This window comes from Isoptericola sp. NPDC057653 (assembly GCF_042799955.1).
Lineage (GTDB): Bacteria > Actinomycetota > Actinomycetes > Actinomycetales > Cellulomonadaceae > Isoptericola.
Window position 1 is genome coordinate 1,267,442 of sequence record NZ_JBHVHP010000001.1, and the last position, 115,343, is coordinate 1,382,784.

Genomic DNA, 115,343 nt, shown 5'->3' on the forward strand with positions numbered 1-115,343 from the left:
CGCCGTGGAGGTCGAGGTAGAGGCCGTCGAGCGGGCCGTGCGCCGCGACCTCGGCGCGGACCCGCTCGACGATCTCGTCGCGCATGGCGGCGTACACCTCGGGGTCGACCGCGCCGCCGGGCAGGGACCGGCCGTGCAGGAAGGGCAGCCACTCCGCGGCGTCGCCGCGCTCCGTGCCGGCCGCGAGGAACGGGTAGCGGGCGCGCAGCTCGTCGCCCCGGCGGAGGGTGAACGCCTCCCAGCCGCTGACGTGCGGGGAGAACGTGGAGGACTCGATGGAGATGCCCGCGATGCCGATGCGGGGGCGGGGCAGGCCGCCCGGCGCGCGAGGGCTGAGCGGGGGCGACCAGACGGCGGAGGCGAGAGGCGGCACGGCGGTGTGGGCTCCTGTCGGGCAGAGTGATCTGATGTATCGACGGTCGCAGCGAGGGTAGCTGCGAAGCGCGGATGACGGACTGTGTCGATCGGCGTGCAGACGAGGAATACGTCAGATGATTATGGCCCGCTCGGCGGCAGGGTCAACCCGGCGGGCAGGGTGCGGCCCAGCACCTCCCGCAGGGCGCGGGTCCGCTCGGCCCCGGCCGTGCCGCTCATCCGCTCGGCGGGCGCGGTGATGCTGACCGCCGCCACCGGGCGCCCGCCGCGCAGCAGTGCGACGGCCACGCACGCGATGCCGGGCTCGTTCTCCTCGGTCTCGGTGGCGTACCCGCGGCCGCGGGCGTCGTCGAGGGCGGCGCGCAGGCGCTCGGCCGGCTCCCGGTCGGCGGCGTACCGCTCGATCTCGGCCCCGTCCGCCGGGGCGGCGGCGAGCAGCGCCCGTCCGAGGGCGCTCGTCGCGGCGGGGATGCGCCGTCCGACGGCGGACCACACGCGCAGCGGGCGCTGCGGCTCCACCTTGTCGAGGTAGACCACCTCCTGGCCGGCGAGGGTGCCGAGGTGCACGAGCTCGTCGACCTCGTCGCGCAGGGCCTCCAGGGCCGGGCGCAGCAGGCCCGGCAGGTTGTCCTCGGCGAGGTAGGCGGCGCCGAGGGAGAGGACGGCCGGGCCCAGCGTGTACGCGCCGTCGGGACCTTGGTCGGCGTAGCCGCGGTGCCGCAGGGCGGCGAGCGTGCGGTGCAGCGTCGACTTGTTGGCGCCCACCTCGGCGGCGAGGTCGGCGAGGGCGACGCCGCCGGCGCCGGCGCGCGCGAGCGCGTCGAGCGTGAGGAGCGCCTTGTCGACGCTGCCGAGCGGGCTGGGGGGTTGGGTCATCGCGAACGGTCCTCTATGGTGTTCCGTAGTGAACAACGTACGTTCACCATAGCGAAACGGAGCCAGGATGTCCTCCCCCTCGATCCAGGCCGGCGACGTCGTCGCCGCGCTCGGCGCCCACCGCCTCGTGCCCGTCGTCGTGGTCGACGGCGCCGACGAGGGCGCGCGCCTCGCCGACGCGCTCGTCGCCGGCGGCCTCCCCGTCGCCGAGATCACCCTGCGCACCGCGGGCGGCATCGACGCGATCCGCGCGGTCGCGCGCACCCAGCCCGACGTCGTCGTCGGGGCGGGGACGGTCACCACCGTCGAGCAGGTCGACGCGGTCGTCGACGCCGGCGCGCGCTACATCGTGTCGCCCGGGCTGTCGGCGGCCGTCGTGCGCCGGGCCCAGGACCACGGCGTCCCGGTGCTGCCCGGCGTCGCCACGCCCAGCGAGATCATGGCCGCGCTCGACCTCGGCGTCGACGTGGTCAAGCTGTTCCCCGCGTCCGTCGTGGGCGGCCCCGCCGCCATCAAGGCGTTCTCCGCGCCGTTCCCCGGCCTGCGCTTCGTCCCCACCGGCGGCGTGGGCGCCGCCAACCTCGGCGAGTACCTCGGCCTCGCCCCGGTCCTCGCCGTCGGCGGGTCCTGGATGGTCGAGAAGTCGCTCGTCGTCGCCGGCGACTGGGCCGAGATCACCCGCCGCACCGCCGAGGCCGTCGCCCTCGCGCAGACCGCCTGAGCACGCCGAGCCCGCAAGGAGTCCTGATGCCGAACCCGTCCCTGACCACCCGCCCCGCGGCCGAGTGCCGCTACGACGTCGTCGCCCTCGGCGAGGTCATGCTGCGCCTCGACCCGGGCGACCGCCGCGTGCGCACCACCCGCTCGTTCGACGTCTGGGAGGGCGGCGGCGAGTACAACGTGGCCCGCGGCCTGCGCCGCGCGTTCGGGCTCCGCGGCGCGATCGTCACCGCCCTCGCCGACAACGAGGTGGGCCGCCTCGTCGAGGACTTCATGCTCACCGGCGGCCTCGACACCTCCTGGGTGCAGTGGCGCGACTACGACGGCATCGGCCGCAGCGTCCGCAACGGCCTCAACTTCACCGAGCGCGGCTTCGGCGTGCGGGGCGCGGTCGGCGTGAGCGACCGCGGCAACACCGCCGTCTCGCAGATGAAGCCCGAGGACGTGGACTGGGACGAGCTGTTCGGCTCCGGCGTGCGCTGGCTGCACACCGGCGGCATCTTCGCCGCGCTGTCCGAGTCGGCCGCCGACGTCGCCGAGGCCGCGATGACCGCGGCGAAGAAGCACGGGACGATCGTGTCCTACGACCTCAACTTCCGCCCGTCCCTGTGGAAGGGCATCGGCGGGGTCGAGCGCGCCCGCGAGGTCAACCGCCGTCTGGCGCACCACGTCGACGTGATGATCGGCAACGAGGAGGACTTCACCGCGTCCCTCGGCTTCGAGGTCGAGGGCGTGGACGAGAACCTCACGGACCTCGACACGGGCGCCTTCCGCACCATGATCGGCACGGCCGCCGAGGCCTACCCGAACTTCCAGGTCATCGCGACCACGCTGCGCGGCGTGAAGTCGGCCTCCGTGAACGACTGGGGCGCCATCGCCTGGTCGCGCGCCGAGGGCTTCGTCGAGGCCACGCACCGCGCCGACCTGGAGATCTTCGACCGCGTCGGCGGCGGCGACTCCTTCGCCTCCGGTCTGGCGTACGGCCTCCTGGAGCTCGGCTCCCTGCAGGAGGCCGTGGAGTACGGCGCCGCGCACGGCGCCCTCGCCATGACCACCCCCGGCGACACGACGACGGCCACCCTCGCCGAGGTCGCCAAGCTTGCCGGCGGAGGCAGCGCGCGCGTCCAGCGCTGACCCGTCCGGCGCTGACCCGTCCGGTGCATCGAGCGTGCTGACCTGATCCTCATACGGCCGGTATGAGGATCAGGTCAGCACGCTCGATGCCGTCCGGGGGCGCGCCCCTCAGGGAGCGAGGGGAGCGGTGGACTCCCGCACGACGAGCTCCGTGGAGAGGTTGACCCGGCGCACGAGGGGCGCCTCGCCGCGGGCGAGGGCGAGGAGCGTGCGGGTCGCGGTGCTGGCCATCTCGAGCAGGGGCTGGCGCACGGTGGTCAGGGCCGGGGCGGTCCAGGTCGCGAGCGGCAGGTCGTCGTACCCGACGACGGACAGGTCGCGGGGCACGGACAGGCCGCGCTCCTGGGCGCCGCGGAGCAGCCCGATGGCCTGCATGTCCGAGCCGGCGAAGACGGCGGTGGGGCGGTCGGGCAGGTCGAGCAGCTCGCTGCCGGACCGGTACCCGGACTCCACCTCGAAGTTCCCCGACCGCACGAGGGCGGGGTCGAAGGCGACGCCCGCCTCCTCGAGCGCGGTCCGGTAGCCGTCCAGGCGGGCCCGGCTGCACAGCATGTCGCCGGGGCCGGAGATGGCCGCGATGCGGCGGTGCCCCAGCTCCAGCAGGTGGCGGGTGGCGACGAGGCCGCCGTTCCAGTTGTCCGACCCGACGGTGGGGACGTCGGGCGGCGGCTCGCCGTCCGTGTCGATGACGACGAACGGGATCGACCGGGTGGTGAGCTGCCGGCGCTGCGCGGCGCTGAGGCTGGCGGCCACCAGCAGCACGCCCAGCGGCGGGCGCGAAAGGGTGGTCTCGAGCCACGCGCCCGGCGGCCGGTGCTCGCCGCCCAGCTCGGTGAGGATGACGCTCAGCCCGGCGGCCGCGGCGGCGTCCTCCACGCCGCGGATGATCTCGGTCGACCAGGCCGACCCGACCCGGTGGAAGACGAGGTCGACGAGGCCCGCGCCGACCGGCGGGGTCGCGGCGCGGCGCCGCCGGTAGCGGTGCTTCTCGAGGGCGGCCTCGACGCGGGCGCGCGTCGCGGGGGCGACGTCCGCCTTGCCGTTCAGCACCTTGGACACGGTGGGCGGGGACACGCCGAGCTCCCGGGCGATCTCGGCGATCGTCGGGGCCTGGCCGCGGGGGGTGGGGGCGTTCATGGTCCGTCCTGTCGGGGCCGCGACGGCGGCGCCAGTTCCGCGCCGATCGACGCAACTTTCGGCTCGACCGTACACGATGCACACGCCGCTCGAGGCCCGTCGTGGCGGGTTCACCCGCACCGGTCGCGGTCGTGTCGGTCGCTGGCGGTCGTGGCGTCGTCGTGCGCTCCCCGACGCCAAGAACTCCCGGAATTCCAGGCCGCAGAGGCATCCCGCGGCGGCCGGTCGAGGCGCCGTGACCAGACCGTGACCCGCGGGGTGCTTGACCGCCGTCGCGCCGCGCCCCTAATCTCGGCCGCGAATAGAGAACGTTTTCGAAGCCGAAACTTTCGACCGAGGCGCGCTGTCGCGCTGACGGGGACGCACGACGACGTGACGGGCTGGGGATCCATGGCGCAGAGCGCAGGAACGGTGGCGGCCGAGCCGCTGAGCGACGACGTACCGCCGTCGCCGGCACCGCCGGGCGACCGGCCGCGGCGGGTGCGCCGCGCGCGCACCACGTGGCGGCAGGCGCTGCGCAAGGACTGGCGGCTCTACACCTTCGTGGCGCTGCCGCTGCTCTTCTTCCTCGTCTTCAAGTACCTGCCGATGGTGGGCAACGTGATCGCCTTCCGGCGGTTCCGGCCCGGCGGCAGCGTCTTCGGGGACGAGTGGGTGGGCTTCTACTACTTCGAGATGTTCATCCACAACCAGCAGTTCTGGCAGGTGTTCTGGAACACCGTGGTCCTGGGCCTGCTGACGCTGGCGATCTGCTTCCCGCTGCCGATCGTCCTGGCGCTCATGCTGAACGAGCTGCGCTCGCGCCGGTTCAAGAAGGCCGTGCAGACGATCTCCTACCTGCCGCACTTCATGTCGATCGTCATCGTGGCGGGCCTGGTGCTGCAGCTGACGTCGGTCTCGGGCACGGTCAACCAGCTCGTCGAGGCGTTCGGCGGCAACGCGATCACGTTCATGCAGCAGCCGGAGTGGTTCCGCACGATCTACGTGAGCTCCGAGGTCTGGCAGACCGTCGGCTGGGGCACGATCCTCTACCTCGCCGCCCTCACGACCGTGGACGACCAGCTCTACGAGGCCGCCCGGATCGACGGCGCGAACCGCTGGCAGCAGACGTGGCACGTCACCCTCCCGGGCATCCGCCCCACGATGATGGTGCTGCTCATCCTCAACATCGGCTCCTTCATGGCGGTCGGGTTCGAGAAGGTCCTGCTGCTGCAGAACCCGCTGGTCTACGCGACCGGCGACGTCATCTCGACGTACCTGTACCGCGTGGGCATCCAGTCGGCGCAGTTCTCCTACGGTGCCGCGATCGGCCTCTTCGAGGCGCTCATCGGCCTGGTCCTCGTGCTGTCCGCGAACTACGCGTCGCGCCGTCTGGTGGGAGCTTCCCTGTGGTGATCGAGACGTCCGCCCCCGACCTCGCCGCCGTCCGCAGCGAGGCGACGACCGTCCGCGACACCGCGGGCTACCGCGTCTTCAAGGTCGCGAACGCCGTCGTCCTCCTCGTGGTGTGCGCGGTGACGCTGTACCCCTTCGTCAACCTCGTCGCGAAGGCGTTCTCGTCCGAGGGGCACATCGCCGCCGGCGAGGTGAACCTGCTGCCGCGGGGCTTCAACGTCCAGACCTTCGAGGTCGTCATGGGCGACTCGCTGTTCTGGACGAACTACGGCAACACGGTGCTCTACACCGTGCTGGGCACGGTCATCTCGATGGCGCTCACCACGACGTTCGCCTACGCGCTGAGCCGGCGGGAGCTCAAGGGCCGCTCGTTCTTCATCGGCGTCGCGGTCTTCACGATGTTCTTCAGCGGCGGCCTGATCCCGAACTACATCCTCGTGGCCGACACGCTGAACATGCGGAACACGGTCTGGGCGATCGTCGTCCCGAACGCCATCTCGGTGTTCAACCTCCTGGTCATGAAGTCGTTCTTCGAGAACTTCCCGGCCGAGCTGGAGGAGGCCGCGGCGATCGACGGGCTGACGACCTACGGGGTCTTCTTCCGCATCGTGCTGCCGCTGTCCAAGGCGGTGCTGGCCACCATGACGCTGTTCTACGCCGTGAGCATGTGGAACTCGTGGTTCAGCGCCTTCCTGTACCTGGACCAGAAGGAGCTGTTCCCGGTCACGGTCTACCTGCGCAACCTCATCGCGGCGGCGTCCAACCCCGCCGCGGGGATCACCGGGCAGGAGGCCGTGCAGATCGGGGCCAACATCCAGTCCGTGACGATGCTGCTCACGGTGCTCCCGATCATCTGCTTCTACCCCTTCATCCAGAGGTACTTCGTCTCGGGCGTGATGCTCGGGTCCGTCAAGGGCTGACGGACCGCGCCACGCCGCGACCTCGCACCACCTGCCGCACCACCCGGTGCACCACCCCACCCCGCAGAAGAGCGACGACGCTCGTCACCCGAGGAGAACCATGACAACCACCAGGATGCGATCGGCCGTCGCGGCCGTCTCCCTGACCGCGCTCGCGCTGGGGCTCAGCGCCTGCGGCAGCGGCGGGGACGACGACGGCGGGGGCTCCGGCGAGACGGCGGCCGGCGGCGTCACCATCGACGAGGCGCACAGCGTCGGGGCGATGGCCGACTTCGGCGTCGGGACGTCGTTCAAGGCGACCGAGCCGGTGGACCTCGGGCTGATGTACCGCGACCACCCGAACTACCCGGTCAAGGACGACTGGTCGATCTTCCAGCACCTCGAGGACGACCACGGCGTGACCTTTGACCGCACCGACGTGCCGCTCGCCGACTGGGACAACAAGAAGTCCCTGCTGATCGGCTCGGGCGAGGCGCCGGAGCTCATCCCGGTGACGTACCCGGGCCAGGAGACCCAGTTCGTCTCCGGCGGCGCGATCCTCCCGGTGTCCGACTACCTCGAGTACATGCCGAACTTCCAGGACAAGGTCGAGAAGTGGGGCCTGCAGGAGGAGCTGGACACCCACCGGCAGGACGACGGCAAGCTCTACATCCTGCCGGGCCTGCGGGAGATCCCGGACGTGCAGTACTCGGTGGTCATCCGCGACGACCTGTGGAAGAAGGCGGGCGTCACCGAGGACCCGGCCACCTGGGACGAGTTCCGGGAGGACCTGAAGAAGGTCCAGGAGGCCAACCCGGACCTCGACTACGCGTTCACCGACCGCTGGACCGACACCCAGCCGCTCGGCGCGATGCTGCAGTACATGGGCCCGAACTTCGGTGCGACCGGCGGCTGGGGCTACGACAACACCTGGTTCGACGCCGACGCCGGGACGTTCACGTTCAACGGCACCAGCGACGGGTACAAGCAGATGCTGGAGACCGTGCACGGCATGGTCGAGGACAAGACGTTCGACCCGGAGATCACCCAGTCGGACGACCAGGCGAAGCAGAAGTTCGTCTCCGGCAAGGCGGCGGCGATCTCGGGCAACACGCAGGAGATCACGGTGTACCGGCAGGCGTTCGAGGACGCCGGCAAGGACGCCCCGCTGCGGATGCTCACCCTGCCCGCCGGCCCGGCGGGCAGCAACCTCATGCCGAGCCAGCTCTCCTCCGGTCTGATGATCTCCAGCAAGGCGGCCGAGGACCCGCACTTCAAGGCGCTGCTGCAGTACGTGGACTGGCAGTACTTCTCCGACGAGGGCATGGAGTTCGCCCAGTGGGGCGTGGACGGGGAGACGTTCAGCAAGGGCGGCGACGGCGTGCGCACGCTGAACGACGACATCGGCTGGAACGCCATCAACCCGGGCGCCCCGAAGATGCTCAACACCGACTTCGGGTACAGCAACGGGGTGTTCCTGCTCGCGAACGGGTCCTCGCAGGACCTGCTCGAGTCCGTGATGACGGACGAGGTCAAGGAGTGGACGCGCGCCGTGCTGGACACCAAGGAGGTGCTGCCGGTCAAGCCGGCCGCGGGCCTCGACGAGATGGAGCTCGAGCAGGTCTCCCTGCTGGACACCCAGCTCAAGGACGCGGTGATGGCCGCGACCGCCGGGTTCGTCACCGGCCAGCGCTCGTTCGACGACTGGGACGCGTACGTCGCGGAGATCGACGGTCTCGGCGCCACGCAGCTGGTCGACACGTTCAACACCGCGCTGGCACGCAAGGAGGGCTGAGACCTGACCCCCGTCGTCGTCCCCGACGCGCCCGCCGCCACGCTCTCCGACGCGTGGCGGCGGTGCGTCGGCACCGGCCGGCTCAACCTCGCGCTGCGCCGGGACTACCAGGACTCGCTCGCGCTCGTGCAGTCGGAGATCGGGTTCCGCTACCTCCGCGGCCACGGGTTGCTGTCGGACGACGTGGGGATCCACCGCCCGTACGACGCGGCCGGCCACCGCGGCACGCGGTACTCGTTCACGTACGCCGACCAGATCGTCGACTCGTGGCTCGGCCTGGGGATCAAGCCCTTCGTGGAGCTCGGCTTCATGCCGTCCGGCCTCGCGTCGGGCGACCAGACGGTGTTCTGGTGGAAGGGCAACGTGACCCCGCCCCGCGACCACCGGGAGTGGGCGGCGCTGGTGGGCGCGGTGGTGCGCCACGCCGTCGACCGGTACGGGCTCGAGGAGGTGCGCACCTGGCCGTTCGAGGTGTGGAACGAGCCGAACCTCGTGCACTTCTGGGAGGGCGCGTCGCAGGAGGCGTACTTCCGGCTGTACGAGGTGACGGCCGCGGCGGTCAAGGAGGTCGACGCGTCGCTGCAGGTGGGCGGCCCGGCGATCTCCCCGGGCGCCGACGACTGGTGGGAGCCGTTCGCCCGGTTCGTCGAGGCGCGCGACGTCCCCGTCGACTTCCTGTCGTTCCACGCGTACACGACCGGGCCGGCGCAGCCGGTGCCCTTCGGCACCTACCAGACGCTGCGCCGGCCGCAGTCCCTGCTGGACCAGTTCGCGGCGCCCGCCAAGCTCGTGGCCGGCACGCGGCTGGAGGGGCTGCCCACGCACGTCACGGAGTTCAGCACCAGCTACCGGCCCGACAACCCGGTGCACGACACCGCCTACCAGGCGGCGTCGGTCGCCCCGGTCCTCGCGGCCGGCGGCGACCACGTCGACTCCTTCTCGTACTGGACGTTCTGCGACGTCTTCGAGGAGGAGAACATCCCGACGTCGGTGTTCCACGGCGGCTTCGGGATGCTCGGCCACCGGCAGCTGCGCAAGCCCGTGTTCCACCTGTACGCGTTCATGGCGCGGATGGGCGGCGACGTGCTGCACCGCGGCGAGGACCACCTCGTGACGCGCGACGGCGCGGGGCGCGTCACCGTGCTGGCCTGGCAGCCGGTGGGCGGCACGGACGACGGCGACGAGCCGGACCGGCACGAGCTGCGCCTCAGCGTGCCCGTCGGCGGCGGCGCGACCACGGCCTACGTGCACCGCTCGCGGGTGGGGGAGCACGACGGCAACGCGTTCTCGGCCTGGCGGGAGCTGGGCCGGCCCGCGTCGCCGACCGCACGCCAGCTCGACCTGCTGCACGAGGCGTCCGCCCCCGCCCGGGAGCACGCGTCCGTGCCGGTCACGGAGGGGCGCGCCGACCTGCGGCTGACCCTGGGCCGGCACGAGGTCACCCTGGTGGAGATCGACCCGGTGCGCGACGAGACGCCCGCGTGGCTCGACGACGCCCGCATCGTCGGCCGGCCGGCGGAGGCCGCGGGATGAGCGCGGCCTCCGCCGGCCGCGGGGCGGGCGCGGCGGCCGGGGCAGCGTCCGGGCGGGCGCGCGAGCTCGGCGACGGGCCGCTCGGGCGCCTCACCGCCCGGGTGTACTGGTACCTCGTGGTGGGCGTGCTCGTCGCGCTCGGGACCGTGCCGACGCTCGTCGCGCTGATGCTGCTCGACCGGTCGTCGGGCAACGCCCTGATCGTCCCGCTGTGCCTGCTCCCCGCGGCGCCCGGCCTGGTCGCCGGGCTGTTCGCCCTCGACGCGCGGACCACGGAGGCCACCGCCGGGGCCCCGCCCGCGCCCGCCGCGGCCTTCGCCCGCGGCCTGCGGCTCGGCTGGCGGGACGCGCTGCTGCTCGCCGCGCCGGCGCTCGTCGTGCTGGGGATGGTCGCGACGAGCGTCGTGCACCGCGAGGCCGCCGGCGTCTCCGCCGGCTACGCCGTCGTCCTCCTCGTGGTCGGTGCCGCCGTGCTCGTGTGGGCGCTCGCGGCCCTCACGGTCGTGGCGCTGTTCCGCCTCCGGACCCGCGACGTCGCGCGCGTCGCCCTCGACGGGCTCGCCCGCCGGCCGGCGGTCGCCGCCGGGCTGCTCGCGCTCGTCGTCGTCGCGGCGGGCGCGGTGTGGCTGGTCGGCGAGGCGGTCGCCGCGTTGCTCCTCGTCGTCTGGCTGGCGTTCCTGCTCCGCACCGCCCGGCCGCTGCTGCGTGACGTCGCGCGGCGGTTCACGGCCTGACCCCCGCTCGACCCGTACCCACCGCCCGCGACCCCGACCCTGGAGCCCCGCGATGCCCGACCCCCGCGCCCCCAAGATCCGCTACGGCGGCGACTACAACCCCGAGCAGTGGCCGCGGGAGGTGTGGGAGGCCGACTACGCCGCGTTCGACCTGGCGTCGATCGACACGGTGACGCTCAACGTCTTCTCGTGGGCGACGCTGCAGCCGGACGAGGACACCTACGACTTCGCGCTGCTCGACGAGGTCGTCGCGCGCGCCGTGGCGGGCGGGCGCGACGTCGTGCTCGCGACGGCCACCGGCGCGCTGCCGCCGTGGCTCGCGCACCGGTACCCCGAGGTGGAGCGCACCGACTTCCAGGGCCGGCGGCACGTGTACGGGCAGCGGCACAACGCCTGCCCGAGCTCGCCGGTGTACCGGCGCCTGTCCGCCGAGCTCGCCGGCCGGATCGCCGAGCGGTACGCGGGCACGCCCGGGCTCGTGGCCTGGCACGTCGGCAACGAGTACGGCGGGTTCGACGGCGGCTGCTGGTGCGAACTCTGCGCCGCTGGCTTCCGGGACTGGCTGCGCGCCCGCTACGGCACGCTCGAGCGGCTCAACGAGGCGTGGAACGCGGCGTTCTGGTCGCACACGTTCAGCGACTGGGAGCAGATCGTGCCGCCCAACATGCTCAGCGAGCACTGGCGCGGGCCCGACCACACGGCCTTCCAGGGCATCACGCTCGACTACCGGCGGTTCATGTCCGACGCGATGCTCGCCAACTTCCGCGACGAGAAGGCCCGCATCCGGGTGCACGACGCCACGACCCCCGTGACCACCAACTTCATGGGGATGTTCCGGCCGGTCGACTACCACCGGTGGGCCGCCGACCTCGACTTCGCCTCCTGGGACAACTACCCGCCCGGCCAGCGCGAGCACGCGCGCATGGCGCTGGCCCACGACGTCATGCGCGGGCTCAAGGACGGCGCGCCGTTCTGGGTCATGGAGCAGACGCCCACCATCACCGCGTCGCGCGACGTCAACCCGGTGAAGCGGCCGGGCGTGCTGCGGCTGTGGTCGTGGCAGGCCGTCGCGCACGGCGCCGACGCCGTCCTGTACTTCCAGATGCGGCAGTCGAAGGGCGCGTGCGAGAAGTACCACGGCGCCGTCCTCGACCACGCCGGCCGCACCGACACGCGCGCCTTCCGCGAGGTCGCCGCGCTGGGCGCCGAGCTCGACGCGCTGGGCGACGCCGTCCTCGGCGCGCGCACGCCCGCCCGCGTCGCCCTGCTCTTCGACTGGGACTCCTGGTGGGCCGCCGAGATGACGGACGGCTTCAACCGGCACGCGCGGTACGTCGACACCGTGCTGGCCTACTACCGCGCGCTGTGGCAGGCGGGCGCGCAGGTGGACGTCGTGCCGGTGACGGCGGACCTGACGCCGTACGACGTCGTGCTCGCCCCGATGCTGCACGTGCTCAAGGGCGACGTCGCCGCGCGGCTGGAGGGCGTCGTCGCGCGCGGCGGCTCGGTGCTCGCGTCGTACTGGTCCGGCCGGGCCGACGAGGACGCCAACGCCTTCCTCATGGACGCGCCCGGCCCGCTGGGCCCGCTGTTCGGCCTGCGCGTCGAGGAGACCGACTCCGCCGAGCCCGGCGTCACCAACCCCGTCACCCTCAAGGACGGCACGGGCGACGACGCCGTCGCGGACGGCTCCCTCGTCTTCGAGGTCGTGGTGCCCGGGGCCGCGGAGGTCGTCGGCACCTACGGCGCGGAGTTCTACGCCGGGACGCCCGCCGTCACGAGGCACCGCCCTGGCGGGGAGGGGGCCGGCGAGGCCTGGTACGTCGCGACGGCGCTCGACGACGTCGGCACCGGCTGGGTGGTGCGCCGCGTGCTCGACCGGCACGGTCTGGTCGGCCCGTACGCCGACGCCGACGACGTGGAGCTCGCCGTGCGCGCCGGCGCCGACGGGGCCCGGACCGCGTTCGTGCTCAACCACGCCGTCGCCGCCGTCGACGTCGCCGCCCACGCGTCCGGCACGGACCTGCTCACCGGTCGCCGCGTCGAGGCGGGGGAGACGCTGCACCTGGAGCCGACCGACGTCGTCGTCCTCCGCGAGGACCCGCCGCGGTAGTCACCGGTCAGACGACCCGGCGGTAGACGAGGACGGCGGCGGAGCCGAAGACGAGGAGGAACGCGCCGCTCCACAGCAGGGTGGCGGTCACCGCCCCGGCGACCGGCCCGCCGAGCAGCAGGCCCTGGCCGGCCTCGATCGCGCGGCTCACGGGGTTCACCGCGGCCCACGACTGCAGCCAGCCGGGCATGGTCTCGACCGGGGCGGCCATGCCGGTGCCGAACACGAGCGGGAAGGGCAGCAGGAAGCCGACCGTGGAGACCATGACCTCGTCGCGCAGCAGCACGGCGACGAGCACGGTGAGCCAGCTCAGCGAGAAGCCCAGCACGATCGCGAGGCCGCACGCGGCCAGCGTGGGCAGCAGCCCCGTCTCGACGCGGAAGCCGAGCGCGTACCCGACGCCGAACAGCACGGCGAGGGCGATGACGTAGCGGACGGCGTCGGCCAGCACCGACCCCAGCAGCATGGAGGCGCGCGGCACCGGCATGCTGCGGAACCGGTCGAAGACGCCTTTCTTCATGTCCTGCACGATGCTCAGCCCGGTCGCGACCTGCCCCGTGAGCACCGTCGTGAGCACGAGGATCCCGGGGAACAGGTACTGCAGGTACGCGTGCGTCGACCCGGCGACGGCGCCGCCGAACAGGTAGACGAACAGCACGAGGAAGACGACGGGCAGGATCACCGCGTCGACGAGCTCGCCCGGGTTGCGCCGCGTCTTGACCAGGTTGCGGCGGGCCAGCGCGAGGCTGTGGCGCACGAGCGGCCACCGGCGGGGGCGGTCGCCCGCGGCGGTGCTCCGGGTGCCGGGTGCGGTCGTCGCGACCGTGGCGGTGCCGGTCATGAGTCCTCCTTCGGGGTGGTGCGTCGCCCGGCGGTCAGGGCGAAGAAGACCTCGTCGAGGCTGGGCAGCCGCAGCGCCACCTCGGTGACGGCGACCCCGGCGTCCTCGAGGCCGCGGACGACGGCGGCGAACGTGCGCTCGTCGTCCACGGACGTCGTGACGACGCCGCCGCGGGGGCGTGCGGGCGGGGTGCCGGTGGCGCGCGCGACGACGTCCGCCGCCGCGCCGGCGAGGGCCGGGTCGCGCGGCCGCACGACCACGGTCTGCCCGCCCACCTGCTGCTTCAGCCCCGCGGGGGTGTCGTGCGCGATGACGCGGCCCTCGTCGATCACGGTGATCTCGTCGGCCAGCGCGTCGGCCTCCTCGAGGTACTGCGTGGTGAGCAGCACGGTGGTGCCGTCGTCGGCCAGCGACCGGATGGTCTGCCACAGCTCCTCGCGCTTGCCGGGGTCGAGGCCGGTGGTGGGCTCGTCGAGGAACAGGATGCTCGGGGAGCCCACGAGGCTCGCGGCCAGGTCGAGGCGGCGGCGCATCCCGCCCGAGTAGGTGGACGCGCGCCGCCCGCCGGCGTCGGCGAGGCCGAACCGGTCCAGCAGCCGCGCGGCGCGGGCGCGGGCCTCGGCCGTGGGCAGGTCGAGCAGCCGGCCGAACAGGACGAGGTTCTCGGCGCCCGTGAGGTCCTCGTCCACGGTGGCGTACTGGCCGGTCAGGCCGATGCGGCGGCGCACGGCCACCGGGTCGCGGGCCACGTCGAGGCCGTCGACGACCGCGCGGCCGGCGTCGGCCCGCAGCAGCGTGGCGAGGACGCGGATGGCGGTGGTCTTCCCGGCGCCGTTGGGGCCCAGCACGCCGAGCACCGTGCCGCGCTCGGCGCGCAGGTCGACGCCGTCGAGCGCCGTCGTCGTGCCGAACGTCTTGACGAGCCCCTCGGCCTCGAACGCGGCGCTCACGACGACGCCTCCCCGCCGGTCACGGGGGCGACGGGGGCCACGGGGGCCACGTTGAGGTTGCGCGCGAACAGGTTGCCGGGGTCGTAGGCGCGCTTGACGGCCCGCAGCCGGGCGAGCGTGGCGGGCGGGTAGGCCGCGTGCAGGTCGGCCTCCGTGGCGGTGCCCTGGAAGTTCACGTAGGCGCCGGTGCCGTGGGCGGCGACGCCGCGCCACCCGGTGAGCGCCTCCTCGACGGCGGCGTCCGGGGCGTCCGCGGGCACCACGACCCCGCCCACCACCAGCACCTCGGCGTCGCGGTGGGCGAACGCGGTCTCGTCGGGCAGCACCCGCGAGAAGGCGCCGCCCAGGGCCCGCAGGCCGAGCGCGGTGGGGTGGTCACCCTCGAACGCGGCGACGACGGCCGCCACCGCGGCGTCGTCGAGCCGCGGCACCAGCGCGTTGCGCCCGACCAGGCGCGCGCTCGCCGGGTGGTGCCCGCCCGGGGCGAGGACGGCGGCGTACGGCACGGTCGCGACGTCGTCGGCCAGCAGGGTGCCCAGGCGCCGCAGCGGCTCGATCGACCGGTCGGCGGCCGTGGGGTCGTCGTGGGACGCGCAGACCAGCGCCGTCACCGCGGCGGGGCGCCCGCCCGTCGCGGGGGAGAGCACGAGCGTGCTGCTCAGCTCCTCGTCGGCGGCGCGCAGGGCGTCGCGCCAGCCCGCGACGAGGCGGGCCGGGTCGTCGGGCGCGAACGCGAGCGACCCGAACCGGACGTCGCCCACGCGCGCCGCGACGAGGTCGAGGCTGGTCACCACCCCGAAGTTGCCGCCGCCGCCGCGCAGCGCCCAGAAGAGGCCGGCGTGCCGGTCCGGGCCCACGACCAGCGTGCGCCCGTCGGCGAGGACGACCCGCGCGGCGACCATGGCGTCCACCGCCAGGCCGTGCCGGCGCACCATCCACCCGACGCCGCCGCCGAGCGCGAGGCCGCCGACGCCGACGCCGGCCGTGTCGCCGGCGGTGACGCCGAGGCCGTGCGGGGCGAGCGCCGCGGCGACCTTGCCCCAGGTGGCTCCGGCGCCCACCCGCACCACGTGCCGGTGCGGGTCCACCACCTCGACCGCGTCCAGGTGGCGAAGGTCCACCACCATCCCGCCGTCGTTCGTGGCGTGGCCGGTGAGGCCGTGCCCGCCCGAGCGGACGGACAGGGCCAGCCCCTCGCGGGCGGCGTACGCCAGCGCGGCGGCCACCTCGGCCTCCCCGCGGGGCCGCACCACCAGGGCGGGGGTGCCGGTGGCGAAGACGGTGCGTCGTGCGTCGTCGTACCCCTCGTCACCGGGGACGAGGACGTCGCCCAGCCCGGTGCCGACAGCGGTGGGGGCGGGGGTGCGGCGGGGTGCCTGGATGCTCATGGCGGTGCTCCTCGGGGTCGGTCGTGCGTCGTCGTCGTGCGTCGTCGTCGTGCGTCGATCCGTGGTCCCGATCCTTCGCGGCCGGGCACCCCCGGCGCGTCCGCCCGTCGGCGACACCTGCGGCTACCCGGGAGGGCGGCCGGGCGGCGTCCGGCTACTGCGCAGGGAGCAGGCGGGGACGCCTCCCCGCGCCGGATGCGGCGGCCGACGCGGCGCACCTACGCTGCCGGGATGGGAACGGGACGGGCACGGGAGCGGATCCTCGCGGCGGGCTGGCTGGTCTCCCTCGGCGTCGCCGGGGTGGCGGTGCTCCAGTGGCGGGCGTACGTGCGCGAGGTCGAGCAGCGGGCCGAGGACGCCGAGCGCACGCGGGACGAGGTGGCCCGGCGCCGCGCCGTGGAGGAGCGGCTGCGCATCGCGCGCGAGCTGCACGACTCCCTGACCCACAGCATCTCCGTGATCAAGGTGCAGGCGGGCGTCGCCGCGCACCTGGCCCGCAAGCGGGGCGAGGAGCCGCCGCCCGCGCTGCTCGCGATCCAGGAGGCGAGCACGGACGCCGCCCGCGAGCTGCGCTCGACGCTCGACGTGCTGCGGCGCGACGGCGAGCCCAACGGGAACGGCATCGACCGGCTCGAGGCCCTCGTCGACCGGGCTGAGGGCGCGGGCGTGCCCACCACCGTGCGGGTGGTCGGCGACCGGCGCACCCTGCCGGCCGAGACCGACCAGGCCGCCTACCGGGTGGTGCAGGAGGCGCTCACCAACGTCGCCCGGCACGGCGGGCCCGCGGCCGCCGCGACCGTGCGCGTGGCGTTCGCGGACCGGGAGCTCACCCTCCAGGTCGACGACGACGGCCGCGGCTCGCCCGGGGACCCGGAGCCCGGGCACGGGCTGACCGGCATGCGCGAGCGCGTCGTCGCCCTCGGCGGCACCCTGCGCGCCGGGCCCGGGGCCGACGGCGGGTTCTCGGTGCGCGTCACCCTCCCGCTGCCCGTGCCGCCCGCACGGCCCGCGGCCGCACCGGCGGCGGCGCCCGCGACCGGCGAGCCGGCGGCCCGCGCGTGATCCGCGTCGGCCTCGTCGACGACCAGGCCCTCATTCGCTCCGGCATCCGCGCGCTGCTCGACGCGGAGGACGACGTCGAGGTGGTCGCCGAGGGTGCCGACGGGCGCGACGGCGTGCGCCTGGCGCGCGAGCTGCGGCCCGACGTCGTCCTCATGGACGTGCAGATGCCCGGGCTCGACGGCATCGCCGCCACCCGGGAGATCGCCGCCGACGACGCGCTGACCGGCGTGCACGTGGTGATGCTGACCAATTACGGCGTCGACGAGTACGTGTTCGAGGCGCTGCGGGCGGGGGCGTGCGGGTTCGTCGTGAAGGACACGGAGCCCGCCGACCTGCTGGAGGCCGTGCGCGCCGCCGTGCGGGGCGACGCCCTGCTCTCCCCGGCGATCACGCGCCGGCTGATCAGCGAGTTCGTCGCCCGCCCGCCGGACGCCGTCGGCGCCGACGGGCTCGGGCTCCTCACGCCCCGCGAGCGGGAGGTCGTGGCCCTCGTCGCCCACGGGCTGTCCAACGACGAGATCGCCGGGCGCATGGTGCTCAGCCCCCTGACGGCGAAGACGCACGTCAGCCGGGCCATGACCAAGCTCGGCGCGCGCGACCGCGCCCAGCTCGTGGTGTTCGCCTACGAGTCCGGGATCGTCTCGCCGCGCTCGCGCGGGGCCGACGCGAGGTAGCCGCGCGCCGCGCCGCTGGTCAGCGCGGCAGCCCCCGTGCCGTCGCGCCCGGGACGACGAGCGTCGACAGCGCCGGCCGCCACAGCGGCGTCGTCGTCCACGCGAGGTCGAGGCGCTGCCCGCCGTCCGGGGCCGGCGCGGGGCCGCGCGCCACCAGGCGGTGCGGCGACGTCGGGATCACGACGTCGAGCTGCACGGTGCTGTCGGGCTGCACCGTGCTTTCGGGCTGCCCAGCGCCGTCGTCGCCGGCCCGCGCCCGCACCGCGAGGACGAGCACCGGGTCGGGGACGGGGTCGTGCTCGGCGCCCGGCCGCGCGTCACCGCTGCCGTCGGGCCACGGCACGACGTGCGTGGTCCAGCCCCGGTCGGTCGCGGTGAGGACGTGCCCGCCGACGTCGACGCGCCACGTGCCGGGCTCCCCGTCCGCGGGGAGCAGCGTCCACGGGACCGGGGAGATCCGCTCCGCCGGCGTGGGCTCCGGGTCGGGGTCGACCCGTCCGGGCCACGTGTCGAGGGTCGCGAGGCGGGCCCGCAACCGGGCGGCCGCAGCCTCGTCGGGCGCGAGCGGGCCGTCCTCCAGGCGGTCGGCGAACCGCCAGAACGCCGCGAGCACGCGGTCCGTGGTCCGGGTGGCGCCGAGGTACCCGATCGCGAGGCCGAGCTCCGGCACGGCGAGGCCGAACTGCCCGTACGCGCCGTCGGCGCGGAAGCCGTGGCGGCTGCGCCACACCTGGTAGCCGTACCCGCGCGCCCAGTCGTGGTCGGCGCCGGGCTCCTCCGCGTTGTCCGACCAGGGCTGCCGCATCTCGGCCAGCCAGGCGGCGGGCACCACCTGCGCGCCGTCGTACCGGCCGCCGTCGGCCAGCGCCACCGCCAGCCGCGCGACGTCCTCCACCGTGACGTGCAGGCCCGAGAACCCCTGGTCGATGTCGAGCGCGCCGTCGCGGTGCCCCACCCACCAGGAGCCGCGGATGCCGAGCGGGTCCAGCACGCGCGGGCGGAGGTAGTCGGTGAGGCGCTCGCCGGTGAGCGTCGTGACCACCGAGGACAGCGCCATCGACGCCGGCGAGTTGTAGACGAAGTGCGTGCCGGGGGCGTGCGCGGGCGGGGTGGCGAGCAGCCGGGCGGAGTCGAAGCCGATCTCCGCGACCTGCTCCGCCGTGTGCCCCGTGTTCATGGTGAGCAGGTGCCGCACCGTGATCCCGGAGTCCGTGGGCCGGCCCAGCAGCGACCCGGCCAGGTCGTCGGGTGAGAGCGCGCCCTCGGCCACCAGGTGCCCCACCGCGATCGCCGTGAACGTCTTCGACACCGAGTAGACGAGCCCCGGCAGGTCGGCGCGGTACGGCGCCCACGTGCCGCGGGCCACCGGGACGCCGTGCCGCGCGACCACCAGGGCGTGCGGGTCCAGGCCCGGCGCCTCCAGGTCGTCGAGCAGGTCGAGGACGGCGGCCGGGGAGATCCCGAGGGACTCCGGCGTCGGGGTGGTCATGCGGGCGTGCTCCCTCGGAGTGGTGCGGTGCGGTGGTGGTCGGGGCTCAGTAGATCGTGCGGCCGCGGGCGTCGGGAACCCCCGACTTGCGCAGGAAGTACGTGCTGACCTGGTCGCGCCACTCGACGGCCGAGCGCAGCTGCTCGGCGAGGCGGTCACGGACCCGCGCGTCGACGTCCGCGGGGACGGCGTCCGGCACGAGGTCGGCGAGCGACTCCCAGGCCGCGACGGCACCGCGCACCCGCTCCACGCCCTCGGACCGGGAGTCGTAGACGTGCTGGACCACGGTGACCCCGCTGTGCAGCACGTGCGAGTACGGCACGTGGTGGAAGAAGAGCAGGAGCTCGTCGGGGCAGGTCGCGACGTCCTCGTACACGTCGCGCCACGGCGCCGGGTACTGGCCGGTGAACCCCGTGCCGGTGGCGCGGGTGCGGTCCACGCCGACCCCGTCGCGGTCCGCGAAGTGGTACGTGCCCCACGGCGTGTACTCGTACCCGTCGACGTCGGGGCCGTAGTGGTGCCCGGGCCGCACCATGAAGCCCACGCCGAGCGGCGCCGTGTACGACTCGTAGGTGCGCCACGAGTCGTCGAGCACCGCGTGCAGCACCTCGCGGACCCGCGGCTCGACCGTCCCGTCCGGGCGCGCGAACGTCAGGGAGACCCACTCGTCGAGCAGCGCCGACGGGTCGAGCGTCGGGTCCCACGCCAGCCGCCCGAAGGCGTAGAGGTTCGCCTGCGCCAGCGGGTGCCCCGTCCAGAACCGGTCGTCGCCCACGTTCGACACGGCCGCGACGCCGCCGGACGCGACGAGGTCGCGCACCGCGGGGCCGCCCTCGTCGCCCTCGCCCCACGGCCGGAAGGCGAGGCTCTCGCGCCACCAGGGCGCGAGGTAGACCGCGTGCCGCTGCTGGCCGGTGTACTCCTGCGTGACCTGCAGCTCGAGCGCCACCCGGGTGCCCGGCATCGCGGCGAGCACGGGGGAGACGGGCTCGCGGGTCTGGAAGTCCATCGGCCCGTGCTTGACCTGCAGCACGACGTTCTCGGCGAACCGGCCGTCCAGCGGCGCGAAGTGGTCGTAGGCGGCCCGGGCGCGGTCGGTGGAGCGGTCGCGCCAGTCCTGCCTGTGGTCGTAGACGAACGCCCGCCAGTGCACGACGCCGCCGTGCGGGGCCACGGCCTCGGCCAGCGCGTTCGCGCCGTCCGCGTGGTCGCGCCCGTAGGCGAACGGGCCGGGCTGGCCCTCCGAGTCGGCCTTGACGACGAAGCCGCCGAAGTCCGGGACCGCCGCCCAGACGCGGTCCGCCGCCGCGCGCCACCAGGCGCGCACGTCCGCGTCGAGGGGGTCGGACGTCGGCAGCCCGCCGAGCGTCATCGGCGCGGCGAAGCTCACCGCGAGGTGGGTGCGCACGCCGTACGGCCGCAGCGCGGCGGCGATCCGGGCCACCTCCGGCAGGTCGTCGGTGAGCAGCCGCGCCTCGCGGGCGTGCACGTTGACGTTGTTGACGCAGACCCGGTCGATCCCGGTCGCGGCGAGCAGGCGCGCGTAGGTCGTGACGCGGGACAGGTCCGCGCGGACCCGGCCGTCGTCGTAGAAGACCGACCCGCCGGAGTACCCCCGCTCGACCTGCCCCATGACCGGGTGCACGTCCACGTTGTCCCAGTGGTCCAGCACGCGCAGCGCGAAGGCGGGGGCGTGGTGCTCGTCGGCGTCGGGCCCCGCGAACGCCGCCTCCCCGAGCCGCACCGCGTGGAACCACCCGTGCAGCAGCGCCGTCGGCGTGGCAGCGGTGACCGTGACCCGGCCGGCCGAGCGCACGAACCGGAACCCGGCCGCCCCCGCCTCGGCATCGAGCGTGCTGACATGATCCTCGTTCCGGCCGTTCGAGGACGAAGTCGGCACGCTCGATGCCACGAGGGCGAGCACGAGGTCGGGGGAGCCGCCCGGGTCGACGACGGCCCCGCCGTGCGCCGTCGTCGCGCGGTCCAGCTCGGCGCGCAGCGTGGCCACCACCTCCGGCGAGCCGTCGGGACGAGGGCGGGGAACACCGTGCGCTGGGCCCGGCAGGTCCGGGGTGCGGAGCGTGAGGCGGCGGCGTCCGACGGCGGCCAGCGCGCCGTCGGGCAGCCAGGCCGGGTGCGGCGCGGCGTCGACAACGTTTTCGGAATTCACCGTCGGTCTCCTCGGTGCGGTACGTGCGGGCTCGGTGTGCGGTGCGGGCTCAGGCGCCGGCGTCGGGCGCGGTGTAGCGGAACGCGTCCCACGCGCCGAGCAGGTACTGGATGCCGAGCGCGCGGTCGTACAGGCCGTAGCCGGGGCGCGGCTTGTTGGTGGTGTTCTCGTCCCACAGGTGGCGGCCGTGGTCGGGCCGCACGTACCCGGTGTAGCCGGCCTCGGCGTACGCCTTCATGATCCCGGTCGTGTCGACGTCGCCCTCGCACGCCCGGTGGGCCACCTCGGAGAAGTCGCCGTTCGGGAAGTGCTTGATGTTGCGCACGTGGGTGAAGTGGATGCGGTCCATGAAGCGGCGCACGGTGGCCGCGGCCAGCGGGGCCTGGGCGGGGTTCGCCGAGAAGCTCCCGAGGCACAGGGTGAGGCCGTGGTGCGGGCTCGGGTGCAGGTCCAGCACGCGCTGCAGGTCCTCCGGCGTGGACACGACGCGCGGCCAGCCGAAGACGTCGAACGGCGGGTCGTCCGGGTGCACGCCCAGCCTGACCCCGGCCTCCTCGGCGGCCGGGACCACGGCGTCGAGGAAGTACCGGTAGTTCGCGTACATGTCCTCGTGCGTGACGCCCTCGTAGGCCGCGTTGAGCTCCGTGAAGCCCGCGAGGCGCTCGGGCTCCCAGCCCGGCAGCGTCAGGCCGTGGGACCCGGCGGCCATGTCGGCGATGAGGCCCTCGGGCGTCATCCCGTCCACGACGGCCCGCTCGAAGAACAGGGCGGTGGAGCCGTCGGGCAGCGGGTGCCACAGGTCGGTGCGCAGCCAGTCGAAGACGGGCATGAAGTTGTAGCAGACCACCTTCACGCCGGCCTTCCCCAGCCGCCGGATCGTGGTCACGTAGTTCTCGATCGCCTCGTCGCGGCCGAGCCCCAGCACCGTGCGGCCCAGCTTGATCGACTCGTGCACGTTGACCGACTCGACCACCTCCGCGTCCAGGGTGCGGGTCACGCCGCGGGCGCGCGCCTCGGCGGAGAGCCCGGTGATGCGCGCGATCTCCGCGTCGATCTCCTCCTGCTCCCACACCTCGCCGGCCTGCTTCTGGTGCAGGCTCCACACCACCGTCTCCACGCCAGGGATCTGGCGGATGTGGTCCAGCGTGACCGTGTCGTTGCCCTCGCCGTACCAGCGGAAACCCATCTTCACCGTGCTGCTCCTCGTGCTCGTCGTTCGTCGCCCACCGGCAAGGATCAGGGGCGGGCGTAGGCCGCCTGGGGCAGGCGGTAGGCGAGGTCGACGGCGACGTCGAGGGCCTCGTCCAGGTCCAGGCGGTGCTCCGCCACGAGGCGCGCCAGGTAGCCGGCGTCGATGCGGCGGGCCAGGTCGTGCCGCGCCGGGATGGAGCAGAAGGCGCGCGTGTCGTCGACGAAGCCGCTCATGTTGCTGAAGCCGGCGGTCTCCGTGGCCGACTCGCGGAACCGCCGCATGGCGTCCGGGGCGTCGAGGAACCACCACGGCGCGCCGAGGCGCAGGGCCGGGTAGACGCCCGCCAGCGGCGCGAGCTCGCGCGAGTACACGTCCTCGTCCACGGTGAACGCGATGAGCCGCAGGCCCGGGTGGTGGCCGAACGCGTCGAGCACCGGGCGCAGGGAGCGCGTGAACTCCGTGACGACGGGGATGTCGTAGCCCTTGTCCGGGCCGAACGCGGCGAACGGGGCGTCGGCGTGGTCGCGCAGCACGCCCGGGTGCAGCTGCATGACCAGGCCGTCCTCCGCCGACATCGCGGCCATCTGGAACAGCATGTGCCCGCTGAACGCCTGCGCCTCGGCGGCGGTGACCGTGCCGGCGAGCGCCTTGTCGAGGATGCGCCGCGCGTCGGCGTCGTCCAGGGGCGTGGTGTCGGCGGAGAGGTGGCCGTGGTCCGTGGCGCGCGCGCCCGCCGCGACGAAGCGCTCGCGCTGGGCGCGCAGGGCCTCGAGGTAGCGGTCGTAGGACGTGACGTCGACGTCCGCCGCCTCGCCCAGGCGGGCGACGTCCTCCCGCCACGTGGCGCGGTCGAGGTGCAGCAGCGGGTCGGGGCGGAACGTCGGCAGGACGCGCTCGCCGTAGCCGTCCGCGGCGAGCTTGGCGTGGGCGTCGAGGGTGGCCCAGGCGGGGTCGGTCGTGGCGATGACCTCGATGTCGAACGCGTCCAGCAGGGCGCGGGGCCGGAAGCCCGGGTCGGCGATGCGCGCCGCCACCTGGTCGTAGAGCGCGTCGGCGGTCTCGGCCGACGGCCGCTGCGTGACGCCGAGGATCTCGACGAGCACGTGCTCCAGCCAGTAGCGCGTGGGCGTGCCGCGGAAGTGCTTCCAGCCGGCGCAGAAGCGGCGCCAGATCTCGCGCGGGTCGGCCTCGGCGTCCTCGTCGGCGGTGGACCCGACGCCGAGGCGGGGCAGCGTCTCGCCCTGGGAGACGAGCATGCGCGTGAGGTAGTGGTCGGGCACCACGACGAGCTGCGCGGGGTCGCCGAACGACGCGTCGTCGGCGAACCACTCGACGGGCACGTGGCCGTGCATCGAGACGATCGGCAGGTCCTGCACCGCGGCGTAGATCTCGCGGGCCAGCGGCCGCGCGACGGGGTCGGCGGGCAGCGCCCGGTCGGGGTGCAGGGTCCAGCGCTCGGTCACCGGGGGCTCCTCGTCGTCGAGATCGTGCGAACGTTTGCATCGTAACGGGTGTCGCGCGGCGTCGCGGATTCACCTCGATGCGTGAGACGGGGGAGACGGCGTGCGGCGGGGTGTGGGACGATCTGGCAAACGTTCGCACCCGCGCCGGCCCGCCGTCGTCGGTCGTCCGGAGGTCCGTCGGAGGGAGGTGGTCGCCGTGGTCACGGTGCACGACGTCGCACGCGCGGCCGGCGTCTCGATCTCGACGGTGTCGCGGGCGCTCGCGGCGCCGGAGCGGGTCGCGCCGTCGACGCGCGACCGCGTCACCGCCGCGGCCCGCGAGCTCGGGTACCGGCCCAACCGCGCCGCGAGCGTGCTGCGCGCCGGCCGCACCGGCGCCCTCGGGCTCGTCGTGCCGGACCTCGCCAACCCCTACTTCGCCGCGATCGCGAAGGGCGCGCAGGCGCGGGCGCGGGAACGCGGCCTGGGCCTGTTCGTCGTCGACTCCGACGAGGACCCGGACCTCGAGACGGAGGCCGTCGCCGGGCTCGCGCCCCAGACGGACGGCCTCGTCCTGTGCTCCCCCCGCTCCGTCGAGCGGTCCGTCGCCGCGCTCGGCGGTCGCCCCGTCGTCCTCGTCAACCACGAGGTCGACGGCGTCCCCTCGGTGGTCGCCGACCACGGCACGGGCATGTTCCGGGCGCTCGAGCACCTCCGGGCGCTGGGCCACCGGAAGGTCGCGTACGTCGGCGGGCCCGAGAGCTCCTGGTCCGACGGGCGGCGTCGGGACGGGCTCCGGGCCGCGGCCGCGCGGCTGCACGACGTCGACCTGGTCGAGCTGGGGCCGCACCGCCCGCAGGTGGCCGGGGGGCACGCCGCCGCCGACCTGGTCCTCGCGTCCGGCGCGACCGCGGTGGTGACCTTCAACGACCTCGTGGCGGTGGGCCTCGTCGAGCGCGTCCGGGTCCGGGGCCTCGAGGTGCCGGGCGACCTGTCGGTCGTGGGGTGCGACGACGCGTACGTCGCCGAGCTGACGTCGCCCCCGCTGACCACGCTGCGCACCGACCTGCGCGGCGCGGGCAGGGCCGCCGTCGACCGCCTGGCGGCCCGCGCGGACGACGGCGGCGACGTCGTGGCGACGCTCCCCGTGGAGCTCGTCGTGCGCGGCTCGACCGCCCCGCCCCCGGCGGCCCCGCCCGCCGCGGGCACCTGACCGAGAAGAACGACGACCCGGCGACGCCGCCGGCCCGACGGAGGACCCATGACCGACCGACTCCACCGTTCCGCCCTCCCCGCGCACCTCGACGCGCCGGCGACCCCCGAGCAGGTGGGCATCGTGCACCTGGGGATCGGGGCGTTCCACCGGGCCCACCAGGCGGTGTTCACGGAGCTCGCCGCGCGGGCCACGGGCGACCGCCGCTGGGGGATCCTCGGCGTGACGCAGCGCTCGGCGTCGGTGCGCGACCAGCTGCGCCCGCAGGGCGGGGTGTACGCGGTCCTCACGGCGGGCACGCACGAGAGCCGGCTCGACCTCGTGGGGTCCGTGCTCGACGTCGCGTGGCCCGCCGAGGAGACGGCGCGGGTGCTGGCGGCGCTCGCGGCGCCCACGACCCACGTCGTGACGCTCACCGTCACCGAGAAGGGGTACGCCCGCGACGCCGACGGCGGCCTCGACGTCGAGCGCGTGCGCGCGGACCTCGACGCGCTCGCCGCCGAGCCGTCCGCCGACCGGGTGGTCCCGGGGGCGACGGCGGTCGGCCTGCTCGTGCGCGGGCTCGCGGCCCGCTGGCGGGCGGCGCAGGCGTCGGGGGAGCGGCGCCCGGTCACGGTGCTGACCTGCGACAACATGGTGGACAACGGGCGGGTGCTCGAGCGGCTGGTGGGCGCGGCGGTGGACGCCGCGCTGCCGGGGCCCGACGGGGACGGGCTGCGGTCGTGGCTCGCGACGGACGTCGCCTTCCCGTGCTCGATGGTGGACCGGATCGTGCCCGCCACCACCCCGGCGCAGCGCGACGCGGTGGAGCGCGAGCTGGGCGCCCGCGACGAGGGCCTGGTGGTGGGCGAGCCGTTCCGCCAGTGGGTGATCGAGGACCGGTTCGCCGGCCCGCGGCCGGAGTGGGAGCGGGCGGGCGCCACCCTCACCGCGGACGTCGCGCCGTGGGAGCAGGCCAAGCTGCGGATGCTCAACGGCACCCACTCGCTGCTCGCGTACGCCGGGCGGCTGGCCGGGCACGCCACGCTCGCCGAGGCCGTCACCGACCCGGCGCTGCGCGAGCGGGCGCGCGCGTTCATGCTCGACGACGCGCTGTCCACGCTGGCCCCGCCCGACGGCGCGGACCTGCGCGCGTACGGCGAGTCCCTGCTGGAGCGGTTCGCGAACCCGGCCACGGGACACACCACGCTCCAGGTGTCGATGGACGGCACGCAGAAGATCCCGATCCGGTGGGGCGGCGTCGTGGCCGACCGGCTCGCCGCCGGCGTCGTGCCGGCGGGTGCGGCGTTCGGGCTGGCCGCGTGGAGCGAGGTGGTGCGCCGCGAGGCCGCCGCCGGGCGGCTGGTCGACGACCCGCGCGCCGACGAGCTCGCCGGCGTCGTGGCCCGCGCGGGCGCCGGCGACCCCGCCGCGGCGACGCCGGCGGACGTCGCCCGTGCGCTGCTCGCGCTGCCCGGGCTGCTGTCCGCCGGGGCCGGGACGGACGAGCGCCTCGTGGCTGCCGTCGTGGCCGAGGTGCCCGCGCTCGCCGCGGCCTGACGGCGGGTCCCGGCGTCGCGGCCCGGCGTCGCGGCGCGCCCCGTCCTCGGGCGTGCCGGCCGGGCCGGGACGGGCCGGGGGCCTGCCTGGGGGTTCGTCCCCCGGCGCGGGGGCGTCGTATGCTCGCCCGCGGTGTGAGCGTTCACACAGGCCGGCGGGCATTCGGGCGGGACGGTGCCGACCCCGGGCCGCCGGCTCGTTGTCGGATCGTGATGCGACCGGCTGTCCCCCGGGGCTGGACAACGCTTACCGAGTCGTGTTTTATCGATTCAGTCACCAGCGGGCGAGGAGTCAACGGGGCGTCCTCGCCGGCGACGATCGTGGACGATCGACGAGCGAGGAGGCTCACATGAGGATCACGCGCAAGGCCGCCGGCGCGGCAGCGGCGATGCTGACCGTCGCCCTCACCCTCACCGCCTGCGGCGGGGGGACCGAGGCCGCGGATCCGGGGTCCGCCGAGAAGGTCAGCACCGACGAGGACATCACCATCTCGATGGCCTGGTGGGGCGAGCCCGCCCGCGCCGAGATGTACGAGAAGGCCGTGGACCTCTTCGAGAAGGACCACCCCAACATCACCGTGCAGACCCAGTTCCAGGACTGGGACGCGTACTGGACCGCCCGGGCCACCGAGGCCGCCGGCGGCGCCCTGCCCGACGTGATCCAGATGGACCTGTCCTACCTGCGCCAGTACGGCGCCACCGGGCAGCTCCTCGACCTCACCGGGCAGGAGGGCGTCAACCTCGACGTCGACGGCGTGGACGACTCGCTCCTGGGGTCGGGACAGATCGAGGGCAGCCAGTTCGGCGTGCCCACGAGCACCAACACGCTCGCGCTGTTCTACAACGCCGACGTGCTGAAGAAGATCGGCGTCGAGCCCCCGGCCGAGGGCTACACGTGGGACGACCTCAACGACTGGATGAGCGAGGTCTCGAAGGCCGGCGCCGGCGAGGACCCCGTCGTCTACAGCGGTGCCGACTACACGGGCACGTTCTGGTTCTTCCTGCAGTGGCTGATCCAGCAGGGCGTCGAGCCGTTCACCGACGACGGCCAGCTGAACTTCGACGAGGCGCAGATGACCGAGTGGCTCGACCAGGGCCAGGGCCTGCGCGACGAGAGCGCGTTCTTCCCGATCAAGAAGGCCAAGCAGCTCGAGCCGCTGGGCGGGTTCCACGTGAACCAGTCCGCGTCCGAGATGAGCTGGGACAACTTCCTCGCGGGCTACGCGGCGGAGTCCGGCGAGGACCTCGAGATGCTGCCCATGCCGTCCGGCGACGACGGCCCGCAGCAGTTCTGGAAGCCGTCGATGCTGCTGTCCGCCTCGGCGCAGACCAAGCAGCCCGAGGCCGCCGCCGCGCTGATCGACTTCCTCGTCAACGACCCGCAGGTCGGCGAGATCTTCGGCACCTCCAAGGGCGTGCCGGCCGTCCAGGCGCAGATCGACGCGATGAAGCTCGAGAAGGGCTCCGTCGACGAGAAGGTCGTGCAGTACGAGAAGGACGTGGCCGACGTCGTGACCGAGTCCGCGCCCGTGCCGGTCGAGGGCTTCGGCGAGATCGAGGCCGAGTACAAGCGTCTCGGCGAGGAGCTCATGTACGGCAACATCACCGTGGACGAGTTCGTCACGCAGTGGTTCTCCTTCGCGGACGGCGCGGTGAAGCAGTCGTGACCGTCTCGACGAGCACGACGCTCGACACCGCTCGGGGGGCGCAGGACGCGTCCCCCGAGCGGGGGCGCGCCCGACGCCGCCGCGAGGCGGGCGCGGGGTTCGCGTTCCTGTCGCCGTGGCTGGTGGGGTTCGTGGTGCTGACGGCGTTCCCGATGGTGGCGTCGCTGTACCTGGCCTTCACCGACTACGACCTGTTCCGGCCGCCGTCCTGGGTGGGCATCGAGAACTTCACGAAGCTCTTCCACGACCCGCGGTTCTGGACGTCGGCGAAGGTGACGGCGATCTACGTGCTCGTCGGCACGCCGATCAAGCTGGCGGCGGCGCTGCTGGTCGCGATGGTGCTCAACATGAAGCACCGCGGCCAGGGCGCGTACCGGTCGATCTTCTACGCCCCGTCGCTGATCGGCGCCTCGGTGTCGATCGCGATCGTGTGGAAGGCGATGTTCATCGACGACGGCATCGTCGACCGCATCCAGCAGCTGTTCGGCCTGCCGGCCGGCGGCTGGGTGGGCGACCCGTCCAAGACGATGCCGATGTTCGTGCTGCTCGCGGTGTGGACATTCGGCGCCCCGATGGTCATCTTCCTGGCCGGCCTCAAGCAGATCCCCGCCGAGCTCTACGAGGCGGCCGCCGTCGACGGCGCGGGGCCGGTGCGCAAGTTCTGGCGCATCACGATCCCGATGCTGAGCCCGGTGCTGTTCTTCAACCTGCTGCTGGAGACCATCGGCGCGTTCCAGGTCTTCGGGTCCGCGTTCATCATCTCCGGCGGCACGGGCGGCCCGGCCGACTCGACGCTGTTCTACACGCTGTACCTCTACATCAAGGGCTTCGCGCAGTTCGACATGGGGTACGCCTCGGCGATGGCGTGGGTCCTGGTGGTCGTGGTCGGCGTCATCACCACGATCCTGTTCAAGACCTCGAACGCCTGGGTCCACTACTCGGGAGACAACCGATGAGCGACATCACGCACGTCGTCACCCCACCTGTGTCCCTGTCGAACCAGGCCGCGGCCGCGGGCCTCCCCGGCTCGCCGAACGGCCCCGCCATCGACACGTCCCTGCGTCAGGCGGCCCGGCGTCGCAAGGGTGCCCGGTCGGTCGGCTTCCACGCGTTCATGATTCTGTGCACGATCGTGGTGCTCTACCCGGCCGCGTGGATGCTGATGAGCTCGTTCAAGCCGTCGAACGAGATCATCGGGAACATCAGCCTCTGGTCCGACCACCTGTCGCTGCACAACTTCGCGACGGCGCTGTCCGGCATCGGCGGCGTCGGGTTCTGGACCTTCTTCGGCAACTCCATGATCCTGGCCGTCGCGTCGGTGGTCGGGGTGGTGCTGTCCTCCACCGTGGCGGCGTACGCGTTCGCGCGGATCGACTTCCCGGGCCGGGGGCTGTTCTTCGCGATCATGATCGGCACGCTTCTGCTGCCGTTCCACGTGGTGATCATCCCGCAATACATCATGTTCAACGAGATGGGGCTGGTGAACACGTTCATCCCCCTGCTCGCGCCGAAGTTCCTGGCCGGCGAGGCGTTCTTCGTCTTCCTCATGGTGCAGTTCATGCGCAACCTGCCCCGGGAGCTCGACGAGGCCGCGCGCATCGACGGAGCCGGCCACGGCCGCATCTTCACAGCGATCATGCTGCCGCTGATGCGACCGGCGATCATCACCAGCTCGATCTTCGCGTTCATCTGGTCGTGGAACGACTTCCTCGGCCCGCTGCTGTACCTGAAGAAGCCCGACATGTACCCGCTGCCGATCGCGCTGCGCCTGTACGTCGACCAGACGTCCGTCTCCGACTACGGCGCGCAGATGGCGATGGCGGTCCTGGCGCTGCTGCCCGTGATGATCTTCTTCATCCTGTTCCAGCGCTACATCGTCGACGGCGTCGCCACCCAGGGCCTCAAGGGCTGACGATGGGTCGCGGCACGACGAACCAGGGGGCGGTCATGGCGGCACGGCGCGAGCGCGGGCGTGGCGGGCGCAAGCGCCCCGCCGGGGGCGGCGAGACCCGCACCGGCGCGGCCCTGGGGCTGTTCGCCGAGGTGGTGCTCGCCGGCGTGCTGGTCGCGCTCGGCAGCCTCCTGGTGGTCACCGCGGTGCCGTCCCTGGCGGCGGGCGTGGCGCACGTCCGCCGCCAGGTGACCGGCCGCGACGTGGGCCTGGCCCGCTTCGCCCGCGACTGGTGGGCGGCCGTGACGGCCCTGTGGCCGCTGGGCCTCGCCGCCGTCGGCGTCGCCCTGCTGCTCGCGCTGGACTGGCGGCTCGCGCGGGCGGACGTGCTGCCCGGCGCGGGCGTGGTGGCGGTGGTGGTCGCGGTCGCCGCGGCCGTCGTCGTCGCCGTGCTGGCCCGCGCGGCCGGGGCCTGGTCGGAGCCGGGGGACGGGGCCGACGCCGGCCGCCGCACCGCCCGCGAGGCCCTCGCCGAGGGCGTGCGGCGCACGCAGGACGACCTGTCCGGGTCCGTGCTGCTGGCCGCCGCCGCCGCCCTGTGCGTCGTCTTCGTGTGGATGCTGCCGCCGCTCGTGCTGGTGGTGGGCGGTCTCCTCTCCCTCGCCGTGGTGGGCGTCGACGCCCGCCACGGCCGCACCGACGCCTGACCCGCTCGCGCGCGTCCCCGGCGGCACCCCCGAGGTGCCGCCGTCCCCGAACGACCGTGTCCGATCCCGAGTTGCAACGATGCAGAGAGGAACGTGCCATGCGAACGACCAGACGCGCCGTGGGGGCCGTCGCCGCGCTGACGGCGGGCGTGCTCGCCGTCGGCGGCCTGCCCGCCACCGCGCAGCCCGCCCACCCAGGAGGGGCCGGGGGCGGCGGAGGAGTGCAGCTGGAGCACCTCGACCGGGGGCTCGTCGCCGCGAGCACCAGCGAGGGCGTCTTCCTCTCCTGGCGCCTGCTGGGCGACGAGGTCACCGGGCACACCGCCACCGGGATGGCAGGCCCCGACTTCGCCGTCTACCGCGACGGCAGGCGGATCGCGACCGTCAGCGACTCCACCAACTACCTGGACACGAAGGCGGCCGGCGGCACCGCGACCTCCCGCTACGCCGTCGCGCCCGTCACCGAGGACAAGCGCGGCCGCGAGAAGGTGGGCAAGCGCAGCCCGGCGGTCACCGCGTGGTCGGACGACTTCCTCGACGTCCCGCTCAACAAGCCGGCCGACGACGTGACCCCGCTGGGCGAGCCGGTCACGTACTCGGCGAACGACGCGTCGGTGGCCGACCTGGACGGCGACGGTGCGCTGGAGATCGTCGTCAAGTGGTACCCGTCGCGGGCCAAGGACGTCTCCCAGAAGGGGTACACGGGCAACACGTACGTCGACGCCTACGAGCTCGACGGCACCCAGCTGTGGCGCGTCGACATGGGCGTGAACGTCCGCTCCGGCGCCCACTACACGCAGTTCCCGGTGTACGACTTCGACGGCGACGGCACCGCCGAGGTCATGATGAAGACGGCGCCCGGCACCAAGGTCACGACGTACCGCCACGGCAAGCCCGCGAACGCGCGGTACGTGCCGATCTCGAAGGCGGACAAGAAGGCCGGCGTCACGGACGACTCCGACTTCCGCTGGAGCGCGGCGGACTACGCCGACCACCTGGTGGAGCTGTTCCAGGGCTGGACCGACGAGCCCGAGGTCCGCAGCGGGCAGTGGCCGGCCACGCTGGAGGACGCGTTCGGCATCGAGCAGCGGTACGCGTACCCGCTGTCCGCGGCCGACGCGCGCGAGCTCGTGGACTACTACGTCGACGAGTGGGCGCCCGCCCGCTCGGACCGCAACGACCTGCGCACCTTCGACGGCTTCGTCCTCACGGGGCCGGAGTACCTGACCGTCTTCGACGGCCGCTCCGGCAGGCCGCTGGACACCGTGGACTACGAGCCCGGGCGCACGGACGACGGGCTGCGCTGGGGCGACTACGAGTGGACGCGCGTCGAGCCGGGGAACCGGGTCGACCGGTTCCTGTCGGGCGTCGCGTACCTGGACGGCCGGCACCCGTCGGCGATCTTCGCCCGCGGGTACTACACGCGGGCCGCGATCGTCGCCTACGACTGGGACGGCCGGCACCTGTCGACGCGCTGGACCGCGGACTCCGGGTTCAAGCCGATGAACAACCCGTTCCTGGACGCCGACAACAAGGGCGTGCAGCCGGACCCCGGCAACGAGCTCACGCAGCTGTGGGGGCAGGGCTTCCACTCGCTGTCCGCGGCGGACGTGGACGGCGACGGCAGGCAGGAGATCGTCTACGGGGCGGCGACGCTCGACGACGACGGCACGCTGCTGTACTCGTCGTCCGACACCCTGCCCGAGGGGTCGTCGAACCCCGGCGCGACGGCGAACCTCGGCCACGGGGACGCCATGCACGTCACCGACGTCGACCCGTCCCGACCGGGCCTGGAGATCTGGACCTGCCACGAGGGCGGCGCCGGCGTGCCGTACGGCTCCGTGCTGCGCGACGCCGCGACCGGCGAGGCCCTCTTCGGGGCGTTCTCGGGCAAGGACACGGGCCGCTGCCTCATCGGCGACGTCGACCCGACGCCCGGCATCGAGGTCTGGGCGTCCATGCCCGACGGCACGGACGCCTCGGGCCTGCTGAGCGCCACGGGCACGCAGCTCCGCGCGACCACCCCGGGCACCAACCAGTCGGTGCGGTGGGCCGCGGACGGCACCACGCAGATCGTCACGGGCTCGCGCGACGAGACCCCGAGGATCGTGGACGGCGACGGCACCGTGCGCCGCACGCTCGACGGCACCAGGGCGAACAACGACACCAAGGGCAACCCGTCGCTCGTCGCCGACGTGCTGGGCGACTGGCGCGAGGAGGTGCTGGTCCCCACGACGGACTCCTCCGCGCTGCGGGTGTACACGTCCACCGAGGTGAGCGGCACCAAGATGTACACCCTCCTGCACGACCCGCAGTACCGGGCCGAGGTGGCCCGGCAGCAGACCACCTACAACCAGCCGTCGTACCCGGGGTTCTACCTCGCGTCCGACACCGACTGGTCGCAGGTCCCCGTCCCGCGGCTCAGCACCCGCTGACCGTCCAGATCGTCGGTCGGGCCTGCCCGGGCCAGGTCCCGCACGGGCCCGGCCGACGTCCCCTCCCCAGGAGTGCACCCGTGCGTGTCCCCACCCGTCGTCGCCGGCTCGTCGCCGTCGTCGCCCCCGCAGCCGTCGTCGCGCTGCTCGCCTCGTCGTGCTCTGCCGGCGACACGCCCTCGGGCGTGGCCGAGACCCTCGACCCCGACGAGAAGGTCACGCTGAGCGTGGCCTGGTGGGGCGACGACGACCGCGCCGCCCGCTACACGGAGGCGCTGGACCTCTTCGAGGAGCAGCACCCGAACATCACGATCCAGAGCTCGTTCGTCACGTTCGACGACTACTGGACCGCGCGCGCCACGGAGGCGGCGGGCAGCTCCCTGCCGGACGTCATGCAGTTCGACTCGTCGTTCCTGCGCCAGTACGCCGGCACCGGCCAGCTGCTCGACGTGACCCCGTACCTGGGCGACGGCGGCGACGCGGCGATCGACACCACCGGCCTCGCGCCCGAGCTCGTCGACTCCGGCCGGATCGACGACGCCGTGTACGCCGTGCCGACCGCCACGAACACCTGGGCCGCGTTCTACAACCCGTCCGTGGTGAAGAAGCTCGGCCTCGAGCCGCCGGCGGAGGACTTCACCTGGGACGAGCTCGCCGCCTGGACCGCGGAGGCCAGCGCGGCCGGCGCGGGCGAGGACCCGGCGCTGTACGGGGCCAACGACTACACGGGCGTGTTCTGGGCGTTCCTGCAGCACCTCGTGCAGGAGGGCGTCACGCCCTTCACGGACGACGGCGAGCTCGGCTTCACCCGCGACGACATGGCCGCGTGGCTGCACTCCGGCGACGACCTGCGCGCGGACGGGGCGGTCTTCCCGGTCAAGCGCGCGCAGCAGCTCGCGCCGGAGTCCGGGTTCACCGTGAACGAGCAGGCGCTCGAGATGAGCTGGGACAACTTCCTCGCCGGGTACGTCGCCGGCTCCGGGCAGGACGACATCACGATGCTGCCCGCGCCCTCCGGCTCGGACGGCGAGAAGCACATGTTCGCGCGCACCTTCCAGATGGCGGGCTCCGCGCATACCGAGCACCCCGCCGCCGTCGCCGCGCTGCTCGACTTCTTCGTCAACGAGCCCGAGGTCGGGCGCATCTTCGGCACGTCCAAGGGCGTGCCCGCGACCCAGGCGCAGCGCGACGCGATGGACCTCGAGCCGGGGTCCGTGGACGAGCGCGTGGTGCAGTACGAGGAGGACCACGCCGACGACATCACCGAGCCGGCTCCCATCCCGGTGGAGGGCTTCGGCGCGCTCGAGGCGGAGTTCAAGCGCCTGGGCGAGGAGCTCGCGTACGGCAACGTCACCGTCGACGGCTTCGTCGACCAGTGGTTCACGATGGCGGACTCGCAGCTCGACTGACCGGTACGACCGCACCGACGAAGGAGCACCCATGAAGGTCACGATCCTGGGCGCCGGCGCGATCGCCGGCGCCCACGCCGAGGCGGTCCGCGCGCTGGCGGCGCACGGCGGGCCGGAGGGGGTCGAGCTGACGCACGTCGTCGACCTCGACGAAGGCCGCGCGGCCGTGTTCGCCGCCGAGCACGACGTGCCGCACCACGGCACGGACCTCCAGGCGCTGCTCGACGCCGGCGAGGTGGACGCGGTCCACATCTGCACGCCGCCGTCGGTGCACCTGGAGGCCGCCCTGGCGGCCCTGCGCGCGGGGGCGCACGTCGTCGTCGAGAAGCCGGCCGTGCTGTCGCTGGCCGAGGCCGACGCCCTGGCGGCGGCGGAGCGGCAGGCGGTCGACGCGGGCCTGCCCGGCCGGTTCACGCAGATCGTGCAGCACCGGTTCGGCGCGGGGATCCGGCGGCTGCGCCGGCTCCTCGACGACGGCACGCTCGGCCCCGCGTACGTGGCCCAGTGCGACACGCTCTGGTTCCGCACCCCGGAATACTTCGACGTGCCGTGGCGCGGCCGGTTCGACACCGAGGGCGGCGGCACGACGATGGGGCACGGCATCCACCAGTTCGACCTGCTCCTGGCCGTGCTCGGACCGTGGACCGAGGTGCGGGCGATGGCCGGGCGGCTCGCGCGGCACACGGACACCGAGGACGTCTCGACGGCGCTGGTGCGGTTCGCGGGCGGCACGCTGGCGACGATCACGAGCTCCGCGATCTCCCCGCGCCAGACGTCGCGCCTGCGGTTCGACACCGAGGCCGCCACCGTCGAGCTGGAGCACCTGTACGGGTACGACGACTCGAGCTGGACCGTCACGCCCGTGGCGGGCCGCCAGGACGTCGCCGAGGCGTGGGCCGCCGACGAGGCGCGGTCCGTGGACGGCGGCGCGAGCGGCCACCTGGCGCAGCTCGTGCCCACCTACCGGGCCCTGGCGGAGGGCCGCACCCCGCCGGTCACGGTGGACGACACCCGCGCCACCCTCGAGCTGGCCGCGGCGATCTACAGGTCCGCGTTCACCGGTGCCACGGTCCGCGCCGGCGAGATCGTCGCCGGCGACCCGTTCCACGCCTCCATGGCCGGCACGGGTGCGCCCTGGCCGCCGAAGAAGGGGGTCCCCGCCTGACCCCGCACCCACGACGATCCGTCGCCTGACACGCCCTGGGACCGGTGACCGGGCGGTCAGGCCGCACTGTTAACGTGACCACCCTCACATGCACGCCTGAGGCACCTGCCCCGGGCGACGACGTCACGACGAAGTGGGGACGGATGCGAGAGGTCACGAGACGGGAGCTCCTCGGACTGGGGCTCGCCGGGGGAGCGGCGGCGGCGCTCGCCGGGTGCGCGACGCCGGGCACGACGTCGGTCAACGCCCAGCCGGTGGTGCCGGCGGCGGCCGGGGAGAAGGTCACGCTGACGTACTGGGCGTGGCTCAAGGACCTGCAGAAGGTCGCGGACGTCTGGAACGCCCAGCATCCCGACGTCCAGGTCGAGGTGTCCTGGATCCAGGGCGGCAACGGCGGCGGGTACCAGAAGATGTACTCCGCGCTCGCCGCGGGCGGCGGCCCGGACCTGGCGCAGGTGGAGATGCGCACCGTGCCGGAGTTCATGCTGGTCAACGGGCTCGTCGACCTGGAGCGGTACGGCATCTCCGAGCACGCGGACAAGTTCGACGAGACCCTGTGGAGCCAGGTGAGCTTCGCCGGCGGCGTCTACGGCGTCCCGCAGGACTCGGGCCCGGTCGGCATGTACTACCGCCCCGACCTGTTCGAGAAGGTGGGTGCCGACGTCCCGACGACGTGGGCCCAGTGGGCCGAGGTCGCGCCCGCCTTCCGCGAGGCCGGCATCTACATCGACTCCTTCCCGCTCGACGACACGTCGCCGTTCACCGCGCACGCGATGCAGGCGGGGGCCACCTGGCTGCGCAGCGAGGACGACGGCTGGGTCATCGACATGGCGAGCGAGACCACGCTCGAGGTCGCGCGGTTCTTCGACCGGGCCATCGACGACGACCTGGTCACGACGTCGGCCAACCCCTACAGCCCCGGCTGGTACGCCGCAGCGGCGCACGACCAGATCGCCTCCCTGGTGAGCGCGAGCTGGGGCGACGCCCTCCTGCAGAGCGTCAGCGGGGCCGACGGCAAGTGGCGCGTGGCGCCCGCCCCGCGCTGGGACCACGGGTTCGGGTCGTCCTTCATCGGAGGCTCGACGTCGGCGGTGCTGGCGAACAGCAAGCACCCGAAGGAGGCCATGGAGTTCGCCGTCTGGCTGAACACGAGCCCGGAGGGCATCGACGCGATGATCAAGAACTCCGGGATCGGGTGGTCGCCGGCCCGCGACTACATCGGCGCCGCGCGCGAGGAGCCGAGCGAGTTCTTCGGCGGCCAGCGGTACAACACGGAGGTGTTCCAGCCGGCCAGCCGCGACCAGAACCCCGACTGGCAGTGGTGGCCCATCACGCAGCAGACGTTCAACATCCTCGGCGACGGGTTCCGGGGCAAGGCGTCGGGCGGCTCGCTCGTCGACGCCGTCGTGGAGGCGGAGCAGCGGACCATCGAGGTGTTCCGCCAGAAGGGCCTGACGATCCGGAAGGCGGAGGACCGATGACCACCCAGACCACGCAGTCCACCACGCCCACCACGGGGGCGCCGGGCGCCGGGACGGGGACGAAGGCCAGGCGCGGCACGGCCGTGGGGCGGGCACCCTGGATCCTGGTGTCGCCGTTCCTCGTGCTCTTCGTGCTGACGTTCGTGCTGCCGATCCTCGTGGCGATCGGGCAGAGCTTCACCTCCGTCACCCGCGCCGGGCTGTTCGGCGAGCAGGGCGTCACCACGAAGTTCGCCTGGTTCGAGAACTACCGGATCGCGCTGGAGGACGGGAACTTCATCGCCTCGATCTGGCGGATGCTGCTGTTCGGCGTCGTGCAGGTGCCGGTGATGATCGTCGCCGCGACGGTGCTGGCGCTGCTCCTGGAGTCGGCGTCGGCGCGCTGGCCCGGCTTCTTCCGCGCCACCTACTTCATGCCGTACGGCATCCCGGGCGTCATCGCGACCATCCTCTGGTCGTTCCTGTACGTGCCGGGCCTGAGCCCGATCATCGACCTGTCCGAGACGCTGTTCGGGTTCACGCCCGACTTCCTCGGCGCGGGCACGGTGCTGTGGTCGATCGCGAACATCGTCACCTGGACGTACGCGGGCTACAACATGCTGATCATCGTGGCGCAGCTCAAGGCCATCCCGCCCGAGATGTACGAGGCGGCGCGCGTCGACGGGGCGGGCCCGTGGCGCACGGCCTGGAGCATCCAGCTCCCGCTGATCCGGCCGGCGCTGGTGCTCACCACCGTCTTCTCCATCATCGGCACGCTGCAGCTCTTCGCCGAGCCACAGCTGCTCAAGACGGTCTCGCCGGCGATCGACTCGCAGTACACGCCGAACCTGTCGGCCTACACGACCGCGTTCGCCTACAACGACTACAACGTCGCGGCCGCCCAGTCGGTGCTCATCGCGCTCGTCGCGTTCGCGCTGTCGTTCCTCTTCCTCCGGCTGACGAACAGGAGCTCGCGATGACCGCCACCGTCTCCACGCCGCCCGTCGGCACCCGCGCCGCGGCGCGCGCCGAGGCCGCCTCGGGCCGCGGCGGTCGCCGCCCGGCCACGCGGATCCTCGTCACCGGCATCCTCGTCGTCGTCGCGATCTACTTCCTCGTGCCCGTGTACTGGGTGGTGGTCGCCGCGACGAAGACGACGGACGACCTGTTCGCCACCAACGGGTTCTGGTTCGGGAGCTCGTTCGCGCTGTTCGACAACCTCGGCGCCGTCCTGACCTACGACGGCGGCGTCTTCGTGCGCTGGTTCGCCAACTCCGTGCTCTACGCCGGCGTGGGCGGCGTCGTCGCCACCTACCTGGCGGCGGCGGGCGGCTACGCGCTGGCCAAGTACCGGTTCCGGGGCCGCAACCTCATCTTCGGGCTGGTGCTCGGCGGCGTGCTCGTGCCCGGCACGGCCACCGCGCTGCCGCTGTTCCTGCTGTTCAGCCAGCTCGGCCTCGCGAACAGCTACTGGAGCGTGCTGATCCCGTCGCTGGTGTCGCCGTTCGGCTTCTTCCTGTGCCGCATCTACGCCGACGCGACCGTGGACTCCTCGCTCGTCGAGGCGGCCCGCATCGACGGCGCGGGGGAGCTGCGGATCTTCCACACCATCGGGCTGCGGATCATGACGCCCGCGCTGGTCACCGTGTTCCTGTTCCAGCTCGTCGGCATCTGGAACAACTACTTCCTGCCGCTCGTGATGCTGAGCGACCAGAAGCTGTACCCGATCACCCTCGGGCTCAACAACTGGCGCAGCCAGACCGACCGGCTGCCCGAGTTCTACGAGCTCACCACCGGGGGCGTGCTGCTCTCGGTGATCCCCCTCGCCATCGCCATGATCGCCCTGCAGCGGTTCTGGCGCGGCGGACTGACGGAAGGTGCTGTCAAGGCATGACCCTGCTCTCCCCGCTGCCGCACGAGTCCACCGTCCCCGCGTCGGGCCGCGTCGACCCGCCCCGCGCCGCGCCCGCCGGCGACGCGCCCCGCCGGTCCCTCGACGGGACCTGGGCCTTCCGCCTGCTGCCCGGCGTGCCCGGCGCCCCCGGGGCGTACGGCGTCCTGCCCGACGGCGAGGCGCCCGCAGACTTCGCCCGGCCCGGCTACGCGCCCTCGCCGGGCGCGGGCTGGGGCGAGATCCCCGTGCCCGCGCACTGGGTGCTCGAGGGGGACGGCGCCCACGGGCTCCCGATCTACACGAACGTGCAGTTCCCCTTCCCGGTGGACCCGCCGCACGTGCCCGACGAGAACCCGACGGGCGACTACCTCCGCGAGGTGGACGTGCCGGCCTCGTGGACCTCCGACGGGCGCGTGCTGCTGCGGTTCGACGGCGTGGAGTCGTTCTTCACCGTCTGGGTGAACGGGCACCAGGTGGGCTCGGCCTCCGGGAGCCGGCTGGCGCACGAGCTCGACGTCACCGACGCCGTGGTGCCGGGCACCAACACGGTCGCGGTCCGGGTGGTGCAGTGGTCGGCCGCGAGCTACCTCGAGGACCAGGACCAGTGGTGGCTGCCCGGCATCTTCCGCGAGGTCACCCTGCTGCACCGGCCGGTCGGGGCGCTCGACGACGTGTGGCTCGACGCCGACCTCGACCCGGCCGCCGGCGAGGGCACGCTCGTGCCCGAGGTGCGCGCCGACGTCGCGGCCTACCCGGTGCGGCTGCGCGTGCCCGAGCTCGGCGTCGACGTCGCGTGGGCGGCGCCCGAGGACGTCGCGCCCGTCGCGGTCGGCGCCGTCGAGCCGTGGTCGGCCGAGGTGCCGCGCCGGTACGAGGCCACCGTCGCCGGTGCGGGGGAGACGGTCACGCTGCAGGTCGGCTTCCGGCGCGTCGAGATCGTCGGAGACCGGCTGCTCGTCAACGGGCGGCGGGTCACGTTCTCCGGGATGAACCGGCACGAGACCCACCCCGACCGGGGTCGGGTCTTCGACGAGGAGCACGCCCGGGCCGACCTGGTGCGGATGAAGCAGCACAACGTCAACGCGATCCGCACCAGCCACTACCCGCCCCACCCGCGCGTGCTCGACCTCGCCGACGAGCTGGGCCTGTGGGTGATCCTCGAGACCGACCTCGAGACGCACGGCTTCGAGGCCGGCGGCTGGGTGGGCAACCCCAGCGACGACCCGGCCTGGCGCGAGGCGTACCTCGACCGGGTGCGCCGCACCGTGGAGCGCGACAAGAACCACCCGAGCGTCGTGCTCTGGTCGCTCGGCAACGAGTCGGGCACCGGCAGCAACCTCGCGGCGATGGCCGAGTGGGTGCACCACCGCGACCCGTCGCGGCCCGTGCACTACGAGGGCGACTACGCGGGCGAGTACACCGACGTCTACTCGCGGATGTACTCGACCGTGCCCGAGACGGCGTCGATCGGCAGCGACGACGACCTCTCGCCGGTGCTCGGCTGCAGCGTCGCCGACTCCGCCCGGCAGCGGTCCAAGCCGTTCCTGCTGTGCGAGTACGCGCACGCCATGGGCAACGGCCCCGGCGCGCTCGACCAGTACCGCGAGCTCGTCGACACCCACCCGCGGCTGCACGGCGGGTTCGTCTGGGAGTGGCGCGACCACGGCCTGCGCACCACCACGGCCGACGGCGTCGAGTACTTCGCGTACGGCGGCGACTTCGGCGAGGTCGTGCACGACGGCAACTTCGTCATGGACGGCATGGTGCTGTCCGACGACACCCCCAGCCCCGGGCTGACGGAGTTCGCGCACGTGGAGCGGCCGGTCGTCGTGCGGCCGTCCGGCGGCCCGGCGTCGGGGGACGTCGAGGTCTGGAACCGCCGCCACACCGCGGGCACCGGTGACCTCGTGCTGCGGTGGCGGGTCGAGCACGACGGTGCCGTCGTGGCCTCGGGCGAGGCCGCCGCGACCGGCCCCGACGGGGAGGCCGTCGCCGCGGGGGAGCGGGCCGTCGTCGGGCTGCTCGACGCCGCCGCGCTGCCCGTGGCCGGGCCCGGCGCCGAGGCGTTCCTCACCGTGGAGCTCGCACTGCGCGAGGACGCGTCGTGGGCGGACGCCGGGCACGTCGTCGCGCGCGACCAGTGGCCCCTGCCGACGCGGGCCGCGGCCCGCGCGGCGCGCCGGGCGGGCGCGGCGCTCGCGGACGCGCCGGTCGCCTTCCGCGGGCCCGAGCTGGTCGGGCTCGCCGGGTCGGACGTGTCCGCGCCGCGGGTCGAGCTGTGGCGCGCGCCCACCGACAACGACCGCGGCGCGGCGATGAGCAGCTACGACGAGACCGACCCGACGGCCCGCCCGTGGCGCGGCACGCCGGCGCCCCCGGTGGCCGACCGGTGGCGCCGCCAGGGCCTGGACCGGCTGGTGCACCGCACGGTCGCCGTCGAGGAGTCGGCCGACCGGCTGCGGGTGCTGCGGCGGGTGTCCGCGGCGCAGAGCCGGCGGACCGTCGACGTCGAGGAGACGTGGACCGCCGAGCGCGCCGCCGACGGCGCGGTCGAGGCCGTGCTGCGCGTCGTCCTCACGCCCGACGACCGGTGGGACGACGTGTGGCCGCGCGTCGGCGTCCACCTGGCCCTGCCGACCGACGTCGACGGCGCGGAGTGGTTCGGCCTCGGGCCGCACGACTCGTACCCGGACGTGCGCGGGTCGGTCGTCGTGGGGCGGCACCGCGCCGGCCTCGACGGCCTGCGGGTGCCGTACGCGCGGCCGCAGGAGTCGGGCCACCGCTCCGAGGTGCGCGACCTGGTGCTGGCTCGCGACGGGCGCCCGTGGGTGCGGATGACCGCCGCGCGCGACGCCCGCGGCCGCCTGCCCGGCTTCACCCTGGCCCGGCACTCCGCGCACGAGCTCGCCGCGGCGGGCCACCCGCACGAGCTCCCGGCGCCCGCGCAGCACCACCTCTACGTGGACGCCGCCCAGCACGGCCTGGGCTCGCGCGCCTGCGGCCCGGACGTGTGGCCGACGGCGATGCTCCGCCCGCAGGCCCGCACCCTCGAGCTGCGCTGGCGAGCCCTCTGACGTCGTGGCGCGGGCCCGGCGCCGTCCTTCCATCGGACGACGCCGGGCCCGCGCTCCCGGTCATGCCGGCGTACCGGTCGCGCGTGGCCACTTCCGACGTCCCTCGATGGACTAGTGATCACTCGTCGGCCGACTTTTGTCGACGATCGACGCTTCTCGCGCTACCGTGGACGCGCCACGTCAGCTGCATGCGCAAAGGAGCGTCATGAGCATCCGTTCGAAGGCACCTCTCACCCGCCGCGTCGGGGCGATCGCCACCACCGCGGCCCTCGGCATCAGCCTGGCCGCGGCGGCGCCCGCCGTCGCGGCCGACGACGACACGATCCTCGTCGTCGGCAAGACCCTCGGCTTCCGCCACTCCCACATCGACGACACCACGCGCGCGCTCATCGACCTCGGGGCGGAGCACGACTTCACCGTCGACGTCTGGGACCCGCCCAACGACTCGGCCGGCTGGTGGGGCGCGGGCTCGCCCGGCCAGCCCGGCCTGACGATGGGTTCCACGCCGTTCACCAGCCCGGAGAACCTGGCGAAGTACGCCTCGATCGTCTTCGTCTCGCCGGTGGACAACACCAACAGCCTCGACCCCGCGCAGCCCCGACTCCTCGACGACGGCGAGCTCGCCGCCCTGCAGGGCTACGTGCACGACGGGGGCGGGGTCGTCGGCATCCACGCCGCCACCGACACCATGCACACCTCCGGCTGGTTCACCCAGCTCATGGGCGGCGGCGCGCGGTTCCAGAACCACCCCGCGCAGCAGACCGCCACGATGCGGGTGGAGAACGCCGCCCACCCGTCCATGGCGGGGGTGCCGCTCGACTGGTCGCGCTTCGACGAGTGGTACAACTACACGCTCGACCCGCGGGGCGACGTGCAGGTGCTGCAGACGCTCGACGAGTCCACGTACTCCGGCGGCACCATGGGCTCCGACCACCCGATCGCGTGGTGCCAGAACTTCGAGGGCGGCCGCTCGTGGCACCAGGGCGCCGGCCACGTCGACGCGGCGTGGACCGACGACACCTTCCTCACGATGGTGCTGCGGGGCATCGAGTGGACCTCCGGCCGGGTCAGCGGCGGCGGGGACTGCGTGACGTTCGGCGAGGTCGACGCCCTCGTGTCCGCCCTGCCCACGGACACGCCGCGGGACGCCGTCGCCGTGGCGCAGCTGACGGCCCGCCTCGACGCGGCGGAGGCGGCCGCGGACGCCGGCGAGCGGGACGTGGCGCTGCGGCGCCTGCGCACCGCCGAGAAGCTCGCCTCGGCGCTCGTCGCCGACCGCGACGCCGCCGGCGTGCTCGCCGGCAAGATCGCCGACCTGTCCGCCTGGCAGCGGGGGATCGTCGCGGCGGGACGCTGACCCGACGGGAGCGCGGGGCCACGCCGTCACGGCGTGGCCCCTCGCCCGTGCACGGTCAGGTGGTCTCCTGGACCACCCTGCCGCCGTCGAGCACCAGCCGCCGGCCGCGGAAGCGCTCGCGCACGGTGCGGTCGTGGGAGACGAGCACGAGCGTGCCGGCGAACGCGGCGAACGCGGACTCCAGCTCCTCGACGAGCGCGGGCGCGAGGTGGTTGGTGGGCTCGTCCACGAGGAGGACGTCGGTGGTGGTCGTGACCACCCGGGCGAGCTCGAGCCGCGACCGCTGCCCCTGGGACAGCTCGGCGATCCGGCGGGGCAGGTCGTCGGGCCGGAAGAGGCCCGTGGCGAGGAGCGCCTCGGCGTGCTCGTCCAGGTCGCCGGGACGCCCGGCGGCGAAGCCGTGCAGCACCGTGCGCGGGTCGTGCGCGGCGAACGTCCCCGCCTGCCGCAGGTGCCCGACCTCGCCGACGACGCGCGCCGTGCCCTCGTCGGTCGCCAGCTCGCCCGCGAGCACCGCCAGCAGGGTGCTCTTGCCCGCGCCGTTGGCGCCGGTGACCAGCACGTGCTCGCCGCGGCCCACGACGAGGCGGGGCACGGCGAGGCGCCCGCGGACGACGACGTCGGTGAGGTCGACCGCCGGGGAGCCCGCGGCGTCGTCGGCGACCGCGGCGGTGGGGACGTCGGTCCGGAACTCCGCGCGGTCGGCGGGCCGCTCGGCGGGGTCCTCGGTGAGGCGGCGCACCCGCTCCTTGGCGTTGCGGACGCGGCCGGTGGCGCCGTGCGTGCGCGCCCGGGACCGGAACGCGCCCGACCCGAACGAGGCCATCGGCAGCTTGCGCGGGATCTGCTCCATCGCCTCGACGTTCCGGTCGGCGATCCCCTGCTGCCGGTCGAGGTCCGCGCGCCACCGCTCCCAGGCGAGGCGCGCCTGCTCGCGCTCGGCCTCCTTCGCCGCGAGGTAGCCCGCCCAGCCGGTGCCGTACCGGCGCGCCCGGCCCCCCTCGACCTCGACGAGCGTCGTGGTGAGGTCGGCGAGGAACGCGCGGTCGTGGGTGACGGCGACGACCGTCCCGTCGTGCCCCCGCAGCCGCTGGGTGAGCCAGTCGAGCGCGTCGTCGTCCAGGTCGTTGGTGGGCTCGTCGAGCAGCAGCAGCTCCGGGTCGGCGGCGAGGGTCGCCGCCAGGGCGAGGCGGGAGCGCTCGCCGCCCGAGAGCGTGCCGAGGGGCCGGGCGCGGTCGAGGCCCGGCAGCCCGAGCCGGTGCAGGGCCACGTCCACCCGGCGGTCCGCGCCCCCGGCGTCGCGGGCGTCGAAGCGGGCCGTGAGCGCGCCGTACCGCGCGATCGCGGCGTCGAGCGCGGCCCCGTCGAGGGCGCCGAGCGCGGCCTCCGTCCGCGCGACCTCGGCCTCGAGGGCACGCACGTCGGCGAGGACGTGGTCGATCGCCGCGGCGACCGTGCTCGCGGGCGGCAGGTCCAGGGCCTGCGGCAGGTAGCCGGTGCCGCCCGGCGCGCGCACGGTGCGCGAGCCGTTCTGCGGCTCCAGCGCGCCGGCGACGACGGCGAGCAGCGTGCTCTTGCCGGAGCCGTTGTCGCCGACCACGCCCACGCGCTCGCCCGGGGAGACGGTCAGGGAGAGGCGGTCGAGCACCACGCGGTCGGCGTAGCGCAGGGTGACGTCGGTGAGGGTGAGCTGGGACGGGTCCAAGGCGAGGACTCCTTCCGTCGCCGGTGGCGGCGACCGTGGAGGACGGCGGGCGCGCGGGCGCCGGCGCGGAGCGGTCCTTCCTGACCTGCTCGACGCGTCGGCGCGGGGGTGCTCACAGGGTTCCCATCGCCGTGCACCCTACGGATCCGCCGGCCGGGGCGCGAGGCCATTTCCGCCGCGCGGGGGGCCGGCCGGTGCGGCCCGCCGCCCGGCTAGGGTCGGCGGGGTGTCCCCCGACCCGCAGCGTCCCTCCCTCTCGGCGGCTCTCGCCCGCCTCGACGACACCGACGTGCTCGCCCTGGTCGCCGGCGCCGAGCCGCTGTCCGTCGGGATCGGCGGGTCGACGTCGCGGACCCGGGTGCTCGGCACCGAGGTCTTCGTCAAGCGGCTGCCGCTCACGCGGATCGAGGAGCAGGCGCCCCGCAGCACGGCGAACGTCTTCGACCTCCCGCCGTCGTGCCACTACGGCATCGGGAGCCCGGGTTTCGGGGCCGGGCGCGAGATCGCGGCGCACGAGCTGACGACGGGCTGGGTGGCCTCCGGCGCGACGGACGCCTTCCCGCTGCTCCATCACTGGCGCGTCCTCGACCAGCCCTGCCACGCGGACGTCTCCGAGGTCGACGGCGAGGAGGCGCGGCGCCGCTGGGGCACGGCCTGGCCGCGCGTCCGCCGGCGGGTCGAGCTGCTGGCCTCCGCCCGCCGCAGCGTCGTGCTGTTCCTCGAGCACGTGCCGGACACGCTCGGCTCGTGGCTGCGGGGGGAGCTGGCGCGCGGCGCGGGGGCGGCCGCGATCTCGTCCGCGGCACGACAGCTCGTCGCCCTCGCGGACTGGACGGGCGCGCACGGCCTGCTGCACCTGGACGTGCACCCGGGCAACGTCCTCGTGCGGGACGGCCGCCTGCTCCTCACGGACTTCGGCCTCTCGATGCACCGCGACTTCCTGCTCGACCCGCACGAGCGCGAGTTCTTCTCCGCCCACGGGGGCTACGACCGCGACTCGGGTCTCGCGAGCCTGCTGCACTGGGTGCTGGCGGAGGCGGGCGTCGGCCCGCGCGCCCGCCGCCTCGCCGTGCTGGAGGCCGCCGCCCAGGACCCGCGGGCCGACGAGCTCCGGCCGCTCCGGGACCGGTGGGGGGACCGGTGGGGCGACGGCGCTCGGGTGGTGGCGGAGCACGCCGCCGTGGGAGCCGCCATGACGACGCTGATCGACCGGCTCTCCGCCGACGCCTCGGCCACGACCTACGCCGCGACCGTGCGCCCCGGCCCGGTCACCAGGACACGGTGACCGGCCCGATCAGCCCGGACGGGCGGCGGTCGCCCTCGTAGTAGTTGGCGGCGCTGTTGCTCACCAGCACCTCCAGCGCGCGACGCCCGGGCCGCAGGACGCCGGGGGCGAGGTCGAGCACGTGCGGCGCGGTGAGCGCGTGGCCCACGACCTCGCCGTCCACGCGGACCGTGGCCGCGTCGCCGACGACGCCGAGGTCCAGCCGCGCGGCGCCCGCGCCCGGCGGCACGTCCACCTCGGCGACGTACCGCACCGACCCGGAGAGCCGGCGCAGCCCGGGCTCGCGGGCCCAGTCGCCGAGGCCGAGCTCGTGCGCGGCGTCGTCCGGGGTGCCGGGGGCGTCGTCGTGGGTCGAGGCCGCGTCGCCCACGACCCGCGCCACCGTGCCGCGCCAGCCCGTCACGTCGACGCGGTGCGCGGGCGCCGGGGCGGCGGGCTGCACCGGGTGGCCGTCGGCGGCGACGAGCGCGAGGGTGCGCCGGCGACCCAGCACGACGAGCACCCGGCCGTCACCGTCCCGCTCGACCGCGCGCCGGGCGTCGGTGAACGGGTCCCACCAGCACGCGTCGTCGGGCGCGGCCGGCAGGCGCAGCGCCGTGCGGACCTCGTCCTCGCCCTCGTGGAAGAGGACGTACCCGGCCCCGCCGGACAGGACCACGGCGCGCAGGTCCGGCGCCGGGGGCTCGGCGTCCACCACCGGGGCCCCGGCCGCGCGCAGCCGGTCCTTGAGCGCCGCGACGTCGGGCACGCCGTCGTCGGGGTCGAGCAGCACCGGGCGCCCGCCGAGCCCCGCGCCGGCGCGGTCCACGTACCCGAAGTCGACCTGCGCCTCCAGCAGCGCGCGCACCACCGGGCCCGACGGCGCGGCGTCGGGGCGGCTCAGCACCCCGACCGGCCACACCGGCGGGTGCGCGGCGAGCAGCTCCGCCACCCGCCGGACGTACCCGACGAACGGCGGCAGGTGCGGCCACCACGAGTTCCACCGGCCGAGGTCCGGCTCGCTCTCGAACGCCCGGCCGCCGCGCACCGAGGCGAAGAACGCGTGCAGCACGGGCGTCGTCACGCCGCGGCTCAGGTACCAGTCGAGCAGCCAGCGCGCCTCGTCGAGGCCGAGCCGCCAGCCGTACGCGCCCAGCACCTCCGTGACCGACGGCGCGCCGCCGCGGGCCCGGGCGGCGCTCGCGGCCACCTTCGGGGCCGTGCTCTCCGGGCCCTCGAGGCCGCTGCCGTCGCCCGGCAGCACCCAGCGCCACACGGTGTCCTGCCCCGGCCAGTGCATGCGGGTCGCCGTGGCCAGGTCGTCCGGCTCGGCCGGGTGCCCCGTCAGCGCGACGCCGTGAGCCGCGCACCAGGCGGCCTGGGCGTCGTAGTAGACGCGGTGCAGCCGCGCGCGGACGGCGTCGTCGTAGGCGCGCACGAAGCCCGTGGCGCCCGGGTCGGTGCCGCCGGGGCGGGTGCCGTCGCCCGCGTCCCAGAGGGCGGGCAGGCGGCGCAGCACCTCCGCGACGTCGACCCCGAGCGACGCCGCGACCTCGGCCTCCAGCCCCGGCGTGTACGGGCGCGCGTGCGGCCGGTGCCCCCGGCCCAGCAGGAACGGCTCGTCGGTGAACATCGCGACGACGGTCGTGCCCAGGTGGTCGCCCAGCGCCGCCGCGTACGCGTCGTGCGTGATCTCCAGGAACGCCGCCACGGCGGCCGGGTCCAGCAGGTCCGCGGCGGCGGGCGCCAGGGCGGAGCCGTCGTCCTGCTCCGCGTGCGCGCCGCGGATCGTGCCGCCGCTCGCCGCGTCGAACACCGCCGTGACCGTCCAGGCGCCCGGCGGCAGGTCCAGGAGCACCAGCCCCGGCGCGCGCACCGGGAGCAGGACGGCGGTGTCGTCCCCGTCCCCGTCCACGTCCCCGTCCACGCCCCCGTCCATGTCGCCGGCCGCGGCGCGGCGCGCGACCACGGCGAGCAGCCGCGCGTCCAGGTCCCGGCCCAGTGCGGGGCGCCAGTACCCCGCGACGTCGTGCCGGGGGCCGTCGCCCGGCACGACGACGTCGCGCGGCACCGGCACCAGGCAGCGCGCGGCGAACGCCGGGTCGCGCGCCACCACGGCGCCGTTCGCCGACCCGGACGGGTAGGACGCCTCGTCGTAGAGCATCACCGCCAGGCCGAGCCGGGCGCACTCGTCCACCGCGACCCGCACGAGCCGCAGGAACTCGGGGGTCAGGTACCCCACGCGCCGGCTCAGCCCGACGCGCGCGCTGAGCGTCACCCCGACGAACCCGGCCCCGGCGATCTCCCGGAGCTGCGCGAGCACGGCGTCGTCGTCCAGGTCGTCGTTCCAGAAGACGAAGGCGAACGGCCCCACCGGGCCGCGGGGGACGTCGGGCATCAATTGACCCGCACGACGCGCACCGCGCCCGCGGGCACGGCGAGCACGCCGTCGACGGCGTCGCCCGTGAGCAGCTCGGTGCCCGTCACCAGTGTCCCGTCCGTGCCCAGCGCCGCGTCCGCGGCGGTGTGGTTGATCGCGAACAGCCACGACGTCGCGCCGTCCTGCGACCACCGCCGCACGACCTCCACGCCGGCCGGCGCCGGGACGTCGGCCGCCACGCCCGCCTCGGCGACGAGCTGCTCGGCCAGGGCGCCGAGCCCCGCCTCGTCCAGCCGCGTCGCGACGTACCAGGCGCGGCCGGACCCGACCTCGCGCCGCGTGACCGCGGGCCGCCCGGCGAGGGCGCCGTCGGCGTAGGCCGCGACGACCTCGGTGCCGTCCGCGGCGCGCGACTTCTCGGTCCACAGGTCGGCGACGGCGTCGCCGCCCACGGCCTTGCCCGTGACGCGGACGGTCTCGCCCTCCTGCAGCGGCCAGAACTCCTCGGTGCGCACGCCGAGCAGGTCGCGGAACGCGCCGGGGTAGCCGCCGAGCCGCACGTGGTCGCGGGGGTCGACGATGCCGGAGAAGTAGGTGACCACCACGGTCGCGCCCCGCTCGGCGGCGGCCGCGACGCGCGCCGCGTCCGCGTCGGAGACGACGTACGTGGTGGGCAGCACGACGAGGTCGTAGGCGTCGAGGTCGGCGCCCGCGGGCACGAGGTCGGTCGTGACGCCGAGCCGCCACAGCGCCCGGTACCAGGCCTGCACCTGGTCCATGTAGCGCAGGTGCTGCGAGGGGTGGGAGTCGAGCTCGGAGCCCCACCACGAGGGCCAGTCCACGACCAGCGCCGCACGGGAGCGCACGCGCGACCCGCGCACCTCGCCGAGCGCGCGCAGGGCGCGGCCGAGGGTGACGACGTCGCGCCAGACGTCGGAGTCGCGGCCGGCGTGCGGCACCATCGCGGAGTGGAACTTCTCGGCGCCGGCCTTCGACTGGCGCCACTGGAAGAACATCACCGCGTCGGAGCCGCGGGCCACGTGCTGCAGGGAGTTGCGCAGCATCTCGCCCGGCACCTTCGGGGTGTTGCGCGGCTGCCAGTTCACCGCGGACGTCGAGTGCTCCATGAGGATCCACGGCTCACCGCCCGCGACGCCGCGCGTGAGGTCGGCGGAGAACGCGAGGTCCACGTGGCGCTCGGGGTCCGCGGCCATCGTGTAGTGGTCGTTCGCGACGACGTCCAGCTCGGGCGCCCACGAGAAGTAGTCCATGCCCTTGGAGTGCGCGGTGGCCATGAGGTTGGTCGTCACGGGCACGCGCGGGGTGATCTCGCGCAGCGTGTCGCGCAGGTCGAGGTAGTAGTCGAGCAGCGCGTCGGAGGAGAACCGGTCGAAGTCCAGCTGCTGCGTGGGGTTGGCGAACGTGGGCGCCGACAGCGGCGGCAGCACGTCGTCGAACGACCCGTAGCGCTGCGACCAGAACGCCGTGCCCCACGCCTCGTTGAGGGCGTCGACGCTGCCGTACCGGTCGGCCAGCCACCGCCGGAAGTCGGCCGCGGCGGCGTCCGAGAAGTCGCGCGGCACGTGGCAGCCGATCTCGTTGTCCACGTGCCACAGCGCGAGGGCGGGGTGGTCGCGGTAGCGCTCGGCGATGCGGGTGGTCATGCGCAGCGCGTAGTCACGGTGCACGGGGTGCGTGACGGCGTACGACTGGCGGCCGCCCTGGTGCAGCACCGTGCCGTCGGCCAGGCGGGGGAGGATCTCGGGGTGCTTGCGGGTGAGCCACGGCGGGGGCGACGCGGTGGCGGTGGCGAGCGCGACGCGGATACCGGCGGAGTGCAGGCGGTCCATGGTCTCGTCGAGCCAGGTCCAGTCCAGCTCGCCCTCGCGCGGCTCGATCGTGGCCCAGGAGAAGATCGCCACGCTCAGGACGTTGACGCCGGCCTCGCGCATCAGCTCGAGGTCCTCGAGGCGCACGTCCTGCGGCCACTGCTCGGGGTTGTAGTCGCCGCCGAACCCGAGGCCGACGAGGTCGGCGTTCCAGGCGCGGTGGGTCGGGGTGGACTCCGGTGTCGTGCGTCGTCGCATGGCCCGAGTCTGTCATGTATCGATTCAAGCGGGAAGCGCTTGCCGCTTCCGGCGGCGCCTACGCCACCCCGGTCACGCGGCGCGCTGCCCGGCACGACGTCGAGGTGACGCCCGGCAGGCGCCCCGGCGGGACGGCGAGGTATGCGGGGGCTGCTCCCGCGCGTGGGGCTCGTTCCTGCTGCTCCAGCGTGGCTGCCGCGCCCGAAGCGCAAGCCACGAACACCGCGTGGCCCACCGGCACCGCCAGAACGCCCGCGGCCTCGTCGCTGCGCTCCCTGTCTCGACCGAGAACTTCTTCCGCCGCCGCCCTGCGGGTTGACGCACCGGCCGCTCACGGCGGCACTGGCTCCGCTGTCAGGAACGATCCCACCGAGTGAGCGAGGAGGGCGTCATGCTCAGTGTCGTCGAGGACGCACCGCGCAGGATCACTGGAGCGGCTTTCGACCCGACCAGATCAACCGCGTCGCGGCTGCGTGACGCACAGGCAGGGGAAGGAGGAGACCATGACCACCACCGCCGAGCGCATCCTCGCCGTGAACGCCGCCGCCTGGGACTACTGGCGCTGGCACGCCACCCAGCCGGGGGAGTGGATCGCCGGATATCTCGCCTCCCGCGGCCTGCGTGGCACGGTCGCAGGCCAGGCGCCCGCCGGCTGGGCACGGCTCGTGCCCACGCTGCGCCGCCGCGGCTTCACCGACACCGAACTCCTGGAGGCCAGCCTCGCCCTCTCGGCCAAGAACGGGGGAGTGGGCGACGCCTTCCACGACCGCCTGGTCCTACCGATCCGTGACACGAGCGACCGCATCATCGGGTTCACCGCCCGACGTAACCCCGCCACCGACGACGACCCCGACGCACCGCCGAAGTACCTCAACACCACAAGCACCCCGGCCTACGACAAGTCCCGCGCCCTGTACGGGCTCGACGCCGACGCCGCGGCCCGAATCGCCCGAGGCGGCACCCCCGTGCTCGTCGAAGGCGCCCTCGACGCCGAAGCCGTACGACGCGCCGGCAACGACCTGGTCCCGGTCGCCCTGTGCGGAACCGCGATCACCGCCGACCACCTGCAGCAGCTGCGCGACATCGACCCCGCCGCAGTGGGCCGGCTCACCACCGCCACCGACGCTGACACCGCCGGCCAGGGCGCCATCTGCCGCCTGTGGAACCTCCTGACCACCGATGAAGCGGCGACCGTGCGCGCGGCCGTACTCGAGCCGGGAACCGACCCCGCAGACCTCGTCCTTGCCGGCCAGCGCACCCAGCTCCGGGGAGCCCTCGTCGACGACGCTCGGCCGATCATCCAGGCCGCGATCGACGTCACCCTGACCGGATACGACCTCGAGCACGTCGAAGGTGCTCTAGCCAGCCTGCGGCACATCGCCGAGGCGATCCGAGGCGCCTCCCCCGCGGTTCTCGCGCAGGCAACGGGATACCTCGCCAAGCGCCTCGCCGACACCACCGACCACGACGTCGTGGTGAACGAGATCGTCGCGGCCGCGACGGGAGTCGCGCGGGAGGGCTAGCTGGCGGGGGTCCGCGGGTACTCGGCAACCACGGCCTGCCCCCTTGACGGCATGACGCGGGAGGCTGGACCATCACAGAGCCCGCTCGTCCCACAGCATCCGGCGAGTAGTAATAGGCTGAAACAAAAGGACGGGCCGGGGTTGCAGCCCCGACCCGTCGTGAAGGGCCTTCAGTTAAGAAGGTCCAGGAACATCCTCGTGATGTTGATGAGGGCTGAGACGATGGTCGCCCACCGCGCCAAGCGTGCCGGCCACGTCTCAGCTCTCGTCGTTCTCGGCGGGTCCGTCCCGCCCGGCAGGTTCTCCACCAGCCGTTCTCCCTTCGCTCGATCCGACTGTGCTCCACGGTCGAACTACACCGGTGTGCTTTGTGACCTCGCACACCTCGACCGCGCGATTTGAGTCTATGGACGGCCTCCAGCGAGGTCACGAACAGGTAACAGGCCTGGCGGGTCGCCGGATGGGGTTCGCGCACCTCGTCAGCGCGCTCCGGGTGCAGGATTCGGCGGAATTCCGGGCCATCCGCGATGCCGGCGGGCAGCCTTGCTGGTTCCTTGCCTGAGCAAAGCATGTGACCAAGGTCACAGTCGCTCGATACAGCGTGCCCACAGCGTGTTGCCGCATCGTGACGCACTGGACACGGCAGGCTCCGCCCCGCGTCTACGCGTCGATCGTGCCGACGGGAACGTGGCGACGGATAGTTGCCACGGATACGCCCAGGGCACGCGCGACGGCGGCGGCCGATTGGCCCCCGTGGATCGCGGAGCGTGCGGCCGCCAGTCGATCCGGGGTCATGACGCTGGGCCGTCCCCCGACCCGACCGCGCGATCGGGCTGCGGCCAGTCCATCGAGCGAGCGTCCGCGGATCAGGTCTGCCTCCATCTGGGCGAGTGCAGCGCGCATGTGGACCATGAACCGGCCCGCCGGGCTGCTCGTGTCGATCTGCTCGGACAGGGACCGCAGGGCTACGCCGCGGCGCTCCAGCTCGTCGATGACGCGCACCAGGTGGGACACGCTTCGGCCGAGGCGGTCGAGCTTCGCCACGACGAGTGAGTCGCCGGCGTCGAGCGCGCTCAGGAGCTGCGCGAGGACTGGCCGGTCGTTGCGCCGGCCAGGCGCGGTCTCGACACGCAGGTGCCGCGCATCGACGCCGGCGTCGAGGAGCGCGTCGCGCTGGGCGTCGAGGTTCTGCGTCGACGTCGAGACTCGGGCGTAGCCGAAGGTGATCGCCATGGCGCGACCGTAGGGAAAACCCCCGCCGGAGGTTCTGAACCGGCGGGGGTTTTGAAGGGGGTTTTTGAGCGGCGCGTCGACGGCGTGGCGAGGGTGCGGCGCCGCCCGGTCAAAAACGGTCGATTCTGACGCGCCGCGGCTCGTTGAAGGGACCGTTCAGCCGAGCCTCCGGGCGCGTGGATCCGTTGGTGCCAACGGGCTCACGTCCGTTGGCACCAACGGCTCATCGTGGCCGTCGCTCACTCATAGCGGAGCGAGGAGATCGGGTCCGCCTTGGCTGCCCGCAGGGCGGGCAGGGTGCCGGCGAGGAACGCGACGGCCATCACGCCGAGGACGACCGCGGCCACGGTGACCGGCTCGAACGCGAGGAGCGTCAGGCCTGGCAGCTCGGCGAGGATCGAGTCGGCCAGGGCGGTGGCGACGACCTGTCCGACACCTATCGCTCCGATGACTCCGAGTGCGCTGCCCAGCAGACCGATGACGACCGCCTCGATGCTGAACAGGGAGAACACCTTCGCGCTAGAAAGTCCCATCGCCTTCATGAGCCCGACCTCGCGGGTGCGTTCCTGGACGGCCATGAACAGGGTGTTGATGATGCCGATGGAGGCTGCGATTAGCGCGATGATCGCGAACCCGTTGAGCACCAGGGTCACGGTGTCGATGACCGAGGTTATCGAGCCGAGCTGATCATCCAGGGTGGTGGCGGTATAGCCGGCGTCGTCGAGGCGGTCCTTGAGCGCCGTGGTCGCCTCGTCGCCGGCGTCGACGTTGAACCACACGGAGGCCGAGGCGTAGGTCTCGCCCTGGTCGGCGGGCGCCCCGGCCTGCTGGAGCTCGTACAGGTCGGAGGTGAGGGCCTGGTTCGGGATGGCGCCGGAGCTGGAGATCAGGCCGGGTTCGGCGACGCCGACCACGGTCGCGGTCGAGGTGACCTGCTCGCCGGTGGCGTCGGTGAGGGCGAGCGTGATGTCGCTGCCGACGGCGTCCGGGGCGGCGTCGAAGCCGAGCGACTCGACGTAGCTCTCGGGCAGCACAATCTGCGGTTCCGCGGCGTCCAGGTCGACCTGCGTCCCGGCGGCGAGCTCGACCTCCATGCCGGGCACGAACTGCGAAAGGCTCAGCTGGTACCTGGTGCCGTCGTCGTACTGGACGTAGTCGAGGACGACGTTCTCGGCGGGCTCGACGCGCAGGACACCGTCGATGTCCGCGATCGCGTCGATGTCGTCGCCGGTAAGTGCCACCACTCCGCCGCCGCCAGCCCCGGGTGCCCCGCCCGAGGGCATACCGGCGCTGGAATCGATCTGATTCGGATCGTACTCCCGGGGGCCGTCCGCCTCCTCAGTCTGCTCGGTGGTCTTGGTGACGGTCATGACGTCGTCGACGCCGACGGAGGCGACGGTCGACTCGACGTAGTTGTTGATGCCGGCCCCGAGCGCGTTGGTCAGCGACAGCGTGAAGGCGCCGATGAAGATGGCCAGCACCGTGAGCGTGGTGCGCAGCTTGGAGCGGAACGCGTTGCGGAACGCGGTGCGGACGACGTCGACGGTCTTCATGCCGCGACCTCCTTCGTGCTCTCCTCGATGACGCCGTCGCGCACGTAGATGCTGCGGTCGCAGCGCGCGGCGAGGTCCTCGTCGTGAGTGACGACGACCAGCGTGATGCCCTGGCGGCGGTTGAGGTCGAACAGGATCTCCTCGACCTTGGCGCCCGTCACCGAGTCGAGGTTGCCGGTGGGCTCGTCGGCGAAGATGACCCGGGGCCGGTTGATCAGCGCGCGGCTGATGACGACCCGCTGCTTCTGCCCGCCGGACAGGTCGTTGGCCTTGTTGGTGGCCTTGTCCTCGATGCCGAGCTGGGCGAGGGCGGCCATCCCCCGGGTGGTCCGTTCGCGGCGGGGCGCCCCCGCGATGGTCAGCGGCAGCGTGACGTTGTCGAGCACGCTGGCCGAGGCGTTGAGGAAGAACTGCTGGAAGACGAAGCCGAAGGCTCGGTTGCGGGTCTTGTTGAGCTGGCCCTGGCTCAGCCGGGAGGTGTCCGTGCCCTCCAGGGTGATCGACCCGGCGGTCGGTCGGTCCAGCAGCGCCAGCAGGTGCATGAGGGTGGACTTGCCCGAGCCGCTCTTGCCGACGATCGCGAGGGACTCGCCCTCGACGATGTCCAGGTCGACGCCCTTCAGCGCCTCGAACGCGGTGGCTCCGGAGCCGTAGGCCTTGTGCAGACCTCGGACGGAGATCAGTGGTGTCGTCACGGTGGTGGTCCTTCTCCTGACGGATCGGTGGTGGTCGGTCGACGCGGCACCCTCACTCTCGGGCGTGGGGCCGGACCGGGAATCCCGCTCTCGCGGACACCCGTGTACCGCCGTCGCGGTACGCCGTCTCCTCCAGGCACGGGACGCGGTCGCGCCCGCGGTGGGCGATCCTGGACCGCAGGACCAGGGGCGATGACCATCGGACGGATCTGGAGGCGCGGTGACCACGACCGGAGCCATGCGGGCGCACCGTCCGCCGGTCCCGCGATGGCTCGGGCACGTCGCCGCCACCGTCACGGTCCTCGTCGCCGGCGGGCTGCCGAACCATCCCGGGCACGACTTCAGCTGGTCGCCGCAGGTCGTCGTCCTGAACCTGGTGGCGGCCGTCCTCCTGCTCGGGCGGCGTCGGTGGCCGGCGGTCGTCCTGCCCGCGGCCGTCGCCATGGTGCTGGTCAGCGTCCCGCTCGGGCTGTTCAACTCGGGGACGGTCACCGCGGTGGGGATCGCGGTCTACACCCTGTCGTTGCGGGGCATGCCGCACCCTCGCGGCATCACCGTCACCCTCCTGGCCGCCGCCGCGATGCTGGTCGCGTCGCTCGCCGCAGGGTCCGCGGCACCCCAGCACGTGCTGGTCATCCTGTTCGGGGGCGCGCTCGGCGACGCCCTGCACGCCCAGCGTGAGCACGTCGCCGCGATCACCGAACGTGCCGAGCGAGCCGAAGGCACCCGCGAAGCCCTCGCGCGCCAGCGGGTCGCCGAGGACCGGCTCGCGATCGCCCGCGACCTGCACGACGTCGTCGCCCACCAGATCGCCGTGATCAACCTGCATGCCGGCGTCGCCTCGTCCGCCCTGCGCTCACGTCCCGACGACGCCGCCGAGTCCCTGGGCGTCATCCGCAGCTCCTCGCGCACCGTGCTGCGCGAGATCGGCGACCTCATGGCGACGCTGCGTGACCCGGACGCGGTCGATATCGGGCCACCGGGCCTGGCCCAGCGCGACGACCTCGTGCGCGACATGGCGACCTACGGCCTCGACGTGACCGTGCGCGTCGACGGCGAACCCTACGAACCCTCCGCGGCCGTCGACGTCACCGCGCTGCGCGTGATCCAGGAGGCACTGACCAACGCGCACAAGCACGGCAGCGAGCACCGGGCACATCTGCTCCTGGAGTACCAGCCGCGCACGCTGCGGATCACCGTGACCAACCCCGTCCCGGTGGAGGCCGCCATCGGCCGGGCAGGGCACGAGGGGGCACCCCTGGGCACGAGCTACGGACTCCTCGGCACGCGCGAGCGGATGGACTCCGTACGCGGCACCCTGACCGCCGGGCCGGACGGCGTCGGGTCCTGGGTGCTGGTCGCCGAGCTGCCCACCGAGCAACGCGCGCCGGGCACCGCTGCGGACCCGGCCACCACCGAGGGGAACCCGTGATCAGAGTCCTTGTCGTCGACGACCAGACCCTCATCCGCTCCGCGATCGCTGACCTCGTCGGGCACGGCGACGGCCTGGAGGTCGTCGGGGAGGCCGCCGACGGCGCGCGCGCCGTCGAGCTCGCCCGCCGACTGCGGCCGGACGTCGTGCTCATGGACATCCGCATGCCGGGGACCGACGGCATCGCCGCGACACGCACCATCTGCTCCGACCCCGCGCTGCCGGACGTGCGCGTCCTGATCCTCACGACCTTCGAGGAGGATCAGTACATCGTCGGCGCGCTCCGGGCCGGGGCCAGCGGCTTCATCGGCAAGGGCTCCGAGCCGGAGCAGATCGTCGGCGCGGTCCGCGCCGTGCACCGCGGGGACGCCCTGCTCTCGCCCACCGCCACCCGGAGCCTCATCGACCGGTACGTCAACCCTGCCGTCGGGACGGACCGGCTGCCGCCCGCCCTGGAGCACCTCACCGAGCGCGAGGTCGAGGTCCTCACCCGGGTGGGCGCGGGGCTGTCGAACGACGAGATCGCCGAGGCGCTCGTCATCTCCCCGCACACGGCGAAGACGCACGTCAACCGCGTCATGACCAAGCTGCACGCCCACGACCGCGCCCAGCTCGTCATCGCGGCCTACGAGAACGGCCTCGTGCGCCCGCAGCACCCGTAGGCGCCGACGTACCGCGACCGCGGTACCCGAAGATGCCGCCGACGCTGGACGACCCGGACGGCGCCCGCGCGGACGCTGGATGCCATGACCACCTCCGCCCCCGCCCAGACTGCGGCCGAGACCCCGCCGCGCGGCACACGCCGGATCGGCGCGGTGTTCGCCGGACTTCTCGTCGCGATGCTCCTGGCATCCCTCGACCAGACCATCCTCGCCACCGCCCTGCCCACGATCGTCGGTGAGCTCGACGGCGTGAACCACATGCTCTGGGTCACCACGGCGTACCTCGTCGCGGCGACCATCATGATGCCGATCTACGGCAAGGTCGGCGACGTCCTCGGCCGGAAGGCGATCTTCATCGGCGCCCTGTCGATCTTCGTCGTCGGATCGCTGGTCGGTGCCCTCGCCCCCGACATGACCTGGCTCATCGTGGGCCGCGGGATCCAGGGCATCGGCGGTGGCGGGCTGATGATCCTGTCCCAGGCGATCATCGCCGACGTCGCCCCCGTGCGGGAGCGCTCCAAGTACATGGGGGCCATGGGTGCGGTCTTCGGCATCTCGAGCGTGATCGGGCCGCTGCTGGGCGGCTGGTTCACCGACGGGATCGGCTGGCGCTGGGCGTTCTGGATCAACATCCCGCTCGGCATCGCCGCCATCGTCTGCGCGGCGGTCTTCCTCAAGCTGCCCCGGCACCACGTCAAGGTCCGGCTCGACGTCTGGGGCATCCTCACGATGGCCGTCGCGGTGACCTCGATCGTCCTCGTCACGTCCTGGGGCGGGGGCGAGCACGCCTGGGACTCCGGCGTCATCATCGGCCTCATCATCACGGCGGTCGTGGCCTCGGCGGCGTTCGTCCTAGCGGAGCACTGGGCGGCAGAGCCGATCATCCCGCTCAAACTGTTCAAGAACCGCAACTTCGTCCTCGCCACCTCAGCCGGCCTCTTCATTGGCGTGGCGATGTTCGGCTCCATCTCGTACATGCCGACCTATCTGCAGATGGTCGCCGGCGTCGGGGCCACAACCTCGGGCCTGCTCATGATCCCGATGGTCGTCGGCCTGATGTCGACGGCGATCACCACCGGTCTGCTGGCCTCGCGCACGGGCCGGTACAAGTGGATGCCGATCGCCGGCATGGCGGTCGTAGCTGTGGCCCTGGCCCTCATGTCGACCCTGACTCCCACCACCCCGATCGCGGTGCTGCTGGGCTACCTGTTCCTGTTCGGCGCGGGCATCGGGCTCGCCATGCAGATCCTCGTGCTCATCGTGCAGAACTCCTTCCCCGACCGGGAGGTCGGCACCGCCACGGCGTCGAACAACTTCTTCCGCGAGATCGGCGCGTCGATCGGCGGTGCCGTCGTTGGCGCCATCTTCACGAGCCGGCTCACGAGCCTGCTCACCGAGCGCATGACGGCCGATGCCGCGGCCGCCGGCGGCCTGGGGGACACGAACTCCCTCACCCCGGCCGCGGTGAGCGCCCTGCCCGACGCCCTGCAGGACCTCGTCGTCGGGGCCTACAACGACGCCCTCACCCCGGTCTTCCTCATGCTGTTGCCGATGATCGCCATCGGGTTCCTGCTGCTCCTGTTCGTCAAGGAAGTGCCGCTGCGCAGCACTAGCACCGAAACCACAACCGCAGATGCACCGGCGGACGAAGCCATCCACGAATCGCCTCAGCGAGCAACCACAGCCAGTAACGAGCCGCCCATGCCAGCAGCTATCAAGACCACCCCCGCGGCACGCTCAAGTTCGCAGGAGTAGCCTCCGCAACCCGCTCAGGGACCCTGATCCGGCCGTCGTCGTTGGGCGAGATGGGCAACGGAGGAGCTGTCCACAGGCGTAGGTCGCGAATGCCACGTCGCGACCACGCCCGGGGCGCAGTCCGGCGGAGGTTTAGACACCCGGAACCCCATTTCTGCCGCGCCTCGGAGTCGGGTCCTTTCTGACGTACGAGCGTGGTGACCCATCCGGCGCGACTCGCACCAGTAAACTGGTAGGGGTGCGTGCCCGTGAGGTGCGAGTTCCTGGGCATGTGGCGCCTCGCGGAACGGCTCGGTGGTGGGTTCGTCGAGCCTCGGGCATGGCCGGCGAAGCGCCGGCGGACCATGGACTCCGACGCTCCGAGCGTCCGCCTGATGGCCGCGGATCAGGGCGACGCCGCGGCGCTCCCGCTCGTCGACGACGCGCACGAGGTGGGACACGCGTTGCCCGAGCCGGTCGAGCGTGGCTACGACGCCAGTGTCGGCTTCTTCGACGTCGGCCAGTCCGTCTACCCTCTGGTCGATGACAGAGAACAACGGTCTCATCGAGGTAGCTCAGGCAAAGCTCAGTCCGCATCGAGTGGGCGATCGCCTTTTCGGCAACGTCGCCGCCGCGCTCGAAACGACTTCCGGCGCGATCCACGCAGGCGTGTGCATCGACACCGGTTCCGGGACCGGCTTCTGCGCCGAGCACGCCGCTATCGCTTCGATGGTCACCAGCGGTGAGTACGCAATCGCACGCATCGTTGCCGTGTGGCGGGACGCGCAAGGGCGTCTGACCGTCCTTGCCCCTTGCGGCCGTTGCCGCGAGTTCATCAGGCAGATTGATCCGTCCAACATCGAGACAACGGTCCTTCTCAGCCATGGCAAGACGGCACCTCTCCGCGATCTGCTCCCAGAATGGGAATGGCCCGAGCCGGAACCAGCCGTCTTCTCTCGGTGACGACACGTCGCGCGAGGCCGACCAGTATGACTTGCACTGGTCGACTGGTAGAGGTGCGTGCTCGTGAGATGCGAGTTCGGGGTGGGCCGCTTGAACGCCTCACCCCTGTTGGGCAAGGCGCCGGTGGACGGTTGAGACCGGCACCCCGAGTGCCCGCGCGACGGACGCCACGGAACTGGCCGCCAGAACCCGACGCTCGCGCGGATGCGAGCCGCTCGGACGACCACGGCCGAACTGCGGGCATGCCATCATCGGCCGATGGGAGCAACGGCCAAGACCCGTCCGCAGCACGTAACGCCCGTCGGTCGCGATCTTGAGAAGGTGCACCGGTTCGCCAAAGACCTCCTTGCTCAGCACGGCCTCGACGGTGACTGGTCCGTCTTCTGGGCGGAGTCGTTGGAGAACAGTGATGGCGGCGGGGCTACGCGTGCCCACGCGCAGCGCATCGTCTTCAGCGCTGCCCACATGGCGATACTTCTTCCGGACGAGCGTCGCGACGCGGTTCGGCACGAAGTCGCGCACGCCATCGTGGGCGTCGCAGCTGGGCACTCAGACGTGTGGCGGAGCAAGGCCATCGAGCTCGGCAGCTCTGGAGCCACGTCGCATTCGCCCAACGCGTTGCTCTACCCCTGGTACGGCCTCTGCCCCGATGGCCACCCCTTCGTCTCAGTCCGGCCGCCGGGCCTGGCCGGCTTCGTCTGCGAGGAGGACGCTCACGACGGGCCCGTCCAAGTGACAACATGGAAGAGGAACGCCAGGTCTCGGGCCCATGACCCTGGCGTCAAGAAGATGGCTGAGATGTTTCCCGAACCTGTCCCCGCGCCCGCGTTTGGCATCGGGGAGACGGTCTACGTCATCCCGTACGGGGACGAGAAGTACGACAACGCGCCGTTGACGGTGATTCGGGTTTCGGCACGTCAGTACGTCACTCGCCACGCTGACAGCGACGAAGATGTCACCGTGGAATTCGAGGGAGTCTCCGCCGCTCCTACCGAGTGATCCCCGTCGACCAACCGCCAGCGTTCGAACGGGTGCACAAACGGCCGGTGTGCGTCCGCGCGCAGTCACGCGCCAGTTAGCTGGCAGCGGTGCGTGCGCTTGGGGTGCGAGTTCCTGGACGGATAGGTGCCTCGTCGGTGCGCTAGGCGACGGATGCCTCACTTGGTCACGGAACGACGAGCTGGTCGTTGACCGCGACCACGGCGTCCCCGGTGATGGTTTCGGTGCTGACCAGTGGGCCAGTCAGGTTCTCCCCGGTGTTCCCGATGATCGCCTGCACGTCCTCGGGCTGGTTGCTTGCGATCGGCATAGTCACGCTCACGTCGTAGGTGCCGGAGGGCAGTGGCCCGCCGCCGTCGGAGAACGGCCCGAACTCGGCCCTACCGTCCTGCAACACCTGTGGGTCTTGGGCCATGAAGGCGCCTTCCTCGAACACCGCGCCGCCGAGCTCTGTACCGTCGGGCAGGTTCGATTCAGCGGTTACCGACACGGTGCCGTCGTCGTTGACGATCACGTTCATGGTCAGTTCCGCCTCGATCGTCGCCGGCGGCTCTGACGACGCAGGTGGTGCCGGTGCCGGTGTAGGCGTCGAGCAGCCACTGAGCGCGAGCAGTGCGGCGGCCCCCACCAGGGCGATGGTTCGCTTCATGGCGAGAGGCTACGGTCGCCGCGGATGGTGCGGCCGGAGGCAAGCAATTGGTCACCCGGGTGAACTCGACACGTACTGCCAGAAGGATGGTCAACCACTCCATCCCTCCGAGGAATCCTGCATCAGATGCACGAAACCTGCGGTGAACTGCGGCGACATGGCACGCGCCGCAGAGAGTCTGGCGATGCTACGACGGGGCGACCGATGCCCTGACCTGCACAGGCGTGGAAATCGTCGTTAGGTGCGAGTTCTTGCATCAGGTGCAACTCGCACGCGTTCATGACCGATAACCCACCTTATGTCGGATAGGTTCTGTTGCCTGCTTCGAGGTGTTCAAAGTCCGGATGGTCGGCACTCACCGGCGCTCGGTGGGCCGGCGCGCCCGAGCGCGGGTGCACGGTCGGCAGGTGGGCGGTGAAGTCAGCCCACCCCGGTCGTGGACTCCCGGACGACCAGCTCGGGCTGGAACGTCACCTGCTCCACGGTGTCCTCCGGGTCGAGGAGGAGGTCTGCCGCGCGGTGGCCGAGCTGGTGCGTGGGCTGGCGCACCGACGTCAGCGGCGTGGCCAGCTCGCCGGCGAAGGCGACGTCGTCGTAGCCGACCACGGCCATGCCCGACGGCACCGGCACCCCGGCGGCGCGCAGCGTGCGCAGGGCACCCAGCGCGGTGAGGTCGTTGACGCACATCGTGGCCGTGGGGCGGTCCGCGAGGCCGAGCACCTGCTCCGTGCCGGCCTGACCGCCGTCGGCGTTGAGGGTCGCGACGGTGATCTCGACGAGCGCCTCGCCGGGGTCGAGGCCCAGCTCGACGAGCGCGTCGCGCAGGCCCTCGCTGCGGTCGGCGCACTGGCGGATCGTGTGCGGGCCGTTGAGGAAGGCGATGCGCTCGTGGCCCAGCTCGACGAGGTGGCGTGCGGCGGCCCCGGCGCCCGCCTTGTCGTCGACGGCCACCGACGACAGCGTCCCGACGGGCGACGGCCGGTCGAGCAGCACCACGCGCAGCCCGCGGCCGCGGAGCGTCTCGAGGTGCTCGACGTCGTCCGTGGCGGGCACCACCATGACGCCCTGCACGCCGTGCTCCTCGAACAGGCGCAGGTAGCGGGCCTCGCGCTCCGGGTTCTCGTCGGAGCTGGCGAGCATGAGGGTGTAGTCCGCCTCCTCCAGCCGGTCCTCGATGCCGCGGGCGACGTCGGTGAAGAACGGGTTGGAGACGTCGAGCACGATGGCGCCCGCCGTCGTGAGCGTGCCGGCGCGGAGCTGGCGGGCGGAGCCGTTGGGCACGAAGGCCAGGTCGTCGATCGCGGCGAGGACGCGCTCGCGGGTGGTGGGGGACACCCGGTCCGGGCGGTTGAGCACGTTGGAGACGGTGCCGACCGACACCTTGGCCTGGCGCGCGACGTCGCTGATCGACGCGCGGCGGCGGGGGGCGGTCGTCGTCATGTGTGCTCCTCGTGGTTCGGGCGCCTCGTCACGCCTGGGCTCCAGCGTAGAGGTACCTGTGCGTGGTCCGGTGTTGCTAGGTTCATCGTATGAACCGTTTCACAGACGACGGTGCGACGACGCACGTCTGCTTCGTGTCCCGGGTGCGGCGCGACCGGCTGGACGAGTACAGGGCGGCCCATGCCGCCGTCTGGCCCGAGATGCTCGAGGCCCTCGCCGAGACCGGCTGGCGCGACTACCGCCTGTTCCTCGGCGCCGACGGGCTGCTGGTCGGCGTGCTGCGCACGGACGACTACGAGCGCGCGCAGCGGGACATGGCCGCCCGCGAGGTGAACGAGCGCTGGCAGGCCGCGATGCAGGGGTTCTTCGAGCCCTCCGAGGGCCGGCCCGACGAGGGCTTCGTCCAGCTCGAGGAGGTGTTCCACCTGGAGGCGCAGCTCGACGCCGCGCGCCGCGCCGGCTGACCCGTGCGGCGGTCAGGACCGGCGCCGCGTCGACCCGCCGCCGGCCCTGACGGGTCGCGCGGGCGGTCGCGGGGCCGATGACCGATCCTGAGCGGGCGGTTGACGCCGCCGGGGCACCCGCCTAGGGTATGAAACGATTCAAAGCGCGGCCGCACGACGGGCGCCACAGCACCGCGTGACGGAGCGCGGACGAGGAGGAGACATGACGGCGACGACGCCCGTGCTCGACGCACGGCTGCGCAAGGCCCTCGGCGAGCAGACCATCGAGCTGCCCTCGTGGGCGTTCGGGAACTCGGGCACCCGGTTCAAGGTCTTCGGCTCGCCGGGGACCCCGCGGGACCCGTACGAGAAGATCGCCGACGCCGCGCAGGTGCACGCCTACACCGGCATCGCGCCGCGGGTCTCCCTGCACGTCCCGTGGGACCTGGTCGACGACTTCGCCGACCTGGCCCGGCACGCCAAGGAGCACGGCGTGACCATCGGGATGATCAACTCGAACCTGTTCCAGGACGACGACTACAAGCTCGGCTCGCTCACCCACGCCGACCCGGCCGTGCGGCGCAAGGCCGTGGCCCACCACGTGCAGTGCATCGACGTCATGCGTGCCACGGGGTCCCAGGAGCTGAAGATCTGGCTGCCGGACGGCACCAACTACCCGGGGCAGGACTCCATCCGCGCCCGCCAGGACCGGCTCGCCGAGTCGCTGGCGGCGATCTACGCGGAGCTCGACGACGACCACCGCATGGTGCTCGAGTACAAGTTCTTCGAGCCGGCGTTCTACCACACGGACGTGCCGGACTGGGGCACCTCGCTGCTGCACTGCCTCGCCCTCGGCGAGAAGGCGAAGGTCGTGCTCGACACGGGCCACCACGCGCCCGGCACCAACATCGAGTTCATCGTGGCGCAGCTGCTGCGTCAGGGCCGGCTCGGCGCCTTCGACTTCAACTCGCGCTTCTACGCGGACGACGACCTCATGGCCGGCGCCGCGGACCCGTTCCAGCTGTTCCGGATCATGCACGAGATCGTGGAGGCCGACGCGCTGCGCCCGGAGTCGGGGGTGAACTTCATGCTCGACCAGTGCCACAACGTCGAGGACAAGGTCCCCGGCCAGATCCGCTCGGTCATGAACGTCCAGGAGGCCACGGCCAAGGCGCTGCTCGTCGACGCCGACGCCCTCGACGCCGCGCAGCGGTCGGGCGACGTGCTCGGCGCGAACGGCGTGCTCATGGACGCGTACAACACGGACGTCCGCGGCCTGCTCGCCGACCTGCGCACGGAGCAGGGCCTCGACCCCGAGCCCATGCGGGCGTTCGCGGCCTCCGGCTACCTGGCGAAGATCGCCGCCGAGCGCGTGGGCGGCACGCAGGCCGGCTGGGGCGCCTGAGATGACGACGACGGCGACCGGCGCCACCGCCGGCACCCCCCGGGCGGGCGCCGGCCCGGACGCCGTGACGGTCTCCGACCGCGTGCTCGACGGGCCGCACGGCGACCTGCGCGTCCGCGTCTACGTCCCGGCCGGGGCGCCGGTGGCGGGCCTGGTGTGGGCGCACGGCGGCGCGTTCGTGCACGGCGACCTGGAGATGCCCGAGGCCGACGGCGTGGCGCGCGGCCTGGCCGCGGCGGGCGTCGCCGTCGTGAGCGTCGAGTACCGCCTCGTCCCGGCGATCGACTACCGCGCCTCCGAGGCGGAGCCCGGCGCGGGCGGCGTGCGGTTCCCGGTGCCGTCCGAGGAGGTGGCGTTCGCGTTCGCGTGGGCGTCGGCCACCTCGACCGGCCCGGTGGCCGCGAGCCTCGGCGTCCCCGCCGGCCGCTGGTCCCTCGGCGGGGCGAGCGCGGGCGGCGACCTCGCCGCCGGGGCGGCGCTGCGCCTGCGCGACGGCGAGGTCCCCGGCGTCCCCGGCGTCCCCGGCGTCCCCGGCGTCGACGCCGGCGCGCCCCGCAGCGTCGTGCTCGCCTACCCGGTGACGCACCAGGAGCTGCCGGTGCCGAGCGCCGAGCTCGCCGCGAAGATCGCCGCCCTGCCGCCGGAGAAGGACTTCCCGCCGGCGGCGGTGCGCGCGATGAACGCGAACTACCTCGGCCACGACGGCCCGGCGACCTCGCCCTACGCGTTCCCCGGCGGTCACGACCTGCGCGGCCTGCCGCCCACGCTGATCGTCAACTCCGACCACGACGCGCTGCGTTCCGGCGGCGAGGCCTACGCCGCCGAGCTCGCCGCCGCGGGGGTGGACGTCATGGTCGACCGCGAGGACGGCACGACGCACGGGCACCTCAACCAGCCCGACCACCCCGGCTGCGCGCGCACCCTCGCGCGGTTCGCCGCCTGGTTGACCGGCGACGCGCTGGTCGGCACCGCGCACGAGCCGCCGCGCTGACCCGTCGCCCTCCCCGCACCCGCACCCACTCACGTCCGTCGGCCGACGGACCGATCCCCGGAGCACCGATGACGAACGAGACCACGAACCCGACCGTGGAGGCCCTCGTGGCGCGGTCGAACCGCCTGGGCGCCGACCCGAGGAACACCAACTACGCCGGCGGCAACACGTCCGCCAAGGGGACCGCGCAGGACCCGGTGACCGGCCAGGACGTCGAGCTGCTGTGGGTCAAGGGCTCCGGCGGCGACCTCGGCACCCTCACCGCGCCCGGCCTCGCCGTCCTGCGCCTCGACCGCCTGCGCGCGCTGGTCGACGTCTACCCGGGGGTGGACCGCGAGGACGAGATGGTGGCCGCGTTCGACTACTGCCTGCACGGCAAGGGCGGCGCCGCGCCCAGCATCGACACGGCCATGCACGGCCTCGTCGACGCCGCGCACGTCGACCACCTGCACCCGGACGCGGGCATCGCGATCGCCACCGCGGCCGACGGCCCGGAGCTCACGCAGAAGGTCTTCGGCGGCAAGGTCCTGTGGGTGCCGTGGCGCCGGCCCGGCTTCCAGCTCGGGCTCGACATCGCGGAGCTCAAGGCCGCGCACCCGGACGCGATCGGCACCGTGCTCGGCGGGCACGGCATCACCGCGTGGGGCGACACGGCCGAGGAGGCCGAGGCGAGCTCGCTGTGGATCATCGAGACCGCGGCCGCGTACATCGCCGAGCACGGGAGCCCGGAGCCGTTCGGCCCCGCGCTCGACGGGTACGCCGCCCTGCCCGAGGACGAGCGCCGCGCGAAGGCGGCCGCGCTCGCCCCGCACCTGCGCGCCGTCGCGTCGCACGACCGGCCGCAGGTGGGCCACTTCACCGACGCCGACGTCGTCCTCGACTTCCTGGCGCACGCCGAGCACCCGCGCCTCGCCGCCCTCGGCACGAGCTGCCCCGACCACTTCCTGCGCACCAAGGTGAAGCCGCTGGTCGTGGACCTGCCCGCCACCGCGACGGTCGCGGAGGTCGTCGAGCGGCTGCCCGAGCTGCACGAGGCGTACCGCGCCGACTACACGGCCTACTACGAGCGCGGCGCCGCCGAGGCCCGCGCCCGCGGCGAGGAGCCGCCCGCCATGCGCGGCGCGGACCCGGCGATCGTGCTCGTGCCGGGCGTCGGCATGTTCTCCTACGGCGCGGACAAGCAGACCGCGCGCGTCGCGGGGGAGTTCTACGTCAACGCCGTCAACGTGATGCGCGGCGCCGAGGCGCTGTCCACGTACGCCCCCATCGACGAGTCGGAGAAGTTCCGCATCGAGTACTGGGCGCTCGAGGAGGCGAAGCTGCAGCGCAAGCCGAGGCCGAAGCCGCTCGCGACCCGGATCGCGTTCGTCACCGGCGCGGCGTCGGGCATCGGCAAGGCCATCGCGACCCGCCTCGCGGCGGAGGGCGCCTGCGTCGTCGTCGCCGACCTCGACCTGGCGAAGGCGCAGGCCGCGGCCGCCGAGATCGGCTCGGCCGACGTCGCGGTGGGCCTCGCGGCGAACGTCGCGGACGAGGCCGCGGTGCAGGCCGCGCTCGCCGAGGCCGTCCTCGCGTTCGGCGGCGTCGACATCGTCGTGAACAACGCGGGCCTGTCGCTGAGCAAGTCGCTGTTCGACACCACCGAGGCCGACTGGGACCTGCAGCACGACGTCATGGCCAAGGGCTCGTTCCTCGTGGCCAAGAACGCGGCGCGCATCCTCGTGGACCAGAAGCTCGGCGGCGACATCGTCTACATCTCGTCGAAGAACTCCGTGTTCGCGGGACCGAACAACATCGCGTACTCGGCCACCAAGGCCGACCAGGCGCACCAGGTGCGGCTGCTGGCCGCCGAGCTCGGCGAGCACGGCATCAAGGTCAACGGCATCAACCCGGACGGTGTGGTGCGCGGGTCGGGCATCTTCGCCTCGGGCTGGGGCGCCAACCGCGCCAAGACGTACGGCATCGAGGAGCAGGACCTGGGCGCGTTCTACGCCCAGCGCACGCTGCTCAAGCGCGAGGTGCTGCCCGAGCACGTCGCGAACGCCGTCTTCGCGCTGTGCACGCCCGACTTCTCGCACACCACCGGCCTGCACGTGCCCGTCGACGCCGGCGTGGCGCAGGCGTTCCTGCGGTGACCGGCGCGACCCCGGGCCCGGCGCGCGCGGGCGTCCTGGCCGCCGTCGACCTGGGCGCCACCAGCGGTCGGGTGATCCTCGGCCGCTTCGACCCCGCGGCGGGCCCCGGCGGCCTGCGGCTGCAGCACGTGGCCCGGTTCCCCAACGACCCGGTGCGCACCCCCGACGGCCTGCACTGGAACCTGCTGGAGCTCTACCGCCAGGTGCTGGACGGGCTGGCCGCGGCCGAGCGGGAGGCGCCGGGGGAGGTGCTCGGCGTCGGGATCGACTCGTGGGCCGTGGACTACGGGCTGCTGCGCGCCGGGCGGCTGCTCGGCGCGCCGTACCACTACCGCGACGGGCGCACCGCGGCCGGCGTGGAGCGGGTGCACCCCCGGGTCGACGCCGCGGCGCTGTACGCCCGCAACGGCCTGCAGCACCTGCCGTTCAACACGGTGTTCCAGCTCGCGACGGAGGGGCCGCTGCTCGACCTCGCCGACCGCGTGCTGCTGGTGCCCGACCTGCTGGCGTACTGGCTCACCGGCGCCGAGGCGGCGGAGCGCACCAACGCCTCCACGACCGGGCTGCTCGACCCGCGCACGGGGGAGTGGGACACGGGCCTCGCCGACCTCGTCGGGATCCCGGCGGGCATCCTGCCGCCCCTCGTCGACCCCGGGGCGCCGCTCGGCGTGCTGCGGCCGGACGTCGCGCAGCACGTGGGCCGGGCCCTGGAGGTCACGGCCGTCGGCTCCCACGACACGGCCTCGGCCGTCGTCGCGGTGCCCGCGACCGAGCGGGACGCCGCGTACGTCTCCTGCGGCACGTGGGGGCTGGTCGGCCTCGAGCTCGACGCCCCCGTGCTCACGGAGGACGCGCGGGTGGCCGGCTTCACCAACGAGGGCGGCGTGGACGGCCGCACCCGCTTCCTGCACAACGTCATGGGGCTGTGGCTGCTGTCCGAGTCGATCCGCACGTGGGAGCGGGAGTCCACGGACGCCCAGCGGTCGAGCACCCTGCAGGAGCTGCTGGCCGAGGCGGCGCGCGTCACCGGCCCGGTGACCGTGTTCGACGTGGACGACCCGCGCTTCCTGCCGCCGGGCGACGTCCCCGGCCGTATCGCGGACTGGTGCCGCGAGCACGGCCGGCCGGTGCCGGCGACCCGCGGGGAGTACGTGCGCAGCATCGTGGAGAGCCTCGCGCAGGCGTTCGCGGACGCCGTCGCGACGGCGGCCCGGCTGGCCGGCCGGCCGGTCGCGGCCATCCACGTGGTGGGGGGCGGCGCGCAGAACACGCTGCTGTGCCAGGCGACGGCCGACCGCTCCGGGCTGCCGGTCGTGGCCGGTCCGGTCGAGGCGACGGCGATCGGGAACCTGCTGGTCCAGGCCCGCGCGCGGGGGCTCGTGGACGGGGACCTGGAGGACCTGCGCGCGATCGTCGCCGCGGCCTTTCCGCCCGAGCGCTACCTGCCGCGGTAGGACGGTGCCGAGGCGGCGGTCGTGAGGCGGTGGCCCGGCGCGTGGCCCTGCCCATGGACGTGGACCTGTGCGTGACCGGGGCCGTGGCCGGGAGCGGCGCCCGCCTGCGGCGCGGGGACGGTGAACTGCGCCCACACGTGCTTCTCCCCGCCGGCGCGGTACCAGCCGACGCGGTCCGCGACGGTCGCGGCGAGCCGCAGCCCGTGCCCGCCCTCGCCGGGCTCGCGGCCCTCCGGGACGACCGGGGGCGCCTCGGGGCTGCGGTCGACGACGTCGAGCACGGCGACGTCGCCGTCGCACAGCAGCCGCGCCACGACCGGCGGGCGCGCGTGCTCCAGCGCGTTCGCCACGAGCTCGCTCGCGACCAGCACCATGCGCTGCGTGCCGGACAGCCCACCCGCGGCGGGGGACGGCCCCACGCGGGCGGCGGGACAGTCGCACGGCAGCCGTGTCTCCAGCTCCGAGCGCACGTCCGAGAGCTCGTCGACGGTACGCAGCGTCCACGACCCGACGACGTCGAGCCGCCCGGGAGGCCAGGCCTCGACGGGGGTCACCGACGCACGTCCTCAGCCATGCCGCCTCCTGTGTCGTCCGGGGTGGAAGGTGCCGCGCGGCCGCGCCCGCGGCCGAAGTCCGTCGTCGACCCTACTGCCCGCCACCGCCCCCCGCGCGCGCTGCACGGGTTCGCCCCGCGCGCGCCGCTGACCTGCGCCGACGCCGCTGACCTGCGAGGACATGGGTCGAGGCCCGGTCGGCCCCCGTCAGGGGGCCGACCGGGCCTCGGTCGTCGTCGGCGGAGGCCGGCGCCGCGGCTACTTGATGCCCGCGGTCGCGAAGCCCGCCACGTAGCTGCGCTGCGCGAAGAGGAACACGACGATCATCGGCACGACGTACAGGATCGACGCGGCCGCGATGAGGTTGTTGAGCGGGAAGCCCTGGTCGTTGACGTAGCCCGACGCGAGGGCGACGGCCAGGGTCGTGTTGTCGTAGTTGAGCATGAGGTTCGGGGTGATGAAGTCGCCCCACACGCCCGTGAACGACAGCACGAACACGGTCACGATGATGGGCTTCGACACCGGCAGGAAGATGCGCATGAAGGTGCCGAACCGCGAGCACCCGTCGAGCGTGGCCGCCTCCTCGAGCTCGCGGGGCAGCCCCGCGAAGAACTGCCGGTAGAGGAAGATCATGAACGGCGACCCCGAGATGCCCCACAGCACCCACGGCCAGTAGGTGCCGACGAGGCCGATCTGCGAGAACAGCAGGTACGTGGGGATCAGGGTGACGATGCCGGGGACGAGCATCATCGAGATCAGCACCCCGAACATGAACTTCTTGCCGGGGCCGCGCAGGCGGGCGAAGCCGTACCCGACGAGCGCCGAGAAGAACGTCGAGAGCACGCCCGAGATCGTCGCGAGGAAGACCGAGTTCAGCGCGTAGACGGCGAACGGCTCCTCGGTGAAGACGCTCACGAAGTTCTCGACCGCTGCCGGGACCGGGAACCACACGAAGTCGGCGCTCGAGAGCTGGTCGCCCGACTTGAGCGAGGTGATGACGAGGAGCAGGAAGGGCAGCAGCAGGACGATCGAGATGATCGTCAGGGCGAGGAACACCCCGGGCCGCGCGCGCCGCTTCCCGTGCGGCCTGCGGGGCACCCCGGAGGTCGTCGTGGTCTCCGCGGTCGCCGCGGGGTCCGCGGACGGGATCGTCAGGGTCTCGGGCATGGTCAGCGCCCCTCCTCGGACGGGTCGACCGCGTAGAACACCGTGCGCCCGCCGATGCGGAACGTCAGGACGGTGACGACGAGGATGGCCAGGAAGAACAGCCAGAGCATGGCGGACGCCGGGCCGTACTGCGAGAACGCGAAGTACTTCGCGTAGACGTCGATCATGTAGATCTGGTTGGCCTCGGGGACCGCGGTGATCGCGGCCGCGCCGGCGGCGGGCGACAGGAGCAGCGCGGGCACGAAGGTCTGCAGCGCACCGATCGTCACCGTGATCGTCTGGAACAGCATGACGGGCGAGATCGCCGGCAGGGTGATGTGCCAGAACCGCTGTGACGCGTTCGCGCCGTCGAGCGTCGCGGCCTCGAGCAGCTCCTGGGAGACGTCCTGCAGCGCGGCGAGGTTGATGATCACGCCGGCGCCGATGCCCCACAGCATCACGCAGATCAGGACGCCGAAGACGGCGTCGCCGTTGAACCAGTCGATCGCGTCGACGCCGAGCGTCGCGAGGAACGCGTTGAGCGCGCCCGTGTCGCGGTCGAAGATCAGCTTCCACGTGAGGGTGGCCGCGACCGGCGGCACGATGGCCGGCAGGTAGATGTACATGCGGAACCAGGTGCGTCCGCGCACCTTCTGGTTCAGCAGGATCGCCAGCAGCAGGCTGCCGACGATCGTGATCGGCACGACGACGAGGGCCAGCAGCCCCGTGCGGCCGAGGCTCGCCCAGGTGTCGGGATCCGTCAGCACGTCGCGGTAGTTCCGCAGGCCCACCCACGAGAACGACGGCGAGATGCCGTCCCAGTTGGTCATGCTGATCGCGAACGCGTAGACCAGCGGGAACAGCGTCAGCAGGATCGTGCCGACGAGCCACGGCGAGATGAAGGCGTAGAACGCGCGGCCCTCCTTGCGGCGGGCGAGCGACGAGCGGGCCCTCGGGGTCCTCGTGCCCTTCGGGCGAGCGGCGACCTGCGCGGTCGCCTGCTCCGAGGTGAGAACGGTCATGCGGTCACATCCCTACGAGCGAGGCGCCGTTGGCGAGCAGCGCGTTGACGGACGTCGTGGTCGCGTCGGCCCACTGGCCGACGGTCATGTCGCCGCGCACGACGCGGGCGAACTTGTCGGAGAGCGACGCGTCGATGGCAGTGGGGTCGATGAACGGCGACGCGGGGATCGCCTGCAGGTACTGCAGCTCGTTCATCTGCGTGTCGTACGCCTGCTTCTGCAGAGGGCTCTCCTGCGGCAGCGAGTCGTACAGGCTGTTGATCGGCGGGATCCCGCCGCCGAGCCTCGCGCGGTCGGCCGCGGGACCGCCGCCGCAGAACCACTCGATGAACTGCCACGCCTCGTCCTTCATCCTCGAGTCCGCGGCGATCCAGAACCCGGTCGCGGCGCGCGTGGGGCTGATGCGGGTGCCGCCCATCATCGGGGCCGGCACGAGCCGGGCGTACTGCCCGACCTCGTCCTCGGGGGTGATCGTGCCCGTCATCCAGTAGCCGGCGCCGTCCATCGCGAGGCGCTGCGCCTGGAACGCGGGCCAGTCCCAGCCCTCGGGGCTGACGTCGACCAGCGTGTAGCCGACCTTCTCGCTCGCGACGTCGACGAACCACTGCATCGCGCGCCGCGCCTCGGGCGAGGTGAAGTCGATCACCGACAGGTCGTCGTTGTAGAGCGTGCCGCCGGCCGTCGCGACCATCTGCGAGATCGAGGCGACGGACGGGGCCGTGTTGAACAGCCCGTACCGGGTCACGCGCCCGCCCTTGCGGGACGTCATGGCCCGGCCGTGCTCGAGCAGCTCGTCGTACGTGAGGGGCTTGTCGGCCGTGGGGATCGCGAGGCCCGCCTCCTCGAACATGCGGGTGCTGATCCAGTACATGAAGTCCTGTGACCAGTCCTTGGTCATGCCGTAGTGCTGGCCCTGGCCCTGCACGGACCCGTCCCAGCGCCACACGTCGTTCACGACGGCGAGGTCGTCGTACCGCACGACGCTCGACGCCCTCATGTAGTCGTCGAGCGGGTGCGACAGGCCGCGGGCGGCGTAGTAGGCCGACTGCGACGCTCCGGTCGCCCGCACGACGTCGGGCGGGTTGCCCGCCGCGATCATCGAGTTGAGGCGCACCTGGTCGAAGTTGATGAACGAGAGCCCGATGTCCGGGTGCGCCTGTTCCCAGGCGGCGAGCAGATCGTCGGTGACCTCGCTCGACACGGTCATGACGGTGATCGTCTTCGCCTTGCCGCTGAACGAGTGGGTGGAGCAGCCCGTGAGCGCGAGGGCGGACATCCCTGCGGTCGTGAGCATGCCGCCGAGGAAGGCCCGGCGGGAGAAGGGCGCGGGTGTGCGCATGAACGTACCTCCATCGCTACGTGCGTCCGCCATCGTCGACGGTGGCCGGAACAGCGCCTCATCCTCGGAGCGCCGCGGATGTAGGGTCAAGCCTCCGTAGTCATTCGATCAGAAATCGAACATGGGGGTTCGGTGGATCTGACACAGCGGCAGGCGCGCATCCTGGCGGAGCTCAGGCTGCACGGCAGCCTCTCGGCGACCGACTTCGCCCAGCGCATGGGGATCTCGGCCATGACGGTGCGGCGCGACCTCGGCGAGCTCGCCGACCGGGCCATGCTGCGCCGGGTGCACGGGGGGGCGGTGCCCGTCGACGACGCGGTGCGGCCCGAGCGGTCCGACGTGACGACGGCCGGCCACCGCCCGCCGCCGCGGTCGTCGACGGGGCCGGTGCCCGTCGCGAACGAGCCGCTGTTCACCTTCGGTTTCGTGGTGCCCGACCCCGGCTACTACTTCCCGGCGATCGTCGACGGGGCCGTCGAGCGCGTGCGGACGATGGGCGGCCGGCTCGTGCTGGGGATCTCCGACTACGACCCCGAGCGTGAGCGCGCCCAGGTCCAGCGGATGATCGAGCGCGGCGTCGACGGGCTGCTCGTCACGTCGAGCACGAACGACGAGCTCGAGACGTTCGGGCAGCTCATCGACTCGCCGGTGCCCGTCGTCGTGGTGGAGCGGTCGCTCGACGACGCGGTGCACGCGGGGGCGCTCGACCTGGTGCGCACCGACCACGCGGCGGGGGCCGTCGTCGCGATCCGCCTGTTCGTCGAGCTGGGCCACCGGCGTGTGGGCATGGTGACGTTCGAGACGCCCACGATGCCGCACCTGCGCACCGGGTTCGACCGCGCGCTCCGGGTCCTCGGGCTGGAGGACGTCGGCGCGGTGGAGGTCATCGACCATCGGCAGGGGATCCGCGAACAGAGCACCGCGTACCTCGGACGGGCGCTCGCCGCGGGCGTCACCGCGGTGTTCGTGCACTCGGACCGCTACGCCGTGGAGTTCGTCGAGGCGGCCCTCGCGATGGGTCTGTCGATCCCGGGCGACCTGTCGGTCATCGCCTACGACGACGAGGTCGCCTCCCTGGCCGCCGTCCCGCTGACCGCGGTGGGGCCGCCCAAGCGCGACGTCGGCTGGGTCGCGGCGGGCATGCTCTTCGACCGCGTGTCGACGACGGCCGAACGGGTGCTCACCTCGCGCCACGTGACGCTGCGCCCGAACCTCGTGCCGCGCCGGTCCACCGGGTCCCCGCGGTGATGTGCGACTGATGTTCGTTTGAACCGTTGGGCTTGACCGCGTTCCTCGCCGTCGCCTTTCGTGGGTCCCGCCGTCGGAGACGAAGGAGAGGCCGACATGCCGTACCCCGAGGACGACGCGCGACGCACCGTCGCGTTCCTCATGCCCGACCGCACGTTCTCGAGCGTCTTCGACGCCACTGAGGTCGCGCGGCTCGTCGACGACCCCCGCCTGCGCCTCCTGGCGCCCGGGCCGCTCGACCCCACGGACCCCCGTGACCGCGCGCTCCTCGCCGAGGCCGAGGTCGTGATCACCGGATGGGGCACCCCCGTCCTCGCAGGCGAGGTGCGGGACGCGCTGCCCTCGCTCGTCGCGGTCGCGCACTCCGCGGGAACGGTGCGCCCCGTCGTGACCGACGACCTGCTCGACAGCGGGGTGGCCGTGGCCTCGAGCGCGGGCGCCAACGCCGTCCCCGTCGCCGAGTTCGCGCTGGCGATGGTGGTCCTCGCGGCGAAGCGCGTGCTGTGGGCGAGCGAGGAGTACCGCGTGCTCGGACGCCAGCCCGACTCGGCCCGCGCCTGGCCCGGCATCGGGGCGCACGGCATCCGGGTGGGCGTCGTCGGCGCCTCGCACGTGGGGCGCCTGCTGCTCGACCGGCTCGCGACCCTCGACGTCGAGGTGGTCGTGTCGGACCCGACCCTCGACGACGAGCGGCGGCGGGCGCTGGGCGTCGAGGTCGTGACGCTCGGCGAGCTCGTCGAGACGAGCGACGTGGTGACGCTGCACGCGCCGTCGCTGCCCTCGACGCGCGGCATGATCAGCCGGGACCTCATCGAGCGGATGCGCCCCGGCGCGACCCTCATCAACACGGCCCGCGGCGAGCTCGTCGACGAGCAGGCGCTCGCCGACCGCCTCGACCGCGGCGACCTCGTCGCGCTGCTCGACGTCACGGAGCGCGAGCCGCTCCCGGCCGGCGACCGGCTGTGGTCGACGCCCAACACCTTCCTGACCCCGCACCTCGCGGGCTCGGTCGGCAACGAGAACTCCCGGCTCGCCGCGCACATCGTCGACGAGGTGGTCCGCTTCGGCGCGACGGGCGCGTTCGCCGAACCGATCACCGGCCGCCACCTGGCCGTCATCGCGTAGCCGTGGCCGCCCCGACGTCGTTCCTCGGCCGGTTCACCCCCGGCGCCCGTGCCGCCCTGGACCCGGACCGGTGGGTCCCCGCGCCGCCCGTGACCGACCGCGACGGCTGGTCGCGCGTCGGCGACGCCGACCGGGCGGCGCTGCTCGCGGCCGCCGACGCGTGGCGCGACGCCGCGGCCGCCCGGGCGCCGACCCTCACCCTGTGGGCGCACTACGCCGCGACCGGCGAGCGCGCGCCCTACGAGCGGGCGCAGCGCGCGCTGCTGGCCGAGGTCGCCTCGGCGACGCTCGCGTGGGGCGCGACGGGCGACGGCGCCGCGTGGGCGCCGCGCCTCGCCGACGCCGTGTGGCGGCTGTGCGAGCTCACCGCCTGGTGCCTTCCCTCGCACTACGCGCTGCCCGGGACGGGCGAGCGCCCGCCGCTGCCCGTGCCCGGTCGCGACGTGCTCGACCTGTCCTGCGGCTACGTGGGCGGCATGCTCGCCGCGGTCGACCGGCTGGCGGGCGACGCCCTCGACGCCGCGTTCCCCGGCATCCGCGCCCGGGTGCACCACGAGATCCGCCGCCGCGTGCTCGACCCCTGGGACCGCGACGCGTACTTCTGGGCCGAGGGCGAGGACGGCCGCCCGCCGAACAACTGGGCGCCGTGGATCGTGTCGAACGTGCTCGCCTGCACCATGGTGGTCGAGACCGACCGCGCGGCGGTCGAGCGCACCGTCGAGCGCGCCCTCGTGATCCTCGACCGCTTCCGCGCGGGGTACGCCGACGACGGCAGCTGCGAGGAGGGCGCCACCTACTGGTGGTGGGCCGGCGCCACGCTGTTCGAGGCGCTCGACGTCGTCGAGCGGGCCACCGGCGGGGCCTACGACGGGTTCGCGGTGCCGCCCGTCGCGGCGATGAGCCGCTTCCCCCAGGCGATGCAGCTCGACGCCGAGCACCAGGTGAACTTCTCGGACGGGTCCCCGGCCCACCCGCCGAACGCGGTGTGGCACCTGCTCGCGCGCTTCGGCGAGCGCGTCGGCGACGGCGAGGTCGTCCGGCACGCGCGGTGGATGGGCCGCGCGCACCCGCTGGGGTTCGACGGGCAGCTCGCGCCGCTGTTCCTGCGCACGCTCGCCGCGCTGCGGGACCCCGGCTGGGAGGAGGCGGGGCCGTCCGAGCCCGGCATGCCCGCCTCCTGGTACGCCCCCGGCACCGAGGTCGCCGTCGCCCGCGAGCGCGCGCACGACGCCGTGGGCCTGGCGCTCGCCGTGAAGGGCGGCCACAACGACGTCAGCCACAACCACAACGACGCGGGCGGCCTCGTCGTCTCGCTCGACGGGCATCCCGTGCTCATCGACGTGGGCGTGGGCGACTACGTCCGGGACACGTTCCTGCCGGGCGCGCGCTACACGATCTGGACCATGCGCAGCGCCTGGCACAGCGTGCCCCTGCCCGACGGCGTCGAGCAGCGGCACGGCCGCGAGTTCCGCGCGACGGGCACGGCGTTCGCCGACGACGGGGCCGTCGCCTCGTTGAGCACGGACCTCACCGCCGCGTACCCCGCGGAGGCGGGGCTGACGTCGCTCGCGCGCGTGGTCGCGCTCGACCGGAAGGAGGGCGAGGTGCGCATCGACGACGCCTGGCGGTTCGCCGGCGAGGGCGAGATGCGGCTGGTGCTCATGACGGCCGACGAGCCACGGCCCGTCGCGGGCGGCCTCGCGGTGGGCCCGGCGCTCGTCGCGATCGACGACGGCCTCGCCGTCGCCACCGAGCGCGTCGACGTCGACCCCGCCGACACGCGCCTCGTACGCGCCTGGGGCGCGGCCGTGCACCGGACGGTCCTCACGGCGCCCGCCGGTGCCGAGGGTACGGCCCGCGTCGTCGTGCGGAGGGCGTGATGGGTCCCTTCGTCCTGCCGCCCGACGACCGCGCGCTCTCGCCCGTCACGGGATGGACCCGCGACCACTGGGTCGCCACCGGGCACCGCTGGCTCGACCAGGTGCGGCGCTTCTCGAGCCCGCTCGGCGCCGCCACCCGGCTGCCCGGCCGCGTGACGGGCGACGGCGCGCGGCGGGAGAGCATGGAGGCCGTCGGCCGCTCGTTCCTGCTGGCCGCGCCGCTGGTCGCGGGCACCTCGGGGCCCCGGTCCGACGACGTGCTCGAGTGGTACGCGCGCGCCCTGCTGGCGGGCACCGACCCCGACGGCCCGGAGGCGTGGCCGCTCGGCGTCACCTGCCGGGCGCCGATCACGGGCGTCACGAACAACATCGTCGAGGCGGCGAACCTCGCCTTCGGCCTGCACGTCAGCCGCGACCGGCTGTGGGCAGGGCTCACCCGGCCCGAGCAGCGCCAGGTCGCCGCGTGGCTGCGCCACCACGCGCGCCTCGAGGTGTGGCACAACAACTGGCAGCTGTTCCCCGCCATGGCCGAGGGCTTCCTGCGGTCCGTCGGCGAGGACACCTCGGGCTGCACCGGCGAGCGCAACGTCGCCCGCGTCGAGTCGTGGTACCTCGAGCAGGGCTGGTACACCGACGGGCCCGAGCACGCGATCGACCACTACAACGCGTGGGCCATCCACCCCTACCTGTGGGCCTGGTACGAGATGACGGGGCGCACCGACGCCCCCGAGGGGCGCAGGCACCGCGAGCGCCTGCACGCGTTCAGCGCGTCGTTCGCCGACCTCGTCGCGCCCGACGGCTCCCTGCTGCACGTGGGCCGCTCGCTCACCTACCGCACGGCGGCGCTCGCCGCGGTGTGGTGCGCCGAGCTCGCCGGCGCCAGCGCGCTGACGCCCGGGCAGACGCGCGCCCTCACGTCGGGGGTGCTGCGGCGGTTCGTGGACGACGGGGTCGGCGTCGACGCGCCGCTCGACCTCGGCTGGCGCCGCCCGCACGAGCCGATCGCGCAGACCTACAGCGGGTTCGGGTCCTCCTACCTCGCCGGCATCGGGTTCCTGGGGCTCGCCCTACCGGACGAGGCCCCGGTGTGGACCGACCGCGAGGAGCCGCACGCGCCGCGGCCCCGCACGATCGCCGCGGCGGGGTGGATCGTGCGGCCGCAGAGCGACGGCATCGTGCGTCTGGTGAACCACGGCAGCGACCACTGCGAGATCCCCGTCGAGCCCACGCGGCCCGACCCCGACGACCCGCACTACGCGAAGCTCGGCTACTCGACGCACACGGCGCCGGGCACGGGCCCGGCGTGGGACGAGGGCGTCGACGGTCACCTCGCGCTCGTCGGCGACGACGGGCGGGCCAGCAGGCGCGGCGTCCTCCGCGCGATGCGCGCCGAGGGGCCGGTCGCCGCGTCGGCGCACGTGCCGCAGCGCGACGGCGTCCCCTTCCCGGGCGTCACCGTCGTGAGCGCGACGATCGTCGAGGGCGACCTCGAGCTGCGCGCCCACCTCGTGCGGAGCGACCGTGCCTGGCCCGTGCGCGAGGGCGGCTGGCAGGTCGCGGGGGACACGGCCCCGCGGGGGACGTCGGCGGGCCTGGCCGCGGCGGTCACGAACGCCGACGGGCTGACCGGCGCGGTCGTCGGCCTCGCCGGGTGGGCGTCGTCGTCGCTGGTGGCGTCGACCGGGTCCGACGCGTTCGGCCCTGCCTCGGCGGTCCCCGTGCTGCACGGGTCCGTCGGCGCCGGCGACACCGTGCTCGTGAGCCTGCACGCGCTGTCGGCCCGGCCGCGGCCGCTGGAGGGGGCGGTGACGGTCGCCGTCTCGGGCACCACCGTCACCGCCCGCTGGGGCACCGGCGCAGAGCAGGAGGTCGACCTCGCGACGTGGCTCTGGCCGGTGCTCCCGGCGTGACCGGGCCCTAGGCCACGGTCACGCCGCCGATCACGAGCCAGCCGCTGTCGGTGGTCTCGGCGGACGTCGCGAGCTCGATCGCCGGTGCGTCGCCGCGCGTCGTGTCGACGATCGCGACGCCCCACCGGTAACGGCCCTTCGCGACGTGGCCGACCGTCGGCGTCGACGTGTACTCGTAGGCGTGCCGCTCGCGCCACGTGTGCGTCGGGATCGTGTCGTCGGCGTACACCTCGACGGCCCGGCCCGACCGGTCGAGCAGCGCGAACGCCACCTGGTACTTGCCGTGCCACTGCGGCAGGTCGCTGGGGAAGAACGCCCACCCGGCGTTCGCCCACGTGTGCGCGATCGTCGTCGACGCGCCCGGTGCCACGGTCGCCGGCGCGGTGACGCTCTGCGGGTACAGACGATAGCCGCCCTCGGCGTTGAACTCCTTCACGAGGTCGAAGCACTCCTCGAACCAGGAGTCGGTCTCGCCCACGCGGAAGTCCATCGAGTTGACGTGCGCCTGCTGCGAGTCGTCGAACTCGCCCTGGCGCACGTCGGCCGCCGTCTCGTAGCCGCGCGGGTCGTCAGAGAACGAGTGGCTGCCGGTCACCCAGCCGCCCTCCATGACGATCGGCCGCTTGTACAGCCACGCGCCGGCGACCTCCCGCTCCCACTGCCCGTAGTAGGTCGTCATGCCGAACGCGTCCTGCCGCAGGATCCAGCCCTTGTCGTACGCGTAGTCGAGCAGCTCGCGGCTCTTCGGGTCCGCGGCGCCCCAGCCGGTCTCGGCGCCGATGAGGCGGTGGTAGTTGACGGCCAGCGGCACGTTCGGGAACAGGCGCGTGAACAGGTCGACGCTCCAATGGAACACCGCCTCGCGGTGGGCGCTGTCGAGGTACTTCATGGTGTGCCCCTCGCCCCACAGCCCCAGCCCGTACCCGTCGATGAAGTCCATCTCGTCGGGGTCCCCGAACCGGGCGGCCAGCGCCTCGAGGAACGTCTCGTACTTCTGCTGGAAGACCGGGTCGTCGGGGTACGGCGACCACAGCGTCACGTCGCCGGTCTTCGACTCGTAGCCCTGCGCGCCGGCCGCGCGCACGTAGTCGGGGGTGAAGCCGCGGGGCTTGTCCCGGCTGTCGACGACCACGCGGAACGCGAGCCGCATGCGGCGCTTCTTCGCCTCGGCGAGCATCCACACGAGCTTCTCGTCCGTGTCCCAGCCGTACACGCCCTCCTCGGGCTCGAGCACCGACCATGCGATGCGCATGTACAGCGTCGGCGCGTAGTCCGACACCTTGACGGTGCCGTCGACGCCCGGCACCTGCATGCTGTCGTAGTGCTCCCAGTAGTCGTCGGCGACCGTCGCCGTGCTGTAGAGCACCCACCCGTTCAGCGGGTTGCGAAGGAAGCGCTCGGGGTCGTGCGCGAACGTCGTGTCGGCGGTCCGCGTCCCGGACCTCGGCGCGGTCGCCGCCGTCGCGCCCGACGGCAGCAGGATCCCCGCCGTCATCGCGAGCGCCCCGGTCGCGCCCATGCCCAGGACGGTGCGCCGCCCGAATTCCTGTGTGGTTCCCATCCGTGATCTCTCCTGTGAGTCGATGGCGAGAACGTCACGCTCCCGTCCGGGCTTCGGGAGGGTCAAGGGATCGGCACGGCTCGCACACAAAGCGAACAGGCCCCGCGCGGGCGCGGGCTCGCCGCACGGCCCAGGTCGCGCTCGGGCGCGACGTCCGCGCCGGTCACCCGTGCCGCCGCGCGGGCGGCACCGGCCCGGTGCTGCCCCGCACGACCAGCCCGGGCGTGACGTGCAGGGCGATGCCCTCCGCGCCGAGCCGGCTGCGCTCGACCCCGAGCACGCGCGCGTGCAGCAGCTCCCAGGCGCGCCGGCCGAGGTCGGCCTGCGGCACCGCGGCCGTCGTGAGGGACGGCGTCGCGTACCGGGCGAGCTCGATGTCGTCGAAGCCGCCGACGGACAGGTCGCCGGGCACGGCCACGCCGGCCTCGTCGAGACGCGCCAGCAGGCCGAACGCGACGAGGTCGTTGAACGCGACGACGCCCGTCGCGTCCGTCGCCAGCACCCGGTCCGCGACGCGGTAGCCGGCCTCGACGGTGGGGCCGCAGGGCAGGGTCGTGACGCGCAGGCCGGGGTGCCGCTCGCGCGCGTCGTCGAGGGCGCGCACGCGCAGCGCGTTCGACGCGCTCGACGGCGGGCCGGCGACGTAGGCCAGCTCCTGGTGCCCCAGGGCCACCAGGTGGTCGACCATGCTGCGGACGCCGGCGCCGTAGTCGACGCGGACGGACGGCACGGTGCGGCCCGGCACGTGCCGGTTGACCACGACGACCGGCTCCAGCCGGGGGAGCAGGTCGCGCAGCTCGTCCTCGGACGTGCGGGGCGCGGCGAGGACGAGCGCGTCGCACCGCTGCCGCGCCTCGAGCGCGACCTCGGCCTCGGCGCGGGCGTTCTCCACGGTCTCGGCCACGAGCACGCGGTAGTCGTGGGGCGCGGCGGCCGCCATCGTGCCGCGCAGGATCTGCTGGAACATCGGGTTCGCGAGGTCGGGCACGACGAGCGCGACGGAGTTGGTGCGGCCGGTGGAGAGGCTGCGCGCCACCCGGCTGGGCTGGTACCGCAGGTCGCGGGCCACCCCGCGGACCCGCTCGGCGATGTCCGGGGCCACGGTGGACCGGCCGTTCATCACGCGCGACACGGTGGCGCGGGACACCCCCGCCGCGGCCGCGACCTCGTCGATCGTCGGCGCCGCGGACCGGGGCATCAGGCCTCCTTCCCGGCGGCGGTGACGTGGACCGGCCCGAAGGCGCCGCCGTCGCCGGGGCGCAGGTCCGCGCCGAGGGGCGCGCTCGCGAACAGGCCCACCTCCGCGCCGACCCAGTGCCCCTCGTGCGCCTGCCAGCCGGGGGCGGGCTCGCGCCACGGCGCCCCCGGGTCGGCGGCGTCGCGCCAGCCCCAGGTGACGACGCCGGCGGCGTCGACGGCGGCGCGCACGACGACGGTCCGGCCGCCGCCCGGCACGGGCTCCTGCGCGACGACCTCCTCGTCGCCGTGGGGGCCGCCGCGCCGCACGGTCACCTCGACGCCGGCGGGCGTGCGCTCCAGGCCCGCCCACGAGTACGCGCGGCCGAGGACGGCGACGCCGGCGCGGGTGCCGGGGGCGTCGCCGACCAGCTCGACGCGGGTCTCCCAGGTGCTCGGCCGTCCGGGGAGCTGCTGGCACAGGACGGCGCCCTGGTCCCGCAGGTTCCCGCGCGGCGACGGCTGGGCGGGCAGCCGCAGGGTGCCGCCTCCCTCGGCCCTGGCCCAGCCGGGTCCGGGGTTGGCCTGCCAGTGCCAGCGCGGCGCGAGGCCGGGGGCGGCGAAGTCGTCGCTGCGCACGGGCTCGCCGGGCTCGGCGCCCGCGACCGGGGTGGGGTGCGTGAGCACCGGCCGGCCCGCGTCGCCGAGCACCGGCCAGCCGTCCGGGCCCCAGCGCATGGGCTGCAGGTGCACGACCCGCCCGAAGACGCCCCGGTCCTGGAAGTGCAGGAACCAGTCCTCGCCGTCGGGCGTGTCCACCCAGGCCCCCTGGTGCGGGCCGTTGACCGGGGTGTCGCCCTGGGCGAGCACGACGCGGTGCTCGTACGGCCCCCACACGGACCGCGACCGGAAGGCGACCTGGAAGCCGGTCGCGACCCCGCCCGCCGGGGCGAAGATCCAGTACCAGCCGTCGCGCTGGTACAGCTTGGGACCCTCCAGGGTGCGGAAGCCGGGCAGCTCGTCGCCGTCGACCACCGTGCGCCCCGGCCCGACGACGCCGCGCAGGCCAGGGTCCACCTCGACCACGGTGAGCCGGTTCTTCACCCCGGCCCGGCTCCTGGCCCAGCCGTGCACGAGGTAGGCCCGGCCGTCGTCGTCCCACAGCGGGCACGGGTCGATGAGGCCCCGGCCGGGGAGCAGGCACCAGGGCTCCGACCACGGGCCGCGCGGGTCGGCGGCGGTGAGGACGAAGATGCCGTGGTCCGGGTCGGGGTAGACGATCCAGAAGAGCCCGTCGTGGTGGCGCAGGCTGGGCGCCCACACGCCCGAGCCGTGCCGGGGGAGGGCGTAGTGGCCCGCCGGGGGCAGCGCGGGGAGCGCGTTGGCGACGTGCTCCCAGGACACGAGGTCGCGCGAGCGCAGCACGGGCAGCCCGGGGGCGCGGTGGAAGCTGGACGCGACCAGCCAGTAGTCGTCCCCGACGCGCACGGCGTCGGGGTCCGGCCAGTCCGCGTCGAGGACCGGGTTGCCGTAGTTCGTCATGGTCGCCTTCCGTCACGTCGCTGGGACGGCGACGGGCGGGAAACCGGTTACCGTCGCGCGACGGCCAGCCTAGCGACCGGCTCCCGCGACCTGAACCCCGGAGCGCCGCCCGTCGGCCGGGCCGCTCACCCCGCGGCGACCAGGTGCGACACGTAGAGGGCCAGGGCGCCGGCGAACGAGACCGCGCCCACGACGAGCGCGAGCCGCTGCAGGCCGCGGTTCCCGGTTCCGGAGCGGAGCCGCACCACCGCCCACACGACCGCCGCGGCGGCCACGAGCGGCACGACGAACACGGCGAGCGACGCCACCGCGAGCACCACGAGCCACACGTCCGCGGCGGGGGTGCGCGGGGCCTGCGCCGCGGCGGGCCCGCCGCCCGGGCCGGAGGCGGCCGGCGTCGACGCGGCGGCGATGTCGTCCACCGGGCCGAGCTCGTCCAGCACCCTGCGGGCGCCGGCGTCGTCGGCCCCGTGCAGGGCCAGGGCCTCGGCGGCGTGCTCGCGCACGGCGGCGAGCGTCTCGGCGCGCTCGCGCGGGTCGCTCGAGGCGAGGGCGCGCTCGAGGTCGGCGAGGTACGCCTCGACCAGAGGCGGGAACGCGGGGGCGGCGGTCATCGTGGCTCCAGGGTCGTGCGGACGTCGGTGGTGAACCGGGACCAGGTGGCGGTGAACGTCTCGAGCGCCGCCCGGCCCTCGGTCGTGAGCTCGTAGTACCGGCGCGGCGGGCCCACCGGCGACGCGACCTGCGTCGTCGTGACCCAGCCCTGCTGGCGCAGGCGGGAGAGCAGCGGGTACAGCGTGCCCTCGCTGGTCAGCAGGGTGCTCGCGTCGCCGAGGCGCTCGGCGAGCTCGAGCCCGTACGCAGGCCCCGAGCGCAGGCAGGCCAGGACGCAGTACTCCACGACTCCCTTGCGGAGCTGGGTGAGGACGGCGTCGGGCGTCGGTACCATGCCACACAAGGTACCAGGTCCCTTGTGATGCAAGATAGCGGGCCGACGAGAGCCCCGGACGGCAGGCCGTCCGGGGCTCTCGTCAGGTCAGGCGCCCGCGTCGTCGGCGACGGCCAGCGCGAGCTCGCAGAACATGGAGTCGGCCCAGGAGAACCACGGCCGGGAGAACGTCGTCGGGTCCGACGGGTCGAAGCCCTCGTGCACGTGTCCGGTGCCGCCGTCGGTGTCGGCGACGAGCTGCAGCAGGCGCGCCCGGTCCGCGGGGGTGCCCGTCAGACCCTCGACGGCGAGCGCGATGGGCCACACGCGGCCGGGCCCGGTGTGCGGGCTGCCGACGCCGGCCGCCACGGTGCCGGAGAACCAGTACGGGTTCGCCGGGCCGAGCACGAAGGCGCGGGTGGCGCGCCAGACGTCGTGGTCCAGGACGTCGGGTGCGACGAGCGGGAGCGACAGCAGGGACGGGGTGTTCGCGTCGTCCATGCACAGCACGCCGCCGAGGCCGTCCACCTCGTACGCGTAGACGCGCGCGCCGGCGGCGCCGCCCGGGGCGGGGACCACGCCGTGCGCCGCGACGCCGTCGACCAGCTCGCCCGAGAGGGCGCGGGCGTCGGCGGCCAGCGCCGCGTCGGCCCAGACCTCCTCGGCGATCTCGGCCACCGCGCGCAGGGCCTGCGCGGCGAACAGGTTCGCCGGCACGTTGTAGCCGTAGGTGCACGCGTCGTCGGACGGGCGGAAGGCGCTCCACGTCATGCCGGTGAACGCGACCGGCGTCCCGCGGCCGTCGCGCGCGAGCGTCTCGGTCGGGATCGTGGTCTCGCGGCTGAAGCGGTACGGGGACGTGTCGTGGCGCTGCTCCGCGCGCAGCTGGTCGACGACGGTCCGCAGCACCCGGTGGGCGCGCTCGTCGAAGACCTCCGCGCTGCCCGTCTCCCGCCACAGGCGGTGCGCCAGCGTCACCGGGTAGGCGAGGCTGTCGACCTCGTACTTCTGCTCCCACACGTGCGGGTCGTCGCACACGTCGTCGGGGTCGTAGTGCGCGCCCGTCGGGCCGTCGTTGAACGCGTTCGCGTACGGGTCGTGGTCCAGGCAGGCGAGCTGCCGGCGCACGACGCCCGCCACGAGGGCGGCCAGCGGCGGGCAGTCCGCGAGGAACCGCAGGTACGGCGTGAGCTGGGTGGTGGAGTCGCGCAGCCACATCGCGGGGATGTCGCCGGTGATGACGAAGACGCTGCCGTCCGCGCCCACCGTCAGCGTGTCGGTGAGCGTGCGGCGCAGCGCGGCGAGCACCATCGCGCCGACGCGCTCGCCCGACGTGGCGCGCACCCGCTCGGCGGCCGCGCGCAGCGTCGCCTCGATCTCCGGGTGGAGGGGCGTCGCGCCGGTGGTCGTGGTGGTCGTGATCAGCGGTCCCACGGGGTGGTGTCCTCCAGGTCGGTGACGCGCACGGTGGCGGCGCCGGCGGGCTCGTCGAGGTCGGGGGTGCACCACGCGCCGACGGTCACGGGCAGGGCGACCGGCTCGCCGGTCGCCCAGGAGCCGAGCGCGTCGAGGCCGAGGTCGAACGTCAGGGACGTCGTGGCGCCGGCCGCGACCGTGGCGCGCTGCACGCCCAGGAGCGTACGGCGTCGGGGCCGGATCCCGCGCTCGTGCCGGCGGCCGTAGAGCGGCACCGACAGGTCGACGGCGACGGGCCCGGAGTTCGTCACCTCGACCGTCAGCGCGGCAGTGGCGCCGGCGGCGAGGTCGTCCGCGCGGACGGTCGCGGCGGGGGAGCGCAGGGTCGTCGTGACGCCCGGCGCGTGCGCGGCCCCGAACGGCAGCCCCCGCACCACGGGGTGGCCGAGGTAGCCGCGGGCGGTCTCGAGGCGCTCGTCGTGCGCCACGGGCACGACGCCGTCGGCCACGGGGAACGTGGCCGGGAGCCGGCCGGAGGCCGCGCCGGCGAGGAGGGCGTCGGCGATCGCGGCGCCCCCCGTCGGGCCGGGGAACGGGACCACGAGGAGGGCGTCGACGAGCCCCGCGAGCTCGGTGAGCACCCGCGGGCGCCCGTCCACGACGACGCCGACGACGGGCCGGCCCGCCGCCCGCGCGGCGCGCGCGACGTCGAGCTGGGCCTGCGGCAGCGCGACCGAGGAGAGGTCCACGCCCTCGCCGTTCGTCGTGTCCGTGGCGGGACCCTCGACGGCGCCGTTGTCGGCGAACTCGTCGTCGTAGCTGCGGCGGCTGGTGCCGCCGAGCACGACCACGGCGACGTCCGCGTCCGCGCACGCGGCGCGGACGGCGTCGAGCGCGCCGTCGTCGAGCGGGCCGCGCAGCCGGCTGCCGGCGGCGTGCCGCACCCGGTCCGCGCCGAGCCGGTCGGCGAGCGCCGAGAGCACGGTGGACGACCCCGGGTCCTGGGGCGGGCGCGGCGGGGTGTAGTCGCCGAGCTGGGCGTCGAGGTCGTCGGCGTTGGGGCCGACGACGGCGACCGTCGCGCCGGCGCGCAGCGGCAGCACGCCGTGGTCGTGCACGAGGACCACGGCCTGCCGCGCCGCCCTCGCGACGAGCGCGACGACGTCGCGCGCGGGGCCGGGCGCGGCGGGCGCGGCGGGCGCGCCGCCGAGCAGCCCGAGCCGGTGCTTGAGGGCGAGGACGCGGTCGACGGCACGGTCGAGCACCGCCTCGGCGACGAGCCCGCGGTCCAGCGCCTCCTCGACGTGCGTGAACGCCTCGTCCCAGAGGCTGAGGTCGACGCCCGCCTGCAGCGCGAGCGCGGCGGCCGAGGCGGGGTCGGGGGAGCTGTCGCGCAGCCGGTCGATCGCCGTGCCGTCGGCCATGACGAGGCCCCGCCAGCCCCACCGGTCGCGGACGGTGCCGGTGAGCAGCTCCTCGTTGGCGCTGCACGGCACGCCGTCGACGTCGTTGTACGCGGCCATGTAGCCGGCGACGCCCGCCCGGGCGGCGGCGTGCGCCGGGCGCAGGTGCAGCTCGCCGAGCTCGCGACGCCCGATCGGGGCGCCGGAGCCGTTGCGCCCGCCGATGCCCGCCCCCTGGCCGGCGAGGTGCTTGGCGACGACCGCGACGTGGCCGCCGTCGATCGGGTCGTCGCAGGACGTCGTGCCCTGCATCCCGCGGACCGTCGCCTCGACGAGCGCCGCGGCGAGGGCCGGGTCCTCCGAGAAGCACTCCTCCGCGCGGCCCCAGCGGGGGTCGCGCAGCACGTCCAGCCCGGACACGAGCGCCACGTGCGTGCCGCGGGCGCGCGCCTCGGCGGCCACGACGGCGGCGAGCTCCTGCGCCAGCCCCGCGTCCATGCCGGCACCCAGGGCGAGGTTGACCGGCAGCGTCGTGCCGCCGAGCGCCATGAGGCCGTGCGGGGCCTCCTCCACGAACAGCACGGGCAGCCCGTCGCCGTACCGGGTGACGTGCTCCTGGACCGCGGCGTACGCCTCGGCGCTGCCCTCCGGCGGCACGCCGTTCTCCCAGCGCACGGCGGACCACGGGTCCGCGCGCAGCACGCCGTACAGGGCGCCGAGGCCGCCCCACCGGTCGACCTCGGCGCGCAGGACGTCGGTGACGCGCGGCGCCCCGCCCGACCACCGCACCGCCTCCCAGCCCTTGAGGCGCTGGTTGACCTGGCCGATGCGGGTGCGCAGGGGCAGCGACGCCGCGGTGACGGGGGAGGGGAGGGTCATCCCTTGACCGCCCCCGACAGCAGCGCGCGCTGCATCTGGCGCTGCAGCACCGTGTAGACGAGGTAGACGGGCAGCAGCGTGAACAGCGTGCCCGCCATGAGGACGCCGTAGTCGGTGCCGGCGTCCACCTTGAGGGTCGGCAGGGCGACCTGGATGGTGCGCTGCGCGGTGTCCGGCCCGATGAGGATCAGGGGGTACAGGTAGGCGTTCCAGAACGCGAGGAAGTTGAGCAGCAGGACGGTCGCGATGCCGGGGATGCAGATCGGCAGGTAGACCTGGCGCAGCACCTGCAGCGAGGTCGCGCCGTCCATGGAGGCGGCCTCCTCGAGCTCGCGCGGGATGGTGCGCATGAAGGACGTCAGGATGACGATCGACAGCGGCAGCGCCGTCGCGGGAAGCAGCAGCACGATGAAGGTGCGCGTGTGGAACAGCCCCATGGCGGCGGCGAGCAGGAAGGTCGGGAACAGCGCCGCGAACGACGGGATGAGGAAGCCGAGGGCGAAGACGCCCTCGACGACCTTGCCGGCGCGCCCCCGGGCGCGGGCGAGCGCGAACGACGCCGGCAGCGCCAGCACCAGCGTGAGCACCAGGGCGCCGACGGTCGTGAGCACCGAGTTGGCGATCGCGAGGCCGAGGTCGGCCTGGTGGACGGCGGTCGTGAAGTTCGAGAGGTCCCAGCTGGTGGGCAGCGCGAGGGGCGACTCGAAGATCTGCTCGTTGTCCTTGAACGACGAGACGATGAAGTAGTAGAAGGGCACGAGGAGCAGGGCGGCGTAGATCCACGCGAGCGTGCCGCTCGTGATCGAGCCGATGCGGTCCCGCACCCGAAGGGCGGCGGTCTGCCGGGCCATGACGGTTCTCCTAGGGCGAGGTCGGGGATCAGTGGGTGGCGCGCAGCACGCGGCGGATGGCGCCCATGCCGACCAGGCCGATCACGAAGAGGATGACGCCGACGGCCTGGCTGTAGCCGAGGTCGGCCTCGACGAACGCCTTCTGGTAGATGAGGTAGGCGAGGGTCGTCGTCGAGGTGCCGGGGCCGCCCTGCGTCAGCAGCAGCACGTTCTGCGCGGAGTTGAACAGCATCGACAGGAACTGCAGCATCGTCACGACGCCGATGAAGTCCCGCGCGATCGGCCAGTACATACGCCAGGCGACGCGCCAGTCGCCGGCGCCGTCGATGCGCGCGGCCTGCACGATCTCGGTGTCCACGCCGTCGAGCCGGGAGGCGATGAGCACGGCGGAGTAGCCGATGCCGCTCCACAGCTCGACGGCGATGATCGCGCCGAGCGCGGTGCTCGGGTCGGCGAGCCAGGCCGTGCCGTCGAACCCGAGCGGGCGCAGCACGCCGTTGACGAGGCCGTCCGGGTTGAGCATGGCGTAGAAGACCATGGCGGTGGCGGGCGCGGAGATGAGCGCCGGGATGAAGAGCAGGTAGCGCAGCACGCGGTGCCCGCGCGGCTTCTGCACCACGTAGAACGCGAGCAGGAACGCGAGCACGATCATGATCGGCAGCCCGATGACGATCTGCACGGCCGAGTTGCGCACGGCCGCCCAGAACGTGGGGTCGGCGAAGACGGCGCTGAAGTTGCCGAGGCCGGCGAACGTCGGCGTGGCGAGCATGCCCGGCCAGGAGAGGAACGCGATGACGAACATCGCGACCACGGGGCCGATCATGAAGACCGCGTACCAGACGAGGGCGGGCAGGGCGAGGCCGGGGAAGCGTTCGCGCAGCGGGGCGCGGCGACGCGTCCCGGCGGGGGAGCCGGGGGCGGTGGCGCGGGTGGCGGACGGGGAGCCGGCGGCGACGAGCGTGGTCATGGGAGTCCTTTCGTGGCGCCGGCGGTCAGGCCGCCTGGTAGGCCTTCTCGAACGTGTCGACGATCTGCTCGGCGGACGCGGTGCCGTAGGCCATCGCGGTCGCCTTGACCATCGGTTCGAAGACGGCGTCGGGGATGAGCAGGTCGGGCAGCATGACGGGCGTGACGTCGTCGTCCGTGAGCCGGGAGGCCTGCGCGACCAGCGGGAAGTCCTTGCTGACGGTGTCCGTGACCCGGTTCATGTCGCGCCCGGAGCCGAGGATGAAGTCGTCGACGACCTCGTCGGAGTACAGGTACTGGACGAACGGCTTGATGAGGTCGAGCTTCTTCGCCCCGTTCTCGCTGATCCAGATGCCGTGCCCGTTGTAGCTCTTGATGACGCTGGGGCGGGTCAGCACGCCGCCGGACGACGGCATCGGCCAGCCGCCGACGGTGACCTCCTTCGCCCGCTCGCCGGGGACGAGCGCGAGCGCGGAGGACATCGCGGGCACGATGGCGGCCTTGCGGGTGTTGAACTGGGTCAGCTCGGAGTCCGACGTGTAGCCCTGCACGTCGTCGACGAAGACGCCCGCGTCGCGCAGCTGGACGAAGTGCTCGACGCCCTTGAGGGCCCCGGCGCTCTCGGAGAGCTTGCCGGAGGAGAAGACGGCGCGCGCCTCGTCCGCGGTGAGGAAGCCCTGCAGGATCTGCAGGAACATCTTCTGGCCGCTCCAGTCCGAGCCGCCCACGGTGACCGGGCCGATGTCCTTGGACCGCAGGGCGTCGGCGGCGGCGATGAGCTCGTCCGAGGTGGTCGGGATGTCGACGCCGGCCTCCTCGAGCAGGCCGGTGTTGAACGACACCGGCCAGTTGGTGCGCGTGAACGGGAACGCGCGCAGCCGGCCCTGCGGGTCGGTCCACTCGGTGAGCGCCTCCGGGAAGATCTTGTCCCGCAGGCCCCAGTCGTCGAGCAGGTCGGTCACCGGGATGGTGGCGCCGAGCCGCGTCCACGACAGGGTGCGTCCCATCATGTTGACGATCGCGACGTCGGCCGCCTTGCCGGCCAGCGTGCTCGTCTCGAAGACGATGGGCAGGTCCGAGCCGTTCTTGAGCTGCGCGACGGTGCGCCCGGTGCTGCGCTGGTAGGCGGCGACGACGTCCGCGAACACCTGGGCCCCGGCGACGGCGCCGCTGAGCTGGGTGTGCACGGAGATCGACCGCGGCCCGCTCCCCGCAGGGGAGAGGGCGCCGCAGCCTGCGAGCAGCGGGGTCAGCACCCCGCCGCCGATGGCCGCCTTCAGCACGGTGCGCCTGCTGACGCCGTGGGTCACTGGTCCTCCCTGAGAGCTACGGTGCGTCGTTCGAGGAGCGGAGAACGTCCTCCGCCACCGCCTTCTTGTAAAGCGGTACACATCAAGTGGCGTGCAACGTATACCGCTTTACAGAGCATGGTCAACCCCCTACTCTCGGACGCACCATGACTGCTACGAGCCCGAAACGCGTGACGATCGCCGACGTCGCCAAGCACGCCGGCGTCTCGCCCTCGGCGGTGTCCCACGCCTTCAACGGTCGCCCCAACGTCTCCGAGGCCACGGCGGCCCGGATCCGGGCCGCGGCCGACGAGCTGAACTGGCGCCCGAACTATGCCAGCCGCAAGGTCTCCGGCCAGGGCGGCCGCAGCCTGGGGCTCGTCATCGCCCGCTCCCGCGAGACCTTCGGCCGGGACCCGTTCTTCATGCGGCTGCTCGCCGGCCTCACCGAGCCGCTCGCCGACATCGGCTGGTCGCTGTCGCTCACCCTCGTCCACGCCGACGAGGAGGAGCAGGTCTACCGCCAGTGGTGGGGCGAGCAGCGCGTCGACGCGTTCCTGCTGGTCGACGTGCGCAACGACGACCCGCGCCTCGCGCTCGTCGAGCAGCTGGGCGCCCCGGCGGCCCTGCTGGGCGCCCCCGTGGGCGACGTCGTGCCCGCCGTCACCGTCCAGGACGACACCGCCGTCGCGACCGTCCTCGGGCACCTCGCCGACCTCGGCCACCGCCGCGTCGCGCGCGTCACCGACGCGCCCGGCCTCGCGCACACCCGGGCCCGCGACCGGCGCTTCGCCCGCGCCGCCGGCGAGCTCGGCGTCGACGCCTCGTTCGCCGCGTGGGACCCGGCGGCGGGCGACCCGGTGGCCGACCTGCTCGGCCGGCTCGGCGACGTGACCGCCGTGGTCGTCGACAGCGAGACCGTCGCGGCCGAGATCGTCGCGCACGCGCCCGAGGTCGGCGTCCAGGTGCCCGCGCAGCTGTCCGTCGTCGCCTGGGAGGACTCGTGGGTCTCGACGCTCGTGCGCCCCCGCCTCACCGCCCTCGACGCCCCCGTGGAGGAGAGCGCGCGCACCGCCGTCGCCCTCCTCGAGCAGCTCGTGCGCGGCGAGGAGGTCACCTCCCGGAGCGTCAGCGGGCGGCGGCTGGTCGTGCGCGAGTCCACGGCGCCGGCGCCCCGATAGCCCGCGGCAGCACCCGCCCGCAGCACCTGTCCGCAGCACCGCACCACCGCACCGAGACAAGCGAGGAAGCCCTGTGACTTCGACCGCGCCGCGCTTCGGCGTCAACTACACCCCGTCCCGCGACTGGATGTTCCAGTGGATGGCCGTCGACCCCGACGTCGTCCGCGCGGACTTCGAGGCGATCGTCGGCCTCGGCGTGGACCACGTCCGCGTCTTCCCCCTGTGGCCCGTGCTGCAGCCCAACCGCACCCTGATCCGCCGCCGCGCCCTCGACGACATCGCCCTCGTCACCGACGTCGCCGCCGAGTTCGGGCTCGACGTCGCGGTCGACGTCGTCCAGGGGCACATGTCGGGCTTCGACTTCGTGCCCGCGTGGCTCGTGAACTGGCACGACGGCAACATGTTCGCCGACCAGGGCGCCGTCGACGCGCAGGCGGCCCTCGTCGCCGCCGTGTACGACGCGGTGCGCGACCGCCCCAACTTCCTGGGCCTGACGCTCGGCAACGAGCTCAACCAGTTCCTGGAGCCGAACCCCGCCGCCATGCCCGCCACCGCGGAGCAGGTGACGCACTGGATGACGTCGCTGCTCGAGGCGCCGCGCGACCGCGACCCGCGCCACGTCGTCGTGCACAGCGAGAACGACCACCTCTGGTACTGGGACGACCACTCGTTCCTGCCCGAGCACGCCTCGCGGCTCGGCGACATGACCACCGTGCACTCGTGGATCTTCAACGGCACGGCCGCGCGCTACGGCGCGCTGTCGCCGCAGTCCGTGCGGCACGCGGAGTGGATGATCGAGCTGTCGAAGGCGTTCGCGACCGACCCGGGCCGCCAGGTGTGGCTGCAGGAGGTGGGCGCCCCCTCGATGAACCTCGCCGAGGCCGAGATGCCGGAGTTCTGCACCCGCACCCTCGAGGCGGCCCTCACGACCGAGGACCTGTACGCCGTCACCTGGTGGTGCTCGCACGACGTGACCCGCGACCTCGCGGACTACAAGGACCTCGAGTACTCGCTCGGCCTGCTCGACACCGAGAACCGGGTCAAGCCGCTCGGCCGCCGCTTCGCCGAGGTCGTCGCGGAGGCCCGCCGCGGCGCGCTGCCCCTCGCGCAGGAGCGCACCGTGGGCGTCGTCGTCGACGTCGACGGCGCGGACCTGCCGCTGTCGCGGCCGTCGCTCGGGCCCGGCGGCGCCGTGTTCGAGCTCTGGCACGACCTGCGCGAGCGGGGCGCGGCCGTCGCCGTCGTGACCAGCGCGACCGCCGCCGACCCCGCGGCCCTCGCCGCGCGGGGGATCACCGAGCTGGCGCGCGCCGAGGTGCGCCCGGCCTGACGCCCGCACGCCTGTGGCCCGCCCCCTCGCGGAGGGGGCGGGCCGCACGCGTCGGAGGCTCAGCTCGCCGCGGCGCGCACCAGCCCGGTGAACCGCTCCTCGAACGCGGGCGTCCAGGCGAGCACGGCGAACGCGGTGGTCCAGAAGTCGCCGTCGTCGAGGTGCGCCGCCGGGTCGAAGCCGACCGTGGCGTACCGGGTGCCGAACTTGGCCGCGGGCTGCATGAACACCACCATCTTCCCGGCGTCGTTCGCGAAGCCCGGCATGCCGTAGTACGTCTTGGGCACGAGGCCGGGGGCCACCTCGGTGACGACCCGGTACATGCCCTCGGCGATGTCCCGGTCGGTGCCCTCCAGCGGCTCGATCGCCGCGCGGACCGCCTCCTCGCCCGCGGCGCGGTTCTTGCCCGCCTTCTCCTGCTCGCGCAGCTCCTTGGCGCGCTGCTTGACGGCGGCGCGCTCGTCGGCGCTGAGCCCCTGGGACGTGGTCATGGCGTTCCTCCCGGCTGGTGGTGCGGCACCGTGCCGCGCCGCTGGGACCAGGCTAGGGAGCCGACCCGGGCCCGCGCTTCTTCGTTCCTGACCAGGTGCGGACCCCCGCCCGCGGACGACGAACGCCCCGCCGCCTCGGGGGCGGCGGGGCGTCGTGCGGCGGGCCGGCGTCGGCGACCGGCCCGCACCGGGGTGTCAGGTGCCCGGTGTCAGAGGGCGTCGGACCCCGGTGCCAGGTGCGGCAGCACGTGCGCTGCGTACCGCTCGCCGACGGTGCGGGCGGTGGCCCGGGGGTCGTCGGCCCAGACCTGCTCGTTGAAGATCTCGGTCTCGACGTCGCCGGTGTACCCGGCCTCGGCGACCCAGCGGGAGATCGTCGGGAAGTCGACGTACCCGTCGCCCACGTGCCCGCGCGAGTTGAGCGGGTCGGCGGCCAGCGGCAGGCTCCAGTCGCACACCTGGTAGCCGGCGATGCGGCCCTCGGCCCCGGCCCGCGCGATCGACTCCCGCAGCCGGGGGTCCCACCACACGTGGTACGTGTCGACCACCACCCCCACGGTCTCGGGGGCGAACGGCGCGGCGAGGTCGAGCGCCTGGCCGAGGGTGGAGACCACCGCGCGGTCGGCGGCGAACATCGGGTGCAGCGCCTCGAGCACGATGCGCACGTCGTGCTCGGCCGCGAACGGCGCGAGCTCGGCGAGCCGGTCGGCCACGCGCGACCGGGCGGCGACGACGTCCCGGTCGCCCGGGCCGGCGTCGGGGCGGGGCCCCTGGCCGGGCACGCTGAGGGCGGGCAGCCCGCCCACGACGAAGACGAGCTCGCGGGTGCCGACGCCCGCGGTCTCCTCGATGGCGCGCTTGTTGTCGTCGAGCGCGGCCGTGATCCCGGCGTCGTCGGCGGCGGTGAGGAAGCCGCCCCGGCACAGGGACGACACGCGCAGGCCGGCGTCGGTGACGATCCGCGCCGCCTTGTCGGCGCCGTGCTCCTGCACCTGGTGGCGCCACAGGCCCACGGCCCCGAGGCCGGCCGCCGCGGCCGCGTCGACCGCCTCGGCGAGGGTCGCGTGCTTGACCGTGGCGGTGTTGAGCGAGCAGCGGCTCAGGTCGGGGGCGGTCATGCGGTGACCCCGTTCGTGACGAGCAGCGCGTCCAGGCGGCGGGCGGCCAGCGCCGGGTCGAGGAGCATGCCGCAGCCGTCGGCCAGGCGCGCCAGCTCCACGAGGTGCGCCAGCGAGCGGCCCGACTGCAGGCCGCCGACCAGCTGGAAGCCCGGCTGGAAGCCGTTCAGCCAGGACAGGAACGCCACGCCGGTCTTGTAGTAGTAGGTCGGCGCCGCGAAGATGTGCCGCCCCAGCTTCTCGGTCGACGCGAGGATCGCGTGCCCGCGGGCCGCGCCGTCCGGGTCGCCCGCGGCACCGGCGTCGAACGCCTGCAGCGCGGTGGACGCGGCCGGGTAGATCGCCGCGAAGATGCCGAGCAGGGCGTCGGAGTGCCCCTGCTCGTCGCCCGCGATCAGCTCCGGGTAGTTGAAGTCGTCGCCGGTGTAGAGGCGCACGGGCGAGCCGTCGAGGGCGGCCAGCGCGCGGCGCAGCCCGACCTCGTGCTGCGCGTCGAGCAGCGACACCTTGACCCCGTCGACGGTGTCCTGGTGGGCCGTGATGAGGTCGAGGAACGTCCGCGTCGCGGACTCGACGTCGTCGGACCCCCAGTAGCCCGCGAGGGCAGGGTCGAACATGGTGCCCAGCCAGTGCAGCACGACCGGGCGGTCGGCCTCCGCGAGGACGGCGTCGTAGACGCGGGCGTAGTCCTCGGGGGAGCGGGCCACCTTCGCCAGGGCGCGCGACGCCATGACGATGACCTGCGCGCCGGCCTCCTGCACCACCCGCACCTGCTCGCGGTAGGCGTCGGTGACGGCGGCCAGGCCGGCCTCGCCGGGCTCGACCGACGCCGGGTCGAGCTGGTCGGTGCCCGCGCCGCACGCGATGCGCGCGCCGACGGACGCCGCCTCGGCCGACGACCGGCGCACCAGCTCCTGCGTCGCGGCCCAGTCCAGGCCCATGCCGCGCTGCGCGGTGTCCATGGCGTCGGCGACGCCGAGGCCGTGCTCCCAGATGCGGTGCCGGTAGGCGAGCGTCGCGTCCCAGTCGACGACGGCGGGCGCGCCCGGCACGTTCTCCGCGCCGACCTGCGGCACGACGTGCGCCGCGGCGAACGCGAGGCGCGAGGAGATCGTCCCGACGGGCTTCGTCCACGGGCCCGGCGCGTGCAGCTCGCGCACCTCGGTGCCGGTGGCGCGCCCCGCGGCGTCGAACCGGGGGAGGCGCACGGTGACGCCGCTGGGCGTCAGCTCCGGCGCGAGCGTCGGGTCGAGGGTCGGGGCCGTCACAGTGAGATCTCCGGGACGTCGAGGCGGCGGCCCTCGGCCGACGACCGCAGGCCCAGCTCCGCGAGCTGGACGCCGCGCGCGGCGGACAGCAGGTCGAAGCGGTGCGGGCGGCCGGCGACGACGTCGCGCAGGAACTCCTCCCACTGCAGCTTGAAGCCGTTGTCGAGGTCGGCGTTCGCGGGCACCTCGAGCCACTGGTCGCGGAACGGCTCGGTGACGGGCAGGTCCGGGTTCCACACGGGCTTGGGGGTGTGCGCGCGCTGCTGGGCCACGCACTTGCGCAGGCCGGCGACGGCGGAGCCGTGCGTGCCGTCCACCTGGAACTCCACGAGCTCGTCGCGGTAGACCCGCACGGCCCAGGAGGAGTTGATCTGCGCGACCACCGGGTCGCCGCCGGGCGTCTCGATCTCGAAGATGCCGTACGCGGCGTCGTCGGCGGTGGCGGCGTACTCCTTGCCCTGCTCGTCCCAGCGGGTCGGGATGTGGGTGGTGGTCTGCGCGTTGACGGTCTTGACCGGGCCGAGGATGCCCTCGAGGACGTAGTTCCAGTGGCAGAACATGTCCGTGGTCATGCCGCCGCCGTCCTCCTTGCGGTAGTTCCACGACGGGCGCTGCGCGGCCTGGTGGTCGCCCTCGAACACCCAGTAGCCGAACTCGCCGCGCAGCGACAGGATGCGGCCGAAGAAGCCCTCGTCGACGAGGCGGCGCAGCTTGACCAGGCCGGGCAGGTACAGCTTGTCGTGCACGACGCCGGCGGTGACGCCGGTCTCCTCGCGAAGGCGGGCGAGCTCGACGGCCTCGGCGAGCGTCTCGGCGGTCGGCTTCTCGGTGTAGACGTGCTTGCCGGCCTGCATCGCCTTGGTGAGGGTCTTGGCGCGCAGGGAGGTCATGGACGCGTCGAAGACGATGTCCGTGGCGGGGTCGGCGATGATCCCGTCGAGGTCCGTCGTGTACTCGTCCACGCCGTGCAGGGCGGCCAGCTCGGCGAGCCTGGACTCGTTGCGGCCCACCAGCACGGGCTCCACCTGGACGCGCGAGCCGTCGGCCAGCTCGACGCCGCCCTGCTCGCGGATCGGCAGGATCGAGCGCACGAGGTGCTGGCGGTAGCCCATGCGGCCCGTGACGCCGTTCATCGCGATGCGCAGGGTGCGCGTGGGTGTGCTCACTCAGGACTCCTTCGTCGTCGGCGCGGCGGCGCCGGGGTGGTGCACGGACCCTATGCCGGACGGCAGAGGAATGCGCTTTCCCGACCACGGTAAGGTGTGTCCGGCGAGCGCGTCAAGGCGTCCCGCCCGGACGGACCAGGAGGAGCACGTGGGACGAGCGAGGCTGCAGGACGTCGCGGACCGCGCGGGGGTCTCCCTCGCCACGGCGTCGCGGGTGCTCAACGGGTCGGCGCGGCAGCCGGGCGCGGAGCTGGTCGCCCGGGTGCAGGCGGCCGCCTCCGAGCTGGGGTACGTGGTGAACGCGCAGGCCCAGGCGCTGGCGCGGGCCCGCTCGGGCCTGCTCGGGCTCGTGGTGCAGGACATCTCCGACCCCTACTTCTCCTCGATCGCCGCCGGGGCGCAGAACGCCGCCCGCGACCGCGGCCGGCTCGTGCTGCTCGCCTCGACGGGGCGCGACCCCGAGGCCGAGCGTGAGGCCGTCGCCGCGTTCGCCGCGCACCGCGTGGACGCCGTCGTCGTCGCCGGCACGCGCTGGACGCCCGACGAGGACGCCGCCCTCGCCGCCGAGCTCGACGCGTTCGTCGCCGCCGGCGGCCGCTCCGTGATCGTGGGCCAGCCCGTGGGCGACGGGTCGGTCGTGCGCCCGCCGAACGCCGCCGGGGCGCGCGCCCTCGCGGAGGCGCTGCTCGCCCAGGGGCAGCGGCGCTTCGTGGTGCTCGGCGGGCCCGCCCGTGTCGTGACGTCGCGCGAGCGCACCGACGCGTTCACCGCCGCCGCGCGCGCCGGGGGCGGCACCGTCGCCGAGGTGCTCACCGCCGAGTTCTCCCGCGACGGCGGCTACGCGGCCGGCGACGACGTCGCCGAGCTGGTCCGCGACGAGCCCGGCGGCGGCGAGCCGCTGTGCGTCTTCGCCGTCACCGACGTCATGGCGATCGGCCTCATCGCCCGGCTCCGCGAGCTCGGCGTCGAGGTGCCGCGCGACGTCCGCGTCGCCGGGTTCGACGACGTCCCCACCCTGCGCGACCACGTGCCCGCCCTGTCCACCGTGCGCATCCCGCTGGAGGACATGGGCAGCCTCGCGGTGCGCGCCGCCGTCGACGACGCCGTCGGCGGCGCCGTCACCGACGTCGGCTTCGAGGTGCGGCTGCGCGACTCGACGCGCTGATCGACCCGCGGCCTTCCGAAATTCCGTGGCGTGGCGTCGGTACGGTGCCCGCATGCATCCCGGACGGCCGCTGCTGCCGCGCTCGACCCCGTCGGCGGAGGGCGTGCCCGCCCGCGCCGTGATCAAGCTGCTCGACCGGCTCGAGGCGGCGTCGGTCGAGTGCCACTCGCTGATGGTCGTGCGGCACGGCCGCGTCGTCGCCGAGGGCTGGTGGGCCCCGTACACGGCGGACCGGCCGCACCTGCTGTACTCGCTGACCAAGTCGTTCACCGCCGTCGCGGTGGGGCTCGCGGTGGCCGACGGGCTGCTCTCCCTCGACGACCGGGTGGTCGACGTGCTGCCCGAGAGCGCCCCGGCCGACGCCCCCGCGGACGTCCTCGCGCAGGGGCGCCGTCTCACCGTCCACCACCTGCTGTCGATGACCACCGGCCACCGCACCGACAGCCTCACGGCGGCGTGGGAGCTCGAGCCGGGGGACCTGACAAGGGGCTTCCTGCGGGTGCCTTTCACCGCCGCCGAGGGCACGGCGCACGGGTACGACAACGCCACCACCTACGTCCTGGCCCGCATGGTGGAGCGGGTCACCGGGCAGGGCCTCCCCGAGCTGCTCGACGAGCGGGTCTTCTTCCCGATGGGCATCCGCCACGCCGAGTGGGACCGCGTGGCGAGCGGCGCATCCTTCGGCTTCCACGGCCTCCACCTCACGACCGAGGCGGTGGCCGCGTTCGGCGAGCTGCTGCGGCAAGGCGGGCGGTGGGGCGACCGGCAGCTCGTGCCGCGCGAGTGGGTCGAGACCGCCACGGCGTGGCACGTCCCCACGGTGCAGGTCGAGGGCTGGTCGGAGAACCCCGACGTGCTGCGCGGGTACGGGTACCAGTTCTGGAGGTCGCGGCACGGGTTCCGGGGGGAGGGCTCGTTCGGGCAGAGCTGCGTCGTCGTGCCGTCCCACGACCTCGTGGTCGCCGTGACGGCCGCGCTGTCCGGCGGCGGCGAGACGCTGCTCGGGCCGCTCTGGGAGTGCCTCCTGCCCGGGCTGGACGACCTCGCGATGGACGGCGGCGGCGACCCGGCCGCCGACGCGGCCCTCGCCGAGCGGCTGCGGGGGCTCGCCCTGGCCCCCCTGACGGGGTCCGCCGGCGCGCGAGAGAGGGTGACCGCGACCGTCGACGCGTCCGCCGACGGCTCCGCGCTGGCGGACGGGACGGTCGTGACCGTCGAACCGGACGACGACGGCTGGCTCCTGCGCCTCGGTCCGGGCCTCGACGTCGAGGCCGGGCGCGCGGGGTGGCGGGAGAGCGCGCCGCTCGGGCGTCCCGTCGTCGCGCGCGGCGCCTGGCAGGGCAGCGTGTTCGTCGCCGACGTCGTCGTGATCACGACGCCGCACCGGGTGCGCGTGGCGGTCGACGCCGACGGGGGCACGGCCGCCGCGACGTGGAACCTCGTGCCCCTGACCGGCCCCGACCTGGCGCGGCACGTGACCGAGCCGCTGATGACGCGACCCGACGTCGCGTAGGCCGCGGCCGTCGCGAGGTCAGCCCCGGGCGAGCGTCAGTCCCAGCCCGCGGTGGGCGCGCTCGACCGTGGCGGCGTACGCGGACAGCATCCGCACGTGGCTGAACCGGGGGCGTGCGGTGACCAGCGCCGCGGTCAGCGCGTCGCGGCGGGCGGCGGCCTCGAGCCAGGCGGCCGCGATCTCCGCCGGGTCGAAGCCGGTCACCAGGCCGATGCCGTCCACGATCCGCTCGCTGTCGCCCACGGGCGTCGTCACGGGGACCGCGCCGCACATCGCGCCCTCGATGAGGCACAGCGGGGCGGCCTCGCCGAACGCGGACGTGAGCGCCACGACGTCCGACGCGGCGAGCACCCGCTCCATGTCGTGCCGCACGCCCAGCAGGTGCACGCGCGCGAGGAGGTCGGGCCGGTCGGCGAAGGCCAGCACGAGGTCGGCGCCCAGGTCCGGGTTCGTGGGGCTCATCCCGGCGCCGCACAGCACCACGTGCACGCCGGCGTCGCGGCCGAGCAGCTCGCGGGCCGCCGCCAGGAACAGGCCCGGGTTCTTCATCGCGTCGTAGCGGGCCGCGTACGTGACGACCACGCCGTCCGCGGGGAGCCGGTGCGCGCCGCGCAGCGCCAGGCGGCGTGCCGCCGGCACGGGGCGGAAGCGGGTGAGGTCGACGCCGTTCGGGATGATGCGCAGCAGGTGCGCGGGGACGCCCGCGGCCTCGTAGGCGGCGCGGGTCGACTCCGCGCAGCACACGACCGCGGCGAGCCGCCCGTCGTCGGCCGCGCGCAGCAGGTGGCCGAGCCCGGAGCCCTGGTTCTGCGGGTCGGACCGGTGCAGGCACGCGACCACCGGGCGGTCGGGCAGCAGGTCGCGCCGGGAGAGGAGCCGCAGCGGCTGCTCCTTCAGCGACAGCACGACGTCGGTGTCGCGCAGCGCGCGGGCGAGGACCTCGGCCTCCGCGTCGGAGACGGCCTCCGGGTCGTGCGGCACCTCCGTGGACCGGCCGAGCGACGTCACCCGCACGCCGGCGGCCGTGAGCTGCCGGTAGCGGGGGTCGTCGACCATGCGCTGCCGCGCCCCCTCGCGCCGCACGTCGTCGTGGATGCTCAGCACGGCGTGCCGCTGGCGGCCCTGGCCGTGCAGGCCGGCCACCACCGACGAGTGCAGCACGCGCGCGCCGCCGCTGAAGAACCCCTCGTAGAGGGAGAGGACTCGAAGAGCCCCGCGATCGGTCGTCTGCTCAGCCATAGAGACCACCTCCTGCGCCCCAGCGTGACCGCCGATCATGTGCTGCGGATGACCGCCGTGTGACGTTCGCATGACACTTCGCGGGCCCGATGTCGGCGTTCGGTGGCACGGTGGACCCATGGTCGGCGAGCACCTGCCCACGACGGTCGCGCTGCTGCGCGGCATCAACGTGGGCGGCCGGCACGCCGTCGCGATGCCCGACCTCGCCGCGTGCCTCGCGGACGCCGGACTCGGCGCCGCGCGGACCGTGCAGCAGAGCGGCAACGTGCTGCTCGCGGCGGACCCGGCGAGCGGCCCCGACCTGGAGGGCACGATCGAGGCGGCGCTCGCGGACCGGTTCGGCTTCGCCGTCCCGACGCTGGTCCGCTCGCGCGACGAGCTGGCCGCCACCGTCGCCGCCGCGCCGCCGGACCACGGCTCGGACGCGCTGCGCAGCGAGGTCTTCTTCCTCAAGGCGCCGCTCACCGCGCGCGAGGTGCTCGACGCGATGCCCGAGCTGCGCGACGGCGTCGACGCCGTGGCGACCGGCCCGGGGGCGGTCTACTTCTCCCGGGTCGCGGCGCAGGCCCGGCGGACGCGCATCCAGCGGCTCATGGGCATGCCCGTGTTCCGGCAGATGACCGTGCGCTCCTGGCGGACCACCACCCGGCTCCTGGCGCTGCTCGACGAGCCGCTGCCCGGCGCCTAGCGCCGGTCCGGTGACGCGCCGACCGGGTGCGCCCGGTCGATCGCGCGAGACGGTCCTTCCCGGGCTGCCCGGAGATCCCTAGGATCGCGGCCGCGGCACGACGACGTGCCCGGGGTGGCGACAGGAAGAGGGACGACGATGGCGTACGAAGCCGGCGGTGGCGAACGCGAGGTCCTCGACAGGAGGTCGCGCGGGTCGGGCGACGGCGTGACACCGGCCTTCGCCGCGGCGCTGGCGATCAGCGCGATCGCGGTGCTCTACCTCCTGCCGGTCGCCCTGGTGGGCGCGGCCGCGACCGGGCTCGCCGGGTGGAGCCGCCCCTGGGTCGTCGCGGGGTCCGTCGTCATCGTCGCGTGGGCGCTGCTCCGCTGGGCGTCCTTCGGGTTCCCGGTCTGACGCCCCGGCGGGGTGGCGTCAGTCGAGGCAGAACTCGTTGCCCTCGACGTCCTGCATGGTGATGCAGGACTCCTCCTCGCCGTCGGCGAGCTGCGTCCACAGGTGGACGGCGCCCAGCGGCTCGAGGCGCGCCTGCTCGGCCCGCAGGGCGGCGAGGCGCTCGTCGCCCACCAGGCCGGTGCCCACGCGCACGTCCAGGTGCACGCGGTTCTTGACGACCTTGCCCTCGGGGACGCGCTGGAAGTACAGGCGCGGGCCCACGCCCGTCGGGTCGACCGCGACCGAGGTGACGCCGTCGGGCATCTCGTACCCCAGCACCTCGCACCAGAAGCGGGCGACGCGCTCCGGGTCCGCGCAGTCGAAGGTGACCTGGAACTTCCGCACCGTTGCCATGCGCCCACCGTAGGCGTCGACCCGGTCGCCGCCGAAGGAATTCAGCGGGCAAGGAATTCAGCGGGCCAGGAGGGCGCGGATGTCGCGCTCGGCCTGCGCGGGCGCCACGGGGCGGCAGCCCAGCTCCACCCAGCGGCGCACGAGGGCGGGCTCCGCGCGCATCAGGCCCCAGCCGCGCCGCACGAGGGTCGGCACCGGCTTGCGCGACTCGGCGACGTCGCGCAGGAAGCGGAACCAGAACGTCATCACGCGCGGCCGGGCGAGGCAGATCGCGTCGGCGAGGATGCCCTCGCGCCGGCAGGCCGCGACCAGCTCGGCCGCGAAGATCCCCTCGGCGACGACGACGCGGGCGTCGCCCGCCTCGAGGACGGTCCCGCCGGTGCGGCGCGACGTCGGGATGTCGTAGACCGGCACCTCGGTGCGGCCCGTGCGGACGACGTCGCGGAGCGCGTCGAGCGCGGCCTCGGAGTCCCAGCTGCGCGGGTCGTCCCAGTCGACGATCCCGTACCGCATCGGCATCCCCGGGTGGTCGACGTCGCGGTAGAAGTCGTCGAGGTTGACCACCGGGAGGCCGAGCCGCCGCGTGAGGGCCGTCTTGCCCGACCCCGACGGCCCGGTGAGCAGCACGATCCGCCGGGCGGGCCGGCGCGCGCCCGGTGGGACCTCGAAGAGGGCGTCGGACGTCGGGGGCTCGCGGTCGGTCACGGGACACCATTGTGGCGGACATCCGTGCCGGGATCCTGGCCGGGACGGGCACCGCGCCGACGACCGGTGATGCCGCGGGCGTCGCCCCGCCGTGAACTCGATCGGCGGCGAGGGGAGATACAGGGGGACAGGCACGCCGGCACCGATGGAGGCTGTGATGAGGAGACCATGTCCGCGACGAGGAGGGTCACCGTGGCAGCGATGACCCAGATCCCTCCGCCCGCGGCCGGGGACGCCGCGATCGTCGTCGCGTCGATCGACGAACCGGAGCACTTCGCGGCCCTCTACGGCCGGTACTCGCGGCAGCTCTACCGGTACGCGTACCGGCGGGTGGGCCCCGAGCATGCCGAGGACGTCGTGGCCGACACGTTCGTCGCCGCCTTCCGCCGGCGCGAGTCGTACGACCTGACCCGGCCCGACGCGCGGCCCTGGCTGTTCGGGATCGCGACCAAGGAGATCGCGCGCTGGCACCGGGCAGAGGCCGCCCGCCTCCGGGCGCTCGCACGGTCCGGGGTGACCCCCGCCGACGACGGGATGGCCGACGCCGTGGCGGACGCGGTCAGCGCGCGGGCGGCGGCCCCCGTGCTGGCGGAGGCGCTCGCCGCACTCTCCACGGGCGACCGCGACGTGCTGCTGCTCGCCGCCTGGGGCGACCTCACCTACGAGCAGATCGCCGGGACGCTCGAGCTCAAGATCGGCACGGTGCGCTCACGCCTGCACCGCGCCCGCCGCACGGTGCGCGCGACGCTGCGCGCCCGCGGCTGGAACGAGGAGGACTGATGGACGAGATGACCATGCTCCGGCAGACGGGCACGCTGCTCGACCCGCCGACCGCCGAGCCCCCGACCGCTCTGCGCCGCCGTGTCCTGGACGAGCTCGCGGCGGAGGACCGGACGGCACCCGTCACGCCGTCGACGGCCGGACCGCCCCGGGCGTCGCGCCTGGTCGGCGGCAACGGGCGCCGACCGGCCGGCCGCCGCGGGCCGGATGCCCGGCGGCCCGGGCGCCGGGTCGGTCGGCGCGTGGCGCTCGCGGCGGGGATCGCGGCCGTCACGGCGGGGGCGATCGCGATCGTGCCCACGGTCGGCGACGAACCGGTCGCGAGCGCCGAGGCGGTGGAGATCCTCGAGTCGGCGGCCGCGAAGGCCGCGGAGGAGACGCCGTGGGACCCGCGCCCGGACCAGCTCGTCTACTCGCGGGGCATCCAACGGGCCACCGAGGAGGGCGAGGGGCCGGACGGCGACTACGTGCTGGCGGTGGTGACCCGGACCAGGGAGTCCTGGAAGTCCGTCGATGCCGAGCACGCGGGCCTCGTCCGGGGAGTGACGGAGCCGGGTCAGGACCCGTGGAACCCCGAGGGTGGCCCGTGGGAGTCGCCGCTGGAGCCCTGCGACGGGACGTGGGACGCCTGCGCGGACATCCCGGCGTTCCCGCCCGGCATGCCGACCGACGGTGACGCCGACACCATGCTCGCGTTCCTTCGCGACACCGTCGAGCCGTACGAGGAGACGGAGGGCCGCCCGGCGGACCACCCGGACCAGGCCGTGTTCGACGAGATCGTCGGGCTGCTCGAGGACGGCGGGATGCCACCGGAGATCGTGGTCGGGCTGCTCGGCGCCGTCGCGCAGATCCCCGGGGTCACCGGGTCGGGGGAGACGACGGACGTCGCGGGACGCACCGGGGTCGGGGTGGGGCTGACGAGCGCCGGCGGTGCTCGCACCGACATCATCATCGATCCGGAGACGGACGAGGTCCTGGGGACACGTTCCGACCACCCCGGCGCGCCCGAGCCGTCCGGATGGGCCCTGCTGGAGTCCGGGGTGGTCGACGCCGTGGGCGACACGCCCTGAGCTCAGCCGGCGACCAGGAGGACGTGCAGGGTCCGCGGGCCGTGCACGCCCTCCACGCGGTCCAGCTCGATGTCCGACGTCGCGCTGGGCCCGGAGATCCAGGTGAGCGGCCGGTCGGGGTGCGCGCCGAGCAGGCGCACGGCCTCGGGCACGGTCTGCACCGCCTGGTCCGCCCGCACCACGCACAGGTGCACGTCGGGCACGAGCGAGATCGCGCGCCGCCCCTGGTCGGGCTCGCCGTCGAGCACGATCGTGCCCGTCTCCGAGATCGCCACCCGGGCGGCCGTGACGACCGCGGCGACGGCGTCCAGGTCCGTCGCGGCCAGCGGGTGCTCCCGGGAGTCGCGCACGACCTCCGTGCCCGCCGGCAGCGCCGCCAGCCACGCGTCGTCCAGCCCGTCCGGCGCCACGACCCGCGGCGCGCCGTCAGGTCCGGACAGCCCGGCGACCAGGGTGGCGACGGTGGCGGGGAGGTCCGCGGCGGTGACCTCGTGGACGTGGGCCTTGTAGTCCACGAGCCGGTCGACGAGCTGCTCGAGCACCTCGGCCGAGCCGACGGCGTGCTCCCCGGCGGCGCGGTAGGCGCGCGGCACGGGCTCCGGCCGGGGCGCGGTGCCGACCTTTCCGGCCGGCGTCGTGCCCGTCCCGGGCTGGCCCAGCGCCGCCCGCACGCGGGCGAGCACCTCGGTCCTCGCGTCGCTCATCGCTCCTCCTCGCGCTCCGGCGTGGCCTGCTCGGCCGACTGCTGCGTCGGGTCGTGCTCCGCCCACCACTGGCGGAACGTCTGCCGCGGCGGGGCGGGCAGGTCGCGCGACCTGGTCCACGCGGACGCGGGCGGCGGCGCCACGGAGACGGCGTGGTCGCGGCCGCCGAGGCCGCTGCCCAGCGTGGCGGCGCGGCCGGCGCGGGCGAACCGGTCGCCGTCGGCCATGACCCACGACGCGGCCTTCATGGCCGTGCGCCACGGGTCGACGGCGCGCGCCGAGCGGTCGGCGTCGACCTCGCGGGCGCGCAGGTCGACGAGGATCGACGGGATGTCGATCTTCACCGGGCACACCTCGTAGCAGGCGCCGCACAGCGACGACGCGTACGGCAGGGAGGCGTTCGGGTCGTGGTGCCCGGACACCCCGCCGGTCGCCGCCGTGAGCTGCGGGGTGAGGATGGCGCCGATCGGCCCGGGGTACACCGAGCCGTAGGCGTGGCCGCCCACCCGCTCGTAGACGGGGCACACGTTGAGGCACGCGGAGCAGCGGATGCAGTGCAGGGCGGAGCGGCCCACCTCGTCGGCGAGCACGTCGGTGCGGCCGTTGTCGAGCAGCACCAGGTGGAACTCCTGCGGCCCGTCCCCGGGCGTGACGCCCGTCCACAGCGACGTGTACGGGTTCATCCGCTCGCCGGTCGAGGAGCGGGGGAGCAGCTGCAGGAACACCTCGAGGTCGTCGAACGTGGGCACCAGCTTCTCGATCCCCATGACCGTCACCAGCGTCTCGGGCAGCGTGAGGCACATGCGCCCGTTGCCCTCGGACTCGACGACGGCGAGCGTGCCCGTGTCCGCGACGGCGAAGTTGGCGCCGCTCACGGCGACCTTGGCGGAGAGGAACTTGCGCCGCAGGTGCGCGCGGGCCGCCATCGCGAGCTCGCGCGGCACGTCCGAGAGGTCGGGCGGCGCGTCGCCCATGCGGGCGAGGAAGATGTCGCGGATCTCCGAGCGGTTGCGGTGGATCGCGGGGACCAGGATGTGCGACGGCATGTCGTCGGCGAGCTGGACGATGAGCTCGGCCAGGTCGGTCTCGATCGCGGCGATGCCCTCGTCGGCGAGCGCCTCGTTGAGGCCGATCTCCTGGGTGGCCATGGACTTGACCTTGACCACCTCGTCGGCGCCCTTGGCCTTCGCGATGTCGGCGACGATCCGGTTGGCCTCGGCCGCGTCGCGCGCCCAGTGCACGACGCCGCCGCGCGCGACGACGTTCTCCTCCAGCGTGGCCAGCAGCTCGGGGAGCTGCGCCATCACCTGCTGCTTGAGCGCCGAGCCGGCGTCGCGCAGGGCCTCCCAGTCCGGCACCTCGCCGACGACGGCGGCCCGCTTGGCGCGGATCACCTGCGTCGCGTGGCCGAGGTTGCGGCGCAGCTGGTCGTTCGCGAGCGTCTGCTTCGCCGCGGCGGGGAAGTCCTGGCCCCAGCGCAGCGGCTCCTTCGGGTGGGGGACGGGGCCGAACGGCTCCTCCGCCTCGGTGGGGCGGCGCCGCGGCCGGGGCAGCCCGAGGAACGTCTCGCTCATCGCGCGGCCCCCGTCCGCTCCGTCCGCCCCGGGCGCGTGAACGTCGTGTCGGGCAGGGGGGTGGGCTCCTCGCGCGTCGAGGCGAGCACCTCCGCCAGGTGCAGCGCCCGGACGCCGGTGCCCTGCCGGGAGAGCCCGCCGCCGATGTGCATGAGGCACGACATGTCGCCCGCGGTGAGCACCTCGGCGCCCGTGCCGCGCACGTGGGCGGTCTTGTCGGCGAGCATGGCGGCCGACGTGTCCGCGTTCTTCAGCGCGAACGTGCCGCCGAACCCGCAGCAGGTGTCCGCGGCGGGCAGCTCCACGAGGTCGATCCCCGCCACGGCCCGCAGCAGCTGCAGCGGCTTGTCGCCCACGTGCAGCATGCGCAGCGAGTGGCAGGTGGGGTGGTAGGTGACGCGGTGCGGGAACCAGGCGCCGACGTCGGTGACGCCGAGCACGTCGACCAGCAGCTCCGACAGCTCGTACGTCTTCGCCGAGACCGCCTCGGCCGTCGCGGCGAGGTCGTCGAGGCCGGCGCGGCGGCAGACCATCGCCTGCTGGTGGCGCACCGACCCGGTGCACGACCCGGACGGGATGACGACGGCGTCCCACTCGCCGTCCGCCACCGGCGCGAACGTCTCCACGTGGTTGCGGATCACCGGGACCGCCTCGCGGAAGTAGCCGGTGTTGACGTGCATCTGCCCGCAGCACGCCTGGTCGGCGGGGAACACGACCTCGTGGCCGAGCCGCTCCAGCAGGCGCACGGTCGCGCTCGGGGCTCCGGGGAACAGGGTGTCGGCGAGACAGGTGGCGGCGAGGGCGATGCGCATACGACTCCTCGGAACTCCTTCGGCGCCGCTGCGGTGCGGCGGTCGGTCCGGCGAACGGCCTGCATGGTCAGCATGGCCCGGGCGGTGCGACGACGCACGGAGGCCGGCGCCGAGCGGCCACTGTAGCCGATGTGGTCTGACCATTGCGTCGGGGGTCGTTACGCTGAGCCCGTGCGCACCCACGAACGAGTCCTCGCCTACCTCGAGGAAGGCATCGCCGCCGGCCGCTGGGGCCTCGGCGAGCGGCTGCCCGGCGAGCGGGCGCTCGCCGAGGACCTCGGCGTCTCCCGGCCGTCCGTGCGCGAGGCGATCCGGGTCCTCGACGCGCTCGGCATCGTCCGGCCCGGGGTCGGCTCCGGGCCGAACGCCGGCGCCGTCGTCATCGACCGCCCCGCGGCCGGCCTGGGCGCCGCCGTCCGCCTGCACGTGGCCACCGGCACGCTGCCGGTGCGGGACGTCGTGGCCACGCGCGTGCTGCTCGAGTCGTGGGCCGTGGCGCAGGCCGCGGAGCGGGTGATCGACCACGCGCCCGGCGCCGCCGCCCATCTGGAGGAGGCGCGCCGGCTCCTGGCGCGGATGGAGGACGACGACGTCCCCGCCGCCGAGTTCCTCGAGCTCGACCAGGCCTTCCACCTCGAGTTCGTGCGCCTCGCGGGCAACGTGCTCGTCGAGGCCGTGATGACCGGGCTGCGCGGCGCGATCGGCGGCTACGTCGCGGTCGGCATCGAGCGCCTGCCGTCCTGGCCGCGCACCGCCGCCCGGCTGCGCACCGAGCACCGCGCCGTGCTCGACGCCGTCGCGGCGGGCGACGGCGTGGCCGCCTCCGCCGCCGTGAAGGCGCACATCGAGGGCTTCTCCCGCGAGGCCGGCGTCTGACCTCGCCCCGCCGCCGGCCGCCTGCAGGGCCCGTCGGCTCGGAGCGCGGCTCGTCGCCTTCTCACCGGGGTGGCGGCGCGCTGCGTCGTGATCGCACCCGGACGGCGGACGCCATCCCGCCGTCGCCGAAGGTCGGGTCGGGGAGCGGGGCGTCCGGGTCGGCGGCGACCGCGTCCTCCCATCGGGCCTGCCACTCGGTGGAGCGCAGCTCGAGGGCGAGGAGCGTCTCGCGCAGGTGCGCCTCGAACAGCGGCCGGTGCTTGTCGACGATCCGGCCGTAGAGCTCGATGCGGCGGTCCATCGAGCGGACGTTCGACGAGACCGGGGTGGTGCGGTAGAGGATCAGGGGCTCCGGCACGATCTCGACCCGCCCGCCGTGGCCGAGCAGGCCGAGGAAGAAGTCCCAGTCCTCGAACCCGTGCCGCATCGCCTCGTCGTAGCCGCCGCAGCGCTCCCACGCGTCCTTGCGGACCACCGCCTCGGCGGGGCACGCGTTGCGGTGCAGGAAGTCGGCGGCGACCCCGCCGCCGGGGCGCACCACGGCGTCGAGGACGCCGTGCGCGCGCAGCCAGGACGACGCGGCGAGGACGTCCGGGCGGGCGTCGAGCACTGCGGTCGTGCGCTCGAGATAGGTGGGCTCGAAGCGGTCGTCCCCGTCCAGCACGGCCACCAGCGGGGTGGTGGCGAGAGCGAAGCCGGCGTTGCGCGCGGCGCTGACCCCCGCGTTGGCCTGCCGGTGCACCACCACGCCGCCGGTCCTCGAGAGCCGGTCCACGACGTCGAGCGACGCGGCGTCGCTCGATCCGTCGTCGACCACGATGATCGTCTCGGGCGCCGTCGTCTGCCGCTGCGCGGAGGCCACGGCCTCGGCGACGAGCTCGCCCTGGTCGTGGGAGGTGACGACCACGCTGACGCAGGACGCCCCGCGCCGGTCGTCGGCGTCCGCCGCGCTACCGCGCACGCGACGAGGCGCGCCAGCTCGGCGGCCAGGAGGTCGCGGGCGCCGCGGCAGGCGGCGCCCAGGTGTCGAGGCCGTTCCCAGCACCCTGCATCACACCAGCGTATGCGGTTGACCGGTGTCGGCGCGTGGATCATGCTCCTGCTCTTCCGGACCACGGTGGTGACGATCCCCCTGGCCCAGTCGCGCTCCTCGCGTGCCTCGGTCTCCAGCGGTGGCACGGGTGCTCCCGTCGCCACCACCCGCCCGCGACTGACCGACGCCGGGGCGACTCGAGGTGCGATGCTCTGTGCGCCGCTCTCGACGCATGCGGGACGGCAGACGACGGGCCGTTCGATCGTCGACGGCGGTCGGCGACGGCGGTCACGGGGACGGAGGGTGCGGAGTGGAGCGGGAGGCGGCGGCGCGCCTGGCGCGCGGGCTGATGACGGAGCACGGCCTGTCCGGCTGGTCGTTCCGGTTCGACCGGGCGCGGCGCCGCGCCGGGCAGTGCCGGCACGACGTCCGTGAGATCAGCGTGTCGGGCCCGCTCACCGCGCTGTACGACGAGGCCGACGTGCGCGAGGTGGTGCTGCACGAGATCGCGCACGCGCTGGTCGGCGCGCGGCACGGGCACGACGCCGCCTGGCGGGCCACGGCGCGGCGGATCGGCTCCTCGGGGCGCCGGCTCGTGCGCGACGGGAGCCCCGAGGTCGAGGGCGACTGGGTGGGCCGGTGCCCCGCCGGGCACCGCGTGACCCGCTTCCGCCGGCCCCAGCGCCCCCAGGCGTGCGGCCTCTGCTCGCCCGTCTTCGACCGGCGGTACGTGCTGTCGTGGACCTACCGCGGTCGCCCGGTCCCGGGGCTCGGCGCGCCCGCGCCGTCGGACGGCGAGGGGTCGCCTCCCGTCGCTCCCGGCGCGTCCGGGGCGGGCGCGACGGACCCCCGGCCGGGGGTCGACCCCGCGACCGTGCGCATGGGGGAGGAGCTGCGCGTGGTCGCCCCGGGGCGGTACGACGGCGTGGTGGGCGCGCTGGTCAAGCGCGGCCGCACGCGGTTCCACCTGCAGGTCGGCCGCGTGGTGCTCACGGTGCCGTTCGGGCTGGCCGAGCGACCCTGACCGTCCGCCGTCCCGAGAGGGACCGGCGGGCCCCGGTCCGGAGGCCGGGCGGGTGGCGGGCGCCCCACGGGCTGGTGGGATGATCGCTCCCATGAGTGAGTCCACCGCACCCGCCCTGACGCTGCCGACGGGCGCCGCAGGATCCCGCATCGTCGGTCTCGGGCACCACCAGCCCGAGAAGGTCATGACCAACGACGACATCGCGCAGCTCGTCGAGACCAACGACGAGTGGATCCGCTCGCGCACCGGCATCGTCACCAGGCACGTCGCGGCCGACGACGTCACCGTCGCCGACATGGCCACCGCCGCCGCCCGGCACGCGCTGGAGGACGCGGGCGTCGCCGGCACGGACGTCGACCTCGTGATCGTCGCGACCACCACCGCGGTGGACCGCTCGCCCAACACCGCGGGCCGCGTCGCCTACGCGCTGCGCACGGGCGTGCAGCCCGGCGCCAGCACGCCCGAGGGCGAGGACGAGCCCGACCTGCGCAACGTCGTCGGCCCCGGCGTCATCGACGTGAACACGGCCTGCTCCGGGTTCGCGTACGCCGTCGGCCTCGCCGACCAGGCCATCCGCGGCGGGTCCGCGCGCACGGCCGTCGTCGTCGGGGCGGAGAAGCTCACGTCCGTGACCGACTGGACCGACCGCAGCACCTGCATCCTCACGGCCGACGGCGCGGGCGCCGTCGTGCTGCAGGCCGCGGACACCCCGGCCGTCGGGCCGGTCGTGTGGGGCTCCGAGCCCGAGCTCACGCCCGCCGTGCGCATCGAGGTGCCCACCGAGAAGTTCGCCCAGGACGGCCGCGCCGTCTTCAAGTGGGCCATCACCCGCGCCGCCGACCGCGCCCGCCGGGTGGTCGACGCGTCCGGCCTCACGCTCGACGACATCGGCGTCCTGGTGGCCCACCAGGCCAACCTGCGCATCATCGAGCCGCTCGCCAAGGCGCTGGGCCTCGAGGACCGCGTGGTCGTCGCGGACATCACCGAGTCGGGCAACACGTCCGCCGCCTCGATCCCGCTGGGCCTGTCCAAGTGGTGGCACGCGGGCAAGATCCCCGCCGGCACCCCCGCGCTCCTCTTCGGCTTCGGCGGCGGCTTCACCTGGGCCGGCCAGGTCGTCATCACGCCCTCGAAGTAGGCCGCTCCGCCCCGTCCCCCGTCACGCCCCGACATCGCAACGAGCGTGCTGGCTTGCTCCTCGAACGGCCCCGTCGAGGAACATGTCAGCACGCTCGATCGCGTGCTCGCCGGGGGTGTGGCGGGCGACGGTGCTCCGGTAGGCTGCGCAGGAAACCGCTTACCCGACGTCGCCCCGGCGACTGCAAGGAGATCGATGATGCCCTCCGCCCCCGCCGCCCCGACCGGTCAGGACCGTCGGCGGTACGCCGTCGCCGGCACCGGGCACCGCGCCGGCATGTACGTGAACGCGCTGATCGGGGACCACGCCGACGACGGCGAGATCGTCGCGTGGGTCGAGCCCAACCCGGTGCGCGCCGCGGTGCACGAGGCGAAGGTCGCGACCGCCGTCGGCGGCGAGCGACCCCTCTACCACCCGGACGACCTCGAGAAGGCGCTCGACGAGCAGCGGGTGGACCGGCTCATCGTCACCTCCGTCGACCGGACGCACGCCGACCTGGTCTCCCGCGCCCTGCGGGCCGGCGTCGACGTCGTCGTCGAGAAGCCGATCGCGGCCACCGAGGACGAGGCGCGCCAGATCGCCGACGCCGTCGCCGAGACGGGCCGCGACCTCACGATGACGTTCAACTACCGCTACTCCCCCCGGAACTCCGCGCTGCGCGAGGTCATCGCGTCCGGCGAGATCGGGCAGGTGCTGAGCGTCCACTTCGACTGGGCCCTCGACACCGTGCACGGCGCCGACTACTTCCGCCGCTGGCACCGCGAGAAGGTCAACAACGGCGGCCTGCTGGTGCACAAGTCCAGCCACCACTTCGACCTCGTCAACTGGTGGATCGACGCCGTGCCGCAGCGGGTGTTCGCCAGCGGCGGTCGCCGGTTCTACGGCGACGACGCCGCGCACGCGGTCGGCGACGAGCCGACGGCGGGGGAGCGGGCCCTGGCCGAGCAGGGCGTGGACCCGTGGCGCAT

At 74.1% G+C, this 115,343-nt stretch carries 95 protein-coding genes (2 of these 95 running past the window's edge); 52 read left to right on the forward strand and 43 right to left on the reverse strand.

Translation table 11 applies throughout. The features are described 5' to 3' along the window. Positions 1 to 313, reverse strand: the beginning of a protein-coding gene (locus tag ACFU9A_RS05770) for a M81 family metallopeptidase (protein WP_430575344.1). It extends 1,220 nt beyond the left edge of the window; only the first 313 of its 1,533 coding nucleotides appear in the window; the start codon lies at positions 311 to 313; its stop codon lies beyond the left edge, outside the window. A 182-nt stretch (positions 314 to 495) separates the two neighbouring features. Then, on the reverse strand, positions 496 to 1,251 hold the full coding sequence (locus tag ACFU9A_RS05775) for an IclR family transcriptional regulator (protein WP_430574300.1): 756 nt from the start codon (positions 1,249 to 1,251) through the stop codon (positions 496 to 498). Positions 1,252 to 1,318: 67 nt separating this feature from the next. Here ACFU9A_RS05775 and eda point away from each other — a divergent pair, with 67 nt between their 5' ends. Continuing rightward, the gene (gene eda, locus ACFU9A_RS05780; RefSeq protein WP_430574301.1) at positions 1,319 to 1,972 is read left to right on the forward strand and encodes a bifunctional 4-hydroxy-2-oxoglutarate aldolase/2-dehydro-3-deoxy-phosphogluconate aldolase; all 654 of its coding nucleotides are present in this window, start codon (positions 1,319 to 1,321) and stop codon (positions 1,970 to 1,972) included. Between the two features lie 26 nt (positions 1,973 to 1,998). Then, positions 1,999 to 3,105 (forward strand): sugar kinase, encoded by a 1,107-nt coding sequence (locus tag ACFU9A_RS05785; protein WP_430574302.1) that lies wholly within the window; start codon positions 1,999 to 2,001, stop codon positions 3,103 to 3,105. A 108-nt stretch (positions 3,106 to 3,213) separates the two neighbouring features. Here ACFU9A_RS05785 and ACFU9A_RS05790 read toward each other — a convergent pair whose 3' ends face one another. Beyond that, positions 3,214 to 4,242, reverse strand: a complete 1,029-nt coding sequence (locus ACFU9A_RS05790) for a LacI family DNA-binding transcriptional regulator (protein ID WP_430574303.1) — start codon at positions 4,240 to 4,242, stop codon at positions 3,214 to 3,216. Between the two features lie 390 nt (positions 4,243 to 4,632). Here ACFU9A_RS05790 and ACFU9A_RS05795 point away from each other — a divergent pair, with 390 nt between their 5' ends. From ACFU9A_RS05795 to ACFU9A_RS05820, 6 genes are all read left to right on the forward strand, one after another. Then, positions 4,633 to 5,637 carry an ABC transporter permease gene (locus ACFU9A_RS05795; RefSeq protein WP_430574304.1) on the forward strand — a complete coding sequence of 335 codons (1,005 nt, stop codon included), beginning with the start codon at positions 4,633 to 4,635 and terminating at the stop codon, positions 5,635 to 5,637. Continuing rightward, entirely contained in the window at positions 5,631 to 6,557 is a 927-nt protein-coding gene (locus ACFU9A_RS05800) for a carbohydrate ABC transporter permease (protein WP_430574305.1), read from the forward strand. Before ACFU9A_RS05795 ends, ACFU9A_RS05800 begins: the two co-directional genes overlap by 7 nt. Positions 6,558 to 6,657: 100 nt before the next feature. Beyond that, a complete protein-coding gene (locus ACFU9A_RS05805; protein ID WP_430574306.1) occupies positions 6,658 to 8,331 on the forward strand; it encodes an extracellular solute-binding protein in 1,674 nt (557 codons plus the stop codon). 3 nt (positions 8,332 to 8,334) lie between these two features. Further along, positions 8,335 to 9,864, forward strand: a complete 1,530-nt coding sequence (locus tag ACFU9A_RS05810; protein ID WP_430575345.1) for a xylan 1,4-beta-xylosidase — start codon at positions 8,335 to 8,337, stop codon at positions 9,862 to 9,864. After that, entirely contained in the window at positions 9,861 to 10,598 is a 738-nt protein-coding gene (locus ACFU9A_RS05815; protein ID WP_430574307.1) for a glycosyltransferase, read from the forward strand. The genes ACFU9A_RS05810 and ACFU9A_RS05815 overlap by 4 nt, the downstream gene beginning before the upstream one ends. Positions 10,599 to 10,650: 52 nt before the next feature. Further along, positions 10,651 to 12,711 carry a beta-galactosidase gene (locus ACFU9A_RS05820; RefSeq protein ID WP_430574308.1) on the forward strand — a complete coding sequence of 687 codons (2,061 nt, stop codon included), beginning with the start codon at positions 10,651 to 10,653 and terminating at the stop codon, positions 12,709 to 12,711. 7 nt (positions 12,712 to 12,718) lie between these two features. Here the strand turns inward: ACFU9A_RS05820 and ACFU9A_RS05825 are convergent, their stop codons facing one another. The 3 genes from ACFU9A_RS05825 to ACFU9A_RS05835 are packed head-to-tail and all read right to left on the reverse strand — an operon-like array spanning position 12,719 to position 15,890. After that, positions 12,719 to 13,552, reverse strand: coding sequence for an ABC transporter permease (locus ACFU9A_RS05825; protein ID WP_430574309.1), 834 nt, complete (start codon positions 13,550 to 13,552; stop codon positions 12,719 to 12,721). Beyond that, on the reverse strand, positions 13,549 to 14,502 hold the full coding sequence (locus ACFU9A_RS05830; protein WP_430574310.1) for an ATP-binding cassette domain-containing protein: 954 nt from the start codon (positions 14,500 to 14,502) through the stop codon (positions 13,549 to 13,551). The genes ACFU9A_RS05825 and ACFU9A_RS05830 overlap by 4 nt, the downstream gene beginning before the upstream one ends. Next, positions 14,499 to 15,890: an FAD-binding oxidoreductase gene (locus tag ACFU9A_RS05835; protein ID WP_430574311.1), complete on the reverse strand. Its 1,392-nt coding sequence runs from the start codon at positions 15,888 to 15,890 to the stop codon at positions 14,499 to 14,501. Before ACFU9A_RS05835 ends, ACFU9A_RS05830 begins: the two co-directional genes overlap by 4 nt. A gap of 231 nt (positions 15,891 to 16,121) precedes the next feature. Here ACFU9A_RS05835 and ACFU9A_RS05840 point away from each other — a divergent pair, with 231 nt between their 5' ends. Next, on the forward strand, positions 16,122 to 16,952 hold the full coding sequence (locus ACFU9A_RS05840; RefSeq protein ID WP_430574312.1) for a sensor histidine kinase: 831 nt from the start codon (positions 16,122 to 16,124) through the stop codon (positions 16,950 to 16,952). After that, complete coding sequence (locus ACFU9A_RS05845) at positions 16,949 to 17,626, forward strand: response regulator (RefSeq protein ID WP_430574313.1); 678 nt, start codon at positions 16,949 to 16,951, stop codon at positions 17,624 to 17,626. Before ACFU9A_RS05840 ends, ACFU9A_RS05845 begins: the two co-directional genes overlap by 4 nt. Before the next feature lie 19 nt (positions 17,627 to 17,645). On the opposite strand, the gene ACFU9A_RS05850 is transcribed toward ACFU9A_RS05845, so the two are convergent. The 4 genes from ACFU9A_RS05850 to uxaC are packed head-to-tail and all read right to left on the reverse strand — an operon-like array spanning position 17,646 to position 23,940. Then, entirely contained in the window at positions 17,646 to 19,115 is a 1,470-nt protein-coding gene (locus ACFU9A_RS05850; protein ID WP_430574314.1) for a serine hydrolase domain-containing protein, read from the reverse strand. 46 nt (positions 19,116 to 19,161) lie between these two features. Continuing rightward, entirely contained in the window at positions 19,162 to 21,285 is a 2,124-nt protein-coding gene (locus tag ACFU9A_RS05855) for an alpha-glucuronidase (RefSeq protein WP_430574315.1), read from the reverse strand. 49 nt (positions 21,286 to 21,334) lie between these two features. Continuing rightward, entirely contained in the window at positions 21,335 to 22,471 is a 1,137-nt protein-coding gene (locus tag ACFU9A_RS05860) for a mannonate dehydratase (RefSeq protein WP_430575346.1), read from the reverse strand. A 50-nt stretch (positions 22,472 to 22,521) separates the two neighbouring features. After that, positions 22,522 to 23,940 (reverse strand): glucuronate isomerase, encoded by a 1,419-nt coding sequence (gene uxaC / locus ACFU9A_RS05865; protein ID WP_430574316.1) that lies wholly within the window; start codon positions 23,938 to 23,940, stop codon positions 22,522 to 22,524. A 196-nt stretch (positions 23,941 to 24,136) separates the two neighbouring features. On the opposite strand from uxaC, the gene ACFU9A_RS05870 reads away from it, so the two are divergent. The 14 genes from ACFU9A_RS05870 (at position 24,137) to ACFU9A_RS05935 (ending at position 43,729) form a co-directional block, all read left to right on the forward strand. Further along, positions 24,137 to 25,132, forward strand: coding sequence for a LacI family DNA-binding transcriptional regulator (locus ACFU9A_RS05870; RefSeq protein ID WP_430574317.1), 996 nt, complete (start codon positions 24,137 to 24,139; stop codon positions 25,130 to 25,132). A 48-nt stretch (positions 25,133 to 25,180) separates the two neighbouring features. After that, a complete protein-coding gene (locus ACFU9A_RS05875) occupies positions 25,181 to 26,671 on the forward strand; it encodes a mannitol dehydrogenase family protein (protein ID WP_430574318.1) in 1,491 nt (496 codons plus the stop codon). 349 nt (positions 26,672 to 27,020) lie between these two features. Beyond that, a complete protein-coding gene (locus ACFU9A_RS05880; protein ID WP_430574319.1) occupies positions 27,021 to 28,337 on the forward strand; it encodes an ABC transporter substrate-binding protein in 1,317 nt (438 codons plus the stop codon). Continuing rightward, entirely contained in the window at positions 28,334 to 29,293 is a 960-nt protein-coding gene (locus ACFU9A_RS05885; protein ID WP_430574320.1) for a carbohydrate ABC transporter permease, read from the forward strand. The genes ACFU9A_RS05880 and ACFU9A_RS05885 overlap by 4 nt, the downstream gene beginning before the upstream one ends. Further along, a complete protein-coding gene (locus ACFU9A_RS05890) occupies positions 29,290 to 30,249 on the forward strand; it encodes a carbohydrate ABC transporter permease (RefSeq protein WP_430574321.1) in 960 nt (319 codons plus the stop codon). Before ACFU9A_RS05885 ends, ACFU9A_RS05890 begins: the two co-directional genes overlap by 4 nt. A gap of 2 nt (positions 30,250 to 30,251) precedes the next feature. Beyond that, positions 30,252 to 30,935 carry a hypothetical protein gene (locus ACFU9A_RS05895; protein WP_430574322.1) on the forward strand — a complete coding sequence of 228 codons (684 nt, stop codon included), beginning with the start codon at positions 30,252 to 30,254 and terminating at the stop codon, positions 30,933 to 30,935. Between the two features lie 98 nt (positions 30,936 to 31,033). Then, a complete protein-coding gene (locus ACFU9A_RS05900; protein WP_430574323.1) occupies positions 31,034 to 33,370 on the forward strand; it encodes a rhamnogalacturonan lyase in 2,337 nt (778 codons plus the stop codon). Positions 33,371 to 33,450: 80 nt separating this feature from the next. Beyond that, the gene (locus ACFU9A_RS05905; RefSeq protein ID WP_430574324.1) at positions 33,451 to 34,779 is read left to right on the forward strand and encodes an ABC transporter substrate-binding protein; all 1,329 of its coding nucleotides are present in this window, start codon (positions 33,451 to 33,453) and stop codon (positions 34,777 to 34,779) included. A gap of 31 nt (positions 34,780 to 34,810) precedes the next feature. Further along, on the forward strand, positions 34,811 to 35,944 hold the full coding sequence (locus tag ACFU9A_RS05910; RefSeq protein WP_430574325.1) for a Gfo/Idh/MocA family protein: 1,134 nt from the start codon (positions 34,811 to 34,813) through the stop codon (positions 35,942 to 35,944). Positions 35,945 to 36,087: 143 nt separating this feature from the next. Then, positions 36,088 to 37,425 carry an ABC transporter substrate-binding protein gene (locus tag ACFU9A_RS05915; protein WP_430574326.1) on the forward strand — a complete coding sequence of 446 codons (1,338 nt, stop codon included), beginning with the start codon at positions 36,088 to 36,090 and terminating at the stop codon, positions 37,423 to 37,425. Next, a complete protein-coding gene (locus tag ACFU9A_RS05920) occupies positions 37,422 to 38,384 on the forward strand; it encodes a carbohydrate ABC transporter permease (RefSeq protein WP_430574327.1) in 963 nt (320 codons plus the stop codon). The genes ACFU9A_RS05915 and ACFU9A_RS05920 overlap by 4 nt, the downstream gene beginning before the upstream one ends. Continuing rightward, a complete protein-coding gene (locus ACFU9A_RS05925) occupies positions 38,381 to 39,298 on the forward strand; it encodes a carbohydrate ABC transporter permease (RefSeq protein WP_430574328.1) in 918 nt (305 codons plus the stop codon). The genes ACFU9A_RS05920 and ACFU9A_RS05925 overlap by 4 nt, the downstream gene beginning before the upstream one ends. Next, complete coding sequence (locus ACFU9A_RS05930; protein ID WP_430574329.1) at positions 39,295 to 42,372, forward strand: glycoside hydrolase family 2 TIM barrel-domain containing protein; 3,078 nt, start codon at positions 39,295 to 39,297, stop codon at positions 42,370 to 42,372. The genes ACFU9A_RS05925 and ACFU9A_RS05930 overlap by 4 nt, the downstream gene beginning before the upstream one ends. Before the next feature lie 205 nt (positions 42,373 to 42,577). Beyond that, positions 42,578 to 43,729, forward strand: coding sequence for a ThuA domain-containing protein (locus tag ACFU9A_RS05935; protein WP_430574330.1), 1,152 nt, complete (start codon positions 42,578 to 42,580; stop codon positions 43,727 to 43,729). A gap of 55 nt (positions 43,730 to 43,784) precedes the next feature. Here ACFU9A_RS05935 and ACFU9A_RS05940 read toward each other — a convergent pair whose 3' ends face one another. Then, complete coding sequence (locus ACFU9A_RS05940; RefSeq protein WP_430574331.1) at positions 43,785 to 45,434, reverse strand: ABC-F family ATP-binding cassette domain-containing protein; 1,650 nt, start codon at positions 45,432 to 45,434, stop codon at positions 43,785 to 43,787. A 226-nt stretch (positions 45,435 to 45,660) separates the two neighbouring features. Between ACFU9A_RS05940 and ACFU9A_RS05945 the strand changes: the two genes are divergently transcribed. After that, a complete protein-coding gene (locus tag ACFU9A_RS05945) occupies positions 45,661 to 46,719 on the forward strand; it encodes a phosphotransferase (RefSeq protein ID WP_430574332.1) in 1,059 nt (352 codons plus the stop codon). On the opposite strand, the gene ACFU9A_RS05950 is transcribed toward ACFU9A_RS05945, so the two are convergent. Next, the gene (locus ACFU9A_RS05950; RefSeq protein WP_430574333.1) at positions 46,703 to 49,096 is read right to left on the reverse strand and encodes a hypothetical protein; all 2,394 of its coding nucleotides are present in this window, start codon (positions 49,094 to 49,096) and stop codon (positions 46,703 to 46,705) included. The two genes, ACFU9A_RS05945 and ACFU9A_RS05950, sit on opposite strands and share 17 nt — an antisense overlap. Beyond that, entirely contained in the window at positions 49,096 to 51,165 is a 2,070-nt protein-coding gene (locus tag ACFU9A_RS05955; protein ID WP_430574334.1) for a beta-galactosidase, read from the reverse strand. The genes ACFU9A_RS05950 and ACFU9A_RS05955 overlap by 1 nt, the downstream gene beginning before the upstream one ends. Before the next feature lie 533 nt (positions 51,166 to 51,698). Between ACFU9A_RS05955 and ACFU9A_RS05960 the strand changes: the two genes are divergently transcribed. Next, positions 51,699 to 52,688, forward strand: a complete 990-nt coding sequence (locus tag ACFU9A_RS05960; protein ID WP_430574335.1) for a toprim domain-containing protein — start codon at positions 51,699 to 51,701, stop codon at positions 52,686 to 52,688. A 660-nt stretch (positions 52,689 to 53,348) separates the two neighbouring features. Here the strand turns inward: ACFU9A_RS05960 and ACFU9A_RS05965 are convergent. From ACFU9A_RS05965 to ACFU9A_RS05975, 3 genes are all read right to left on the reverse strand, one after another. Continuing rightward, complete coding sequence (locus tag ACFU9A_RS05965) at positions 53,349 to 53,921, reverse strand: recombinase family protein (protein WP_430574336.1); 573 nt, start codon at positions 53,919 to 53,921, stop codon at positions 53,349 to 53,351. 239 nt (positions 53,922 to 54,160) lie between these two features. Beyond that, on the reverse strand, positions 54,161 to 55,474 hold the full coding sequence (locus ACFU9A_RS05970; RefSeq protein ID WP_430574337.1) for an ABC transporter permease: 1,314 nt from the start codon (positions 55,472 to 55,474) through the stop codon (positions 54,161 to 54,163). Beyond that, positions 55,471 to 56,169 carry an ABC transporter ATP-binding protein gene (locus tag ACFU9A_RS05975; protein ID WP_430574338.1) on the reverse strand — a complete coding sequence of 233 codons (699 nt, stop codon included), beginning with the start codon at positions 56,167 to 56,169 and terminating at the stop codon, positions 55,471 to 55,473. The genes ACFU9A_RS05970 and ACFU9A_RS05975 overlap by 4 nt, the downstream gene beginning before the upstream one ends. 220 nt (positions 56,170 to 56,389) lie before the next feature. Here ACFU9A_RS05975 and ACFU9A_RS05980 point away from each other — a divergent pair, with 220 nt between their 5' ends. The 5 genes from ACFU9A_RS05980 to ACFU9A_RS06000 all read left to right on the forward strand — a co-directional run bounded on the left by ACFU9A_RS05980 (position 56,390) and on the right by ACFU9A_RS06000 (position 61,959). Beyond that, positions 56,390 to 57,601, forward strand: a complete 1,212-nt coding sequence (locus ACFU9A_RS05980) for a sensor histidine kinase (RefSeq protein ID WP_430574339.1) — start codon at positions 56,390 to 56,392, stop codon at positions 57,599 to 57,601. After that, positions 57,598 to 58,263 (forward strand): response regulator, encoded by a 666-nt coding sequence (locus ACFU9A_RS05985; RefSeq protein WP_430574340.1) that lies wholly within the window; start codon positions 57,598 to 57,600, stop codon positions 58,261 to 58,263. The genes ACFU9A_RS05980 and ACFU9A_RS05985 overlap by 4 nt, the downstream gene beginning before the upstream one ends. Before the next feature lie 84 nt (positions 58,264 to 58,347). Beyond that, positions 58,348 to 60,018: an MDR family MFS transporter gene (locus ACFU9A_RS05990; protein ID WP_430574341.1), complete on the forward strand. Its 1,671-nt coding sequence runs from the start codon at positions 58,348 to 58,350 to the stop codon at positions 60,016 to 60,018. 522 nt (positions 60,019 to 60,540) lie between these two features. Continuing rightward, positions 60,541 to 60,960 (forward strand): cytidine deaminase family protein, encoded by a 420-nt coding sequence (locus ACFU9A_RS05995; protein WP_430574342.1) that lies wholly within the window; start codon positions 60,541 to 60,543, stop codon positions 60,958 to 60,960. Positions 60,961 to 61,218: 258 nt separating this feature from the next. After that, positions 61,219 to 61,959: a hypothetical protein gene (locus ACFU9A_RS06000; protein ID WP_430574343.1), complete on the forward strand. Its 741-nt coding sequence runs from the start codon at positions 61,219 to 61,221 to the stop codon at positions 61,957 to 61,959. Between the two features lie 166 nt (positions 61,960 to 62,125). Here ACFU9A_RS06000 and ACFU9A_RS06005 read toward each other — a convergent pair whose 3' ends face one another. Beyond that, positions 62,126 to 62,608 (reverse strand): hypothetical protein, encoded by a 483-nt coding sequence (locus ACFU9A_RS06005; RefSeq protein ID WP_430574344.1) that lies wholly within the window; start codon positions 62,606 to 62,608, stop codon positions 62,126 to 62,128. Between the two features lie 420 nt (positions 62,609 to 63,028). Continuing rightward, positions 63,029 to 64,048, reverse strand: coding sequence for a LacI family DNA-binding transcriptional regulator (locus ACFU9A_RS06010; protein ID WP_430574345.1), 1,020 nt, complete (start codon positions 64,046 to 64,048; stop codon positions 63,029 to 63,031). A gap of 89 nt (positions 64,049 to 64,137) precedes the next feature. Here ACFU9A_RS06010 and ACFU9A_RS06015 point away from each other — a divergent pair, with 89 nt between their 5' ends. From ACFU9A_RS06015 to ACFU9A_RS06035, 5 genes are all read left to right on the forward strand, one after another. Continuing rightward, positions 64,138 to 64,512, forward strand: coding sequence for an L-rhamnose mutarotase (locus tag ACFU9A_RS06015; RefSeq protein WP_430574346.1), 375 nt, complete (start codon positions 64,138 to 64,140; stop codon positions 64,510 to 64,512). Between the two features lie 202 nt (positions 64,513 to 64,714). Next, positions 64,715 to 65,896, forward strand: coding sequence for an L-rhamnose isomerase (rhaI, locus tag ACFU9A_RS06020; protein ID WP_430574347.1), 1,182 nt, complete (start codon positions 64,715 to 64,717; stop codon positions 65,894 to 65,896). A 1-nt stretch (position 65,897) separates the two neighbouring features. Continuing rightward, the gene (locus ACFU9A_RS06025; protein ID WP_430574348.1) at positions 65,898 to 66,887 is read left to right on the forward strand and encodes an alpha/beta hydrolase; all 990 of its coding nucleotides are present in this window, start codon (positions 65,898 to 65,900) and stop codon (positions 66,885 to 66,887) included. 68 nt (positions 66,888 to 66,955) lie between these two features. Beyond that, a complete protein-coding gene (locus ACFU9A_RS06030; protein WP_430574349.1) occupies positions 66,956 to 69,022 on the forward strand; it encodes a bifunctional aldolase/short-chain dehydrogenase in 2,067 nt (688 codons plus the stop codon). Then, the gene (locus ACFU9A_RS06035; RefSeq protein ID WP_430574350.1) at positions 69,019 to 70,476 is read left to right on the forward strand and encodes a rhamnulokinase family protein; all 1,458 of its coding nucleotides are present in this window, start codon (positions 69,019 to 69,021) and stop codon (positions 70,474 to 70,476) included. Before ACFU9A_RS06030 ends, ACFU9A_RS06035 begins: the two co-directional genes overlap by 4 nt. Here ACFU9A_RS06035 and ACFU9A_RS06040 read toward each other — a convergent pair. The 4 genes from ACFU9A_RS06040 to ACFU9A_RS06055 all read right to left on the reverse strand — a co-directional run bounded on the left by ACFU9A_RS06040 (position 70,461) and on the right by ACFU9A_RS06055 (position 74,537). Continuing rightward, positions 70,461 to 71,030 carry an ATP-binding protein gene (locus ACFU9A_RS06040; protein WP_430574351.1) on the reverse strand — a complete coding sequence of 190 codons (570 nt, stop codon included), beginning with the start codon at positions 71,028 to 71,030 and terminating at the stop codon, positions 70,461 to 70,463. The genes ACFU9A_RS06035 and ACFU9A_RS06040 overlap by 16 nt on opposite strands. Before the next feature lie 258 nt (positions 71,031 to 71,288). Continuing rightward, positions 71,289 to 72,197 (reverse strand): carbohydrate ABC transporter permease, encoded by a 909-nt coding sequence (locus tag ACFU9A_RS06045; protein ID WP_430574352.1) that lies wholly within the window; start codon positions 72,195 to 72,197, stop codon positions 71,289 to 71,291. Between the two features lie 2 nt (positions 72,198 to 72,199). Next, positions 72,200 to 73,198, reverse strand: a complete 999-nt coding sequence (locus ACFU9A_RS06050; RefSeq protein WP_430574353.1) for a carbohydrate ABC transporter permease — start codon at positions 73,196 to 73,198, stop codon at positions 72,200 to 72,202. 4 nt (positions 73,199 to 73,202) lie between these two features. Continuing rightward, positions 73,203 to 74,537 carry an extracellular solute-binding protein gene (locus ACFU9A_RS06055; protein WP_430574354.1) on the reverse strand — a complete coding sequence of 445 codons (1,335 nt, stop codon included), beginning with the start codon at positions 74,535 to 74,537 and terminating at the stop codon, positions 73,203 to 73,205. A 132-nt stretch (positions 74,538 to 74,669) separates the two neighbouring features. Between ACFU9A_RS06055 and ACFU9A_RS06060 the strand changes: the two genes are divergently transcribed. From ACFU9A_RS06060 to ACFU9A_RS06075, 4 genes are all read left to right on the forward strand, one after another. Then, a complete protein-coding gene (locus tag ACFU9A_RS06060; protein WP_430574355.1) occupies positions 74,670 to 75,785 on the forward strand; it encodes a substrate-binding domain-containing protein in 1,116 nt (371 codons plus the stop codon). A 96-nt stretch (positions 75,786 to 75,881) separates the two neighbouring features. Further along, positions 75,882 to 76,910 carry a hydroxyacid dehydrogenase gene (locus tag ACFU9A_RS06065; protein ID WP_430574356.1) on the forward strand — a complete coding sequence of 343 codons (1,029 nt, stop codon included), beginning with the start codon at positions 75,882 to 75,884 and terminating at the stop codon, positions 76,908 to 76,910. Between the two features lie 2 nt (positions 76,911 to 76,912). Next, a complete protein-coding gene (locus tag ACFU9A_RS06070) occupies positions 76,913 to 78,790 on the forward strand; it encodes a heparinase II/III family protein (RefSeq protein ID WP_430574357.1) in 1,878 nt (625 codons plus the stop codon). Continuing rightward, on the forward strand, positions 78,790 to 80,700 hold the full coding sequence (locus ACFU9A_RS06075) for a DUF2264 domain-containing protein (protein ID WP_430574358.1): 1,911 nt from the start codon (positions 78,790 to 78,792) through the stop codon (positions 80,698 to 80,700). Before ACFU9A_RS06070 ends, ACFU9A_RS06075 begins: the two co-directional genes overlap by 1 nt. Before the next feature lie 7 nt (positions 80,701 to 80,707). Here the strand turns inward: ACFU9A_RS06075 and ACFU9A_RS06080 are convergent, their stop codons facing one another. From ACFU9A_RS06080 to ACFU9A_RS06125, 10 genes are all read right to left on the reverse strand, one after another. Next, positions 80,708 to 82,261 carry a DUF4832 domain-containing protein gene (locus tag ACFU9A_RS06080; protein WP_430574359.1) on the reverse strand — a complete coding sequence of 518 codons (1,554 nt, stop codon included), beginning with the start codon at positions 82,259 to 82,261 and terminating at the stop codon, positions 80,708 to 80,710. Between the two features lie 163 nt (positions 82,262 to 82,424). After that, a complete protein-coding gene (locus tag ACFU9A_RS06085; RefSeq protein WP_430574360.1) occupies positions 82,425 to 83,459 on the reverse strand; it encodes a LacI family DNA-binding transcriptional regulator in 1,035 nt (344 codons plus the stop codon). Continuing rightward, the gene (locus tag ACFU9A_RS06090) at positions 83,459 to 84,979 is read right to left on the reverse strand and encodes a family 43 glycosylhydrolase (RefSeq protein WP_430574361.1); all 1,521 of its coding nucleotides are present in this window, start codon (positions 84,977 to 84,979) and stop codon (positions 83,459 to 83,461) included. Before ACFU9A_RS06090 ends, ACFU9A_RS06085 begins: the two co-directional genes overlap by 1 nt. Positions 84,980 to 85,104: 125 nt before the next feature. Next, a complete protein-coding gene (locus ACFU9A_RS06095) occupies positions 85,105 to 85,593 on the reverse strand; it encodes an HAAS signaling domain-containing protein (RefSeq protein ID WP_430574362.1) in 489 nt (162 codons plus the stop codon). Then, positions 85,590 to 85,928: a PadR family transcriptional regulator gene (locus tag ACFU9A_RS06100; RefSeq protein WP_430574363.1), complete on the reverse strand. Its 339-nt coding sequence runs from the start codon at positions 85,926 to 85,928 to the stop codon at positions 85,590 to 85,592. Before ACFU9A_RS06100 ends, ACFU9A_RS06095 begins: the two co-directional genes overlap by 4 nt. Before the next feature lie 87 nt (positions 85,929 to 86,015). Then, positions 86,016 to 87,341 carry a glycoside hydrolase family 125 protein gene (locus ACFU9A_RS06105; RefSeq protein ID WP_430574364.1) on the reverse strand — a complete coding sequence of 442 codons (1,326 nt, stop codon included), beginning with the start codon at positions 87,339 to 87,341 and terminating at the stop codon, positions 86,016 to 86,018. After that, positions 87,329 to 89,605, reverse strand: coding sequence for a glycoside hydrolase family 3 protein (locus ACFU9A_RS06110; protein ID WP_430574365.1), 2,277 nt, complete (start codon positions 89,603 to 89,605; stop codon positions 87,329 to 87,331). The genes ACFU9A_RS06105 and ACFU9A_RS06110 overlap by 13 nt, the downstream gene beginning before the upstream one ends. After that, positions 89,602 to 90,456, reverse strand: a complete 855-nt coding sequence (locus tag ACFU9A_RS06115) for a carbohydrate ABC transporter permease (RefSeq protein ID WP_430574366.1) — start codon at positions 90,454 to 90,456, stop codon at positions 89,602 to 89,604. Before ACFU9A_RS06115 ends, ACFU9A_RS06110 begins: the two co-directional genes overlap by 4 nt. Positions 90,457 to 90,484: 28 nt before the next feature. Continuing rightward, positions 90,485 to 91,423 carry a carbohydrate ABC transporter permease gene (locus ACFU9A_RS06120; RefSeq protein ID WP_430574367.1) on the reverse strand — a complete coding sequence of 313 codons (939 nt, stop codon included), beginning with the start codon at positions 91,421 to 91,423 and terminating at the stop codon, positions 90,485 to 90,487. Between the two features lie 25 nt (positions 91,424 to 91,448). After that, entirely contained in the window at positions 91,449 to 92,732 is a 1,284-nt protein-coding gene (locus ACFU9A_RS06125) for an ABC transporter substrate-binding protein (protein WP_430574368.1), read from the reverse strand. 170 nt (positions 92,733 to 92,902) lie between these two features. On the opposite strand from ACFU9A_RS06125, the gene ACFU9A_RS06130 reads away from it, so the two are divergent. Beyond that, a complete protein-coding gene (locus ACFU9A_RS06130; RefSeq protein WP_430574369.1) occupies positions 92,903 to 93,892 on the forward strand; it encodes a LacI family DNA-binding transcriptional regulator in 990 nt (329 codons plus the stop codon). A 73-nt stretch (positions 93,893 to 93,965) separates the two neighbouring features. Next, complete coding sequence (locus ACFU9A_RS06135; protein ID WP_430574370.1) at positions 93,966 to 95,222, forward strand: glycosyl hydrolase; 1,257 nt, start codon at positions 93,966 to 93,968, stop codon at positions 95,220 to 95,222. A gap of 59 nt (positions 95,223 to 95,281) precedes the next feature. On the opposite strand, the gene ACFU9A_RS06140 is transcribed toward ACFU9A_RS06135, so the two are convergent. The 4 genes from ACFU9A_RS06140 to ACFU9A_RS06155 all read right to left on the reverse strand — a co-directional run bounded on the left by ACFU9A_RS06140 (position 95,282) and on the right by ACFU9A_RS06155 (position 99,232). Beyond that, the gene (locus tag ACFU9A_RS06140) at positions 95,282 to 95,713 is read right to left on the reverse strand and encodes a hypothetical protein (protein ID WP_430574371.1); all 432 of its coding nucleotides are present in this window, start codon (positions 95,711 to 95,713) and stop codon (positions 95,282 to 95,284) included. A 209-nt stretch (positions 95,714 to 95,922) separates the two neighbouring features. Next, positions 95,923 to 96,831 carry a sugar phosphate isomerase/epimerase family protein gene (locus ACFU9A_RS06145; RefSeq protein WP_430574372.1) on the reverse strand — a complete coding sequence of 303 codons (909 nt, stop codon included), beginning with the start codon at positions 96,829 to 96,831 and terminating at the stop codon, positions 95,923 to 95,925. Further along, on the reverse strand, positions 96,828 to 98,039 hold the full coding sequence (locus ACFU9A_RS06150; protein WP_430575347.1) for a dihydrodipicolinate synthase family protein: 1,212 nt from the start codon (positions 98,037 to 98,039) through the stop codon (positions 96,828 to 96,830). Before ACFU9A_RS06150 ends, ACFU9A_RS06145 begins: the two co-directional genes overlap by 4 nt. A 56-nt stretch (positions 98,040 to 98,095) precedes the next feature. Continuing rightward, complete coding sequence (locus tag ACFU9A_RS06155) at positions 98,096 to 99,232, reverse strand: Gfo/Idh/MocA family protein (RefSeq protein WP_430575348.1); 1,137 nt, start codon at positions 99,230 to 99,232, stop codon at positions 98,096 to 98,098. Positions 99,233 to 99,413: 181 nt separating this feature from the next. Here ACFU9A_RS06155 and ACFU9A_RS06160 point away from each other — a divergent pair, with 181 nt between their 5' ends. Together ACFU9A_RS06160 and ACFU9A_RS06165 are read left to right on the forward strand one after the other, a co-directional pair. Beyond that, positions 99,414 to 100,430 (forward strand): LacI family DNA-binding transcriptional regulator, encoded by a 1,017-nt coding sequence (locus ACFU9A_RS06160; RefSeq protein WP_430574373.1) that lies wholly within the window; start codon positions 99,414 to 99,416, stop codon positions 100,428 to 100,430. A 52-nt stretch (positions 100,431 to 100,482) separates the two neighbouring features. After that, positions 100,483 to 101,943, forward strand: coding sequence for a serine hydrolase domain-containing protein (locus tag ACFU9A_RS06165; protein WP_430574374.1), 1,461 nt, complete (start codon positions 100,483 to 100,485; stop codon positions 101,941 to 101,943). An 18-nt stretch (positions 101,944 to 101,961) separates the two neighbouring features. Here ACFU9A_RS06165 and ACFU9A_RS06170 read toward each other — a convergent pair whose 3' ends face one another. Next, complete coding sequence (locus ACFU9A_RS06170; protein ID WP_430574375.1) at positions 101,962 to 103,182, reverse strand: glycosyltransferase; 1,221 nt, start codon at positions 103,180 to 103,182, stop codon at positions 101,962 to 101,964. A gap of 118 nt (positions 103,183 to 103,300) precedes the next feature. Here ACFU9A_RS06170 and ACFU9A_RS06175 point away from each other — a divergent pair, with 118 nt between their 5' ends. Together ACFU9A_RS06175 and ACFU9A_RS06180 are read left to right on the forward strand one after the other, a co-directional pair. Further along, positions 103,301 to 103,870, forward strand: coding sequence for a DUF1697 domain-containing protein (locus ACFU9A_RS06175; protein ID WP_430574376.1), 570 nt, complete (start codon positions 103,301 to 103,303; stop codon positions 103,868 to 103,870). A 138-nt stretch (positions 103,871 to 104,008) separates the two neighbouring features. After that, on the forward strand, positions 104,009 to 104,266 hold the full coding sequence (locus ACFU9A_RS06180) for a hypothetical protein (RefSeq protein ID WP_430574377.1): 258 nt from the start codon (positions 104,009 to 104,011) through the stop codon (positions 104,264 to 104,266). An 18-nt stretch (positions 104,267 to 104,284) separates the two neighbouring features. Here ACFU9A_RS06180 and ACFU9A_RS06185 read toward each other — a convergent pair whose 3' ends face one another. Beyond that, a complete protein-coding gene (locus ACFU9A_RS06185) occupies positions 104,285 to 104,659 on the reverse strand; it encodes a VOC family protein (RefSeq protein WP_430574378.1) in 375 nt (124 codons plus the stop codon). 57 nt (positions 104,660 to 104,716) lie between these two features. Then, positions 104,717 to 105,364: a uridine kinase gene (locus ACFU9A_RS06190; RefSeq protein ID WP_430574379.1), complete on the reverse strand. Its 648-nt coding sequence runs from the start codon at positions 105,362 to 105,364 to the stop codon at positions 104,717 to 104,719. A gap of 201 nt (positions 105,365 to 105,565) precedes the next feature. Here ACFU9A_RS06190 and ACFU9A_RS06195 point away from each other — a divergent pair, with 201 nt between their 5' ends. Together ACFU9A_RS06195 and ACFU9A_RS06200 are read left to right on the forward strand one after the other, a co-directional pair. Then, positions 105,566 to 106,144: an RNA polymerase sigma factor gene (locus ACFU9A_RS06195; RefSeq protein ID WP_430574380.1), complete on the forward strand. Its 579-nt coding sequence runs from the start codon at positions 105,566 to 105,568 to the stop codon at positions 106,142 to 106,144. Further along, entirely contained in the window at positions 106,144 to 107,214 is a 1,071-nt protein-coding gene (locus ACFU9A_RS06200; RefSeq protein WP_430574381.1) for a CU044_5270 family protein, read from the forward strand. Before ACFU9A_RS06195 ends, ACFU9A_RS06200 begins: the two co-directional genes overlap by 1 nt. 2 nt (positions 107,215 to 107,216) lie before the next feature. On the opposite strand, the gene ACFU9A_RS06205 is transcribed toward ACFU9A_RS06200, so the two are convergent. From ACFU9A_RS06205 to ACFU9A_RS06215, 3 genes are read right to left on the reverse strand one after another with little or no spacing between them, the layout of a single operon-like run. Then, a complete protein-coding gene (locus ACFU9A_RS06205) occupies positions 107,217 to 107,918 on the reverse strand; it encodes a lactate utilization protein C (RefSeq protein ID WP_430574382.1) in 702 nt (233 codons plus the stop codon). Then, positions 107,915 to 109,492 carry a LutB/LldF family L-lactate oxidation iron-sulfur protein gene (locus ACFU9A_RS06210; RefSeq protein ID WP_430574383.1) on the reverse strand — a complete coding sequence of 526 codons (1,578 nt, stop codon included), beginning with the start codon at positions 109,490 to 109,492 and terminating at the stop codon, positions 107,915 to 107,917. Before ACFU9A_RS06210 ends, ACFU9A_RS06205 begins: the two co-directional genes overlap by 4 nt. Continuing rightward, on the reverse strand, positions 109,489 to 110,304 hold the full coding sequence (locus ACFU9A_RS06215) for a (Fe-S)-binding protein (protein WP_430574384.1): 816 nt from the start codon (positions 110,302 to 110,304) through the stop codon (positions 109,489 to 109,491). Before ACFU9A_RS06215 ends, ACFU9A_RS06210 begins: the two co-directional genes overlap by 4 nt. Positions 110,305 to 110,475: 171 nt before the next feature. On the opposite strand from ACFU9A_RS06215, the gene ACFU9A_RS06220 reads away from it, so the two are divergent. Next, positions 110,476 to 111,180: a FadR/GntR family transcriptional regulator gene (locus tag ACFU9A_RS06220; protein WP_430574385.1), complete on the forward strand. Its 705-nt coding sequence runs from the start codon at positions 110,476 to 110,478 to the stop codon at positions 111,178 to 111,180. Positions 111,181 to 111,241: 61 nt separating this feature from the next. On the opposite strand, the gene ACFU9A_RS06225 is transcribed toward ACFU9A_RS06220, so the two are convergent. Further along, a complete protein-coding gene (locus tag ACFU9A_RS06225) occupies positions 111,242 to 112,141 on the reverse strand; it encodes a glycosyltransferase family 2 protein (RefSeq protein WP_430574386.1) in 900 nt (299 codons plus the stop codon). Between the two features lie 382 nt (positions 112,142 to 112,523). Here ACFU9A_RS06225 and ACFU9A_RS06230 point away from each other — a divergent pair, with 382 nt between their 5' ends. The 3 genes from ACFU9A_RS06230 to ACFU9A_RS06240 all read left to right on the forward strand — a co-directional run. Beyond that, positions 112,524 to 113,237 carry a SprT-like domain-containing protein gene (locus tag ACFU9A_RS06230; RefSeq protein WP_430574387.1) on the forward strand — a complete coding sequence of 238 codons (714 nt, stop codon included), beginning with the start codon at positions 112,524 to 112,526 and terminating at the stop codon, positions 113,235 to 113,237. 91 nt (positions 113,238 to 113,328) lie between these two features. Continuing rightward, positions 113,329 to 114,375: a beta-ketoacyl-ACP synthase III gene (locus tag ACFU9A_RS06235; protein ID WP_430574388.1), complete on the forward strand. Its 1,047-nt coding sequence runs from the start codon at positions 113,329 to 113,331 to the stop codon at positions 114,373 to 114,375. Positions 114,376 to 114,573: 198 nt separating this feature from the next. Further along, on the forward strand, positions 114,574 to 115,343 hold the 5' portion of the coding sequence (locus ACFU9A_RS06240; protein ID WP_430574389.1) for a Gfo/Idh/MocA family protein. It continues 598 nt past the right edge of the window; only the first 770 of its 1,368 coding nucleotides appear in the window; the start codon lies at positions 114,574 to 114,576; its stop codon lies beyond the right edge, outside the window.

Coding starts and splice junctions, on each gene's coding strand:
- ACFU9A_RS05775 (WP_430574300.1), bottom strand. CDS start 1,251: ATGACCCAACCCCCCAGCCCGCTCGGCAGCGTCGACAAGGCGCTCCTC.
- eda (WP_430574301.1), top strand. CDS start 1,319: ATGTCCTCCCCCTCGATCCAGGCCGGCGACGTCGTCGCCGCGCTCGGC.
- ACFU9A_RS05785 (WP_430574302.1), top strand. CDS start 1,999: ATGCCGAACCCGTCCCTGACCACCCGCCCCGCGGCCGAGTGCCGCTAC.
- ACFU9A_RS05790 (WP_430574303.1), bottom strand. CDS start 4,242: ATGAACGCCCCCACCCCCCGCGGCCAGGCCCCGACGATCGCCGAGATC.
- ACFU9A_RS05795 (WP_430574304.1), top strand. CDS start 4,633: ATGGCGCAGAGCGCAGGAACGGTGGCGGCCGAGCCGCTGAGCGACGAC.
- ACFU9A_RS05805 (WP_430574306.1), top strand. CDS start 6,658: ATGACAACCACCAGGATGCGATCGGCCGTCGCGGCCGTCTCCCTGACC.
- ACFU9A_RS05815 (WP_430574307.1), top strand. CDS start 9,861: ATGAGCGCGGCCTCCGCCGGCCGCGGGGCGGGCGCGGCGGCCGGGGCA.
- ACFU9A_RS05820 (WP_430574308.1), top strand. CDS start 10,651: ATGCCCGACCCCCGCGCCCCCAAGATCCGCTACGGCGGCGACTACAAC.
- ACFU9A_RS05825 (WP_430574309.1), bottom strand. CDS start 13,552: ATGACCGGCACCGCCACGGTCGCGACGACCGCACCCGGCACCCGGAGC.
- ACFU9A_RS05835 (WP_430574311.1), bottom strand. CDS start 15,890: ATGAGCATCCAGGCACCCCGCCGCACCCCCGCCCCCACCGCTGTCGGC.
- ACFU9A_RS05840 (WP_430574312.1), top strand. CDS start 16,122: ATGGGAACGGGACGGGCACGGGAGCGGATCCTCGCGGCGGGCTGGCTG.
- ACFU9A_RS05850 (WP_430574314.1), bottom strand. CDS start 19,115: ATGACCACCCCGACGCCGGAGTCCCTCGGGATCTCCCCGGCCGCCGTC.
- ACFU9A_RS05860 (WP_430575346.1), bottom strand. CDS start 22,471: ATGGGTTTCCGCTGGTACGGCGAGGGCAACGACACGGTCACGCTGGAC.
- ACFU9A_RS05875 (WP_430574318.1), top strand. CDS start 25,181: ATGACCGACCGACTCCACCGTTCCGCCCTCCCCGCGCACCTCGACGCG.
- ACFU9A_RS05880 (WP_430574319.1), top strand. CDS start 27,021: ATGAGGATCACGCGCAAGGCCGCCGGCGCGGCAGCGGCGATGCTGACC.
- ACFU9A_RS05890 (WP_430574321.1), top strand. CDS start 29,290: ATGAGCGACATCACGCACGTCGTCACCCCACCTGTGTCCCTGTCGAAC.
- ACFU9A_RS05895 (WP_430574322.1), top strand. CDS start 30,252: ATGGGTCGCGGCACGACGAACCAGGGGGCGGTCATGGCGGCACGGCGC.
- ACFU9A_RS05900 (WP_430574323.1), top strand. CDS start 31,034: ATGCGAACGACCAGACGCGCCGTGGGGGCCGTCGCCGCGCTGACGGCG.
- ACFU9A_RS05910 (WP_430574325.1), top strand. CDS start 34,811: ATGAAGGTCACGATCCTGGGCGCCGGCGCGATCGCCGGCGCCCACGCC.
- ACFU9A_RS05915 (WP_430574326.1), top strand. CDS start 36,088: ATGCGAGAGGTCACGAGACGGGAGCTCCTCGGACTGGGGCTCGCCGGG.
- ACFU9A_RS05920 (WP_430574327.1), top strand. CDS start 37,422: ATGACCACCCAGACCACGCAGTCCACCACGCCCACCACGGGGGCGCCG.
- ACFU9A_RS05925 (WP_430574328.1), top strand. CDS start 38,381: ATGACCGCCACCGTCTCCACGCCGCCCGTCGGCACCCGCGCCGCGGCG.
- ACFU9A_RS05930 (WP_430574329.1), top strand. CDS start 39,295: ATGACCCTGCTCTCCCCGCTGCCGCACGAGTCCACCGTCCCCGCGTCG.
- ACFU9A_RS05935 (WP_430574330.1), top strand. CDS start 42,578: ATGAGCATCCGTTCGAAGGCACCTCTCACCCGCCGCGTCGGGGCGATC.
- ACFU9A_RS05950 (WP_430574333.1), bottom strand. CDS start 49,096: ATGCCCGACGTCCCCCGCGGCCCGGTGGGGCCGTTCGCCTTCGTCTTC.
- ACFU9A_RS05955 (WP_430574334.1), bottom strand. CDS start 51,165: ATGCGACGACGCACGACACCGGAGTCCACCCCGACCCACCGCGCCTGG.
- ACFU9A_RS05965 (WP_430574336.1), bottom strand. CDS start 53,921: ATGGCGATCACCTTCGGCTACGCCCGAGTCTCGACGTCGACGCAGAAC.
- ACFU9A_RS05970 (WP_430574337.1), bottom strand. CDS start 55,474: ATGAAGACCGTCGACGTCGTCCGCACCGCGTTCCGCAACGCGTTCCGC.
- ACFU9A_RS05990 (WP_430574341.1), top strand. CDS start 58,348: ATGACCACCTCCGCCCCCGCCCAGACTGCGGCCGAGACCCCGCCGCGC.
- ACFU9A_RS05995 (WP_430574342.1), top strand. CDS start 60,541: ATGACAGAGAACAACGGTCTCATCGAGGTAGCTCAGGCAAAGCTCAGT.
- ACFU9A_RS06000 (WP_430574343.1), top strand. CDS start 61,219: ATGGGAGCAACGGCCAAGACCCGTCCGCAGCACGTAACGCCCGTCGGT.
- ACFU9A_RS06005 (WP_430574344.1), bottom strand. CDS start 62,608: ATGAAGCGAACCATCGCCCTGGTGGGGGCCGCCGCACTGCTCGCGCTC.
- ACFU9A_RS06010 (WP_430574345.1), bottom strand. CDS start 64,048: ATGACGACGACCGCCCCCCGCCGCCGCGCGTCGATCAGCGACGTCGCG.
- ACFU9A_RS06015 (WP_430574346.1), top strand. CDS start 64,138: ATGAACCGTTTCACAGACGACGGTGCGACGACGCACGTCTGCTTCGTG.
- rhaI (WP_430574347.1), top strand. CDS start 64,715: ATGACGGCGACGACGCCCGTGCTCGACGCACGGCTGCGCAAGGCCCTC.
- ACFU9A_RS06025 (WP_430574348.1), top strand. CDS start 65,898: ATGACGACGACGGCGACCGGCGCCACCGCCGGCACCCCCCGGGCGGGC.
- ACFU9A_RS06030 (WP_430574349.1), top strand. CDS start 66,956: ATGACGAACGAGACCACGAACCCGACCGTGGAGGCCCTCGTGGCGCGG.
- ACFU9A_RS06045 (WP_430574352.1), bottom strand. CDS start 72,197: ATGCCCGAGACCCTGACGATCCCGTCCGCGGACCCCGCGGCGACCGCG.
- ACFU9A_RS06050 (WP_430574353.1), bottom strand. CDS start 73,198: ATGACCGTTCTCACCTCGGAGCAGGCGACCGCGCAGGTCGCCGCTCGC.
- ACFU9A_RS06055 (WP_430574354.1), bottom strand. CDS start 74,537: ATGCGCACACCCGCGCCCTTCTCCCGCCGGGCCTTCCTCGGCGGCATG.
- ACFU9A_RS06065 (WP_430574356.1), top strand. CDS start 75,882: ATGCCGTACCCCGAGGACGACGCGCGACGCACCGTCGCGTTCCTCATG.
- ACFU9A_RS06075 (WP_430574358.1), top strand. CDS start 78,790: ATGGGTCCCTTCGTCCTGCCGCCCGACGACCGCGCGCTCTCGCCCGTC.
- ACFU9A_RS06080 (WP_430574359.1), bottom strand. CDS start 82,261: ATGGGAACCACACAGGAATTCGGGCGGCGCACCGTCCTGGGCATGGGC.
- ACFU9A_RS06085 (WP_430574360.1), bottom strand. CDS start 83,459: ATGCCCCGGTCCGCGGCGCCGACGATCGACGAGGTCGCGGCCGCGGCG.
- ACFU9A_RS06090 (WP_430574361.1), bottom strand. CDS start 84,979: ATGACGAACTACGGCAACCCGGTCCTCGACGCGGACTGGCCGGACCCC.
- ACFU9A_RS06095 (WP_430574362.1), bottom strand. CDS start 85,593: ATGACCGCCGCCCCCGCGTTCCCGCCTCTGGTCGAGGCGTACCTCGCC.
- ACFU9A_RS06100 (WP_430574363.1), bottom strand. CDS start 85,928: ATGGTACCGACGCCCGACGCCGTCCTCACCCAGCTCCGCAAGGGAGTC.
- ACFU9A_RS06110 (WP_430574365.1), bottom strand. CDS start 89,605: ATGACCCTCCCCTCCCCCGTCACCGCGGCGTCGCTGCCCCTGCGCACC.
- ACFU9A_RS06115 (WP_430574366.1), bottom strand. CDS start 90,456: ATGGCCCGGCAGACCGCCGCCCTTCGGGTGCGGGACCGCATCGGCTCG.
- ACFU9A_RS06120 (WP_430574367.1), bottom strand. CDS start 91,423: ATGACCACGCTCGTCGCCGCCGGCTCCCCGTCCGCCACCCGCGCCACC.
- ACFU9A_RS06140 (WP_430574371.1), bottom strand. CDS start 95,713: ATGACCACGTCCCAGGGGCTCAGCGCCGACGAGCGCGCCGCCGTCAAG.
- ACFU9A_RS06145 (WP_430574372.1), bottom strand. CDS start 96,831: ATGACCGCCCCCGACCTGAGCCGCTGCTCGCTCAACACCGCCACGGTC.
- ACFU9A_RS06155 (WP_430575348.1), bottom strand. CDS start 99,232: ATGAACGGCGTCACGGGCCGCATGGGCTACCGCCAGCACCTCGTGCGC.
- ACFU9A_RS06165 (WP_430574374.1), top strand. CDS start 100,483: ATGCATCCCGGACGGCCGCTGCTGCCGCGCTCGACCCCGTCGGCGGAG.
- ACFU9A_RS06170 (WP_430574375.1), bottom strand. CDS start 103,182: ATGGCTGAGCAGACGACCGATCGCGGGGCTCTTCGAGTCCTCTCCCTC.
- ACFU9A_RS06175 (WP_430574376.1), top strand. CDS start 103,301: ATGGTCGGCGAGCACCTGCCCACGACGGTCGCGCTGCTGCGCGGCATC.
- ACFU9A_RS06180 (WP_430574377.1), top strand. CDS start 104,009: ATGGCGTACGAAGCCGGCGGTGGCGAACGCGAGGTCCTCGACAGGAGG.
- ACFU9A_RS06185 (WP_430574378.1), bottom strand. CDS start 104,659: ATGGCAACGGTGCGGAAGTTCCAGGTCACCTTCGACTGCGCGGACCCG.
- ACFU9A_RS06195 (WP_430574380.1), top strand. CDS start 105,566: ATGACCCAGATCCCTCCGCCCGCGGCCGGGGACGCCGCGATCGTCGTC.
- ACFU9A_RS06200 (WP_430574381.1), top strand. CDS start 106,144: ATGGACGAGATGACCATGCTCCGGCAGACGGGCACGCTGCTCGACCCG.
- ACFU9A_RS06205 (WP_430574382.1), bottom strand. CDS start 107,918: ATGAGCGACGCGAGGACCGAGGTGCTCGCCCGCGTGCGGGCGGCGCTG.
- ACFU9A_RS06210 (WP_430574383.1), bottom strand. CDS start 109,492: ATGAGCGAGACGTTCCTCGGGCTGCCCCGGCCGCGGCGCCGCCCCACC.
- ACFU9A_RS06215 (WP_430574384.1), bottom strand. CDS start 110,304: ATGCGCATCGCCCTCGCCGCCACCTGTCTCGCCGACACCCTGTTCCCC.
- ACFU9A_RS06235 (WP_430574388.1), top strand. CDS start 113,329: ATGAGTGAGTCCACCGCACCCGCCCTGACGCTGCCGACGGGCGCCGCA.